Here is a 115,343-nt window from a genome sequence, read left to right as displayed (position 1 = left end):
GACCCGGTGGAATACGACCTGCCGGGCATCAGCCAGATCCAGGTCAACGCCAAGATCGACATGACCTTCGCCCTGGCCCTGCGGGCGATCCTGCGCCAGGACCCGGACATCATCATGATCGGCGAAATCCGCGACCTGGAGACCGCGCAAATTGCTGTCCAGGCTTCCCTCACCGGCCACCTGGTGCTCGCCACCCTGCACACCAACGACGCCGTTTCGGCGGTCAACCGCCTGATCGACATGGGCGTCGAACCGTTCCTGCTGGCCTCTTCCCTGCTCGGCGTATTGGCCCAGCGCCTGGTGCGCCGGCTGTGCCCGCACTGCAAGCAGGAAGACCCGGCGGCGCCCGGCACCTGGCGGTCGGTCGGGTGTGCGCAGTGCAACCAGATCGGCTACAGCGGCCGTACCGGTATCCATGAGTTGTTCTGCATTGACGACGAGCTGCGCGGCCTGATCCACCAGGGCGCCGGCGAGCAGGACCTGAGAGCCGCCGCACGCCGCGCCGGCATGTTCAGCATGCGCGAAGACGGTGAGCGCTGGGTGCGCAGCGGCGCCACTGCCCCCGAAGAAATCCTGCGCGTAACACGGGACGCCTGATGAACCGATACCGCTACGAAGCCGCCGACGCCACCGGCAAGCTGGAGTCCGGGCACCTTGAGGCAGACAGCCAGAGCGGCGCCTTTGCCAACCTGCGCAGCCGGGGCCTGACGGCCTTGCAGGTGCAGATCGAGAACAACAACCCGCACGCCGGCGGCAGCAGCCGGTTCGGTGCCAAGCTCTCGGACAATGACCTGGCCTGGGCCACGCGCCAGCTGGCGAGCCTGCTCGGTGCGAGCTTGCCGCTGGAGGCCGCGTTGAGCGCTACGGTGGAGCAAGCCGAAAAAAAACACATCGCCCAGACCTTGAGCACGGTTCGCGCCGATGTGCGCAGCGGCATGCGCCTGGCCGATGCATTGGCCGCGCGGCCCCGGGATTTCCCGTCGATCTATCGGGCACTGATCGCGGCGGGGGAGGAGTCCGGCGACCTGGCGCAAGTCATGGAGCGCCTGGCCGACTACATCGAGGAACGCAACAACCTGCGGGGCAAGATCCTCACGGCGTTTATCTACCCGGGCGTGGTGGGGCTGGTGTCCATCGGCATCGTGATTTTCCTGCTCAGCTACGTGGTGCCCCAGGTGGTCAGTGCATTTTCCCAGGCCCGCCAGGACCTGCCGGGGCTGACGTTGGCGATGCTCAACGCCAGTGATTTTATCCGCGCCTGGGGCTGGCTGTGTTTTGCCGGTATCGTGGGTAGCTTCTGGAGCTGGCGCCTGTACCTGCGCAACCCCGTGGCGCGGTTGAACTGGCACAGCCGGGTGCTGCGCCTGCCGCTGATCGGGCGCTTTGTGCTGGGGCTCAACACCGCGCGTTTTGCCTCGACCCTGGCGATTCTCGGCGGGGCCGGTGTGCCGTTGCTGCGGGCGCTGGAAGCCGCGCGCCAGACCCTGTCCAACGACCGCCTGAGCCAGTGCGTCAGCGACGCCACCGCCAAGGTGCGCGAGGGTGTCAACCTGGCCCCGGCGCTGGCGGTGGAAAAGGTCTTTCCGCCGGTGCTGATCCACCTGATCGCCAGCGGCGAAAAAACCGGCTCCCTGCCGCCGATGCTCGAGCGTGCGGCGCAAACCCTGTCCCGGGATATCGAACGTCGGGCGATGGGCATGACGGCGTTGCTTGAACCCCTGATGATCGTGGTGATGGGCGCCGTTGTGTTGGTCATCGTCATGGCCGTGCTGCTGCCGATCATCGAAATCAACCAACTGGTGACCTGATTGCTGACAAAACGCGGTCAAAAATGTGGGAGCTGGCTTGCCTGCGATGGCGGTGTGTCAGTCGCCCAAGATGCAAGCTGACCCGCCGCCATCGCAGGCAAGCCAGCTCCCACATTTCAACTGCGTTTCTTCAAGTCTATTTTCGCGCGCCTGGCATGCGGGTCCCAACCTCGGGTTCCTCGTTCTGTCATTTTTCAACCCCTCGACACGGTCCGTGCCGCCTCCAGCCCGGCACTCGAAAGCCGCGCTGAAACCCCGCTGTCACCTTGCCCCCAAACCGTCCAAAAGCATGACCAAAACACCCGAGAATCTTTTTAAAAATCAAGCCGTTCCTCCCGAGGTTTTTTCCTTTAGCTGTCATCGGATGCTGCGAAATTTCATACCCATGGCCTCACCCCTGGGTACCCCCCGGAACACAGCCCGGGACCGAAGCCATAGCGTCATCTACCCCAACGTACAAACACGACGAAAGGAGCTTCTTCATGTTTAAGCGCAACGTTCTCGCGGTATCCATGACCCTCGCTGCACTGTGCTCGGCCCAGGCTGCCATGGCAGACATCAACGGCGGCGGCGCCACCCTGCCACAACCGCTGTACCAGACCTCCGGCGTATTGACTGCCGGTTTCGCCCCGTACATCGGTGTGGGCAGCGGCAAAGGCAAACTGGCGTTCCTGAACAACGACTACAGCCAGTTCGGCACCGGCACCAAGAACGTGCACTGGGCGGGCAGCGACTCCAAGCTGACCTCGACTGAACTGTCCACCTACGCCTCCACCAAACAAGCGGCCTGGGGCAAGCTGATTCAAGTGCCTTCGGTCGCCACTTCGGTTGCCATTCCATTCAACAAGGCCGGTACCAACGCGGTTGACCTGAGCGTTGATCAACTGTGCGGCGTGTTCTCGGGCCGCATCACCACCTGGGACCAACTCCCGGCTACTGGTCGCACTGGTAACATCGTGGTGGTTTACCGTAACGAAGCCAGTGGCACCACCGAGCTGTTCACCCGTTTCCTGGCGGCCAAGTGCGTCAATGAGTCCAAGAAGTTTGTGGTCACCACCAACTTTGCAGACAGCTTCGGCGTGCCGGCAGGTGCCGTGCCTGCCGTCACCAGCCAAGGCGTGATGGACGCGCTGAACGCCGGTGATGGTCGCATCACTTACATGAGCCCGGACTATGCCGCTCCTACCTTGGCCGGCCTGGATGACGCCACCAAAGTGGCCAAGGTCGCCGGTGTTTCTCCAGCCCCTGATAACGTTTCCGCTGCCATTGCTGCTGTGCCAGTACCGGCGGCTGCCAACGTCGCCAACCAGAACGCCTGGGTACCGGTGTTTGCTGCTGCCGCTGACGCCAATGACCCAAGCGTCGTGCCTTACCCAAGCACCGGCTATCCAATCCTGGGCTTCACTAACCTGATCTTCAGCCAGTGCTACGCCGACGCCACCCAAACCTCGCAAGTGCGTGCGTTCTTCACCCGTCACTACGGTGCCAGCGCCCTCAACACCAACGACAACGCCATCAAGGCCAACCGCTTCGTGCCGCTGCCAACGGCCTGGAAAGCCGCGATCACCAGCAACTTCGTCACCGCCACCAGCGCGCTGAGCATCGGCAAGTCTGATGTCTGCAACGCCATCGGTCGTCCGCTGTAAACCACGCTTTTACCGACCGGCAACACCCGATCAGCAACGGCCTGTGCCGTTGCTGATTTTTTGCGTTGGCGGCCGGGCTAGCAGCCTTACATGAACTTTCCATGACAGAAGTTCAGTCCCGCCCCTCGCCAACCGCCTAACTCCCATACGTGACGCACGTCGCCAGCTCCCCATGGGCACTAACAAAGAAGGAAGCTTCCTGATGGTCCGCTGCAAACCACCGGTCAACCTGAATGCCCAAGGCCCTGGCGGCCAGACGATCCTGCGCCTCAAGCCACTGGCCCACGCGATTGCCTTGTTCATGGTGGCAGGCAGCGCCCACGCGGCGACAGCGTTCAGCTCCGGCTGGTTTGCCGACAAGGGTGCCTCCCAGGCGGCGACCGCGGCTCGCCTCAGCGGGGCGCAGGTGCCGGGGATTCCGTCGTTGAATCAGCAGGCGCGGGCGAACCAGCAGCTGTCACGTTCCATCAGCACGCTCAACAACAGTGTCGCGGCGATTGCGGCCCAGCAGGCGGCACAGGCCGCTGGCCGGCAAGCGGCGTTCGGCCAGGTCTCGACGATTCCCGACGGCCTCGGCAAGGGCGGCTTGCAGGTGGACAACAGCCTGACCCAGGGCTGGACCAACGCCAAGGGCCCGACCCAAAGCCAATCCGGTGGCAAGACCACCGTCAGCATCGAGCAGACCGCCGACAAGGCGATCCTCAACTGGGAAACCTTCAACGTCGGGCGCAACACCAAGGTCGATTTCCAGCAGCAGTCGAATTGGGCGGTGCTCAACCGCGTCAATGATCCCAACGCGCGCCCCAGCGAAATCCAGGGCCAGATCAACGCCCCCGGCACCGTGATGATCATGAACCGTAACGGGGTGATCTTCAGCGGCAGCAGCCAGGTCAATGTGCGCAACCTGGTGGCGGCGGCTGCCACCATCAGCGATGACCAATTCACCCAGCGCGGGATTTACGTGGATGCCAACGGCACCCAGCCGACCTTCACTGACGCGGCGGGCAAGGTCGAGGTGCAGCGCGGCGCGTTGATCCAGACTCACAACCCGGCCACCTCCACCGACGCCGGTGGCTATGCCTTGCTGCTGGGCTCGGAAGTCGAGAACGCCGGCAGCATCATCACCGCCAAGGGCCAGGCCACCCTGGCCGCCGGCGACAGTTTTTATATCCGCAAGGGCGTCGGCACCACCGGCAACGACCGCTCCACCACCCGTGGCAATGAAGTGGCCACCGGCCTCAAGGCCGGCAGCACGTCGGGCAAGGTCAGCAACAGCGGCCTGATCATGGCGTCGACCGGCGACATCACCCTCACCGGGCACCAGGTGCAGCAGAACGGCGTGGCCCTGGCCAGCACCTCGGTGGATACCCGCGGCACGATTCACCTGCTCAACGCCGCCAGCGATGCCACCGGCAGCGTGACCCTGGGCGAGGGCAGCACCACGGCGATCCTGCTGGACGCCAGTGGCAGCACCGCCCTCAACAGCCAGAAGGACAATGGCCTGAGCAAGCTCGACGGCCTGCCCGCCAACCTGATCACCGGCCCGTTCAACAACCTCAGTGCAGTGGCCGACCGCACCGACCAATCGCGGATCGAGATCGTCAGCGGCGGCACCGTGGACTTCCAGAAAGGCTCGATCACCCTGGCCACCGGCGGCCAAGTGGCTGTCAGCGCCAGCCAACGCAGCCTGGTACGCGACGGCGCGATAATTGATGTGTCTGGCGCGATTGGCGTCAAGGTGGCGATGGAAGCCAACAACATCAAGATCAACGTGCAGGGCAACGAGCAGCGCGATGCGCCGGTCAACCGTGACGGCGGGCAATTGATCAACAACGACGTATGGGTCGACCTGCGGGACCTGGTGTTCGTCCCGGCCGGCACCAACGGCTATGCGACGGACCGCTGGTACACCGCTGGCGGGCTGCTGGAAGTCGGCGGTTACCTGGGCACCCAGGGCCACTCGATCGGCGAGTGGATGGCCCAGGGCGGCACCGTGACGTTCACCGGCAAGGACGTGGTGACCCAGCAGGGGGCCCAGGTCAATCTGTCGGGCGGTACCGTCGATGTGCAGGCCGGCTACATCCGCCAGACCTGGCTCAAGGGGCCTGACGGCCAGCTCTATGAACTGTCGAAAGCCCCTGCGGACATTCTCTACGCGGGGATCTACAAAGGCTTTGAAGACACCAGCGCCCGCTGGGGCCGCAGTGATTTCTACTACAACCCGCTGGTGGCCCAGCAAAGCCGCTACGAGGCGGGCTACACCGTGGGCCGCGACGCCGGCAAGCTGGTGGTGGGCACCACCAACGCGGTGCTGGAAGGCCAGTTGATCAGTGATGTATTCCAGGGCGATCGCCAGACCCAGGCCCCCACTATCAACCTTGATGGTTATCAGCAGTCACAGCAGGCCATGGCCCAGCGGGCGCAGTTGATCATTGGCCAGTACACGCCGGTCTACAACAAGGCCAACGGCACCTTGCGCTACGCCTTGACCCCGACCATCGACCAGGTGCTGATCGAGAGCGCCACGCAAAAAATCGCCGACGGCCTGGACCTGGCTACCGCGCTGCCGACCGAACGTCAGGGCAAACTGGTGCTCGACAGTGACCTGCTCAATGGTTACCGGTTGGGCGCGATCAAGGTCGGCGCCAAGCAGCAGATTGACGTCAATGGCGCACTCAAGGTGGCGGACGGCGGCGACATCACCCTGTTCGGCCCTGTGGTTTCAGTCAATGCCAACCTCACGGCCCACGGCGGCAGCATCAACGCGGGCAACCTGTTGAATCAGGTCGACCTCAATCGCTCCAATGTCGTCGGCGACGTGATTCTGCCGGGCACCGGGCGGCTCGATGTGGCCGCCGGGGTCAGGCTGGACAGTTCCGGGCGCTGGAATAATCTGGCGCTGGACCCATCGGCCACTGACGGGGTGGCGTATATCAACGGTGGCAAAGTGTCGTTGCGCAGCTCTGGGGACGTGAACCTCGCAGTGGGCAGCCGGGTGGACACGTCGTCCGGGGCAACCATCGGCCTGGATGGCAAAGTCCGGGGCGGCAAGGGCGGCGACGTGACCGTGGGCGCGCTGGGGGCTTTGGACCTGGGCGCTGAGATTCGCGGCTATGGCGTCAGCGCAGGCGGCACCTTGACCTTGCAGGCCAACCAGGTGCAGATCGGCGAGAGCCCGCAGGCGGCGGACGCCAAGACCTTGCAGTTGGCCGGGGATTTTTTCACCAAGGGTTTTTCGGCCTATGACATTACCGGCAACGAAGGGTTGCTGGTCACCGATGGCACTCAGGTTGATGTGAGCGTGCCGGCCTACCGGCTCTCGGAGCAGGCCGCCACGACGCCGGGCGGCGGCGATGCGGCCAGCGTCATGGAACGCTGGACCCCGCCGCTTTACCAGGAAGACCCCAGCAAGGGCGTTCTCACCCAACGGCGTGGCGCCAGCCTGACCCTTTCCGCCGGCCACCTGGAGTCGCCTGCGACGCAATTGCCGACAACGGCGCTGGACGTCGGCAAGGGCGCGGTGATCAGCGTCGACCCGGGCCAGTCGATCAATCTGCGCAGCATCGGCCAACTGACGGTCGACGGCACGCTCAATGCCTGGGGTGGCAGTGTCAACCTGACTGGCCTGACCACGCGGGCGTTCGAGCAAGCCAACGCGATTGGCCACGGCCGCTCCATCTGGCTGGGTGAAAACGCACTGATCGATGTCGCCGCCCGGGCCGCGACCGCCGTGGACAATCGCGGAAGCCAATACGGGCTGGTCCGCGACGGCGGCAAGATCAGCATCGGGGGCGAGGTCAACCTGAGCACCGGGACGGTCACGGCCAGTGACCTTTTTGTGGTGGTACGCGAGGGCGCCCGGCTGGACGCGTCGGGCACGCAAGCCGTATTGGATGTACCGGGGCAGGGCGCAACCCGGGTGGTCAGCAATGGCGGCAGCATCAGCCTGGCGTCCAACAATGGCTTGTACCTGGACGGCAGTCTGGTCGCCCGGGCCGGCGGTGCCGGCGCAGCGGGCGGCAGCCTGAACGTGGCGTTGGACAGCCCGTATTACACCAAGGGCGATGTCACGGACCGGGTACTCAAGGTGCGCGAACTGGTGCTCGGCCAGACCCATCAGGCCCACCCACTTGCCGGCACCGCCGCCGACGCAGCCGACAGCCTGGAATATGGCCATGCTCGCCTGGGCGTAGACCAGGTCAGTGCGGGCGGTTTCGACAACCTGGCGTTGATGAGCAACGGCCTGTTGAGTTTCGACGGCGATGTGTCCTTGGCCATGGGCCAGGGCCTGCGCCTGTATAGCGGTGCCTTCAACCTCAGTGAGGGCGCGGCGGCCAATGCCCGGGTGAATCTGTCGGCACCCTACCTGCTGCTGTCCGGCATGGATTCGCCGGCCCGGGAGTTCTACGTGAACCCGGTGTCGGTGTTGCCGTTACCATCGCTGCGCGCCACCGAGGCGCAGTTCAATGCCAGCGCCAGCTTGATCGATGTGCGCGGCAGCGTGTTGTTTGGCAGCAAGGGCAAACTGCGCCAGGCCGACGACAGCCTGGTGGGCCTTGAGCGTCGCGGCTTTGATCAGGTCAACCTGAGCAGCCAGGGCGATCTGCGCTTCCTGGCGGGCGCCAACCCGGACGGCGTGGCCTTGAAGGTCAGCACCCAGTTATTGACCCAGGGCGATATGACCTTGCGCGCGGCGCAGTTGTACCCGGCGACGGAGGTCGGTGCGCGGGTCATCGCGGGCTACTTGAGCGAATTCAACAGCCTCAACATCACGTTCGACCCGCTGCGTACCCTGACCATTGGCCGTACCGGCAGCGCGGATGCCGCGGTGCCTTACTCGGCATTCGGGCGCCTGCAACTGGGCGCCGCGACGGTGCGGCAGGGCGGCGTGGTACGGGCGCCCCTGGGGTTGATCGATATCGGCACCATGGGCAGCAGCCAGGTGCAATTGCTGCCGGGCAGCGTGACCTCGGTGAGTGGCAAAGGCCTTGTGCTGCCGTATGGCGGCACCCTGGATGGCCAGGTCTACACGTACAACGGGAAGACCGTGACGTTTGTCGGTCAGGGCGGGCTGGTCAACCAGAACGCGGAACTCAGCGTCGGGGTGATGCTCGGCGGCCAGTCGGTGCAGGTGCAGCCTGAGGCTACCCTGGACCTGTCCGGCGGTGGCGAGTTGCTGGGGGCCGGGTTCGTCTCCGGGCGTGGCGGTTCTACGGATGCGCGCTACAGCCCGTTGGTGCAGTTGGGTGCCAATGGCGGTTTTGTGTTGCCGGGCCTGGGCACCAACCCGATTTACGCCATCGTGCCCTGCGTGCAGCCCGGCGCGGCGCCGGTGGCGCCGGAGAAGGGGGCGGTCGATCCGTTAGTGGGCCAGCAGGTCACCATCGGCGCCGGAGTGCCGGGGCTGCCGGCGGGCACGTATACCCTGATGCCGTCCACCTACGCCTTGTTGCCCGGTGCTTTCCGCGTCGAGATCAACGGCCTGGCCGGGCTCGGCAGTGATACCGCCACCCAACGGATGCGCAATGGCTCCTGGTCCACCGCCGGGCGCTTGTCCATCGCCAACACCGGGATCAGCAACAGCGTCGCCAGCCAGTTGATTTTGACCTCGGCCGATACCTTGCGCCGCTATTCCCAATACAACGAAACCAGCTACGCACAGTTCGCAATCGCCGACGCCGCGAAACAGGGGGTGCCACGCCCGATGCTCGCCGTCGACGCCAAGACCCTGAAACTGGCCTTGCGGCCCGGGGGCGGCGCTGATGGGTTTTCGTTCCAGGGCATAGGCCGTTTTGAGGCGGCGGCGGGTGGCTACGGTGGCGCCGTGGCGGTGATTGATCCAAGCAAACGCGGTATTGAAGTCGTCGCGGCGGGCAGCTCCGCAACCACCGGCTTCAGCGGTATTACCTTCAGCGAAGACAGCCTCAACGCCCTCGGGGCCTCGCGCCTGATGGTGGGGGGCATGACGGCGGTGCAGTATGGCCAGTCCGGCAACTACATCGTTCTGGCAGGCGGTACCAATCAGGCCGACAGCGCAATCACGCTACGGGAAGGCGTGACGCTCGCCGCGCCGGAAGTTTTTCTGTTGAGCGACACGAAAGCGATCGTTCTGGAGCAAGGGGCGTCCATCAACACCATCGGCCGTGGCCAGGCCAGCTACGATGCCCGCGATGGGTTTATCTACAAGGTCACCAATATGCTGGCGGTGTCCAACGGCTTGCTCAATGTCATTTCATCCGGTTCGGCGTTTCCCAGCGGCGGGATCAGGGTTGGGGTGTGTGACACGGGGGTGTGCAGCGGGCAAACCGGGCTGTACTCCGAAGGCAGTATCGTGGCGCTGACCAACAATACCTTCCAGCTCGGCGACCAGGTGCGCTACGGCACCCGCCACCTCAACCTGGGGGTCAACACCATTAACCTGGGCAGCGTGGAAGCCCTGGCTGCTGCCGCTGCGGCCAATCAGTTACCCGCCGGCCTGACACTCACCCAGGCGCTTCTGGATCGCCTGCTCAAGGGGGATACCCAGTTCGGTGCGCCGGCTCTGGAAACCCTGCAGCTCTCGGCGCGGGACAGTTTCAACTTCTACGGCAGTACCTCCCTGGACACCTATGACCCACTGACGGGTAAATCGCGTCTGAGCAACCTGATGCTTTCCACCCCGGCGATCTACGGTGCCGGTGGCGCTGGCGACGTGGCCAGCATTCATACCGCCAACCTGATCTGGCAGGGCGCGACCCCACCACCGGGTAGCGTGATAGGCGGCGGGGCGGGCACTGGCAGCGGGCGCCTGGATATCAACGCCGAGCGTATTGAGTTCGGCTACGGCGCCTTTGCCCAGACCAATACCGTGAGCAGTTTCGACCGCCTGGCTTTGGGCTTTGCCAGCGTGAATCTCAATGCCAGCGAGCGCATTACTGCCAACCACAAGGGCAGCCTCTCGGTGTATCAGAGCCAGGGCGCCTATGACCCGGTGAAGGGCTTCCAGTACAGCGGTGGCGACCTGAATATCATCACGCCGCTGATGACCGGCGAAGCCGGTTCGGTGAACCGCATCACCGCAGGTGGGGCGATTGATCTTGCAGCGTCCACGGGCGTGCGGGGCAAGGCCAACGGCCAGGGCGCCGAACTGTCCCTGCAAGGCGACAGCATTCGCCTGGCCACGGCGGTGGTATTGCCCAGCGGCAAGGTCAGCCTGGGGGCCCGGGGCGATGTGGTGTTGACCGACGCGGCCATGGTCGATGTGGCCGGTCGCGCCATCGTGTTCAACGATGTGACCCAGTACGGCGCGGGCGGCACTGTGCTGCTGGACAGCGGCAGCGGCAATATCCTGCAGGCCGCCGGCTCGACCATCGACCTCTCCGCCAAAAACAACCAGGCCGGCAAACTGCGGGCGGTTGCGGTGGACGCGGCGGGCGGTATCGTCGACCTGCAAGGCACGATCCTCGCCGGCAGCAGTGGCTATTACGATGCGGGCGGGACCACGATGCCTTATGCGGCCGGCACTGTGGAAATCCAGGCCCAGCGCCTGGGCAGCAGCGGTTCCCTGGACCAGCAGTTTGCCGACCTCAACCAGCGCCTGAATCAAGGCCAGGTGTTCGGCACACGCAGCTTCCAGCTCAAGCAGGGCGACTTGACCATCGGCAATGGCCTCAAGGCCGGCACCCTTAACGTCTCCGTGGACAATGGCAGCCTGCGGGTCACCGGCCTGGTGGATGCCAGTGGCGAGCGCGTCGGCAGCATCAACCTGGCCGCCAAGCACGGCCTGACCCTGGACGGCGGCGCGGTACTCGACGCCCATGGCAGCCAGCTGCGGGTGGACAGCTACGGCAAGATCATCGACTCGCCCAACCGGGCCATGGTGGTGCTCGGCTCCGGCACCGGCCAGTTGACCCTGGCCGATGGCGCACGCATCGACCTGCGTCACGGCACCGAGGCGGTCCAGGGCAATGACGGGCGCAACCGCGGCACCCTCGAACTGAATGCACCACGGCTGATCAACGCCGATGGCTCCAGCAACGACATCAACATTGATGCCCATGGCCGCCTGACGATCCAGGGCGCGCGTTCGATCGCCCTCAACGGCATGATCAGTTACGACGATGCGCCACTCGTTACCGACCCGACGGCCAGCGGGCGGCCTTACCAGCAGATCGACCAGGCCTACCTGGATGGCAAGCATGTGCTGAGCACGGCCTTTATCAACGGTGCATTGCTCAACCAGAACCTGCTGCAAAACAAACTTGCCGGGCTTAACAATTCAACCTATGCCGATGCCTTCCACCTGCGGCCCGGGGTGGAAATCGTCAGCAAGACCTCGGACGGTGACCTGGTGGTGCAGGGCGATCTGGACCTGTCCGGCTATCGCTACGCCAGCCTCAACCCCAACAGCCAGAAAACCTCGGTGTATGGCTCCGGTGAGTCGGGCAGCCTGACTCTGCGCGCCGGTGGCGACCTGAACATTTACGGCAGCATCAACGATGGTTTTGCGCCGCCGCCACAGACCGTCGATGACAAGGGCTGGGTGTTGTTGCCGGGCATCGACTTTACCGGCGGCACGATCATCGTGCCGGGTAACGGCATCACCCTGGCGGACGGCACGACTTTCCCGGCGGGCACCGTGCTCAACTACGACCTGCCGATCAAGGCCGTGGGCGTGGCCGCCGGTACGCGCTTGCCGACCCGGGCGACGCTGAACCAGGACCTGACGCTGCCTGCCGGTACGGTGCTGGCCGCAGCGGTGTTCGACAGCGCCGGCAATCTGCTGTTTGCAGCCGGCACGTTATTGAGCCAGGCACACACCCTGGCGGCCGGCTCGCAGCTGGACGCCGGCAGCCTGCTGACCCAAAACACCCAGCTCAGGGCGCTGACCTGGCCCAAAGGTGTGCCGTTGCCGACGAATTCTCAGGCGATCAACCCATCGTTCAACGTCGTGACGCTCAATGGCGACATGCCGCTGTCGCGCGGCGCGTTGATTCCTTCCGGCACCAACGTCAAGTTGCCGGGCGGGGCTGAGTCGGTGGCGTTGCGCCCGGAAGTGGCGGGGCGCCAGGGCAAACTGTGGGCTCTCTCGCCGATGCTGGCCGAAGGTTCGCAATCCTGGTCGCTGCGGTTGGTGGCAGGCGCCGACACCGAGGCGGCCGACAACCGTATCCTGCAAGCCCATCCGCGCAGCGGCGACCTGCGTTTGGCCGACAGCCACTACGGCATGTTTGCCAAGGAAATGCCCGCCAAGGGCAAGTTGACCTGGACCGCCTTTGCGGTGGAGGACTTTGCGGCCAATGGGGTGGTGGTCAAGGAAGGCGATCCGATCGACCAAAAGACCCTGGACGATTTCGGGCTGGGTTCGATTGATGATTTCTGTGCAGGCAACCCGGCGTACTGCGCAGTGAAAGTGGGCTATGTCTGGACCGAATTCGGCGCCAAGGACCTGGCGGACAACGGGATTATCGTCACCGTCGGAACGCCGATCGAGCAAAGCATCCTGGACCAGTTCGGTATCCCTTCCATCGATGAGTTCTGTGCAAGCTCGCCCGCCTACTGCCTGGCCCAGAGCGGCAAAGAGTATGCGGCGACCCCGTCCAGCAGCCGTTTCAGTGTGATTCGCACCGGCACGGGCGACCTCGAACTGCTGAGTGCCGGCAACTTGAGCATGGACTCCCTGTACGGGGTCTACACCGCCGGTACATCGTCCACCGCAACCGGTGCCGGTGACCCCTACAACCAGCCCAAGGCCCTGAACAGCGGCAAGACGGTGCTCAACGATACCAACAGTTATTTTGAACAGTTCGTCAATGGCTCATCTGACAGTCTGTACCGTGCCTGGTACCCGGAGGCGGGCGGTAACCTGAGCGTGAACGTGGGGGGCAACCTGACCGGGAATATCCTGGGCGGCGTCTTCAATCCCAGTCGGCCCAACCCCTTGGATAACGGTATCGACTCCGCCGATGTGGCCAACTGGCTGTGGCGCCAGGGCAGCGGCACGGTGAACACCGGTGGGCAGGCGCAGCCGACGGCCTGGTGGATCAATTTCGGTAGCTATACCGCCAATGCCTCCAAGGCTGATGCGTTTGTCGGGTTTACCGGTTTCGGCACCCTCGGCGGCGGTAACGTGGATGTACAGGTAGGCGGTGATGCCGGTGTGCTTCGGCGCATGGACGGCAATCAAATGTCGGCCTCTGCCAACCCGCGCAGCCAAGGGCTGGTGCTGGCGGTTGGCAGCACCGGGCGGGTTGCCGCTGATGGCAGCCTGCAGTTGACGGGTGGTGGTGATTTGCGGGTGCGTATCGGTGGCGCCCTGAACCCTGGCAGCGTGGTTGATGTAAACGATCAGAACGGCCAGTTGGTGAATATCCGGGGCAATGCCCAACTGCAAAGTGGTACCACGGGCAGGATCGACCTGACCTACGGCAGTAACAGCTCTGAGCAGAGCCCCGGCGAAACCCGTGCATTCGATCCGTTCCAGGCGACCCGTGGCCGGGCAGTGGGTGGCATCACCCTGGTGCCGGGTGATGCCACCTTCAACCTGGCGACTTTGGGTGATCTGGTGCTGCAGGACGTGATCGATCCGGGCCGTGTCGTCCTGCTGAACAACTCATCGTTTACCCGTGGCGGGACGAGTGGGACCGGCGAAAGTTGGTTCTCATTGTGGACCGGGCACACGGCAATCGACCTGTTTTCGGCGGGGGGCAATTTGACGCCAGCTGTCTCCGCCGCAGCGTCCGACCTGGCAACTGTTTACCCATCGATCGTTCGAGCGACGGCGGCTGGCGGCAGTATTTATTACGGAAACGCCGTCCTGGGGTCCCAAGCCGATACGAGTCCGATAAATGCCTTGGTGCTCGCCCCAGGTGCCAGCAGCCAGTTGCAATTCCTGGCCCATGACTCGATTTATGCGGGCGGTATGTTTGTCACGCCTTCCGGGGCCGACCCCAGCATCATGGCCACACCTTGGCGGCCGGCGTTCGTTGGGACCATTGATGGTCAGGTGGTTGTCGATGGCAACAATCTGTCGGAAAACGGCAGCTCGCCGGGTTCCATTCCGCGGCCTTTGTTTGCCTTTGGCTCCGCCACGGCGTCGGCAGCGGCTTATGCGCCAGCGCAGCCGTCGCGGTTCTATGCCTTGACCGGCGATCTGGTGGGCGTCAGCAGTGGACGGATCCTGACGTTTGATGCGTCCCCCTCGTACTTGCATTCGGGGCAGACCTGGTACGAAGGCAACGGGCCGGTGTGGATGATGGCCGGGCGAGATATTGTCAGCAGCGGTAGTCGGTTTAATACCGCCAGTGTCCTCGGTAGAGAAAACTCGACCGGCAACCTGTTCATCCACAACAACCCCGACGACATCTCCATCGTCTCCGCCGGGCGCGACATTCTGTACAGCAACTTCCAGGTTGCCGGCCCCGGTCTGCTGGAGGTGACGGCGGGCGGTAATATCCTGATGTCCGGGCGTGACCCGTCCAAGGGGGGCGAAGTCAGCATCACCAGCCTGGGCCCGGTGGTCGCGGGCGACAACCGCCCTGGCGCAGGCATCGTCATGCAAGCTGGCGTCGGCCCCAACGGCCCGGATTACCGGCGCTTTGTCGAGGCCTACCTGGACCCGGTCAACCTCGTCCAGCCAGGCGAACCCCTGTCGATCCAGGGTGGCAAGGTTGCCAAGACCTACGAAAACGAACTGGTCACCTGGCTCGCCGAGCGCTTCGGTTTCGTCGGCAGCAGCGAGCAGGCCCGTGCGGTTTATGCGGCACTGCCTGCCGAGCAGCAACGAGTGTTCGCCCGTGATGTTTACTTCGCTGAACTCAAGGCCGCCGGCCGTGAGTACAACGCAGTGGGCGGCGTGCGCCAGGGCAGCTATGTACGGGGGCGGGCGGCGATTGCCGCGCTGTTCCCGGACAAGGACGTGGCCGGCAACCCGATCACCTACAAGGGCGATATCACGCTGTTCGGCGGCTCCGGCGTGCACACCAATTTCGGCGGCTCGATCCAGATGCTGACCCCGGGCGGCGGGCAGACCTTCGGCGTCGAAGGCGCGGCACCGCCGTCCACGGCGGGTGTAATCACCCAGGGCGCCGGCGATATCCAGTTGTATTCCATGGGCAGCATCCTGCTGGGCCAAAGCCGCATCATGACCACCTTCGGCGGCTCGATCATGGGCTGGTCCGGCGAGGGCGACATCAATGCCGGTCGCGGTTCCAAGACCACCGTGGTGTACACGCCGCCCAAGCGTGTCTATGACAACTGGGGCAACGTCACGCTGTCGCCAGCGGTGCCGAGCACCGGGGCGGGGATTGCGACGTTGAATCCGATTCCTGAAGTGCCGGCTGGCGACATCGACCTGATCGCCCCGCTGGGCACCATCGATGCGGGCGAGGCGGGGATTCGGGTCTCCGGCAACATCAACATCGCCGCATTGCGGGTGGTGAACGCGGCGAACATCCAGACCCAGGGCAAGTCGTCCGGGGTGCCGGTGTCGGCAGCGGTGAACACCGGGGCCATGACCTCGGCGAGCGCGGCCGGTGCGGCGGCGTCCCAGGCGGCGGAAGATGCCGCCCGCAGCCAGCAGGCGGCGGCCAAACAGGGCCGGGCGTCGATTGTCACGGTGGAGGTGTTGAGCTTTGGCAGCGAGCCGGTGCAGCGCAAATCGGAGGACGGCCAGAAGACCTCGGGCTACAACCCCAACAGCCCGGTGCAGGTGCTCGGCGCCGGGCCGTTGAGTGACCAGGCACGGGCGCGGTTGACGGATGAGGAGCGTCAGCAGATCAGTTTGTAGTGTTAGAAAAGGACCTCTCGTTGTATTTGGGGCGATCATTGATCGCCCCTTTTTTTCGTCTGGATCACGGTTGATCCTTGAGGGTCTGGAAGGCTTTCACGCGCTTGACCAGGCTTTTCTTGCTGGCCGAGTCGGCGCTGTTGAAGAGGAACGAAAAGTCCGAAGCCAGGGTGGAGCTGCCGGCGATGGTTGCGTACTGATGACAGGCATTGCAGTTATCGCCCTGGACGTAGGTCTCCAGGGTGGTGTTGGCCACCGGTACGTTGCCCTGGCTGATAAACGGCCCGTAGGACAGTGGCACTTGCGCACTGACACCCGGTTCCGGCTGGGTGGGCGGGTTGGGGGTGAGGGTCCAGAGTACGTTGATCAATTTGTAGTATTGGAACACCGACTTGCCCTGGCTCTGCTGGGCGAAGTTGGCCTGCACCGCGCCGTTAAGCGCCTGCAGTTCAGTGGGCAGCGGATGTTCCCGGGTGGTCTGCACGGGTTGGTCCCGTGGAAACGGCTCGGTGCAGTCGCGGTCGGGATGGTGCTGTTTGCACTGGATACGCGCCACGTTCGGCGTGCATTCGGGGCCGGTGCCGCAGTTCGGGTTGTTGAAGGCAAAGCTGTCGGGCGGCGTCTGTTGTGGCGGCACCTGGTTGGGTTCCGGCACGTTGTCCACCTGCTCGAAGGTGGTCCAGATGAAGTTGGGCGAGGCTTGGGTCTTGTTGATGATATGCAGGCCCACCAGGCCCACCACTTGCTGGGTGCACTGCAAGGTGGCCGGGTTTTTGAGCCAGGCGACGGTGGTCAGGTAACGCCCGTAGAGCTCGGGTTTGCCGGTGAGGATCCGCCACGCCGCCTTGACCTCCAGGGCTCCCAGTTGCTCCTGCGGCACCGGGTTGGGCGGCAGCGAGCGCATGGGCTCACCGATGGGCAAGGACAGCCCGCCCGGGTTCTGGTTGTCGATGTTCTGCGCGACTTTCAGCTGGTTGGCTGCGTCGTACAGCCCTTTGCTGACGATGTAGTCGAACTCGGCCTTGCCCACCTTGCGTTCAAAAAACACCAGGTTCTGCGACTGGTCCGTCAGCCAGCCGCCGGAGGCTTCCATGATCGGGTCTGGAATCGAGGCCAAGGTGCCGCTGGACAGGTGAAAACCATGGCGGGCGTTGATCGCGCTTTCGGAGGTGGCGGTCATGAACTTGCGCGCCCCCACCGACATCGCCCTGAGGCTGCCCTGGGTGCTGCAATTGGACGGCACCAGGGTTTGCACGCCCCAGCCGGTGGGCGCGGGGGCGCCGGGCAGGAAGATATCGTTGGCGTCCTTGTAGCTGGCCCATACCGGCGCGACGCTCATTGGCTGCCCGGAGGCGGGCGGCACACCGAATTGCGCCAGGGTACTGTTCATGTCCGGCTCACCCGCGAGGGCGGGCGTGGCTGGCCAACCGGGATTCACCGGCCAGTTCAGGGCAATGAACAACTGCCAGCCAAAGCAATTCATAAAGCTCTGGCCGGTGGCGTTGAAGTTGTTGATCGGCAGGAACCCGCCGCTTTTCGGGTTGAACACCAACTGTTGCTGCACGCAAGCGTCGGCGTCGGAAGTGGGGGATGCGTAGGCGGCCTGCATGGCGAACAGGCTCAGCACCACACTGGTCAGCAGCGATAAAACACTTAAGCGTAACCTGGACATCATCGCGCTCCTTGCAAGCAGGTAAAGCCGCACCCTGGCTGGGTGCGGCGGATGGGCCGTATCAGTCAGGCGCCAGGCACCAGCGCCAATCCGGACTCCCATGGATGTTCCGTCGCGCTGGGGTTATCGGCTTCGCCCGGGTTGAGCGCGCGCACCGTCACCAGTCCCGGAGCGGCAGTGGGGCTTACGGTGATGGTCAGCAGGTAGCCCTGGGTGCCACCGGAGTTGGTTTGCCCTGGGATGGCGGAGGCATCCGGCAGGAACTGGGTGACCTGCGCCGTCACGCTAGGATTGGAAAACTGCACCCGCGCCGTCTCGGCGGTGGTCTTGAGGTCGGCGCCTTGCACCACCAGAGCGAACTGCCCGCTGGTGCCGGGTGCCAGCCACGCCGGCAGGTCGGTAGGCGACTGCCCGTAGAACAGATCCAGGGGCAGCAGTTGCACCGGCCAGGGTTGCACGCCGTTGACCCGATCCGTCACGCAGGGGCAGGAATCCGGCGTCGGGCTGATGGGCGTGGTTGTCACACTCAGGCCCACCAGCAACTGCTGGGCAATCACCCACACATAGTTGATCGGCTGGCCACTGATGGTGATGTCGTTGATCGAAAACCCGGCGCTGACCGGCACTTCAAACACCGCTTGCAGAATCTGGTCGGAGCCGTTGGCGGCGGACTTGGCGGTGCCACGGGTGATTTTCCAGTACTGGCTGACGTCCTGGCCTTGAGGGCCTTTCCACGCCGAGAAATCGGTGGGTTGTTGCAGGTAAAGGCCGATGGGGTTGGTCAGGGACAGCCGGTTATTCACCGCCACGCTGTTGGCCGAGAAACCGATATGCGGGTCAGAGTTGCGGTAGTTCTGCCCGTATTGCGCGCAGCAGATCAATGCCTGGGAATTCTGGCTGCTGGCCAGTGGACGCAGGATGGTCGCTGCGGCGGCCAGGTACACCTCGGCGCTCAAGGTGTTGGGGCCGGAGGTCAGGTGCATCGCCCCGCCGTATTGGCCGGGTACGCAGGCGGTGCCGGCGTTCCATTTGTTGACCGTGTCGTAGGCCGGTTGGCCGGTGGTAGGGTCGATGACCGGATCGCCGGCTTTGCCGGTCGGGCAGTCGGCGGTGTAGCGCAAGTACAGGTCTTCGAGTTGCACCTGCGGGTCGATGTAGTCGCGGTACAGGCCCAGCACTGCATTTGGATCAATGCGCCACATGGCCAGGAAATACGCCGGGTTTTCGCAGGTGAAGGTGATCTTGCGCATGTTGCCATTGGCGTCACGCACGATGGACCACTCGCAGTATTCGTCAAGCCAGCCACGGGGCCCCGAGGGCGAGAAATCCTTGTACTTGCCTTGCCAGTCGATGGTCGGGCAGCGGGTGACGGGCAGTTGCAGCAGGGTGCCTTGCTTGTTCGGGTCGTAGAGCATGTACAGGGTGTTGTTGATCGTAATCTGGCCGTTGTCGGTCAGTTCCATCACCTGTTGCATGGACATGGCCTTGCCGCCCAATTGCGGAATCACCGCCGTGCCGTTGTTGTAGAAGAACGTCCACAGCCGATTGGGGAAGGGCGCCCAGGTAATCGCCGGCGGCGTGCTGGGGCCGTAGCCTTCCACCAGCGGGTTGTAATAGCCCGAGCGCGGTGCGTCATTGAGGCCCGACCACGGGTTGCCGATGATTGCGGACTGGGTCCAGCCGGTGAGGTCGTTGTTCCAGTCGGTTTCAAACTGCGGCAGCTGGTTTTCCAGGCCCAGCTTGTTGTAGTCCTTGGGTGCTTGCCCGGCGGGAGAGGTGAATTGTTTGAAGGGTGTGCTCATGGCGATTCTCCAGGTGTTGTGTGGGTGGAAGCAGAGCAGCAACCGGCACTGGGGGCAGGGCCGGTGATGGCCTGGCGCGGGTCGTCCCACACCAGTTGGGCGATAAAGCCTGGCAGCGGCGCGTACTCTTGCGGCGTCAACACCCGGGCACTATCGAGATGGGTCACCACCACGGATAACTGCGTGGCGTCAGTGGGGCGAAGGTTCAGCGCGCTGGCATTACGCGCGGCATTCAGCGCGCGGGACACGCCGTGGGTGATGCAGCGGCCCTTGTCATCCACCAGGCCCATGCCGATGCGACTGAAACGCCCGACATAGTGCGGGTTGTCGGCACTCACCTGCTGCGGCGTGGCGTCGGGCTGGTTGAGGAATACGTCGATCAGGTAGGTGTCGTGGGTGCAGCGCACATGGTCGAACACCACCCACGGCCCGAGCCCGGTCGCGTTGCGGGTGGCCGGGGCGGGGGCCGAACTGTGTTGGCAGCACGCCTTTGCAGCTGCCTTGGTTGCGCCAAACTGCGGGGCCACGGGTGTGCCGTAGTCGTAGCCGATATGCCGGCTGTCCTGGGCCATGTCACCGAGGGTGGTGTAGCGCCAGGCATCGGCGCTGGTGAAGGTCACGGTGCTGGCCTCACTCCCGGCGAACGGCTGGAGCAGGCATTGGGTGGTGTACTGCGCCGCCGGGTTGGCCCGGATCCAGACCTCCAGCATCCGGTCGATATTGGCGTGGTAGGAGCTGAACACCGGGTCGAATGCGGTGTAGGCGTTGTCGGCCATGTCACCGCCGATCCAGCCGTGATAGTTGTCGTGGGGCTGCTCGTAGAGCCCGTCGAAATTCAGGGCACGGTTGGGGTACAGGTCATCTTTTTGCGGCGGGTCAAATACTGGAATATTCGCCCATGGATAACCCGGTACGCCTTGGGGCTGGCTGAACGAGGTGAACTTCAGTGCATCGACCACCTGCTGCTGGAAAATCCGGCTCATGGCATACAACTCGGTGCGTTCGCGCCGGAACGGCTCGCCCTGGGTATAAAACAGCGGGTTGCGCTGCACGAAGCGGCAGTCCACGCCGTTGACATCACCCCTGGCACACACCTTCGAGCTGCCGTCCTTGGCCGCCGCATAGCGCAGCGGGTTCGGCCGGACCTCACCGGTGTGCGGGTGCACATAGGTTTCATCGAGAAACGCCTGGGGCAAACCGGCCTGGGGGCTGCCGTCGACACTGGCGTCTGCGGCCATCCAGTCCCAATAGGGAATCGGGCAGTCGATCAGTGCCTCGAGGTACAGCAGATAGGCCCGGTGCCACAAGGCAAACGCTTCCTGGTAATGCAGGCACCAGTTGGTATGGATGTACGCGTAGCGCTGCCAGGGCGAGCCGCTGTCGGGGTCGGCTACCTGCATCACGTCATCCAGGCGCGAGCGGTACTGGTTCAGTTGTTCCTGTGTCAGGGCGCGAATGTCCTGACGCACCCGTTTCACCGGGTGGGGCAGGTCGGGTGGGGGAATGCGCTCGGCGATATCGAACGGTGAACTGGGGGTCAGGCGCCAGCCCTGGTTGACCCACAACCGGAAGGTTTCCAGGGCATCGATGGGCCAGAACTGTTGCTGGTCGAGGGTCAGCGGCATGCTGCGGGAGGCCAGGTGCTGGTAGATGGTTTCGGACCAGGTCTTGACCGAGGCGGGGTCTTCGAGGAACACGAAGTAGGCGTTCATGCAGCCCACCCAGGAGGCAGCGACGGCGGCGCGTTGGGCGGGCGGTATCCAGTAGGGGGCGCTGAAGAGGCCGTGGATATCGGTGGCCCATGTCGGTTTCGCGACTATCATAAGATCCCTCTCATGCCGCCCCAGTGCCTGATTTGGCTGGGCTGCTAAGCTGGATTGATGTTAGTGCGCCACCGCGCAGGATTTCTGCAAAATGGTGGGTGTTTACGGTGGATTCATTGCAGTTTTTTCAAGGAAGATATGGAAAAAATGACAGATGCCATGGATTTGAAGATTCTGGGGAAGTTGCAAAGGGATTGCAGTCAGAGTCTGGAGTTGTTGAGTGACAGTGTCGGGCTGTCTTCGACCAGTTGTTACCGGCGTATCAGGCGGTTGGAGAGTGTCGGGATTATCAAGGCGAAGGTGGCGGTGCTGGATGAGCGCAAGCTTGGGATTCAGGTCACGGCGTTCTTTTTGATCAAGCTTGATAGGGACAGCAATGATATCGACCGCAAGATGCAGCATATCCTGGCGAACCATCCGGAGATTCAGGACTGTTATTTGCTGACCGGGGAGTTTGATTTTGTGATGGTGGCGAAGTTTCGGGATGCTACTGAATACACTGATTATATCTATCGGTTTTTAGACATTTACCGGGATATTCCGATTCGTACTTATTCGTCTACTTTGGTGGTCAGGACGGTTAAGAAGTCTTATGAGTTGCCATTGCCTTCGTCGTTGCTGTGAGCCGCCTCGCAGCGGTTCAGCCAACTGATAAGCATCGAATCAGTGAACATTCCGCCGCCTGAGCGGCGGAACGTGCCGGTTGGCGATTAAGCCGGTTTGCGCCAGTCGTCCGAAGCTTCGGTACCGGCCACCACGTGGGTCCAGCTGACCTTCCGGTAGGCCAGGCTGGTCTTGATCAGTTGGGTGTAGTTTTCGTTGTTACTGTTTTGCGCGTGGGGCAGCACGGTGTGAATGTCAACGACGGTGGCATCCTCCAGCTTGGTGGTGAAGAAGTGCTCCTGCTTGCCGTCGCCCGAGGTACGGAACCACTTGACCTCGACGGTCGGCAGCATTTCGCCGGTGGCCAGGGCCTGGTAGAGCATGGGCGAGGCTTTGCTCAGGGCGCTGGTAAAGATCAGCGGCTTATGCACGCGCTGGCCGGCAGGCTGGCCGCTTTGCGGGTCGGTAGGCGCGGCGATCTGATGGTCGATTTCCTGTGCCAGGATTTCGTCTTCGTGGCCTTCTACATAAACGTTGCCCACCGAGTCTGCGGTGAACGCGCCCTTGGTAATATGGCCCTGGTTTTTGCCGTGGATGCTGATATACGCGGGTGTTGGCATGACAAGCTCCTTGTCGCGATCAAATGAACGACCCCGTGAGGTCGCGGGTTCTGGCCAAAAAGGCCATGGCTTTGCAGGCGCTCGGGGTGAGCACGCTGAAAATCGGTTACAGGTTGAGAATGCGCTCCAGAGACACCAGCACTTCTTGAGTGATAGCGTTCAGGCGGATCGAGTAGATCGTGTAGGCGACCGTCAGCACGACGGTGGCAAGAGCCCACGGCGTCCACAATGGCCAGGCGCGCTTGATCCGGTAGTTACGCGGCGTGACGTTGGCCAACGGGTTGGTCAGGCGTTTGGGTGTTTCACCCCGTAGTGGGCGCAGCAGGCCATGCAGTTGGTTGATGATCTTCTGTATCTCGTCATCGCCTTTGGCATGGGCGCCGTATTTGCCCTTGAGGCCGGAGATCAGGCACTGGTACATGAACTCCAGCACATGTTGGTAGCGGGCCGCTTCGGGGTGCTATGCCGAGCATAAGCCCGCCATCGCAGACCAGTTGGATTTTTCAGTCTTTTCAGGAAGTTGCAGGCGTCACCATGGAGTTACACAAGGAGCAGGGAATGGTCTACGAGCAAGTGAAACAAGGGTGTACAGGGCGACGATTAACGGCGCTTCGTGCGGTCAGCGCAAAATGTTCAGGCGTGCGTCTGCGGGTGTTGTTGAGTGAATGCAATATCGCACCGATGGATTTCGCACTATTTCTGAAGATCAGCCCCCAGCGGCTGACCAATTGGTTTTCCCGGGGTATCCCGCGCTCGCGGTGCGATAACATCGCACGGCTGTTGAGCGTCAGCGCCCACTGGCTGGAAACGGGGGAAGGGGAAAAGTGCCCGGCGACAAGAGAGTAGCGAAGCCCATGCGCCTGATTATTCAGCCAGCTTTTTGAATTGCCTCGCCAACTCCAACACGACTCGGCCGCTATTCGCAGTGGGCACCAGATGGGTAAACGGAATATCGATCATCCGGTTCTCCCGCACCGCCCGCAAACGCGAGAGCACCGGGTCACTGGTCAGCAACTGGCGCTTGCGGCTGGCCGGTGACCACACTGCATCCGCCAGCAAAATCACATCCGGGTCACTCATCAGCAGGGTTTCGCTGCTCACGGTGACGCGGTATTGGTTGATCCCGGCGAATAAATTGCGCGCTCCGGCAGCCGCCACCAACGTGGTGACGAACCCACGTCGGCCTTCGCTGTCCAGACCGTTGACTTCACTGTCCAGGTAAAACACCGACAGCGGTTTACCCTTGCCAGTCAGTGCCTGGGCACTGGCCAGGTCGGCGTCCATGGCATCGCTCAACGCCCGCGCCCGTTGCTGTTTGTGCACCAGGGCGCCGAGGGTAGACAGGTCGCTGCGGATATGCCCGAAGTAATCCAGCGAATGCCCGTCACACGCCGACTCCAGCAAGTACGACCCAACCCCGTTGCCGGCCAGGCCCGTGCGGGAAGTCACGCCAGTGCCAAAGGCAGTGGCGAACCCACCGACCACCAGATCCGGTGTCTGCGCATAGAGCACTTCGCTGGACGGGTACTTGGTCGCAATCACCGGCGCGCCGAAATACTCGCCGTCTCGGTGGGCTGCACCGTTGTCATCCAGATACGCCACGCCCACCAATGCCGGGCCGACATCCAGCGCCAACAGCAAGTCGGCCGCATGCTGGTTGAGGGCCACGATGCGTGAGGGCGGTGAGTGGGCAGCGGTCCAGTCCTGGTTGCAGTTGCGATAGCTGTCCGCCAGAGCCAACGATGGGCAGAGCAGGGCGCCCAGCAGCAGCCACGACGCTTTCATGGGCGCTCCTTGATCAGCAAATCCTCGACGACTTCGCCGCCCACCAGATGCACTTCCACCAGCCGTTGCACCTCTGCGTTGCTGTGCACGCCGTACCAGCACGTGTCCGGGTACACCGTCACAATCGGGCCCAGGTTGCACGGGAACTGGCAGTGGGTACGGGTCAACAGCACGCCGCCAGGCTTTTCGATGCGGTCGTGTGCCAGCAGGTGGCGACGCAGGGTTTTCCATAATTGCAGCGCGCCACGCTGGGTGCAGCGCGGGCCGGTGCACAGGAACACGTGGCGGGCGTGGTCAGGCACATGGGACCAGTCCGGATGAGTTTCCACGGGCGTACTCATCAGAAGCGATACGTGTAGCGTACTTCGGAGGTGAACGGCCGCCCGAGGTTGTCGACGTTGCTGGCGCGGCTGGTGACGTAGTCGCGGTCGAACAGGTTCTCTACCAGCAGGCTGACGCGGTGTTGGTGAGCATTGTCGAGATAGCGATAGGCGTCGGCATCCACCACGGTGTAGTTGCCGTACTCGACCTTCTTCGAGCTGACGATATCGCCGATGTAGCGCACGGCGGTACCGGCGCCCCACAGGCGATCCACCGATTCATAGCCGACCCGCGAGCGGGCGAAGAAGCCAGGAATATCGTTGAGGGTGACACCCGCGCGTGACTCGGTGAGGTTGCGGGTCATGTCGGCCTGCACGCTCCATTGCTCGTTGAGTTGCAGCTTGGCGTCGGCCTCGAAACCGCGCATCTGGATCTGCCCCTGGCCATTGACCCACTGGATATCGTCCTGGGTGATCAGGTCGGTGATCTTGCGCTTGAACAGCGTGACACTGGCGCTGAAGTCCCGCGCCAGCAGGCTGCCCTTGTAGTCGAGGCCCAGCTCGGCGTTGCGGCTCTTCTCCGGCTTGAGGTTGCGGTTGCCTTTCTCATCGTCTTCATTGACGAACAGTTGCTCGGCATTCGGCAGTTTGTAGGCAGTGCCGTATTGGCCGCGCAGGGCCCAGTTGTCGTTGAGGTCGTAGAGTGAAGTAAGCATGCCGACGGTGGCGCTGTCGCCGCCGCTCATGGCTTCGTGGCGTACGCCGATGCTCGGGTGCCAGTTCGGCAACGCCTCGATAGTCGGGCGCAGTTGGGTGTACAGCGCGTGGGCCTGGGCCTTGTTGTCGTCGATGATCAACACATCGTCCTGGCCCTTGAACCACTGGTTGTCGGAACCGAATACCAGCACATGATCGCCGGGCAACACGGCCTTGCCTTCAGCCTGCACGCCCCAGTCGGTGAAGCCCCAATAGTCGTTGTGGTTGATGACCTTGGTGCCGCCGCCTTCGACATTGTTGAGGCGGGTATAGCGCGTGTCCCAATCGTTGATATGCCCTTTGACGAAGTAGCTCAGGCGCTCATTGACGGTTTGCTCGAAGGTCGCCGTGGCGATTTGCTGCACCCGGTCGTTGGTGGTCTTGTGGTTGTCCACCGGACGGGCGAAATCCAGGTTGGCGTCGGCGTATTGGTAAAACAGTTCCAGGCGCGTGTCATCGCCAAACGACTGGATCGCCTTGGTGCCGAAGGTGGTGACTTCGTAGGAGCGCTTTTTGTCGGTGACGTTTTTCATGTCGCGGTTGCGAAACGGCTGGTAGCCCTCGGAGGCGTTGCGGCTGACGTAGGCCAGCAAGCCGAGGTCGCCAAATCCGTTATTGAAAATCTTCTCGACCCGGGCATCGCCGGTGGTGCCGCCGAAGGTATCCACGCCCAGGTTCACCTCGCCGGACGCCTCGCGGGTTTGCGGGCTGCGGGTGACGATGTTGATCACCCCCGACACCGCCTGGGTGCCGAACAGCAGGCTCTGGCCACCCTTGAGCACTTCGATGCGCTCAATGGCGTTGGCGGGCAGGGTGTCCAGGTACAGGCCGCCGTACAGGCGATTGTTCAGGCGCACGCCGTCCAGCAGGATCAGCGTGTCGTCGTTGCGCCCGCCCAACAGGGAGTAGGTGCCGTAGTCGAACGGGCCGTTTTTGGGCGCCACGTACAGGCCGGGGATGAACATCTGCATCACGCGCGACACATCGGCGGCGGGGCCGGCGCGTTCAATCTGTTCGCGGGTGACGATCTCAACCTTGCTGCCGTACTGGGCCATATCGGCCACGGTGGTGGACTCCACCGACGGTGCGGAAACGTTGAGTTGTTTGAGTTCGAGGGTGTTGTCGTCGGCCAGCAGCAGGGGGCTGAACAGGCAACCGAACAACAGGCCGGGCACAGGAGTCTTGAAAGGTCGAATCATAGTCTTCTCGGAAAAGTATCTTTCGCGAAAAGCACGCACGAGTAGGCACCGAGCACACGCCAATACCGGCCCATGCCCGCCCACCGCAGGATTTTGCCAAACAGAATTCCAGGCCGGTCTCCGGGCTCACGCGTATGGACACCTTCACCTTCCCATGGCGCGCAGGCCACAGTGGTGTGTCGAAGGGGTCACGCGTCTACCGTTGCGGGGGCAGCACCGGACTGGCTCGAAAAAAGAGCGGCACCGGTTTCCCGTTTCACCCCAAGCACGACGGCAGGGGGCACCTGAAACAGGCCGGCATCTGAACATTCGAAAGACCGTTCGTCAACTTGACGGGGACTTTTCCGGTGGCTGTATGGGAAGCGACTGACGGATATTGCTAGAAATTTCCCACAGGAGTACAAATGTACTCCATGACGAATCTAACGCCCCGCCGTACCGCCATCCTGACCTTTATCCGCGACCGTATCGCGCAGCAAGGCCAGTCCCCCAGCCTCGCCGAGATCGCCGAGGCGTTCGGCTTTGCCTCCCGCAGCGTGGCGCGCAAGCATGTGCTGGCGCTGACCGAGGGCGGCTTTATCGAGGTCAACCCCAACCAGGCGCGCGGCATTCGCCTGCTCAATCAGCCAGCGCGGCCGGAGCTGCTGGACATCCCGGTACTCGGCCGGGTGGCTGCCGGTTTGCCTATTGGCGCCGATGCCGAAGTGCACAACCGTCTATTGCTCGACCCGGGCATGTTCGCGAAAACCCCGGATTACCTGCTGCGGGTACAGGGCGATTCGATGATCGAAGACGGCATCCTCGATGGCGACCTGGTGGGCGTACGCCGCAGTGCCGAGGCCTTGAACGGGCAGATTGTGGTGGCGCGTCTGGACGGTGAGGTCACCATCAAGCGCTTCGAACATGTCGGCGAGCGCGTGCGCTTGCTGCCGCGCAACCCCGCTTATCAACCCATCGTGGTGCGGCCCGATCAGGACCTGGCCATCGAAGGGGTGTTCTGCGGTTTGGTGAGGCAAGGCTGATGGGCGCCGTCGTTGCACTGGACTCGCTGTTCAATGGCGGCCGGGTCTGGAAAGGTCGGCCCGCCGCGCCGCCGGCCAGCGTCCATCCCACCGGGCTTGCGGCCCTGGATGCGGTGCTGCCCAGCGGTGGCTGGCCGGAAGCGGCGTTGAGCGAAATCCTGATGGCGAAGGAGGGCGTGGGCGAGTTGCAACTGGTGTGGCCGACCCTGGCGCGGTTGTCGGCGGCCGGCGAGCGCATCGTGCTGGTGGCGCCGCCTTACACGCCGTACCCCCACGCCTGGCAAAACGCCGGGGTGGATGTGCGCCAGCTTTCCGTGATCCAGGCCGATGAACGTGACGCCCTGTGGGCGGTGGAGCAATGCCTGCGCTCCGGCAGTTGTGGCGCGGTGTTGTGTTGGCCGCGCAAGGCCGATGACCGCGCCTTGCGCCGCTTGCAGGTGGCCGCGGAAACCGGCCAGACCCTGGCCTTTGCCTGGCGCTCCTTGAACGAGGCCATCAACCCGTCACCGGCCGCCTTGCGCCTGGCAGTGGAGGCCAGCCCTGCGCAAGTGCGGGTGCTCAAGTGCCGGGGCGGCCTGGCCCATCCCGCGCCCATTGCGCTTGGGCACTGAGGTTGACATGCGCTGGGTGTGTATTGTCTTCCCGCAATTGGCGCTGGACGGGGTGCTGCGTCTGCGCCCCGAGCCGGATCAGCCGTTGGCCCTGTTGGCCGGCACGCCCCAGCGGCGGGTGCTGCAAACCGTCAATGAGGCCGCGCGCAAACTCGGCCTGTGCCCCGGCCAATCTCTGACGGCGGCCCATGCCTTGACCAAGGCGTTCGCCTGCGCCGAATACGACCCGGCGCAGATCGAATACTGGCAGCAATTTCTTGCGGCCTGGGCCTACCGTTTCAGTTCCCAGGTCAGCCTGTATTACCCACGGGCGTTGCTGTTTGAGATCGAGTCGAGCCTGGGCCTGTTCGGGCCCTGGCCGTTGCTCGAAGCGCGCTTGCGCAAGGAGTTGACCGACCTCGGGTTTCGCCACCGCATCGTCGCCGCGCCGAACCCGGCGGCGGCGCGGATCTTGGCGAATGTCTACGACGGCCTGGCCGTGGCCGATGAGCAAGGCCTGCAACACGCCCTGGCACCGATCCCCATCGACCGCGCCGGCCTCGACCCGCACGCCGCCACCGCGTTGTCGCGCATGGGCTTGCGCACCCTGGCCCAAGTGCAGGCATTGCCCCGGCATACCCTGGCCCGGCGTTTCGACGCGGCGCTACTCAAGCACCTCGATGCACTGTGCGGGCAACGGCCCCTGGCCCTGGCGTTCTACCAGCCGCCGGACCAGTTCGATGTGCGCATCGAGCTGAATTTTGATGTGTTGTCCCACCAGGCCTTGCTGTTTCCCTTGCGCCGTTTGACCGGCGATTTATCGGCGTTCCTGTGTGGCCGCGACAGTGGCGTGCAGCGTTTTGACCTGCACCTGGAACACGCCGCAGAACCCGACAGCGTGATCAAGGTCGGCCTGCTCAGCGCCGAGCGTGACGCCGCGATGCTGTTCGAACTGGCCCGTGGCCGGCTGGAGCAAGTGCAAGTCACCTCGCCGGTGCGTGGCTTTCGCCTGGTGGCCCAGGACCTGCCGGTGTTTGTGCCCCAGCGCCAGGATCTGTTCGACGAGCGCCCGCAACAAACCCTGCCGTGGGAGCAACTGCGCGAACGCCTGCGGGCGCGGTTGGGGGACGAAGCGGTGCAAGGCCTGCGCTTTCACGCCGACCACCGCCCCGAATGTGCCTGGCAAGCCGGTGCTGACAGTCGCCCGTGCACACCCTCAAATAAAGTGCAGCGCCCGGGCTGGTTGCTGCATGCACCGACGCCCCTGGCCGAGCAAGGTCTACACATCCTGATGGGCCCGGAGCGCATCGAATCCGGCTGGTGGGATGGTGCCGATGTGCGCCGCGATTACTACCTAGTGCGCACCCGCGCCGGCCAACAGGGCTGGGCTTATCGCACCGTGGGCGAAAGCGGCACGCTGTGGCTGCAAGGCTGGTTCGCATGAAGTACGCGGAGCTGCATTGCCTGTCCAACTTCAGTTTCCAGCGTGGCGCCTCCAGTGCCCGCGAACTGTTCGAACGGGCCAAGCAGCAGGGCTACGCAGCGCTGGCGATCACCGATGAATGCACCTTGTCGGGTATCGTCCGTGCCTGGCAGGCGGCCAAGGCAGTCGAGTTGCCGCTGATTATCGGCAGCGAGATGCGCCTCGAAAATGGCCCGAAGCTGGTACTGCTGGTGGAGAACCTGGAGGGCTATCAGCACCTGTGCCGACTGATCACCATCGCCCGCCGCCGTGCAGAAAAAGGTCACTACCGCCTGCTGCAGGAAGACTTCACATCCGTGCAAGGTTTGCTGGCGTTATGGATGGTCGAAGACACCGACACCCAGGCCCCTATCCAATGGCTGTGCAGCACCTTTACCGATCGCCTGTGGCTGGCGGTGGAGCTGCATTGCGGCCAGAACGATGCCCGCCACCTTGAACAACGCTTGAACCTGGCCGCCAGCCTGCACCTGCCGGCGGTGGCCTGCGGCGATGTGCATATGCATGTGCGTGGCCGCCGTGCCCTGCAAGACACCATGACCGCGATCCGTCATCACGTCCCGGTGGCCGAAGCCGGTACGCGCCTGCATCCCAATGGCGAACGTCACCTGCGCAGCCTCGATGCACTGGCTGCGCTGTACCCGGCGCACTTGCTGGAAGAGTCCCTGAATATCGCCCGGCGTTGCACCTTCGACCTCGGCCAGTTGCGCTATCAATACCCGAGGGAACTGGTGCCCGAAGGGCAAACGCCTGAGAGCTGGTTGCGCACCTTGACGGAAGAGGGCATTGCCCAGCGTTGGCCGCACGGTGTGGACGCCAAGACCCTTGGGCAGATCAACGAGGAGCTGAAGCTGATCACCGAGCTGGGCTACGAAAGCTACTTCCTCACCGTGCACGACATTGTGCGCTTCGCCCGCAGCCGTTCGATCCTGTGCCAGGGCCGCGGCTCGGCGGCCAACTCGGCGGTGTGTTTTGCCCTGGGCATCACCGAGATCGACCCGAGCCTGATGAACATGTTGTTCGAGCGCTTCCTGTCCCGGGAACGCAACGAGCCGCCGGACATCGACGTGGACTTCGAACACGAACGCCGCGAAGAAGTGCTGCAATACGTGTTCCAACGCTACGGCCGCACCCGCGCCGCATTGACGGCGGTAGTCAGCAGTTACCACGGCGCCGGCGCGGTGCGGGACGTGGCCAAGGCCCTCGGGCTGCCGCCGGATCAGGTCAACGCCCTGGCCGACTGCTGCGGGCGCTGGAGCGATGAGGCGCCGCCCCTGGAGCGCCTGCGCGAAGGTGGCTTCGACCCCGACAGCCCGGTGCTGCGCCGGGTGCTGACCTTGACCCAACAACTGATTGGCTTCCCCCGGCACCTGTCCCAGCACCCCGGCGGCTTCGTGATTTCCGAACACCCGCTGGACACCCTGGTGCCGGTAGAAAATGCCGCCATGGCCGAGCGCACCATCATCCAGTGGGACAAGGACGACCTTGATGCGGTGGGCCTGCTCAAGGTGGATATCCTCGCGCTGGGGATGCTCAGTGCGATTCGCCGCTGCTTTGACCTGCTGCGCCGCCATCGCAATCAGGACCTCAGCCTGGCCACGGTGCCCAAGGAAGACGCGGCGACCTACGCAATGATCAGCAAGGCCGACACCATTGGCGTGTTCCAGATTGAGTCGCGGGCACAGATGTCGATGTTGCCCCGTCTGCGGCCGAAAGCGTTCTACGACCTGGTGATCGAGGTCGCCATCGTGCGGCCCGGGCCGATTCAGGGCGGTATGGTGCATCCGTACTTGCGGCGACGTAACAAGAAAGAACCCGAAACCTACCCGTCGCCGGAACTGGAAAGCGTGCTCAAACGCACCCTGGGCATCCCGCTGTTTCAGGAACAGGTCATGCAGATCGCCATGGTCGCCGCCGATTACACACCCGGCGAAGCCGACCAACTGCGCCGCTCCATGGCCGCCTGGAAACGCCACGGCGGCCTCGAACCTCACCAGCAGCGCCTGCGCACCGGCATGCTGAAAAACGGCTACAGCGAAGCCTTCGCTGCGCAGATCTTCGAGCAGATCAAGGGCTTTGGCAGCTACGGTTTTCCCGAGTCCCACGCCGCCAGTTTCGCCTTGCTGACCTATGCCAGTTGCTGGCTCAAATGCCATGAACCGGCAGCCTTTGCTTGCGCCCTGATCAACAGCTGGCCCATGGGGTTCTACAGCCCGGACCAGATCCTGCAGGACGCTCGCCGCCATCATTTGCAGATCCGCCCCGTGGATGTGCAAGCCAGCGACTGGGACTGCAGCCTTGAACCCATCGAAGGCCAGCAACCGGCCATCCGCATGGGCTTGCGGATGATCTCCGGGTTTCGCGAAGAAGATGGCCGGCGCATCGAAACCGCGCGCCAGGCTCGGGCGTTTTTCGACATTGCCGACCTGGGCGAACGTGCCCATTTGGACGCCCGTGCCCAGGAACTGCTGGCGGATGCTGGAGCCTTGTGCGGCCTGGCCGGGCATCGGCACCGGGCGCGCTGGGAGGTGGCCGGGGTGCAGAAGCAACTGGGGTTGTTTGCCGGTGTGGCCAGCCCCGAAGAAGCGATGGTGGAACTGCCGCAACCGACAGTGGGCGAAGACCTGTATGCCGACTACGCCAGCGTCGGCACCACCTTGGGCCCGCACCCGCTGGCACTGTTGCGCGATGAACTGCGCGCACGACGCTGCCGCAGCTCCAACGAGTTGCTGCTGGTTGAACATGGGCGCAACGTCAGCGTCGCCGGCCTGGTCACCGGTCGACAACGCCCGGGCACGGCCAGCGGCGTCACCTTCGTCACCCTGGAAGATGAGTTCGGCAATATCAATGTGGTGGTCTGGCGCGATTTGGCCGAGCGGCAGCGCCAGGCGCTGGTGGGTTCGCGGTTGCTCAAAGTCGATGGGCGCTGGGAGGCGGTGGGGGAGGTTCGGCACCTGATCGCCGGGCGCCTGACCGACCTGACCCCGCTGCTGTCGGGTATCAGTGTGCGCAGCCGGGATTTTCGCTGATCCGGCTCTTGCTCCTTCATGGCCGCCTAAGCAATATGCGATGAAACCAACCGCCGCTGTCGGGCTCAAAGTTTTCATCGCCGCCCACCTTTTATCTTTTGCAGAGCCGACTGATGCAGTTTTTATCCGATACCCATGGCTGTGATGGCTGGGCTGGGGAAATGGCCCAGAGGATTCGCGCATTCGATTGGTCCGGCACCGACCTCGGCCCGATTAGTGCCTGGCCTTCCAGCCTGACCAGTGCCGTGCAGATGATGCTGGCATCGCCCATCCCTATGGTCATGCTGTGGGGACGGGCGGGCTACATGATCTACAACGACAGCTATTCAGTGTTTGCCGGCGGCCGCCACCCGTATCTGCTGGGAGTGCCGGTAGAACTGGGTTGGCCGGAAGTCGCCGACTTCAACCGCAACGTGGTCGACACCTGCCTGGCCGGTGGCACCTTGTCCTACCGCAATCTGCCCCTGGAACTGTTGCGCGACGGCCGCCCGGAAGAAGTCTGGATGGACCTGTATTACAGCCCCGTGGCCGGTGACGACCAGCAACCGGCCGGGGTCCTGGCGATTGTGGTGGAGACCACCGAGCATGTGATCTCCGAGCGCCTGCGCCAGGAACTCACCCACAACCTGGAGCAGCGTGTCGCGGCGGAAGTGCAAGCCCGTTCCGCCGCCGAAGAACAGTTGCGTCAATCACAGAAGCTGGAAGCCATCGGCGGCCTGACCGGCGGCGTGGCCCACGACTTCAATAACCTGCTGCAAGTGGTCTCCGGCAATCTGCACCTGCTGGCCCGGCATGAACCGGACAACCTCCAGGTGCAGCGCCGGGTCAGCGCCGCCATCGCGGCCGTGGAGCGCGGGGCCAAACTGACCTCGCAACTGCTGGCGTTCGCCCGTCGCCAACCGCTGTCGCCGGCGGTGTACAACCCACTGCGCATCTATGAAGGCCTGGGTGAACTGCTGCAGCGGGCGCTGGGAGAAACCATCCACATTGATGTGCAACTGCCCCAGGATCCGTGGTGCATTAACGTCGACCGCAACCAACTGGAAAACGCACTGCTCAACCTGGCGATCAACGCCCGGGATGCCATGAAAGGCGAGGGCGTGATTCGGATTACCGGCGAAAACATCATCCTCAACCCTCCGGATTGCGCCGGCAAAAGCATCAACCCCGGTGAATACGTGCGCCTGGCCGTCGCCGACAGCGGCGCTGGCATGTCACCGACGATCCTGGCACGGGCCTTCGAACCGTTTTTCACCACCAAGCCGAATGGGCACGGTACCGGCCTGGGCCTGAGCATGGTGTTCGGGTTCGTGCGCCAAAGTGGCGGGCATGTGGAGGTTGAAAGCGTGGAGGGCAGCGGCACCGTGGTGCAGATGTATTTCCCGCGCAACCTCGGAGAGCCGGAAAGCCACGATACGCCCGTCCAGCTCACACAACACAGCGGCGGCCAGGAGACCATCCTGGTGGTGGAAGACAACGAAGGCGTACGTGCGGCTGCGGTGGAATTGCTTGAACAGTCCGGCTACACCGTGCTCACCGCCGAAGATGGCGACCGGGCCATGCTGATGCTCCAGGCCGGCCTGCAACCGGACCTGATTTTTACCGACGTCGTAATGCCGGGCCGGGTCAAAAGCACCGACCTGGCCAAGTGGGCGCGGGAGCAAGTGCCGGCGATAGCGGTGCTGTTCACGTCCGGGCATACCCGCGACATTCTTTCCAGCAACCACCTGCTGGGCACCGACATTCACCTGCTGAGCAAACCCTATGGGCCGGATGAATTGGCGCAACGGGTGCGCTCGGTGCTGACCTCCCGAATGATGTGACGAATGAAGATCCAGCCAGCAACACCAAGCCACTGTGGGAGCCGGGCTTGCCCGCGATGGCGGAGTGTCAGGCACCCCATCCGGTAACTGGCACACCGCAATCGCGGGCAAGCCCGGCTCCCACCGTTGATCTTCACTGCCTTGAACACACCGATAAGGTTACCCATGACTTCCCAGCGCAACCTGCCTCCAGACACCCCGCTCACCACCCAACGCCCAGGCTTCGTGCGGGTGCGGGGTGCCCGGGAACACAACTTGCGCAACGTCGACGTGGACATCCCCCGTGACGCCCTGGTGGTGTTCACCGGCGTGTCCGGCTCCGGCAAGTCCTCGCTGGCATTCTCCACCGTCTACGCCGAAGCCCAGCGCCGCTATTTCGAATCCGTGGCGCCCTACGCCCGTCGCCTGATCGACCAGGTCGGCGTACCCGACGTCGACTCCATCGAAGGCCTGCCACCCGCCGTGGCCCTGCAACAACAGCGCGGCACACCCAGCACACGTTCCTCAGTGGGCAGCGTCACCACCTTGTCCAGCCTGATCCGCATGCTCTACTCCCGCGCCGGCAGCTACCCGGCGGGGCAACCGATGCTCTACGCCGAAGACTTTTCCCCCAACCTGCCCCAAGGCGCCTGTCCGCAATGCCATGGCCTGGGCCGGGTGTACGAAGTGACCGAAGCCCTGATGGTGCCCGATCCTTCCCTCACCATCCGCCAACGTGCCGTGGCGTCCTGGCCACTGGCGTGGCAAGGCCAGAACCAGCGCGACATCCTCGTCACCCTCGGCTACGACGTCGACATCCCATGGCGCGACCTGCCGAAAAAACAGCGCGACTGGATCCTCTTCACCGAAGAAACCCCCACCGTCCCGGTGTACGCCGGCTTCACACCTGCCCAAACCCGCGACGCCCTCAAACGCAAACTCGAACCCAGCTACCAAGGCACCTTCACCGGCGCCCGGCGCTACATCCTGCACACCTTCACCCACTCCCAAAGCGCCCTGATGAAAAAGCGCGTGTCGCAATTCATGCAAGGCAGCCCATGCCCGCAGTGCGAAGGCAAACGCCTGAACAAGGCCGCGCTGTCGGTGAAATTTGCCGGCGTGGACATTGGCGAACTGTCGCAAATGTCCCTGTTGCAACTCGCCGAGCTCCTGCGCCCGGTGGCTGAAGGGCAGGGCGATAAAAAACTCTCCGTGGAAAAACGCCTGGCCGCCCAACGCATCACCCAGGACCTGCTGGAACGCGTCAGCACCTTGACCGACCTCGGCCTCGGCTACCTGGCCCTGGAGCGCAGCACACCGACCCTGTCCTCCGGTGAACTGCAACGCCTGCGCCTGGCCACCCAACTGGGCTCGCAACTGTTCGGCGTGATCTACGTACTCGACGAACCTTCCGCCGGCCTGCATCCTGCCGACGGCGAAGCCCTGTTCGCTGCCCTCGACCGCCTGAAGGCCGCCGGCAACTCCCTGTTCGTGGTGGAACACGACCTGGAAACCATGCGCCGCGCCGACTGGCTGATCGATGTCGGCCCGGCTGCCGGCGAACACGGCGGCCAGGTCCTGTACAGCGGCCCACCCGCCGGCCTGGCACAGATCGAAGCCTCGCAAACCCGCGAATACCTGTTCGCCGAAAAGCGCCCGGTCAGCCAACCACCGCGCCAACCCACCGGCTGGCTGAGCCTGGAAGGGGTCACGCGCAACAACCTCAACGACCTCAGCGTGGACTTTCCCCTCGGCTGCTTCACCGCCGTCACCGGCATCTCCGGCTCGGGTAAATCCAGCCTCGTCAGCCAGGCGCTATTGGAACTGGTAGGCGCAGGCCTGGGCCGCGTCGTGGAAACCGAAGACGAACCCAGCCTCGAAGACGACGCCCCACAAACCAGTGGCGGCCGCATCAGCGGCGGCCTGGAACACATCCGCCGCCTGGTGCAAGTCGACCAGAAACCCATCGGTCGCACACCACGTTCCAACCTCGCGACCTACACCGGCCTGTTCGACAACGTACGCAAACTGTTCGCCGCCACACCCGCGGCAAAAAAGCGGCATTACGACGCCGGGCAATTCTCCTTCAACGTTGCCAAGGGCCGCTGCCCGAACTGCGAAGGCGAGGGGTTTGTCAGCGTTGAGTTGCTGTTCATGCCCAGCGTGTACGCCCCATGCCCGACGTGCCACGGGGCTCGGTACAACCCGGAAACCCTGGCGATCAAGTGGGAAGGCCTGACCATCGCCCAAGTGTTGGGGCTGACGGTTGAACAGGCGGTAGAGGTATTTGCCGAAGAGCCGGGTGTGCTGCGCTCGCTGCAAGTGCTGCGGGATATTGGCTTGGGGTATTTGCGCCTTGGCCAGCCGGCGACCGAGTTGTCGGGCGGGGAGGCGCAGCGGATCAAGCTGGCGACCGAGCTGCAGCGTAATGCGCGGGGGGCGACGTTGTATGTGCTGGATGAACCGACGACCGGGCTGCATCCGCGGGATGTGGATCGGTTGTTGAGCCAGTTGAATCATCTGGTGGAGGCGGGGCATACGGTGATTGTGGTGGAGCATGAAATGCGTGTGGTGGCCCAGAGTGATTGGGTGATTGATATCGGGCCGGGGGCAGGGGATCGCGGAGGTAAGGTGGTGGTGAGTGGCACGCCGCAGAAGGTGGCGAAGAGCAAGAGCAGCCGGACTGCGCCGTTTTTGGGGCGGGAGTTGGGATAGTTCATGACGTTGTGCCCATCAGCACCGTCTACAACTGCAGCCTATGCCCAGGCCAAACAGGAGGTGCCCTGGGCGGCTCAAGTTCACTTATACAAAATCGCCTGATGAATATCCCCCAGTGCCATGATGCGCTGAGCGGCGTTGAGTTTGATGGCTTCCTTGGGCATGCCGAACACCACGCAACTGTCTTCGTCCTGGGCCACCGTCGCGGCTCCGGCCTCAAGCATCTCCTTGAGCCCGCGCGCGCCGTCGTCGCCCATGCCGGTCATGATGATTCCAGTGGCGTTCTTGCCGGCGAACTTGGCCACCGAGCGAAACAGCACATCCACTGATGGCCGGTGCCGGTTGACCAACGGTCCATCAATGACCTGGGCGTGATAATAGGCGCCGCTGCGGGTGACCATCAGGTGCTTGCCGCCAGGGGCGATCAGGGCCAGGCCAGGCAGGATGCGGTCGTTGTTGCGCGCTTCGCGTACCTCGATCTCGCATACGCTGTTGAGGCGCTCAGCGAATGACGCGGTGAACTTTTCAGGCATGTGCTGCACGATCACCATGCCTGGGCACACCCGCGGCAGTGACGTCAGCACCGCCTCCAGCGCTTGGGTCCCGCCGGTGGAGGTGCCGATGGCGACGATACGCTCTGTGGTCTGGGCCATGGCATGACCATTGGCGGCGGGCAGGATCGCATCCGCGCTGAGCTTGCTGGCCGGGGCCAGTGACGGCGCCGGGCTGGCGCTGCGCTTGCCCAGGTTCCTGACGTTGGAGTTCGCTGCGGCACGGATGGCTGCCACCAGCTCGGCCGCCGATTCGATCAGGAAACTCTTCAACCCCGTGCTGGGCTTGGTGATGATTTCCACAGCGCCGGCCGACAGCGCCTGCAGGGAGGTTTCCGCGCCTTTCTGGGTCAGCGAGGAACAGATCACCACCGGTGTCGGCCGTTCGCTCATGATTTTCTTGAGAAAGGTGATGCCGTCCATGCGCGGCATTTCCACGTCCAGCACGATCACGTCTGGCCATTCCCGGGCGAGTTTTTCCATGGCAAAAATGGGGTCGGAGGCGGCGCCCATGACGTGAATATCCGGCGTATCGCTGAGAATCGCCAGCAGTACCTGGCGCACCACGGCCGAGTCATCGACCAGCAGCACACTGATTTTTTTGGTAAGCATTTTGTTGAAGTGTTCCCATTGGTTGGTGCCGAACCCAGACGTTGCCGTTCCACAGGTCGAACATGATCGAGCGGTAACCGGTACTGCCCAGGTCCTGGGCTGTCAGGTGCAGGTGATAGTGCTCGGCCAGGGCCAGCGCCGCGCGAATATTCAGGCTGGCCACGTCCTGCGTCGGCAGGCGGCGCGGCTGCTCGGGAAACATTTTGCCGCCGCCGAACAACTTGACCTGGTAATCCCGTGCGTGCGTGCCATTGATCTCCGCGTGGCGCAGCAGCAGTTCCAGGGCTTCGTCGGCATATCGGCCGTCCAGGGGCTGATGGTGGCGCAGGCGCCCCGGCAGCATGAAGTGACACATGCCGCCGATCAGCCGTTGCGGGTGCCAAAAGGTGATCGCCACGCAGGAACCGAGCAAGGTGCGCAGGCGCGTCGGCCGCGTCGCAAAGCTGACCTGGCCAGGGGCCAATACCACTTCGGCTGTACCGACGGGCTTTTTCATGGCTTGCGGTAAATCGACGGAGCCACCAGCTTCAGGGTGTCATTGACGCCGTGGAGGCTTTCCGAGTGGCTGATAATCAGGTAACCGCCGGGTTTGAGCAGCGGCAGCAGGCGCGCGATTACCTGGCTCTTGGTCGGCTGGTCGAAATAAATCATCACGTTGCGCAGGAAGATCACCTCGAACTCACCCAGGGCCGGCAGCGCTTCGTTCAGGTTGACCTGGACAAAATTGACGCGGCTACGCAAGGCCTTGTCGATCAGCAAGGTGCCCTCCTGGCGACCAATGCCCTTGAGGCAGTACTTGGCCAGCAGCGGTTGGGGCAATGTCTCGGTGCGTTCCATGGAGTAATGGCCGGTGCGCGCCTTGGCCAGCACTTGGGAGCTGATGTCCGAGCCGATCACTTCCCAGGGCGTGCTGCCGAGGCTTTCGGCCAGGGTCATCGCCAGGCTGTAGGGCTCTTCACCGGAGGAGCTGGCCGCGCTCCACACGCGAAACACCTTGCCCGGCGCGGCTCGGGGCAGCACCTGCTGACGCAGGAAGTCGAAGTGCTTGGGCTCGCGAAAAAAATAGGTTTCGTTGGTGGTCAGCAAGTCCAGCGCAACCTGCAGTTCGCCCTTGCGCTGGTCATTCATGATCAGCTTGAAATACTCACCATAGCTGTGCAGCTCATAGTGCTTGAGGCGCTTGAACAGGCGCCCGGCCACCAGGGCTTTCTTGGCCGGCGACAGATTGATGCCGGCCGCGCGGTACAGCCAGGCCTGGAACTGACCGAATTCACGGTCGTCGATGGAGACGGTGTCTGGCATGGTCGGGTCTCAACGCAGGTCGAGGTCGAGGGCCGGCGCCTGGCCGGCCTCGGCGAGGCTGGACATCTCATCGATGGACAGCACCTTGTCCACCTCCAGCACGATCACGAACTTGCTGTCGACCTTGGCCATGCCGCTGATGAAGTCAGCGCGAATTCGCGCGCCGAAGTTGGGGGGCGGTTCGATCTGCGTGGCCGGGATCTCCCTTACGGCAGACACCGTATCGACCAGCAACCCGATGTCCTGAGGCTGACCCTCTTCGGTACTCGCCTCAATGATGATCACGCAGGAGCGCCGGGTGATCGCCGAGTTGGCCCGCCCAAAGCGTGCCGACAGGTCGACCACCGGCACCACCGCACCGCGAAGGTTGATCACCCCGCGCACGAAAGCGGGCATCATCGGCACCACGGTCAGGCTGCCGTATTCAATAATTTCCTTGATCCCCAGAATGCCGATGGCGAAAATTTCGCCGCCGAGCATGAAGGTCAGGTACTGCGCGTCCTCATCTACCGCCACTGCGGTCTGCCGAGTCGTCATTACTGCGCCCATGTCACTCTCCCTGGTAGGCCCGTATTGATCGTGCGATCAGAAGCGGGTGAAATCCGCTTCGTCCGGAGCACTGGCCATGGTGTAGGCGAACGCTTTGCGCGGCGTCGGTGGTTTTGCGCGTGGCGCCTGACGGTTGGGCTGGCTGCCCGGGCTGTCCACGTTGCTGCTTTGAACTGCGGCCTTGGGCGCCGAATCCAGTACGAAGAAGCTCATGGCCTGTTGCAGTTGCTCGGCCTGGCTGCTCATTTCCTCGGCCGTGGCCGCCAGTTCCTCGCTGCTCGAGGCATTTTGCTGGGTCACCTGGTTGAGCTGGGTCATCGCCGTGTTGATCTGCGCGACACCGGCGGCCTGTTCCTCGGACGCGGCGCTGATTTCCTGCACAAGGTCGGACGTCTTGTTGATGGAAGGCACCATTTCGTCGAGCAACTTGCCGGCTTTCTCGGCCATGTCCACGCTGCTGGAGGACAGTTCACCGATTTCCTGGGCGGCTACCTGGCTGCGTTCAGCCAGCTTGCGCACCTCGGCGGCTACCACGGCGAACCCCTTGCCGTGCTCGCCGGCCCGAGCGGCCTCAATGGCGGCGTTGAGCGCGAGCAGATTGGTCTGGTAGGCGATGTCGTCGATGATGCTGATGCGCTGGGCGATTTTTTTCATCGCCACCACCGTCTGCTGTACCGATTCGCCGCCTTCGGTGGCTTCCTTGGCGGCCTTGCTGGCCATGCCATCGGTGACCTTGGCGTTTTCGGTGTTCTGGTTGATGCTGGCGCTCATCTGCTCGATCGACGCACTGGTTTCCTCGACGCTGGAGGCCTGTTCACTGGTCGCCTGGCTCATCGATTGCGCAGTCGCGCTGACTTGCTCGGAGGCGCTGGCGAGGTTATCGGCGGCGTTACGCACTTCACCGATGATATGTGCCAGCTTGCCGACCATATTGCGCATGGCGTTGAGCACCATGCCGGTTTCATCTTTCCCACCCGGCTCGATGTGGGCGTTGAGGTTGCCTTCGGCCAATTGCTCGGCGACGCTCGCGGCCTGGCGCAACGGGCGGGAAATGATCCGCGCGATGAATATCGCCAGGCCCAGGCCGATCAACAGGGCCGCGACCAGTACCGCGATGATCGACACGCGTGCGTTTTCGTACAGCGCTGAGCCCTTGTCGCCGGCAGCACTCGCACCGGCGTCGTTGAATTCGACCATTTTCTGCAGGCGGTCGGTCACCTGATCGAATTGCACCCTGGACTCGCCTCTGAGCAAGACGCGCGCCGGAACTTCCTGGTTCTGCCGGGACAGTTCGAGCAACTGGCTGCTGGTCGCCAAGTAGGAGGTCCAGGCGCTTTTCACGCCGGCCAGGAGCTGACGATCTTCATCGTTCGACAGTAATTGCTCGTAGGTGCCCATGCGGGCTTCGAACTGTTGACGCGACTCGACGGCTTCGCGTTCGGCCTGGGCCTTTTCCTCGGCGATCTCGGTACCGACCTGGCGGTTTTCTTTCAAGCGGTAGTTGGCGGCAAAAAAACGCATGCCGGCCGCTGCGCGCATGGAGGGCATCCAGTTGCCCTTGATGTCCTGGGCAGCCTGGTTGACCGCACCGAGCTGGTGGATGGCGAAGCCGCCCATGGCCGCGGTAAGCGCCAGGACCAGCAGGAACGAGCTGATCAGCTTGGTGGAAATTTTAAGATCGTAGAACCATTTCATCGGGGAACCTCCATGGAATTGCGAATGCGTCAGCGGGCGACGACCGGTGGCGATTGAGGCGCCTGAGTCGTGCGGGCTTCCAGTTGTACGATGTGGTTGAGCAGTACCGGTACATCCAGGATCAGGGCCACCGCGCCGCTGCCCAATATGGTCGAGCCGCTGATGCCGCGCAGTGCGCCGAACAACTTGCCCAGGGGTTTGATCACGGTCTGGAACTCGCCGAGCAGGTCATCCACCACCAGCCCGGCCTTATGCTCGGCGTTGCGCACCACCACCACATTCTGGCGTCGGGCTGCGGGGCCTTCGTGACTGAAGTGGTCGCGCAGGTGCACCAGCGGCAACACCTCGCCACGCAGGTCCAGATAGCCCGTTTCACGGCTGGACTGGCGCTGGTGTCCATCCAGTTCGATACATTCCTGGACCATGTCCAGCGGAATCACATAGGTGGATTGGTCGATGCCGACCAGGAATCCATTGATGATTGCCAGGGTCAGCGGCAAGCGAATGCGCACCACGGTGCCCTGGCCGGGGCGGCTATCGAGGTCCACGGTGCCGCGCAACAAGGTGATATTGCGCTTGACCACGTCCATGCCGACGCCGCGCCCGGACAGGTTGGTCACGACCTCGGCGGTGGAGAAGCCCGCTTCGAAGATCAGGTTGTAGATCTCCTGGTCGGTGAGCACCGCACCGCTGGCCACCAGCCCGCGATCCTGGGCTTTTTGCAGGATGCGCTCGCGGTTGAGCCCGGCGCCGTCGTCGGCGATCTCAATGACAATGCTCCCCGAGTCATGGTAGGCATTGAGGCTCAGATAGCCCTTGGCCGACTTGCCGGCCGCACGCCGCGCCTCGGTGCTTTCGATACCGTGGTCCATGGCATTGCGCAATAGGTGCATCAGCGGGTCGCCGATCTTCTCGACCACGGTCTTGTCCAGTTCGGTTTCCGCGCCGCTGATGATCAGTTCGATGTCCTTGCCCAGTTCCTGGCTGATATCGCGCACCACGCGGCGGAAGCGGTTGAACGTGTCGCCGATAGGGATCATGCGCAAGTGCAGAGCGCCATCGAGGATCTCTTCCACCAGCCCCGAGACCGTGGAAGCGGCCTCTTGCAAGGAGTCATTGTCAGAGGAACGAGCCAGCAGGCTCGCGCCGGCGCTGGCGATGACCAACTCGCCAACCAGATTGATCAATTCGTCGAGCTTGTCGGCGTTGACGCGCACGTAATTGCCGTCGCGGGGTTTCGCCTCGCTGGCCGCCGGACGCTGCGGTGCGGTGGTCACAAGGCCTGGTTCGGCCGGCGTGACCCAGTCGCCAGCGACGGCCGCTGTGCTGTCAGGCGCTTCGTCTACGGGGCTGATGTGCACTTCACAGTCGTCACGCACAAAGTCGAACACTTCGTTGAGGGTGGCGTGGCTGGCCGTCGAGCGCAGGTCAATCTCGAACCCCAGATAGCAGCTTTCCGGGTCCCAGGTGTCTGCGGCCGGAATGCGATCCGTCAAGGTGGTGACCTGCAACAGCGTGCCCAAGGTGTCGAGGTAACGCAGGAAGGACAACGGGTCCATGCCGTTGCGGAATACATCCACGCAGAAGCGCAGGGAAATATGCCAAAGCACTTCGACCGCCGCGTCGTCGTCCACCTCAGCGGTTTCGACGCTGGCAACGGCGGTTTGCAACGGCTGATAGGCACTCAGCGCCTCGCGCAATGCCTCGCCGCGCTCCAGTGTGGCAGGCGTCGGCGTCTCACCGCGGTTGGCGACCACTTCGACCAGTTCCAGGATGTGGTCACCGCACTTGAGCAGCAGCACGATCAATGCGGCGTCCACCGCCACTTTGCCTTCGCGCAGACGGTCAAGCACGTCTTCGACGATATGCGTGAACCCCACGATCGACGCCAGACCGAAAAGGCCCGCCGAACCCTTGATGGTGTGGGCGGCGCGGAAAATCGCGCCAATGGCATCCTGGTCGGCGGGCTCGCTTTCCAATTGCAGCAGGGATTGCTCCATGGCCTGCAACAGCTCGCGTGCCTCAACGATGAATGTCTGCTGTGCCTGATCGAGATTGATGCTCACCGTGACTTTCCTTGTCGATCAAAAAACGTGGGAGGCGCTGACTATGAGGCCTCAATGCGACACAGTTGGAGCGCCTGTATGAGCACCGGGCTCTGGCCGGTCACGCTCAAGGCGACGCCGGCAATACTGGCTTCACGCCGGATGACCGCGAGCAACTGCAAGCCGGCGCCATCCAGTTCCGTGATCTGAGACAGGTCCAACTCAAGGCGTGGTGCCGCGCCGATCTGCGGCAGCAGCGCGCCCGCCAGTTCCGCTACGGTGTAGATCGTAAGCTCGCCGTCAATGCGCACTCGGGCAGTGTCGTCGGAGGTTTCAGTGGCTATCGTCATGGGAGCCTCCTTGGCGCCGGGGATCAGGGCAGTATCAGTTTTGACACCGCTGCCAGCATCTGCGCCGGCTGGAACGGCTTGACCACCCAGGCCTTTGCGCCGGCGGCCTGGCCCTCGGCCTTCTTCGACTCCTGGGATTCAGTGGTCAGCATGATGATAGGCGTGAACTTGTAGTTGGCCAGCTTCTTGACCTCCTTGACGAAGGTGATGCCGTCCATGTTGGGCATGTTCACGTCGCTGATGATCAGGTGCACCTTCTGCCCGGTGAGCTTGCCCAGTGCATCCTTGCCGTCGCTGGCCTCGATGACGTCGTAACCGGCACTTCTCAAGGCAATACCGACCACTTGCCGCACACTGCTGGAGTCGTCGACCACTAATACACTCTTTGCCATGATGCGCTCCTAAAAGAAAGTAATGTCTTGGGAATTCTGCTGCACGGTCGCTTCACCATGATGGATGCGCCGTTGCTCCTCGGTGGCGTAGGTGGCTTCCATGCGTGCTAGCCACTGGCGGGCGTCGACGGCTACCGTCTGGTCCGGGGCCTGGCTGGCCTGCAGAAGGTGGTCATGCAGGGCGTGCATGTTGTCGCGCACGTGTCTGAGGATCTGGCTGACCCGGTCCTGGAATTGCAGGTTGACCAGCACCTCGGTCATCTCATCCCGGATGCCGTAACTTTCCTGCTTGAGCAGGTCGGCGGATTCGGCCAGACGCCCGGTGATGTTCTGGAAGCGTTCGAGCACCACTTGAATACTGTTTTCGGACTCGGCCACCGAATGGCTGTCCTGGTCGGCACTGCTGGACGCGGCCTGCACCAATTGAGTAATGGCGTTATTGATGATGTCGACTTTGGCCGACATCTGCTGGCCGGTTTCACTGGATTTGCTCGACAGGCTGCGCACCGCATCGGCCACCACTGCGAAGCCACGACCGGCCTCACCGGCACGCGCCGCCTCGATGGCGGCGTTGAGGGCCAGCAGGTTGGTTTGTGCGGCAATCGCTGCCACGTCAGCGGCCATGGTGCGCAGTTCACCTGTGTAGGCGGTAAGGCTGCGGACCTGGGCCAAGGTTTGGTCACGGCTGCTTTGAGTGGCTTTGAGCGAATCGATCACCTGGCTCAGTTCACTGTCGCTGCGTGCCAGCGCCTCAAGCGCCCCATCGGCGGCGTGGCCATCAAGTTCACCGGCAGCGTGCTGCGAGGCTTGTACTGTTTCCTGCAAACGCGCGGCGATCCCGGTAAACCGGTTAGCCAGGCTCACAATCGCTTCTTCGGTCTGATGGCGCGAGCTTTCTACCTGCTTGGCCCAGATCGGCATGGCGCCCAGCAACACCTCATCGAGCTGTGCCCGCGAGGCCATGGCGTTGCGCGCCGCTTGCGCGACGGCCTGATCCGTCTGCGCCCGCGCAACGTCTAGCTGCGCTGCGTCACGCTGCGAACTCGCGCTCCACGCGCAGGCACCGAGGCCGATCAACACCAGTACCGCGCAGGCCGTCAGGTTGGCTGCAGAGGTTGATTGCATGACTGTCCAAATCACGGCGGGTACGACCGGGATGAAAGCGAACCAGCGAAAACGCGGATGACCGAGAGGGGGAGTGTGGCTGGATTGACGCTGGGTCATGAGTTCGATCCTTGAACTTTGTTGCGGATATGAACGACATAGGGGTTATCTGCCCTGCGCTTAACAACTTTAGACTTCCTGTGTGCCTTCCGTCTGGTTTATGACCAGCAGGTTACTGTTTCTTGGGTTTGCCTACAGAGAAATCGAGGTCAGGCCCCATCAAGACGTGCGCCGGCCTTCCAGCGTAGAAAACACATAGCACTGATCGCTATCAACACCACCGCCGGCACGGCGTGTGCAACGCGATACTGCTGCCCCATGTGTCGAGCTTCAGCACCAGCGTATGCCCGGCCGGTTTAAAGACATCGCCCATGGGATGTGATTGATGTGGGGTGATGCTGGAGAGAACACCCCGCCTAATATGTGCAGAGCTCGCCCCTACCTGCGATCTTCAATGCTGCGCACTAACGCCCCAAAAAGGTCACTCCGCGGCATCTCGCTCGAAGGAATATTCGCCTTCTCGAACCACTCCCAATCCGCCTCAGGATGCGGGCCACTCAGAACCACTACCCCGTTTTCATAGGTGTAACGCGCTGCCGCCACATCACCATTCCGGTAGGTCGCAATGGTTGAAGAAGGCGAGGTCGCGTCAGGCGTGGGAAAGTAAGGCCCATCCTGATAAAAGACGCTATCGGCTTTCCCATCCCACACAACGTTCACCGCCGCGTCCGCAATGCCCGCGACCTCAAACCCAGGCCTGCCCGCCTCTGAATCAAGGTCGTAGGGTATCAGGCCAAAATTGCTGTCATCGGCCAGATAAGCGCCCATACACAGCCCCAGGTAGCGCCCACCCTGGGCGACAAAGTCACGAATGGCTTGCACCCGCGCATCCCCCAAACTATCAAGCGCCGCAGGGATGTCCTGACCGCCCCCGGGTTGAACGTAGAGGTCATAACGAGCGAGGCTTTGCGGCGTGATGTCGATCGATTCATCGGCACCTACAAAGTCAATCTGCGCATTCGGGCGGACGCGCAGCAGGGCTGTTTTAACCTTCTCTGAACATTCCTCGCAGCCGGCGGGGCCTCGGTAGATCGCGACATGGGTGATGGGGGTTGCGGCTTGCACCGAGTAAGGAAGCAGCGTGAAAAACGCAAAAAGCGTCGCGGCGATGGCGTGCAGATTCATGGTTGTAGGGCCGTCTTGAAACTGATTGGGTCCGATCGGACTTTGTGAGTCAAAGCCTAAAGCCAATAGCCACGTGAAGGCGTGAACATTTGTAAATCGGCCAGTGTTGCTTGGCCCAACATTTTCCAGGCTGGCCCAATACATCGGCTACGGGTGTGTTTGGAGAAGGGCTATGCAAGGTGCAGTAACGCCGGATGGGTTGGCGTTGTTCGCTGCTTTTGTCCGATTGCTGCCATTGGTGACTGGCTGCAATCGGCCGATTCTGTTGAAAAAGTCGACTTCTAATTCCACGGCAGAAAAGTACGCGCCTGAGATTGAAATCTGAGTTTTGCGCAGAAGGTTCAGGAGTCTGATTTCACGTAGCAGCGTGCAAACCAGATGTTTTCATCCATCAATATTCAAGCGTTTTGGGCAAGCCGACTTTTTCAACAGAATCGGCCAGAAGCAGACAGTGGACATTCGAGAAATACCGCCGCCTTCCCGCTAGTCCCGTCACCCTCAGATGCAGTCCGTGGGAATCAGACCTCCCAAGATCTGGCGCATGCCGACCTCTGCCCCTCCAGCAGCGCTCAGACGTCCTGCTTAGCAAGGGCATCACGCTCAGAGAAGATCCTCGCCATTTCAGCGGCGTTCCGGGTTCCCCAATTGCATAGGGGAAGAATCGCCTCCGACAAACTGCTACCCAGCGGGGTCAGCGTGTAGTCCACGCGCGGCGGCACTTCCCGGTAGTCATTGCGGGCCAGCACGCGGTCACCTTCAAGATCCTTTAACTGCTGAATCAGCACCTTGTCGCTAACGCCTGGGATTAAGCGTTTCAACTCGCCATAGCGTTTCGGACCGTCGCGCAGAAAAAAAAGTATCAGTGGTTTCCACTTGCCCGAAATGACGCGCAGCGTGGCGTTGAGCCCGCAACCGGTCCCGCAAACCTCATCAAATGTGTCCATGTCTTACCTACTTACCAAAAGGTGCATACTTGTCCTTAGGTTATCAACGACGCATCCTTGTTTTCAAGCAAGCAGTTTTGCTTGCGTCAACTGCAACCAAGGATGCACACCATGACCAGACTCAATGGCAAGACCGCCGTGATCACCGGCGGCGCTACCGGCATCGGCCTAGCGGCGGCGAAGCGTTTCATCGAGGAAGGCGCTTTCGTCTTCATCTTCGGCCGCCGGCAGCAAGCGCTCGACGACGCAGTGGCCGAACTGGGGCCCGATGCTCGTGCGGTGAAAGGCTCGGTTTCCAATGAGGCCGATCTCCGCCGGCTCTACGCAGCGGTGAAAGCCGAACGCGGAACCCTCGACATCGTCTTCGCCAATGCCGGTGCCGGCAGCCCCCTACCGCTTGGCCAGATCACCGCCGAGCACATTGACGAAGCCTTTGATACCAACGTGAAGGGAACCATCTTCACGGTCCAGCAGGCACTGCCGCTGATGGGCCCGGGCAGTTCGATCATTCTCACCGGCTCGAGCGCGGGCACCACCGGTGCCCCGGGATTCACCGCGTACAGCGCGAGCAAAGCAGCCGTGCGCAACCTCGCCCGGACCTGGGCTGAGGATCTGAAGGGCACGGGCATCCGCGTCAATGTGCTCTCGCCTGGCGCGACGGCGACCGAACTGGCCAAGGAAGCGTTGGGCGAAGAAGGTCAGAAGGCCTACGGTGCAATGACTCCGCTCCAGCGCATGGCCGAGCCGGCGGAAATTGGAGCAGTGGCTGCCTTTCTCGCGTCGTCGGACAGCAGTTTCATGACCGCCAGCGAAGTGGCCGTCGACGGCGGCCTGGCGCAACTTTAATCCGCTGCGCCCGACCTCCTTTCCATCATTCGTCGGGCGCGGTAAATCCGAAAGGAAATAATATGAGCTACGCAATTATCGGCTTCGGCAAAATCGGCCATGCCCTGGCAAAGGCGTTTGCCCGCAAGGGCATCGACGTAGCCGTGGCAGCCACTCGCAGTCCTGAAAACCTTGCAGCCGATGCGGCTGCTATCGGGCCGACGATCATTCCAAAAACGCTAACCGAGGCTGTCAGCGCGGATATCATCTTTCTTGCTGTGCGGTTTGAGTCCCACCTGGATATCGCAAAGGCGCTGCCAACGTGGAAGGGAAAGACCGTCATCGATGTGACCAATGCGTACGGCGTATCGCCTGAAGAGTTGGGTGGTGAGCCATCGTCCAAGGCCGTCGCTCAGGCGTTTACGGGCGCAAGATTGGTCAAGGGCTTCAACCATTTGGGCTCAAATGTCCTTGAACAGGATCCGACGTTGCAAGGTGGCCGAAGAGTCGTCTTTTTAGCCAGCGACGATGACGCTGCCGCGAAGGAAATCGGTTCGCTTGCAGAAACCCTAGGTTTCGCACCGATCAAGCTGGGAGGGCTTTCGGAAGGTGGACTGCTTGTGCAAGCGCGGGGCAACAGCTGGGGTCCATTGATCTTCAAGGACCTGGTAAAGCCGGACTGAGCGGTGGTGACTCGATCCCGCCTGTGAAGGGAAAATCGCCACTGTTTAATCGACCACATCAGCATCGATGATTGACTGCCACCGGCCAATGTGAGGCAAATGCCAGCGGCAATTAGGCTCACTCAAACGATCTAGCCAGCGTCCGCTATGGGTCGATTTCAGCCGGTCGTGAAAGGCAAAATCCGTTCGGAAGACAGCTCTTCCCAAGCTGGACAGATTTGGTAGATGACGCCGACGTTACCCACTTGATGCTACGGTGTTGGCTCACTGGCAATCCATTTAAGGTATCCATATGGAAACCAATTCGACAATTGATCCTGTATTACGCGTCGCGTTGGTTACAGGATCCACTTCTGGTATCGGCGCGGCCATTGCTCGTGTACTAAATCGGGCAGGCTATGCGGTGGTGATCCATTCGCGGAACTCGGCGGATACGGGACGCGCCATGGTTGCAGAAATGAAGCAGGCTATTTACGTGCAAGCTGATCTTGCTTTAGAAGCTGACAGGGTCAGGCTAATTGAAGAGACGATCGCCGCGTGGGGGCAACTCGACGTACTGGTCAATAACGCCGGTATTAGCAGAGTCATTCCGCACGGCGACCTTGCCTCGGCCACCTCGACCGTGTGGCACGAACTTCACGAGGTTAATGTCGTGGCACCGTTCCACCTGGTTGCGTTGGCCGAGTCGGCCTTGCGCGATGCCGCACGTTACCGTCGAGCAGGTTGCGTCGTAAACATAAGTTCGCATGCCGGTATCCGTCCTAAAGGTGCATCGATTCCCTATGCGGTGAGCAAAGCTGCGCTTAATCACATGACCCGCTTGCTCGCCTTAGAGCTAGGGCCAGAAATTCGCGTAAACGCAGTGGCGCCCGGCTTGGTCGACACGCCTCTGACCGCACAGTGGACAGGTGCGCAAGAGTTGTGGCGAACTCGCGCACCTATGCGCAGGGCCGCTAGCCCAGAAGACATCGCAAAAGCTGTTGTAATGCTGATCGAGTCGGACTACTTAACCGGCGAGATACTCCTGTCAGACGGCGGATTGAATCTGACCTAGTTTTAATTTACTCCCCTGGAGCATGTCAGTAGACGGGTTACCTGTTTCGCCGACTCGCCGGACGGATATCACTGAATTTCAGCGCGGGCCTGAGGAAATGCCGGATAGATTTCTGCAGCGTAAGGCTGCCCAACCCCCACAGAGGTCCCGCGGTGCCGAAGCATCTATGGCCCACTCGGCACCGGCGATCCCTATGTAAGTGCGTGCCTAAGCCAACCGCGAGGGGCAGCTATCGGCCTTGAGCAGACATTCAAGAGGCGACGTCAGTGGGACTGCTACTAAGCACCTCATAGGTCAACCCAGCCTCAAAATATGATGCTCTCCACTCAAGGAATCCTACTTCTGGCTCGCACAACAAGAGAACGGTACATCCAGCCTCCCCCATTGAAACCCTTTCAACCACGGCGATATCTCCAGGAGCCGCCTCCCGAGAACTCATCCAGTCCCTGAGTACCACCGCCGCCCGGTCAATAGTGATCAGTTTTATGATACGGCCCTTGGAAAGTGTCATGCCGTCTTGCCTAAACTTGTGAACGTATCTGGCTTGTAAACCTATTTGGAGATTTAAGGAAGGTCTGCTCCTGGCCGATAGCAGCCGGTCGTTCCGTAAGCCGCACTCCATCTGTTGAGCTGGCATATCAGCCCGAGGAGTGGAGATAAAGGTTGATCCAGACGCGCCCATTTGCATGTGAAACAGCAGGATCAGTCATGTGATTGCCCTTATCGACTCGTACTGTCCGCCTTCAATCGTCAATTGGCCTGGTTCCAACCGGGACGTGCTTAACCACCATTGGCCCGGTTGAACTGCCAACGTGTGGAACGACCCGCTATGCCGGTAAGTCTATCTGTATCTACTCATGGGTAAGGTACAGCGCAATGGATAAGACAATCACCGTCGATCAACTAGAGACAACCGACCTTGGATCAATCAACGAAATATGGCTTGGCGAGACGCATACCCAGCTATGCCTATGGCGTGGCGAACAGGTCTTCACCCACGAGATGATGAGCGAGGGCACCCACGATCAGAATGTCCAACGCCTGTGCTTGCAGTTGGTCAACCCTGACGATCAAACCGCCGTAGCCAGCGTCGAGGTAATTGTGCGCGAACGGCTGAAAAAAATGGGGAAGGAGGGCGAGTTTTACCCCGCAGAGGAGGCTGATACTCATCAATAAGAAGAGGGTATCGGTCATTCAGGGGGAGTTGATCCAAGGCCTGTTGTCGCTTGGAGGTGTATCTTTTGATGATGATCCAGGAACGCTTAGGATGACTCACTCAATTCAGTAACACCATGGAGCAGCCAACGGGTTATGGATATCGAATTTCGCGGTAATGGCATGCGTGATAACCCGTCTGTAGGTACATGAATCGCCCCTGATTTCATAGGCGCGTTATGGATTCAACCAGTTTGTGTAGCCATCCAGGTCAAAAAATGATGGAGCTGAGTCGTAAACTTCTTCGGCTTGGCATCCGGGTTCCTTGCCTGGGACAAGAAAAAAGAGATCTGCATTCTCATACTCGGGTAATGCCGAACAAACTGCTCTGCCAGCTCTTCAAGTGTTTGCGGCCACATCAGGTCCTGTTCAGAGCGAAGCACTTGAGTTGACCGGATGAGTTTGCGCGAAGCTTCTCGCTGCAAGCGCAGCGATTGCGTCGGTGTGGTCGCCTGGTCGATAAGGTCGGCATACCGGGTCAGTACGGATTCAAAGTCACCATTCACGGCAATGGCGATAGCGCGCGACGGCTTGAACCGGTCGAAGAGTTTGGTCAGATCATTGCCCCATAAGCAACGACAGTGATGCTTGAGCCAATACCCCCAGCTCAATCGATTGTCAGGTGCCAATACTTCAGCACGACTACCGATATCGAAATCGATCTTGGTGACTTCGGTATGCCGACTTTCCAACGTGCGCCTTTTCGACTCCAGCAGTTCCAAATCCTGCGACGTAGGAGGGCTGTGCAGAATAAGGGTTAGGTCAAGGTCAGAAACCCCCGGCACTGCGTCGCCTCTAGCGACACTGCCATAAAGATAAATCCCGTCCAGCAGAGGTTCCGATCGCGCGAGCGTCATGCAAACGTCCGTCAGCAAAGCCTGAAACTGTGGCTGCATCTCCACGTTGGGCACGGTGAGGATATAACCGTCCGCATCAATGCCACGAGGTTGGAGTCGTTCCATGAAGCCGTCCGTGAGTGGTGTTCAGTAAAAATCGGGGTCAAACCCCATCAAGACGTGCGCCGGCCTTCCAGGCTGGAAAACACATACATCCCTACCAGCATCGCCACTACAAAGATGAGAATTTGCCAGTGCCCGGTAAACAGAATGGCGACCGCAGGCCCAGGGCAGATACCGGCAATTCCCCAACCAATACCGAACACCACGCTGCCCCCTATCAAGCGCACGTCCAACTCCCGGCTCACAGGTAACTGCATGGGGGCTGCGAGCAAGGATCGTTTGTGCTTGCGCGCCCAATTCATCGGGATAACCGCCACGGCGATGGCCCCGACCATCACCAAGGCGAGTGACGGGTCCCAGGCTCCGGCCACATCGAGAAATGCCAACACCTTGGCGGGGTTGGCCATGCCGGCCAGGAGCAGGCCCAGGCCAAAAATCAGCCCGGCGAGAAATGCGGTCAACTTGGTCATCAGCTTCAAACCCCCAGCACATGGCGGATGACGTACACCGTTGCAAAGCCGGCGGTCATAAAGCACACGGTCGCCACCAGGGAGCGGGGTGACAATCGAGAGATCCCACACACGCCGTGACCACTGGTGCAGCCGGAGCCGTACCGAGTTCCCAAGCCGACGAGCAGCCCCGCCATCACCAAGGCCGGCCACTGTGCCGTGATCTCGATCTGTGGCAAGACGCTAAACAGTCCCCACAGCATTGGCGCAATCACCAGGCCAAGCAGAAACAACGCTTTCTCGCCCCAGCCCTCACTGCCAAACCGCATCACGCTGCCCAGCACGCCGCTGATACCTGCGACTCGGCCATTCGCGAGAACAAACACGCTGACGGACAGCCCGATCAAGGCGCCTCCGCCTAATGAAGCCCACGGCGTGAAGTTGATCCAATCAATGCTCATTTTGCAGTTCCTGCACAGAAGGGTGGGTGAGGGCTGTTGATCAGCGAAGCATCATAACCCTCCGTGCGGGTCTTGGCCTGTGGGCGTCAGATTTTGCTGCCGCCCCCATGGAATGGGTAAGGCCCTGTTCCAGTACTAAAGGAGGTGTCAATGCCCGCTAAAGGACCATTTCGGTCTGACGCCATAGGTTTAGGCTCAGCCTTGTGATCGTCAACGATGACAGCAAGACGCGCCGCATCACCTGCGAGATGAGTAGAAAACCTCACTGACTCCCGTGTCTCCATAATAAAAAGAGGATTTATCATGAGTAGCACCTTCTTTATTCCCTCCGTGAACATGATGGGCATTGGTAGCCTCGACGAGGCGATGCTCGCAATCCGCAAGTACGGATTCCGCAAAGCCTTGATCGTCACCGATGCCGGCCTGGCCAAAGCCGGCGTGGCGGCCAAGGTCGCTGGCCTGTTGGCCCAGCAAGACATCGACTCCACCCTGTTTGACGGCGCCAAACCGAATCCGACCGTCAGCAACGTGGAGAAGGGCCTGGAACTGCTGGCCCGCAGCGACTGTGATTTCATTATTTCCCTGGGCGGCGGTTCACCCCATGACTGCGCCAAGGGCATTGCCCTGTGCGCCGCCAACGGCGGGCACATCAGCGACTACGAAGGCGTGGACCAATCCGCCAAGCCACAAATGCCACTGATCGCCATCAACACCACCGCCGGCACGGCGAGTGAAATGACCCGTTTCTGCATCATCACCGACGAAGTCCGCCACGTGAAAATGGCCATCGTCGACCGCAACGTCACCCCCCTGTTATCCGTCAACGACCCTTCGCTGATGGCCGCCATGCCCAAAGGCCTGACCGCCGCCACCGGCATGGACGCACTGACCCACGCCGTCGAAGCCTACGTGTCGACCGCAGCCACGCCGATCACCGATGCCTGCGCACTCAAAGCCATCGAACTGATCTCGGCCAACCTGCGCACCGCGGTTGCTCAGGGTAGCGACATGACCGCCCGGGAAAACATGGCCTACGCGCAATTCCTTGCCGGCATGGCCTTCAACAATGCTTCGCTGGGATATGTACACGCCATGGCGCACCAACTGGGCGGTTTCTACGACCTGCCTCACGGCGTGTGCAATGCGATCCTGCTGCCTCACGTGTCGAGCTTCAACGCCAGCGTATGCCCGGCCCGGTTTAAGGATATCGCCCATGCGATGGGGGTTGAGACTCAGCATCTGGACGCGGAGAAGGGGGCTGCTGCGGCCATCGCGGCTATCCGTAAACTGTCTGCGGATGTTGGGATTCCGAGTGGGCTCGTTGAGCTGGGTGTGAAGGCTGACGATATTCCGACCCTGGCAACCAATGCCATGAAAGATGCCTGCGGCTTTACCAATCCGCGTCCTGCCAATCAGGATGAGATTGAGCAAATTTTTCATACGGCGATGTGATTGATGTGAAGTGATGCTGGAGAGAACACCCCGCCTTTGGTTGAAGTGCGGGGTGTTTTGGTTTTGCTCACCGATAGGGTGGAAGTGGCTCACTGGCTTGGCCGGAAGCGGTCTGTCATGAATAGCTACTGGCGGCCAGGAGCGACCGGTGACAACGTTCTACTTAAGCATGTGCTACTCGCTTATGTGTTCTAGCCGTTTCAACTATGAATACTTAAGTAGAGATCGACACCGATGGTTTACGCTCCGGAACAGGCATACCGCGTACGTCTATCCATGGTCGTGCCAGCACGCATGTCTACGCAGCTGGCTCAAGTAAAACCTCCGCGCCAGGAGGGCACAGAGGGGATCGGAATGGGCTGGAACTGAGCATCCTCCAGTAAGTAGAGCGCTGTGCTGGCGGCCTTCGAGAAACAACTTGAACATGCGGCGTTCTGATAGGCGCTGCGCAAGAGCTAACTCAACTCAGACTGAACGCTGAGCGATTGCCAGTAATATCCCGAAGCTCACGAGTAGGCCTCCAAAAATTCGGTCAATCCATTGTCTTGCAGCCAACAATTTCTCGCGCACCATCCCGGCCGAGAAGCACAGCGCGACGAGACTGAACCACACCGTGTGCGCCCCAGCGATGGAAAGCCCATATGCTATTTGCACTGTCAAGGCAGTGTCCGGTCGTACTACACCCATGAACAGACTAACGATGAAGATCGAAGTTTTCGGATTCAACGCATTCGTGAGAAATCCCGTACGCAGAGCTGAAAAATCTGATATGGCCGGTGGCGGTGCGTCCAGCGGTTCAATAGCCGGCTTAGAACGAAGCATTTTGATGCCTAGGTAGACGAGATACGCAGCTCCAGCCAGCTTCAGCGCATTGAACAACCAAGGCGATTGTTGAAGCACTAACCCTAGTCCGAGCAGCGTATAGCAGAGGTGGACAAGTACCCCCAAACCAATACCCACAGCTGTGAGGACGCCCGCCCGTCGAGACAGTAGCAATCCGTTGCGAGAAACCATGGCGAAATCCGGCCCAGGACTGATACATGCGAGTATCGTAATGGTGATTACTACTATCCATTCGCTCATGCGGCACTCTTCGAATTAATGGTGGTATAAAGCTATTTTTACAGACCATACGCACTGGCAATAACGATGATTTCTGAAGGTAATAGTGACTACAGCTCATCAACCTCCGAGACACGCACGCCTTCTCTGCTCGCGTTGCGTTGCTTCGAATCAGCCGGAAGGTTCGAAAACTTCGCCCGTGCAGCTGACGAACTGCATCTGACACCAGGTGCTATAAGCCGAGCAGTGCGCTTGCTTGAAGAGGATCTGGGCGTTGAACTGTTCGAGCGGCGTAGCCGAAGGGTTTTTTTAACGGACGCCGGAAGACACCTGGCGAAAGCAGTTAGTGAAGGGCTTGGATTGATGAACCAGGCAGTTCGCGAGATACGCACCGACGCCCGTCGTGCTCGTCAGCTTGTGCTGTCCTGCGAGCCAACGCTGTTAATGCGATGGCTGATCCCTCGTTGGAGCGACTTCCAAGCACATCATCGAGGGATAGACATTCATTTAGTGGCCGGAGGCGGCGTCTTTTCATTCGACCATGGCATAGATTTAGCCATTCGGCGGGACGATTTTCCTCGCCCCTCCGGTTATCATGCTGAGACCCTATTCCCAGAGAAGATCGGCCCTGTCTGTCGGCCAGAAAAGGCAGATCAGTGGTTCGGCAAAAGCAGGAAAAGTCTGCGCTCCACAGCCCCTCTGCTTCAGACTACTAGCCGACCTACGGCTTGGCAGGAGTGGGCTAATGCAAAAGGACTGCCCGTTACTGCCACGGAGATGCAATCTTTTGAGCACTTTTATTTCAGCATCCAAGCGGCTGTCGCAGGCCTCGGGGTGGCAATTGGCCCATGGCACTTAGTGCGCGACGATATTCAGAGCGGCGTGTTAGTTGCGCCATTAGGATTTGTTGAAGACGGCTCACACTACTGCCTGTTGTCTCCCACAGCCCCTAAGCCAGGCAGCCTGGAAATGGATTTACTTAATTGGTTGCAGGCAGTGGGCTGAGGCTTGTCGATCTTCAGTTTCATCCACTACAAATCAGACCAGTAAGGCTGCAGGCCTTTCTAACGAACAGCCCGTCCCACTTGAACAAAAAAACACGAAGTCCGGTGACGCCTAGCTTGAACGCATCGAGCCGAGGCAGAGCGACGCACGTTGTTGCTTCAGGGCTATGAACTGTTTTTCGTGAAACCGAGTCAGTCGCCACGGCTGGATAAACGAGGAGAAAATGCTTGGGGTTCTGATGGTATAGAACCGCGCAGTGGCTCGATTGAGGCTTATCGCGGGGCAGAAATCCGATTGCTGCCTTTCGCAATGGGCAGTAAACGGCCAGAAGCGGACGCTCTCCAGTGTCTACTTAATCAGCGGTGATTCAGGGGCTGGGGGGGTATACATAGTTGATCGCCAAGCTAATCCCCAAGCTCGAATTGCTGAAACCCCACGCGCCTGACGTAAACCCAAAAGTTATCCTTTGGCTCATATTGCTCCATGCAAACACTATGTTCCTGGCACAGTTCATCTTCGTCGATCAGGATGCGATCCCAATCGAAGTCAGGGTTCTTGGAAATGGTATAGCTAGGGTAAGGTTTGTCGAGATCGAAGTGGATCGAATACACGAACAACGGAGATTCCCACGGCATGTGGGTTTCGTACAACCGCATCAGTTCGGGCATCTGTGCTTTACAGTGCTGTTCGGCAAACGTCAGTGCCTGGGGCAAATCATCCCACGTAGCCTTGACCGCGCGTTGCGCAGCGGCGAGCCTGGCGTAAGGTGGCTCGTCATTGTGGTGCTGGACGTAAATCAATCGGCTGCCGAACTGGAATTCGCATTGCCAGACACCCGAGGGAGCACGCCAGTGGCCAAGCATGGATTCGGTCAGTAGATTGATGTCCATATCGGTACCACACAGATGGAAAGGTGCTCAGTTTACCCTCTCAAATATCAGCCTGGGAATGCATAGGCGTTTGGGCTATTTGTCCGACATCCACGGGATCTGACCGGCAGCTTTGGGTCGAAAGCCGTCATTCAGCATCGCTAGAGCGGCGACTTACTTAGTTAAAGGCGGCGCCCCGGCATGTGCCGTCGCTGAGACGCTGTAGATGCCTACAACGCCCCAGCGGCTAATCGATTGCGTGTGCTGAGCGGTAAGTGCTATCGGACTACGTCTGATTTCAGCTACAAGGCACCTCCCGATCCATCAGCTTGCCCATCAACAGCACTCCCAGCTCACTGAGCTGGTGAATCGTCAACGCCACATCACGGTCTTTCCCGCTCAGCTCTTCCGAGAGATCAAGCAGCAACGCGCTGACCGAGGTAAAGGTTTCATAGCTATTGGTGATCAAACTTTCACTGCTGGCATCAGCTGCCACACTGAACAGCACACCCGACGGCGGGGCGGTCTTGGCGGAGGAGGGATTGAGATAGTGATCCAAGGCGCGTTGCGCGGCTTGGTTGAGTTTCAAATCGGGAGTTCCCGGAGGATTCGGCGTTACCTTGAACATTGTTTGGATTCTCTATGTGGGCCGCCACCTTCTCGCTACTAAACGAATGGGGTGGCAGCTGTGCACAGGTTAGTAGACCGGGAATCCAAACAAAGACCGGCGCGCCCGAAGGCGCCCTGCGCACAGCCACCATCAAGCACAGACAGAGACGTCTGATCGATGAAGCTCATGCACATTGCTCGGATAATCCAGGGCTACTAAACCCGATCACTGAGTTTTCAGCGACCGAGCAACCTTAGAGACGCCCACCCAGGTGCACAAGCCGGCGGATTCTGACGCAACTGTAGGCAATGGAGCAAGGCGCCGTGCTCACTGCCTCAAGCCACGGGACTGAAATCCATCAGTCCCGTTTTTCTTTCTCAGGCCGGTTGGGCCGCCAAGCTATTACTCACCTTGCGCCCCAGCACCAGCACCGTCACAAACCCAGCGCCCACCAACGCGGTCGCCAAACTCAACAGCACCGACGTCCCCATCTTGTCGACGATCTGCCCGCCAAAGAACGAGCCCACGGCAATGATCACCTGGAACAACGCGACGAACAGCGGCATGCCACGCTCAACATCCTTGGGCGCAACCACAAACATCCAGATACTCGCGCACGCCGGGAAGGCACCGAAGGCGAAGCCCCACAGGGCGATCAGCATCACGGCGCCGCTCATGCCGGTGGCGAAGTAGGGGAACAGGGCGGTGCTGGTGCCGATCATCAGTGCGACAAGCAGCAGGGTGTGGCGCACGCTGCGGTTGGCGGCGAAGCCGGCGAAGACGTTGCCCATTACGCCGGCCACGCCGTAGAGCAGCAGCAGCGAGCCAATGGTCGGGCCGTCGAAGCCGGAGCTGTTTTTGAAGAACGGCGCGACGTAGGTGTAGGCGGCAAAGTGCGCCAGGCCGATCAGCAGCACGGCGATCAAGCCAACCCGGGCTTGTGGGTTGATGAACAGGGCCGGCAGGTCGCTGATGCGGATAGCTTTTTCCGGTTCGAGGCGCGGCAGCAGGAACATCTGCGCCAGCAGTACCGGGATGCCCACCAGTGCGGTGACGAGGAAGGTCATGCGCCAGCCCATCAGGCCGCTCAGCCAGGTGCCGACGGGCACGCCGAGGACGGTGGCCAGGGTCACGCCCATCATGATGATCGAGGTGGCCTTCGCTACGCCGACGCCCTTGGGCGCCAGGCGGCCGCTGAGGGCGATGGCCGTGGCCCAGAAGCCGCCGATGCTGATGCCCAGCAATACGCGGCCGAACAGCAGCAGGCTGAAGTCGCTGGCGTAGGCCACCACCATGTTGGCGATGATCATGATCAGGGTCAGGCCGATCAGCAGGTAGCGGCGGTCCATGGCGCCAATGCCCACCGACAGCAGCGGGGCGGCGAGGGCGGCCATGATGCCGGGCAGGGTGACCATCAGGCCGGCGTGGCCGGCGCTGATACCGAGGTCGGCGGCGACGTCGTTGAGTACGCCTACTGGCAGGAATTCGCTGGTGACCAGGGCGAAGGCGCCCACGGCAACCGAGAGAATCGCCAGCCACTGTTGCAGGACGGTTTGTTGATTATGTTCGGGGAGGCCGCTAGGGGCCCGGCTTGCGCTTGGCATGGTGTCGGGTTCCGGGAGGATATTTCGCCTGAGGACAGACGGGAGGGGGAAAGTGGAAGCGATTATAGGAATGGGTTTCGGCAAGGCAATAGGCGACCGGTTCGATAGTAATCATCAGTCTCGTTGATAAGACGGCCTGAGTAGAGCGGTCGCTTCTGTGTCGACCGCGAGTTCCCAGTGGGCCAGTGAGGGGACTGCTGCGCAGTCAGACGGGAGCAAGCTCCCTCGCCACAGGTTGTTGGGTGACCCACACGCGGTGGTGTTCAGGCGTGGGTTTAGCGTAATGCTCTCTCCATTAAGGCTGAACCCTGAGCGCCCGGATGATAAACGCATGCAGGCTGTTCACCGCTTTGGAGCTGCGAGAGGCCCGGCTGCGCAAAATCGAAACGTCCATGGGTTCGATGGCTGCCAAACCGTGCTCCTCACCCAAGACCTGCAGCGATGGCTGCACGGTGCACTGGGTGATCGCGGCAATCGCGAGCCCGCCCTCGACGGCGGCCACCTGGCCGGCAAGGCTGGAGCTGTTGTAGACCACCTTGAATTCGCGGCCCTGTTGGGTCAGTGAGTTCACCGCATACCGCCGCGCCAGGCTTGCGCTTTCGTAAACGGCGATGGGGAGCGGGTCGCGTCGCCACAGCTCGAATTGGGGTGAGCCGACCCAGACCATGGGTTCCTTGAACAGAAATGTGCCGCTTTGGGGCGAGTCTCTGGATACCAGCGCCAGGTCAAGGTCGCCGCTGCGCAATTGTGGGATCAGGGTGGTCGACTGTTCACAGGTCAGTTCGATTTCCACCCCGGCGTAGCGCGGGGAGTAACGCTTGAGCAGCGGTGTGAGGTACCTGGCCGCGTAGTCTTCCGCAACGCCAAGGCGGATGCGCCCGGTCAGCTCTTCGCCGTGGAACGCCGCCTGGGTTTCAGCGTGCAGGGCGAGCATGCGGCGGGCGTAGCCCAGCAGTGTCTGGCCGTCGGCGGTCAGTTGCAGGTGCCGGGGGCCTCGGCTCAACAACTGTCGTCCAAGGGCGGCCTCGAGTTTTTTCATCTGCATGCTGACGGCGGACTGCGAGCGGTTGACCTCATGGGCGGCGCCCGACAAGGAGCCGGCATCCACCACGGCCACAAAGCATTTGAGCCAATCGAGTTGCAAGTCACTGGCCGGCATTGCGCTTACCTCTATTCGTTAATCGAATGGCTGTGACGTGAATTATGCGCTTTTCATGACTGTTTGTTCACCCGCAAGATTCTGGCCTGGCTCACACCTACTGGATCGGATCATGCCCTTTGATACCTGGCTGCTTTACCTGGCTACCTGCTTCGGCATCGCGGTGGTGCCGGGGCCCAATGCGTTGTTGGCGCTGACCCATGGCGCGCTTCACGGCAATCGGAAGACGCTGTTCACCATCACCGGTGGCGTGCTCGGTTTTGCCATCGTGCTGTCGCTTTGCGCGTTGGGGTTGGGGGCGCTGATCCAGGCGTCGGCCAGTTGGTTTTTTGCGTTGAAGGTGGCCGGTGGGCTGTACCTGATCTGGCTGGGCTTCGGGCTGTGGCGGGCGGCACCGGTCAGCCTTGAGGCGACCGGCGCGACCAGCTCGCGGAGCTGGTCGCTGTTCCGTCAGGGGCTGGTGTCGGCGATTTCAAACCCCAAGGCCTTGCTGCTGTTTACGGCGTTTATTCCACCTTTCCTGGATTCCCACCGCAGCATCATCGCGCAGACGATCACCATCGCGCTGACCTACGCCGTGGTGGAGTTCATCGTTGAATACCTGGTGGCGAGCGCTGCGCACCGGGTCCGGCCTTGGCTGGCTCGAACCGGGCGCCGGTTCAATAAAGTCTGTGGCGGGTTCTTCGTACTGTTCGGGTTGGCCCTGCCTATCCATGCCTGAGGGCACATGCCCACCCCATCAAGGGTGCTCGATGACCATCACCGCCGTGGTATCCGCCTCAAGTGCCTCAAACACATGCGGCGCATTCGCCAGGTAGCTGATGTAGTCGCCGGCCTGCAGCAGCACCGGCTCACCGGCCGGGCCGATGTTCGCGCTGCCGCTGCATAGCACCACGTGCTCGACGGTGCCGGAAGGGTGGGGCTGGGACAGGCGCACCTCACCGGGCTGGACCTTGAGGCGGTAGATGTCGCGCCGTATGCCTGCCGGGCAATCCGCAAGCAGTGTTGCCGCGTAGTGAGCGGTTTCGGCATAGGTGGTCAGACCTTCGTTGGCACGAATCACCCGCAGGCGCTGCTGGGGTTGTTCGAAGAACCGCGTCACCTGTAGCCCCATCGCGGTGGCCAGCGACCATAGGGTTTCAATGCTGGGGTTACCGATCCCGGACTCCAGTTGCGACAAGGTCGACTTAGCCACCCCGGCGCGTTTCGCCAATTCGGTCAATGAAAGCCCGGCTGACTGGCGTTCGCGTTTGATCGACAGGGCCAGGAGGTCGATTCGGCTTGGATTACTGCTGAATGGGTTGTTCGCTATGTCGGTCATTTGTTCTCTAAATCATCCAAAATCAGGTTGACGCTTTGGTGTTCATTGTTCAGCATACCAATCATTCGTTCATTATAAAATCCGAGTCGCCGAATGATCTGGTTTGTCTGCTATTGGCCGTGGCTGCTCTGGCGGGCGCTGTCCTACGACCTCGAAGGGTGGCGCAGCCTGCTGGTGGCGACGCATCTGCTCGAACAACATTGCCTGGGGCTATTTTGCGGGCCGTTATGATTCCTTTTTGCCATCCATGGTGATCGGGCTATGATCGGACTCATATGAACCAGACGCTCCATGACCTATGCCCGTTGACCTGCAAGCCCTCTATCCCAAACTGATCCACTTGATGCTGGATACCGTGTTCGTGGTCGACAGTGAAAACCAGATAGTTTTTGTGAGTGATGCCTGCGAAGCGCTGCTCGGTTACCGCGCCGACGAACTGACCGGCACCCTGATCACCGACTATATGCACCCCGAAGACCTGGCACGCACCCGCGCTTCCATTGTCCGGGTCATGAATGGCAAACCTCACGTCGACTTCCGCAACCGTTATATCCGCAAGGATGGCAGCGTGGTGCAGATTTTGTGGGCGGCTTTCTGGTCTGAAGAGGTGGGCGCGCGGATTGGTGTCGCGCGGGACATCACGGCCCTGACACAAGCCGAAGAAGAGCTACGTTTCCTTGCCCATCATGACCCGCTGACGGCCCTCACCAATCGATCGCTGTTCAATGATCGACTGGACACGGCCCTGCAAGCGGCCCAGCGACACAACAGCAAGCTGGCGCTGCTGTTTCTGGACGTCAATGACTTCAAGTGCATCAACGATGTGCATGGCCATTCCATGGGCGACCGCGTGCTCTGCGTGATTGCAAGGCGGCTGGAAGGCTGTGTGCGTGGCAGCGACCTGGTGGCCCGAATGGGCGGCGATGAGTTTACGGTGCTGCTGACGGACATCCAGTCGGAAGACGCCGTTTCCGCAAAAGTCGCGCAGATACTCGCCGTCATGGCCGAGCCGCTGAGCGCTGAGTTTGGCGCGGTGAAAATGCCGTCCTGCAGTATTGGCGTGGCGTTTTATCCCGCGGACGGGAAAGACGCCGACACGCTGCTCAGCCATGCGGACGGCGAGATGTACCGGGTAAAAAGAAATCGGTTTGCAGGTGAGTGACCTGAGTCAGGCCTCTACTGATGAAACCTGCGCCCCAGCGCATCCAGCCGCACTGCAATCGGCGGCAAGCGCTCACTGCTCCTGGCCAGCGTCTCCACATCCTGGGCCGTGTTCTGCGCAATGCTCTGCACTGATTGCAGCCGTCCCACAATCTCGACATTCGCCGTGGATTGCTCCCGGGTGGTCGACACAATCCGCCCATTGAGCTGATCAATCTGCGAAATATCATTGCCCACCGCCCGCAGCATCTCCACCGCCAGCTGGCTGTCTTCCACGCAGCGTTCCACCCCTTGGCGGCTATCGTGCATGGCTTCAACCGCTTGCCGGCTGCCGTGTTGCAAGCCTTCAATAATGGTCTTGATCTCCTGGGTCGACACCGCCGTGCGCTGCGCCAGGCTGCGTACCTCATCGGCCACCACGGCAAACCCTCGTCCTTGCTCGCCGGCGCGGGCGGCTTCGATGGCGGCGTTGAGGGCCAGCAGGTTGGTCTGGTTGGCGATGCTGTTGATGACTTCCAGCACCGAGCCGATCTGTTCAGCTTGCACGGCCAGCCCTTCGACCGTCTCGTTGGTGTCGTGGAGGCGGGTGGCGAGCTGGGTGATTTCCTGCTGGGCCCGACCGACGCTTTCCTGGCCACGGATGATTTGCTGGCTGGCTTGACCCGCGTGGTCGACGGCCTGTTCGACGTGCACGGCGATGTGGCCCATGGCGTCTTCCATGCGCTGCATGGAATCGGTCATTTGCGCGATTTCCGCCAGTTGATGGCGCGCACCTTTTTCCAGGGTGTCGCTGGCGCGGCCCAGTTCCTGGCCGAGTTGGCCGAGGCCGTGGGAGTCGCGGGCGACGCCGTCGATCAGGCCGGTGAGCTGGGTCAGAAAGTGGTCGAAACGGGTGGCGAGTGAAACGTGGACTTTTTCCGGGTTGCCCTTGGCGGCCTCACCGCTGAACCGGGTGGTGACGGCGAGCATCTTTTCGAGCATTTCCTGGCTTTCTACCGCTTCTTTTTGGCTGTGAACGGCGAGATAGAGCAGGGCGACCGTCTCCATCACCACGTAGAACGCGTGGACGAAAATCATGCTCCAGCCGCCGTGATGCTCCATCACAAACACCGGGAAGCCCTGGTGCTGCAAGGCATGGAACACCACGTGGTGCACCGCGATGGTGGCGGCGGCCACCAGGATGGGCAGCCAGTCGCGGTAGAAGGTCAGCACCGCCAGCAGTGCAAAGATACCGAAGTGCGATTCGATGACGCCCTCTGCCTGGTTGATGTGCAATGCCGCCATGATCATCAGGCCAACGCCAAGCGCACAGCGCATCAGGCGAGTGCCGCCGATGACGCGATAGGCCAGGGTCAGCACCACGCTGGTGCCTCCCCCGACGATGAGCGCTTGCAGCAGCGTGTCGTGCCAGAACGCCAGGCCCAGGGAAAACAGGGCCATCAGCCAGAGCAGGGCAAGCATGATGCGGTCGGCTTTGCGGTAGTGCTCGATGAAACGGGCTTGCGCGGGCATTCACTCGTACTCCATGTGGTCTGGCCAGGATCAGGCAAGCATGCGACGTGCCACACGCGCATGCGGGGGAGCGAATCAGCTGTAAGGGAACTCGGATTGATTGATGCCAGGAGGTTATCGGCATAGGTGGGAGGCGCTTTAGAGGGGATAACGGTCAAAAGCGGTACTTATCGGACAACAGATTCAGCCGATATCGACCTTCATGGATATGTCCCAGGTGCCGGCACCGTTTTTAGCCAGACCGATCATCATCAGGCCGAGCCACTCGAGCGACTGGGCCATCTGCAGGTCGCCGACATCCAGCGGACGCAGCCCGAGACTCTCGAGGAAGGTCGAGACGCGCGCCTTGGCGTCTGCATCGTCCGCCGCGATGAACGCATCGAGGCGTTTATCCTTGGCCAGTACGTGACCGAAAAGGGTATTGAACGCCTTGACGACCTGCGCGCTGGCCGGGGCGAGCTTGGCGATTTCCTGCGCGCCGGAACTGCCTTGGGGGGTAACAAGGCCAGTAAGATCGGGACCGACCGGGTTGGTGATGTCGATGATCACCTTGCCGTCGAGCGCTTTCCCGAAGTCGGCCAGGACCGCCACCGCATGGGTGTAGGGTACGGCGAGAATGACGATGTCGCCCGCCGGAATGGCGCCGTAAGTCCCCGTGATCGCTCCGCAAGCGAGCTTGTCGGCAAGCGCCCGTGCCTTGGCGGGATCGCGGCTGACCACCTCGACGGTGTGTCCGGACTTGGCGATCCGACCGGCGATCGCCGTGGCCATGCCTCCCGAACCGATGATGCTGATAGTGCTCATGTGCGGTCTCCGGCCGGGAAGTAATGACCGCTATCGAGATCGGCGAAGAGTCCGGGTTGGGTCGGTTCCCAGCCAAGCACCTGACGCGTGATGGCGTTCGATGTCGGGGTGTCCAGCGTGACCAGATTCGCAAAGAACCCGAAGTAGCCAGGCAACATCAGCACGTCTGCGGGAATAGACACGGCCGGCAGGTTCAACCGGCTGGCAATGGCTTCGGCGATCTGACGGTAGGGGATAGCCACCTCGGCGATTGCATGCCAGCTTCTGCCCGGTGCGCCTTTTTCCAGCGCCAGGCGAAACACAGTGGCGAGGTCACGTGCGTGTACGGCCCCCCAACGGTTGGCACCGTCTGCGGGGTAACCGACGACCCCCTTTTCCTTGGCCAGCCCGATCAACAACGGAAGGAAGCCCGCGTTATCGGTGGCGCTGTGCATGATCTCAGGGATCCGCACGATCGAAGACCGTATGCCTTTTTCGGCCAGACCGATCACCGTGGTTTCCACGATGTTCCGAACCCGCAGGGGGTTCTTGTACGGATCGCCGCCGGGAAGGGGCGGATCCTCCTCGGTGGCCGGCCGGCCCAGGCCCGCCCACCCGGGTGAGCCGACGCTTCCAGACACGACCAACGGCTTCGCGCTTCCGGCCAGTGCTTCGCCATAGGCGAGCATGATCTCAAGCTCCGCGGCCGCAACGGCGTTGATCCCGCCGGTTGGAATCAGGTCCTGCCGGTGCGCGAGGTGAATCACGCCGTCCGAGGCAGCGGCCGCCTCCTTGAGCCCGTCGAGGTCCTCGAGATTGCCGCGACGCACCTTGGCGCCGAGCGCCGCGACCTGCGCCGCGGCCTTGTCGGATCGAGCCAAGGCAGTGACCTCATGGCCGGCGGCGATAAGGTCGGAGATGACGTACGGACCGGAATGGCCGGTGCCGCCGGTAACAAAAACGTGCATATGCGTTCTCTCATGGGCAGAGCGCCGAACGATTCGGCGACTGCATCAGGTGTGGAAATCATGCTGGGCTTTTCACTTGTATAAAGCAAGTGAAATGCTGAAATTTTACTTGTGATGTGCAAGTGATGCTAAAGTTCGGCCATGAAAACGACACGAAAAGAGACCTTTCGGTCTCACTGCGCAGTGAATTACGGCGTGGAGGTATTTGGCGATCGGTGGTCGCTGCTGATCATCCGCGACATCGTCTTTACTGGGAAAAAGACCTACGGCCAATTCCTTAAATCGGAAGAGGGAATCGCAACCAACGTCCTGGCTTCTCGCCTTGCCTTTCTTGAGGAGCAGGGAATTCTCTCGAAGGCGCCCAACCCTGATGACCGGCGCAAGGATTTTTATGGGTTGACGGAGAAAGGCATAGACCTCATTCCGATCCTGCTGAACATCGTCTTGTGGAGCGCGAAGCACGATTCGCAATCGTACGTGCGTCCGGACTCAACGCTCTTTGAGCAGTTGAGCCAAAGCCCCGCACAGGTGATCGAAGAGGTGAAAGCGCTATTGCGTGGGGGCGGATGCATCTTTCCAGCGGCTAACGAATGAGCCGGCTGCGAGCGGGTATCGTCGCAGCCGCAGGCAGCCTGTCAGACTTTCACGCAGGGCGGCAAACTCGGTTGGTGTCTCTGGAGGGCGGACACCCAAACTGGCGACTGTACTCTCGGCTGAATTGCGATGGGCTTTCGTAGCCCACTCGATAGCAGGCACTCGCCACATCCAGGCCTTCGACGAGCATCAGACGGCGGGCTTCTTGCAGACGGAGTTGTTTCTGATACTGCAACGGACTCATGGCTGTCACCGCCTTAAAGCGATGATGCAACGTAGAGCTGCCCAAATTGGCTACCCGGGCGAGTTCTTCGATGCGTAAGGGGTGGGTGTAATGGTTATTCAACCAATCGATTGCCCGGGTGACCCGACGCGTTTGCGAATCACCGAGGGCGAGCTCATACAGGCGGCGTCCGTGCACGCCCCGCAGGAGGCGGTAATACAGCTCTCGCAGGGCGAGCGGAGCCAGCATGCCGATGTCCTTCGGCGTCTCCAGCAGCCGTACCAGGCGAAGCATTGTTTCCAGCAGCGGCACGTCGACTTTTTCAAGGAAAAGGCCAAGCTCCGGCTCATCCGGCACGCCCGTTGGGGGAGCATCGGCGATGACCTGAGCGATTTCCGTGGCCTCGAAATCAAAACGGATACACAGGTAGGGCGCCTCCGGACTGGCCATCAACACGCGACCGGAAACCGGAAGTGTCACCGATACCACCAGGTAATTGAGCGGGTCGTACAGATAACGGTCGTCACCCAGGCCGACTTCTTTTTGCCCCTGCACGATCAGGCAAAGTGCCGGCTTATGGACGGTATGGATAATTTCCGAGGGCGCGTCCAGGCGAATGACCTGCAGGGGCGCTATCGCGGTCTCATAGACCCCGGGCGCCGTAAACCGTTGCGTCAGCAGGCGAACCAGTTCATGACGGTAGATGGCTGTGTTTTGAAGGATGAAAGCATCGTGCTGTTCCATTTCAAGGCTCTCACACGTATTCATGAGCGTCTGCCTGGGGGTCCAGGCACTCTTGTTTTTACCACGAGCCCGTCGTAACGCCCAGTCGCCAGAAGCGTGTGACGGATGAATCCATCAGCGGTGCCCCACAGGGCGGTGTAACGATCTTGCCGAAAATTTGCGTGCGCAGGGTTCGCGCATGCACCGGGTGCTGGAGAGGTGCACAGACACGAATAGGCAAAAGTTGCGCAGGTTTTGGCACGCGTCGACCAGGCCCGTACCCTTAATCTTTTCGACGTACCCCGCAGCAACGTCCGCGCCATCGGCGGTCGATGCTGAACTTCAATGCCTACAGCAGGAGCTACGGATATGTCGAACATTCAAAACAAAGTCGTCCTGATTACCGGTGCGAGCAGTGGTATTGGCGAAGCGGCGGCCAGGCTGATCGCCGCCAAAGGCGCACGGGTGGTACTCGGTGCCCGCCGTACCGAGCGGCTGGACAAACTGGTGCGCGAGATCCAGGCCGAAGGCGGCTCGGCGAGCGCCAGTGCACTGGACGTTACGGATCTGGAGTCCATGCAGGCGTTCGTGGCGTTCGCCAGGGCGCAACATGGAAAGGTCGATGTGATCATCAACAACGCGGGCGTGATGCCTTTGTCTCCCTTGGCTTCGTTGAAGGTCAACGAGTGGAACCAGATGCTCGATGTCAACGTTCGCGGGGTGCTGCACGGTATTGCCGCCGTCTTGCCGGGCATGGAGGCGCAAGGGTTCGGCCAGGTCATCAATATTTCATCGATCGGCGGTCTTGCGGTCTCTCCGACCGCTGCGGTGTACTGCGCGACCAAATTCGCAGTCAGGGCAATCTCGGATGGCCTGCGACAGGAAACGGACAAGATCCGGGTCACCGTGGTGTGCCCGGGCGTCGTCGAGTCCGAACTGGCCGATACGATTTCCGATGAGGAGGCCCGCGAGGTAATGAAAGCCTACCGGCGTGTGGCTATCAACGCAGACGCCATTGCGCGAGCACTCGCCTATGCCATCGAACAACCCGACGATGTGGATGTGAGTGAGATTGTGGTTCGTCCGACCGCCAGCCCACACTGAGCCGTTCGGATGGATGGCATGCTTGAGTTCGCAGGCAGTCGTTCATGAACGGCTGCTCTCGTCCGATTGCGGCACGTCACGAATGGCAGCTAATGGCGAAAGTGGCATTTGGAACAGCCCAGCCCCGCGTTGGGCTATTTGCCTCGCGGCTCAGTAACTTCCTGGTTTCGAGCTATTGCGATGCCTTGCGACAATGCATGCATGACATCCGCCGCCATTTCCTCAGTACTGTTCAACCCGTCCACTCTGACAATCGGTACTGTTTGCTGCGACATCCAGCGCTCGTGCCACGCCCTGTTGCGTCCGGCAAAGGTCGGGTCGTCGTACTGGGATGCCCATTTCCGGAAGGCCACATGTATCTCATACATGTCGCCACCTGGCGCGATTCGATCTCCGAAGAGCGCCTTTTCACGTGCAGCCAAGCGTTCAAGACGAACCGAGGTAGGCGTTGCGACAAACACAATCAGGTCGGCGTCTTTGATCAGTGCATCTCCCCAGCCCATACAAGAACCGGTGAGTACCCAACCGTCATCACCGAAGCGTTGCTGAATCAGGGCCACGCGCTCATCGGGCGGGCGCTTGGTTGTAAAAGGAGGATCGGTGGGCAGCCAGTAGAAGTCATCGACATCAAGATGGCGAAGGCTGAGCAAAGAGGCGAGGGTACGGCCCAGGGTGGTCACGCCTGCACATGAGGCGCCTGTGATGTAGATCCGCATGAGTATCCGCCGGTCTTAGCGCTGCTGAAGCGCTATTTTCAGCCCCAGCCCCATAAACAGAGTACCGATGATCTTTCCCTCCCAGCGGCGCAGCCTTGAAAGGCCCACCATCCATTTGCTCAACGGACGAATAGAGATCGAGATGAGCGTGGTGTACACGGCACTTAGTCCCGAAAAGATCAACCCCAGTACCGCGAACTGCGCCAGGGAAGAACCCGATTCCGGGTGTATGAATTGCGGCAGGAACGCCAGGAAGAAAATCGCGGTTTTCGGGTTCAGCACTTCGGCAACCACCGCCTGGAAATACGCCTGGGTCGAGGTCACCGTGGGCAGGTCTTTGCGCGTGGTTGCGCCAGGCTTGGCCATAAACGCGCGTATGCCCAGGTAGATCAGGTAACAGGCGCCGACGATTTTGACCACGTTAAACGCCACGGCCGAGGTCATCAGGATGGCAGACAGGCCCAACGCCGCACACAGCGTATGGATAAGGTCGCCCGAGGCCACGCCCAGTCCGGTGGCAATGCCGACCTTGCGGCCACCCTGGAGGGTGCGGGTGATCACCAATAGCACGGCTGGGCCTGGGATCAGGAAAAGGCCGATGACCACGGCGACATACGTCAGGATGGGGGCGAGTTCGAACATGCTGTGTTATCTCAAAGCCGGATGCGTCCTACAGTAATCCTTATCCCGGGGATTAACGCAATACAGATGGGCACCCGCCGGAACCGCCTGGCCTTTTACTTCGCGAACGCGTATTCGCCACCCTGTTCCAGGGCCTTTTGATACGCGGGTCTTGCCTGAAAGCGTTGCACCCACGCCGCCACATTCGGGTACGCCTGCAACTTGCCCTGGGCCCTGGCGATTTCGCCGATGAAGCTCATCTGGATATCCGCGCCGGTCAATTCGTCGCCCACCAGGTAGGGCGTTTGCCCCAGCGCGTTATCCAGGTAACCCAGGTAGTTCGCGACCTCGGATTCGATACGCGGATGCAAGGGCGCACCCGCATCACCCAGGCGCCCGACGTACAGGTTAAGCATCAGCGGCAGCATGGCCGACCCTTCGGCGAAGTGCAGCCATTGCACGTATTCGTCATAGGTGGCCGTGGCAGGATCGGGTTGCAGGCGGCCGTGGCCGTGACGGCGAATCAGGTAGTCGATGATGGCGCCGGACTCGATCACCACCTGTGCACCGTCTTCAATCACCGGCGATTTGCCCAGGGCATTGATGGCCTTGAGTTCCGGTGGCGCGAGGTTGGTTTTCGGGTCGCGCTGGTAGCGCTTGAGCTCGTAGGGCAGGCCGAGTTCTTCGAGCAGCCACAGGATGCGTTGCGAACGGGAGTTGTTGAGGTGGTGGACAATGATCATGGTGGCTCCGCTGGGCGAGAATAGGGGCGTATAGGGACAGACCACTGTGGCGCTGTGGAGTGCCGTGAATTAATTGTGCTTCGATAAAGGCATGAAAGATGGATAATCACCGCGGCAAGCACTGATTACAAACCGGATAAACCACATGAATCGTCAAAAGAAACTGCAACAGCTGTTCAAGGCCAAGGCCAAAAAGGCCAGCGCCAAATTGGCACCCGCCCGCAAGGACAAGTACATCAGTAAAGCAGACCGATTGAAACTGGCTGCTGAATCCGCTGATGAGCCAGCTGTTTCTTCTGAGGGGTGATCCAGAAGGCCTGAGCATCATTCGATAGGGAATCGACGGAAAAACCATGAACACTGCTCAACTTGCGATTCAGCACTACATACTTGCGAAGGACGGCAACTGTCCACATTTGCTCAGCCGGGCGTTTGTTCCGGAGGCGACCCTGGACATGGTGGTGCGCACCGGTTCCATCTCGTTCCCGCCCCACGTTGAAGGGGTTGCCGGCATCGGCGACGTGCTGGTGCGGCGATTCGGGCAGACCTTTGAAAACGTCTATACGTTTTGCGTGGGGCAGCCGCCTGAAGAGGGGGCCGGCACCTATCAGTGCAAATGGCTGGTAGGGATGTCCGATAAAAATTCCGGAGAAGTTCGGGTGGGGTGTGGGGTGTATGAATGGCAGTTCAGCGCCGAATCAGGGCTTGTTGAAAAGCTCACCATCACCATCGAGCATATGAAGACGCTGCCCGCTGCGGATTTGGGGAGCGTCATGAAGTGGGTGTCAGGTCTGAGTTACCCATGGTGCAACTCGGAAGCAGCAGTGAGCGATGCTCCCGATATTGAAGCGATGGGCGAGGTGATCCAGTACCTCACTGTCTGACGGCGACTCAATGCGCATCCGCCGTCGGCTGCTTCGGCGGCTGCACCTTGCGCATCAACGGCACCAGCAACACGGCGACGATGAAGCACACCATGATCATCAGGAACGCATCCGCATAGGTCAGCGTCTGCGCCTCACGCCAGGTCAGCGCCCACAGCTGATGCAGCGCAAACTGGCTCGCGTCCAGGCTGTTTTGCCCAAGCAACTGGGCATTCCCCGAAAGCTGGTCAAGCCACACATTCATCGACTCGTTCTGGATGTTCAGGTGCTCGGCCAGGCGCAGGAAGTGCAGGTTGGTGCGGTCGTTGAGCACCGTGGCGCAGGCGGCGATACCGATGGCGCCGCCGAGGTTGCGCATCAGGTTGAACAAACCCGAGGCGAGTTTCAGTCGGTCGGGGGCCAGTGCGCCGAGGGTCAGGGTGACCACGGGCGGCACCGCCATTTGCTGGGCAAACCCGCGTATGGCTTGGGGCAGCAGCAGCTCCTTGGCGCCCCAGTCGTGGGTGATGGGGGAGAAGTCCCACATCGACAGGGCAAACAATGACAACCCGAACATCAAAATCCAGCGCAGGTCGAAGCGGTTGGCCAGCACCGCGTACACCGGGATCGCCAGCAGCTGGAACACCCCCGTGGAAAACACCGCCAGGCCGATATCCAGCGAGCCATACCCGCGCACTCGCCCGAGAAACAGCGGCGTGAGGTAGATGGTGGCGAAAATGCCGATGCCGGTGATGAACGAAAACAGACAGCCCAGGGCGAAGTTTCTATCCCGAAGCGCGCGCAGGTCGACGATCGGCTCCTTGATTTCCAGGCAGCGCCAGATAAACAACCCGCCGCTGACGGCGGCGATCCAGGCGGTGGTGGAGATGATGCTGTCGCTGAACCAGTTCCAGCGCGGGCCTTCTTCCAGGGTGTATTCCAGGCAGCCGAGAAACACCGCCATCAACGCCATACCGATATAGTCGGCGCCCTTGAGCAATGACGGGTTGGGGCGGTCGACCTTGACCAGCATCGGCACGGCAAAGGTCACGAACAGGCCAGGCACCAAGTTGATGTAGAACAGCCAGTGCCAGGAAGAAATGTCGGTGATCCAGCCGCCCACGGCCGGGCCCAATGTGGGCGCAAGGGATGCGATGGCGCCGATGGTGGACGCCGCGATCACCCGTTGCTTGCCGTTGAAGTACATGAACGCGGTGGTGAACACCAGCGGGATCATCGAGCCCCCCAGAAACCCCTGCAAGGCGCGAAACGCGATCATGCTCTGGATGTTCCAGGCCATCGCGCACAGCAGGCTGGTCAAGGTAAAACCTGCCGCCGACGCCGCGAACAGCCAGCGCGTGCTCATCACCCTGGAGAGCCAGCCCGACATGGGGATCACGATGATTTCCGCGATCAGGTAGGCGGTCTGCACCCACGCCGTATCGTCCGCCCCGGCAGACAGGCCGCCGCCGATGTCCTTGAGGGAGGCGGACACGATCTGGATATCGATCAAGGCGATAAACATGCCCACGCACATGGTGGCGAAGGCCGCGACCTTTTGTGCGGTGCTGAGGGCGGGCAGCGGGCTGTTCACAGCTGGGCCTTGAGGGCGCTGGGCTGGTCTTCGAATGCCTCACCGGTGTTGACCTTCGCCATCACCGACAGGCCTGGGCGCAGGGCGCCGAAGTCGGCGTCGTTGCTGTCGAGCCGCACGCGCACCGGCACACGCTGCACGATCTTGGTGAAGTTGCCGGTGGCGTTTTCCGGCGGCAACACACTGAATTGCGCCCCGGTGGCAGGGGCCAGGCTCTCGATGTGGCCGTGGAATTCACGGCCCGGGAGGATGTCGGCGCGGATGCTCACGCTTTGCCCAATTTGCAGGCGGCCCAGTTGGTCTTCCTTGAAGTTGGCGTCCACCCACAATCCCTTCGCCGGCACCACCGAGATTAGTTGGCTGCCCGCCGCGGCGTAGGCACCGACCCGGGCGCGGCGGTTGCCCACATAGCCGTCCACCGGGGCACGCAGCTCGGTGTAGCTGATGTTCAACTGTGCCTGGTCACGTTCGGCCTGGGCCTGTTGCAGCGCGGCGCGGGCCTGGCCGCGCTGGGTTTCAATCACGTCGATTTGCCGGTTGGCCGCCAGCAGCCCGGCCTGTGCCCGGGAATGGTCGGCGCGGGCGGTCTTCCACACGGCGCTGACCCGTTGCGCGCTTTCCACCGACACGGCCTGGCTGCGCACCAGGTTCTGGTAGCGGGTCTGATCGTCGCTGGCCCGCTGCGCTTCGGCATCGGTGGCGTCGATCTGCGCCTTGGCCTGGTTGATCACCGCCAGTTGCAGTTGTTCGGTGGCGTCCAGGTTGGCGAGCGTCGCCTGTTGCGCCGCCACGGCGCCGTCGGCTTTGGCCAGGGCGGTGCGGTAGTCGCGGACATCGATGCGGGCCAGCACGTCACCGGCGCGCACGAACTGGTTGTCCTGCACGGCCACTTCGCTGATATAGCCCGGCACTTTGGCGCTGATTACCGTTACGTCTGCACCCACGTAGGCGTCATCGGTGTCTTCGATAAACCGGCTGACCAGCCACCAGTGGCTGGCGTACCAGACGCCGCCCACCACGGCCAGGGTCAGCAGCACCAGGCGCAGGGCCTGCTTGCGCCGGGAAGTTTTCGTGGGTTCGGGCACAGCGCTGACTTGAGCGTCCATGGCGAAATGACCTCGTTGAGTTTGAGTGGCGAAACGAACGCCCGTTGGCTTGTTACTGAATATTACACGCGTAATATGTCATGGTGGGTTTCATAATGAAAGTCACCAGATGGAAATTATTGCCCCATCAACGCAAGGGCGTGAGCGGGGTATTGATCGAGGAATTAAAAAAGCCCTGAGGTTCAGGGCTTTTTCAGAAGAGGGTGTTTATTGGCGCAGCAGCAACGGATTTCAGTCTCAAGCCACCGTCAATTCTTCCCCGACGCTGGCCTTCGTCCGTGTTGCCCGCAGCGCCATGACCAACGCCAACATCGGTGCCAGGGTAAACACGGCGAACAACCAGCGTGCCGCATTGGCGACGCCGGCATCGCCCGCCACGTCATTGATGCCCGCCATGTTCGAGATCACCCCGGCCAATGCTGCGCCCATGGCCATGGCGAACAGTTGCAGGGTGGTGATCGAGGACGCGGCCGTGTCCTTGTCTTGCTCCGAGGCCACTTGCAGGATGCGCGTCAGCAGATGCGGCCAGCCCAGGCCTATGCCGAAACCCACCAGGAACAGCCCGAGGCAGATAGGGGCCAGCAGCGTCCAGTCACCGTGACCGGCGATTGGTGTAGTGATTGCCAGCATCACCAGTCCGGCCACGATAAACAGCGGCCCTGCGAGGATGGCGCGGTTTGGGCCACGGCCGGTCCAGCCAGAGCTGAGGATTTCCGAGACGGTCCAACCGGCCGCCATCAACGCCGCCATGTAGCCGGCGACCAATGGTGACTGGCCATGCAGGTGCTGCAGAAAATACGGCATGAAAATCTCGCTGCTCATGCCGATTACCAACAAACACGTAGTCGCATACAGCGCGCAGAGCGGGGTGCTGAACTTCAGCGCATCCCGTGGCAGAAGGCGCACCGTGGCGTTGGACTCCTTGCGGATCAATAACCAGACCAGCAGCGCACAGGTCGCGATGCCCAGCAGGTTCCAGCTCGGCTGTGACGAGACGCTGCCCGCACACACCGCCAACACCGCGCCAGCCAACAGCACCAACTGCGGCACCGGCAAACGAGCCGTGGCCGTCGCTGCGGTATCGCGTGGCGGCAGCGCACGGCTGGTGAGCACCATGTACGCCAGGCTCACCGGTACCATCGAGCCGAAGGCGAAACGCCAGGCGTCCATTTGCGCAAACACGCCACCCACCGCTGGCCCGACGAGCGTGGCCACTCCCCACATGCCCGATACCAAGGCCATTGCCCGAGGCCACAGACGTTCTTCGAACACCAGCTGGATCATCGAGTAACACAGCGCCAACAAAACCCCGCCGCCCAGGCCCTGGATAAAGCGCCCCGCCAGCATCACCGGCATGCTCGGCGCCAATGCGCAGATCAGCACACCCACCATGAACACCAGCGTGGCTAACGCATACGCTTGCCGTGGACCGGTACGTTGCAACAACTTGGAGGTGAGGGCCGAGCCGAGGATCGAGGCCACCACATACAAGGTGGTACTCCAGGCATAGAGCTCAAGGCCGCCGATTTCTGCGACCACCGACGGCAGGATGGTGGTGGCGATGTAGGTGTTGGTGGCATACAGCGCAATGCCACCTGAAAGCGCGATAGAGCGGGTGGCGTTTTTGCCCCGGAGCAACTCGCCCCAACTGCTGTCTTGGGTTTGCATCAACGATTCCTTGTAATGCGTTCGCGGTGTAGGCGCCGGCGAATGGCATGGGCGTCATGGTTCGTGTTAATTAACCAAGTTATTGCTTGTTATATTGGGGCGAGGTGGATTGTTTTGCAAGAAGCGCCTTCTTAGGGGTGAGTTGCTATTGGAGCCGAAGCGTGTCCCAAGGCTGACAGCACGTCACACCGTCAATTTCCGGCTGAACTTGGTTTCCATCACGATATGGTCTTTGTACATGGCTTACGCGCCCCGGGGTGAGCCTCTTTATTGTTGTAGGTTCATTATGGGTTGGCGAAATGCCGGGCGGCACCCTGCGGATTGTTGGGATTTGAGTTTTTAAGGGCGTATGAGGGGAGGGGGGGCCGTACATCTGCTGGGTGAGGTCATCAGGCTTTCGCCTGCAATCATTTCGCGCCAGACTCATGGGCATTCATCGCCCCAGGGTAGCCAGCATGATTTCCCATGTGTTTTTAGGTACAGGTGATTTTGATCGAGCCTTCGCTTTCTATTCGAAGCTGATGGCTGAATTGGGCCTCACGTTGAAATTCTGTGATGCGGACAAACCGTGGGCTGGCTGGGTTTCCAAAACTGCACCTCGGCCAATCTTCGTCATCGGCGCGCCGTTTGATGGCAACCCCAATGCATCCGGGAATGGGCAGATGGTGGCGTTACTTGCGCCCAGTCGGGAAGCGGTCGATAGAAGCCATGCGACAGCGTTGGCGCTCGGCGGGATGTGTGAGGGAGAGCCTGGATTAAGGCCTCACTATCACCCCGACTATTACGGGGCGTATTTTCGGGACGTGGATGGCAACAAGCTTTGCGTGTGCTGCCATGATCCGGTGCCAGGTTATCCTCGCCTCTCACTTTGAGAAGCGCGTTGCCGACGTTGCCTTGTTCATCTTCAGGTAAAAGTCTTCGCCTTTCGCCTGAAGGCAGAGGTAGATCGACCTCCACCTGTGAGCAAACTCGGAAACCTATATCTGGAAGTACAAGCCGGCGGATGGAGCAAGGCGCCTCACGGCTTGCTATAGGCCATGTACTCATTCTGCAAGACGATATGATCCGCCACGTACTTCGCATCGTGCCAAACCCCATAGATGAACGAAGACGCGCGGTTCACGAGGTTCGGCAAACCCAAGAAGTAAATCCCGCTCTCCGCCGAAATCCCGCGTTTATGGAAAGGCTCACCTTTCTCGTCAAACGCATTCACCTTCAGCCAACTGAAATCGAAGCTGAAACCGGTGGCCCACAGAATCGTGGTCACACCGGCCTCAGCCAAGTCCAGGCTCAGGACCGGATTCACCAGGCACTCCGGATCAGCCAACAATTGCCACGCCTCAGGCTCCGGCGCAAACGGCAGCCCGTTCTGCTCGATATAAGCGTCGGCGTCCCGCAGCACATCAAAATAAGCGCGATCACCTTCAGCTACGTTAGCTGCCAGACCGGGCTCAAACTCCATCACGCCTTCATTCCACGATCGGGTAACGCCCACCAGCGTAATGCCCATGTGCGCCAGGCGGCGGAAGTCGACGGTCTTGCCGCCTTCATAGCCACTGACGGCAAACGCCACATGCTGCTTCTTCGGCTGGATTTTGACCTCGTCCCACAAACCCAATGCGCCCAGCCACCAGCAGTAATCCCGGCCACGATACGAGCGAGGAGGGCGATAGTGTTCGCCCACCGAGAGGTACACGGTCTTGCCGGCCTTTTGCAGTTCCTCGGCAATTTGTGAACCCGATGCACCAGCGCCCACCACCAACACAGCACCCTCGGCCAACTGGCCGGGATTCTTGTAGGCAGAGGAGTGCAGCTGTTGAACCGTGGCGTGTGCGGGCACCAGATTCGGAATGGACGGACGTTGAAACGGGCCTGTCGCCGCCACCACGTTGGCGGCCTCGATCACACCCGCCGAGGTGGTCACCTTGAACCCGGGCCGACCGGTGTGACGTTCCACTTGCAGGACTTCAACCCCGGTGCGCACCGGCGCCTTCAGCATGTTCACGTACTCTTCAAAGTAGGCCGCCATGCGCTCTTTCGGCGGGAAGCTCTCGGGGGAAATGCCTTCGAATTTCATGCCGGGAAAACGGTCGTGCCAGGCCGGGCCGTTGGCGACCAGCGAGTCCCAGCGTTCCGAGCGCCAGCGCTCGGCGATGCGGTTGCGCTCCAGCACGATGTGCGGCACGCCCATGAGTGACAGATGCTCGCTCATGGCGACCCCCGCCTGGCCTGCGCCCACCACCAGGGTGTTGATCTTTTCAACTGACATGTGAGCTTCCTAAAGATAAGCGACCATCGACAGGTGCCAGTGTGATCAAGCGCCAGCCAACCGGAAATTATGCTTTTTGAACGTAGAGGTTAGGCAAAACCAAAGCCCTTCAATCGGCCTGCAGCAGCTCGGCCACCGCCGTCAGGGCCAGGCGGTAACCCAGCGCGCCGAGGCCTGCGATCACGCCGGTGGCGGCCTTGGATACATAGGAGTGATGACGGAAATCCTCGCGCTTCCAGACGTTGCTCATGTGCGTTTCGATGATCGGGCCGTCGAACGCCAGCAGTGCATCGAGGATCGGCACCGAGCTGTAGGTCAGGCCGGCGGCGTTGATGATCACCGCGTCGGCGTTGAGCCGGGCCTCCTGAATCCAGTCCACCAGCACCCCTTCATGGTTGCTCTGGCGAAAATCCAGGGTCAGGCCCAGTTCGATAGCGTGGCGCTGGCAGCGCGCTTCGATGCTGGCGAAGCTTTCGCTGCCGTAGGTGCCGTTCTTGTCCAGCCCGTACAGGTTGGCGTTGGGGCCGTTGAGGAAATACACAGTGCGGGGCATGGGAAACTCCAGGTGGCTCATGGTTGCTGGCTTGGGTTCCAGTCATCCGGCACCACCGCAATCACATCGATCTCCATCAACCACTCCGGCTGGCCCAGGCCCGAAATCACCAGGCCGGTGGAGATCGGGAATACGCCTTTGAGCCATTTGCCGACCTCCTGGTACACCGGCTCGCGGTAGCGCGGGTCGATCAGGTAGGTGGTGGTCTTCACGATGTGCGACAGGTCGGAACCGGCCTCTTCAAGCAGCTGCTTGACGTTTTTCATCGCCTGCTCGGCCTGCGCGCGCGGGTCGCCGAGGCCGACCAGGTTGCCCTCGAAATCGGTGCCGATCTGGCCGCGTACATAAATGGTGTTGCCGGCGCGCACCGCCTGACACAAGTCATTGTCCAGCGCCTGGTTAGGGTAAGTCTGCTTGGTGTTGAACATGCGAATTCGGGTATGGGTGGGCATTGCTGGCAACTCACGGGGGCGGAATAAATCCAGCTTCACATTGGCCCCGCTCGCGCGAAACCAGCATTTACGCGAGGTAATGCTTAGGCAAAACCGAAGCGCCGTAACCATGCGTCAGAGCAAGGCCAAAACAGCACCCGGCATGAACCATGCAACAGTGTGGTCAAGGCCGTCGGCGCCAGCTTGGCGTCAGCTTATTGATGAAGTGGAGGCGTGATGCTCAGTCGTATTACCCAGCGCCAACTGGAATATTTCGTGGCTTCCGGTGAGGCAGGCAGCATCAGTGCCGCGTCTGAACGCATTCATGTGTCGTCGCCGTCGATCTCGGCGGCGATCACCCATATGGAGGCCGAGCTGGGCATCCAGCTGTTTGTGCGGCACCACGCCCAGGGTATTTCCCTCACGGCGGTGGGGCGCCAGGTGATGCAGGAGGCCAAGCTGATCCTGGAGCAGATGACCAACCTCTACACCATCGCTTCCGAGTCGCTGAACACCGTGCGCGGCCCGCTGCGGGTGGGGTGCCTGGAGTGGCTGGCACCGATGATCACCCCCGAGCTGGTGTTTGGGTTTGGCCGCGCGTTTCCGGGGGTACGCCTCACGCAAGTGGAGGGCAACCACGAGGAAATGCTGGAAAAACTGCGCTGTGCCGAGATTGATATCGCCCTGACCTACGACCTGGTTACCAGTGACGACATTGACTTCCAGCCACTGGCGCAATTGCCGCCGTATGTGATGGTGGGCGAGTACCACCCGTTGGCGAGCCTGTCGGCGGTGAGCATGCTCGACCTTGAGGATTACCCGGTGGTGCTGCTGGACACGCCCTGGAGTCGGGAATATTTCCTCAGCTTCTTTATGCAGGCCGGCACCACGCCGAACATCATCATGCGCTCCAGCAACCTTGAGACTGTGCGCTCGATGGTTGCCAATGGCATCGGCTATTCCTTCGCAAATGCCCGGCCCAAAGCCAATCTTTCCCAGGACGGCAAGCGCCTGATCCGCTTGCGCTTGTCCGGGCCGCACCGGCCCATGCAGCTGGGCTATGCCACGGCGAGCAATACCCAATTGTCCCGTGTGGTGTCGGCGTTTGCCGAGCGTTGCCGCATGTTCGTTTCAGACCAGTACATCCCGGGCATGGCGGCCCCGAGCTTTTTTGATGCCCATGCGGTGCGCACAGTCCTGTAGGAACTGGCTTGATGATCGTTCCCACGCTCTGCGTGGGAATGCCTCCTCGGACGCTCTGCGTCCAGCTGGCGATGCAAGGTTCAGGTCTTGCGTAGTGGTGACGCGGAGCGTCACGGGATGCATTCCCACGCAGAGCGCGGGAACGATCAATGAGGCTGATCCATCGCCATCGCGGCCTCGCTAAAGCTCGACGGCTCCTACCTTTGTTCTTCTAGAAATTGACCGTTGCACTCAAGCGTGCGGTCAACGGCGCGCCCTGGAACAGGTAGTCATCGCCCATGTACTCGCCGGCATCCCGCCAGTAACGCTTGTCGAACAGGTTGTCGACGCTCAGGCGAAACACCGTTTCATAGCCATCGAGCTTGGTGGTGTAGCGGCTGCCCACGTTGACGATGGCGTAGTCGCCCACTTCCACATCACCGGTGCGATTGGCGTACTTGTTGGCGCTGTATTGCACGCCGCCGAGCAACGCCAGGCCATCGACCCAGGGCAGGGCGTAGTCGGCATACACACTGGCGCGCAGTTTCGGCACGTTGATCGCCTGATGGCCTTCGTATTCCGGCGTGCCGCTGCCCGTTACCCGTGCACGGATGGCCGCGACGCTGGCGGCGATCTGCAAGCGCTCGGTGGCCCAGCCGTTGGCGGAGAGCTCCAGGCCGGTGTTTTTCTGTTGGCCTTGTTGTACGTAGGTGAACGTACCTGCGTCGTCGGGTTTGGCGTATTGATAGGCCTGGCGAGTCTGGAAGATCGCGGCGGCGAAGCTGATGCGGCGCCAGTCGTATTTCACGCCGGCTTCGATCTGGCGGGAGACGGTTGGGGCGAGGGTGTCGAGGTTGTTGAGGGCGTACCACGGTGCCGTGCCGCCCAGGGACAAACCCTTGCTGTAGCTGGTATAGAGCGACAGGTTTTCAATCGGCTTGTAGATCAGTGCTGCCTGGGGCAGGAACACGTATTGCTGAGTATGGCGTGATTCATCACCGTTGATATCGTAGGCGCGCTCGTCGAGACGTACCTCACGGCCACCCAGCACGGTCTGCCATTGTTCATTGAAACGGAGGGTGTCAGTCAGGAACAGGCCGTACTGGCGGCTGTCCAGGCGACGGTGGCTGGGGTTGAGTTCGCCGTCGTATCGCGGGAAGTTTTCCGGCTCCTGGCTGATGTTGCCCGTGCCGATCCATTGATTGATCGGTACACGATTGTCCACGACTCGGCGAAACGCGCTCGTACCAAACGTCAGCTCATGCGCGAGCCCGCCGGTATCAAACAACCCCGTCATCGCTGCCTGAATCTCATCATCGCGGCGGGTGTCATCCGGGCTGCGGAAGTCGTAGATGCCATAGTCGCCTGCCGGGCTGAAGTAATTACCGTTGCCGGCAGTGTCGCCACCCCACGCGAACGAACTGTAATCATCAATCACCACCTTGCTGCGCGCCGCGCTGACGCTGCCTTTCCACTGGTCACTGAAGCGATATTCAAACTTGCCATTGAGGTTCAGCGAATCGATCCCTACCTGATTCGCACCGCTCTGATGCCCCAGCAGTTTTTTCGGTGATGCGTTGTGCGGCACCTCGGTCCCGCCCAGTAATTGATAACCCGGCACCGAGCGCTGCTGCTTGTTCTGATACTCGGCATCCAGCTGCAATACCGCGTCGGAGCTGATGTTCCAGTCGAATGCCAGGGACAGGAAATCCCGGTGGCCATTGGCATGTTCGACATAAGACTTGAGGTCTTCATGGGCCACGTTGGCGCGCAGGCCGAACTGCTGCTCGCTGCCAAACCAGCCGCCCACGTCGGTGGCCAGGTAACCGCTGCCGCGATCATCGGTGGACACCGTCACCGAGCGCACATCCTCCGGGCGCTTGGTCACGTAATTGATCACGCCGCTGGGCTCGGAGATCCCGCTTTGCAGGCCCGACAAGCCCTTGAGCAACTCCACGCGCTGCTTGTTCTCCAGGGCAACGTTCTGCTCGCCGGTGATGGTGCGGCCATTGATCTTGTAACTGCTGGCGGCATTCAGCGAGAAGCCGCGCACCACGAAGTTTTCGTAGTAGCCGATGGGCGCATAGCTGTCCCCCACCGAGGCGTCATTGCGTAGCACTTCGCTGAGCAAGCGCGCCTGTTGATCCTTGATCAGCGACTCGTTGAACACCGCGATCGAGGCCGGCGTGTCGAGCAACGGTGTCTCATTGAAACCGCCCACCGAAGCGGTGTCGCTGTTATAGCCGGATTCATCCGGGCCCTGGACCTTCACCTCCGACAGCTCAATGTCAGCCGCCTGGCTGCTACCGATGCCTGCGCTGAGCAACAGGCCGAGGGCGAAATGTGAAGGAACAGCGGGGCGAAGACGCAAAACCATGGAGGAAGGCCTGAGAGCGCAGAGCGGAGGGCGCATAAGCTAGGCATAACGGCGGCGTTTTACAAGTTTGTGAGAAGGGTTCGCTTTGAGACGCCCCGTCTCAGCCCATAGATCAATCCTGCCGCTGCTCGACAGCGGCCCCTGGCAACTGCGATAGACAAGGCTTCTCTCACCGTGGAAGGAGATCGTCATGAGTATCGCTGGAAAAGTTGCGCTGGTGACCGGCGCCGGGCAAGGCATCGGCCGGGCCATCGCCCTGCGCCTGGCGCGGGACGGCGCCGACATTGCGTTGGTGGACATCAACAGCGCGAAGATTGAAGCGGTGGCGGCCGAGGTCGTTGCACTGGGGCGTAAGGCCTCGGTGTTTGTCGCCGATGTCTCGAAGCTGGAGCAAGTGGTCGCGGCAGTCGAACATGCCCACCAGACCTTGGGCGGTTTCGACATCATCATCAACAACGCCGGCGTCGCGCAGATCGACGCACTGCTGGACGTAACCCCGGAACAGGTCGACCGTACGCTGCGGATCAACGTGCAGGGCACACTCTGGGGCATCCAGGCCGCAGGCAAGAAATTCAAGGCGCTGAAGCAGAAGGGCAAGATCATCAATGCCTGCTCGATTGCCGGCCATGAAGGCTTTGCATTGCTCGGGGTGTACTCGGCCACCAAGTTTGCGGTGCGCGCGCTGACCCAGGCCGCCGCGAGGGAGTTGGCCAGTGACGGAATTACCGTGAACGCCTACTGCCCGGGCGTGGTGGGTACGGATATGTGGGTCGAGATCGACAAACGCATGGCCGAGATTACCGGCGCCGAGGTAGGGGCGACGTACAAGAAGTATGTGGACGGGATTGCGTTGGGCCGGGCCGAGACGCCGGAGGATGTGGCGGGGCTGGTGTCGTACCTGGCGGGGCCGGATTCGGATTACATGACCGGGCAATCACCGTTGATTGATGGTGGGATTCTGTACCGCTGAGCCGGCAGAATCACTCGGTCAAAAAATGTGGGAGCGGGCTTGCTCGCGAATGCGGTGTACCAGTCACTTATCAGGTGCCTGACACTCTGCATTCGCGAGCAAGCCCGCTCCCACATTTTTTACCGCGTTTGATCGTTCCCACGCTCTGCGTGGGAATGCCGCCTGGACGCTCCGCGTCCGCCTCTCATCAGTGTTTTCCGGGCATGTCGATACCCAGCTGGTTAACCCGTCGATACAAGGTCGCCCTGGAAATCCCCAGCGCCTGCGCCGCCGCCAGCGGCTTCCACCGATGCCGAATCAGTGCGTCCAGCACCAACTGCCGCTCTGGGCTGACGCTTTCCGATGTTTCCACCGCAACCGCGTCACCGCGAACTTCCACCGGCAAATCCGCCAATTGAATCGTCCCGCCATCGCACACCGCACACGCATACGCCAACACATGCCGCAGTTGCCGCACATTCCCCGGCCAGGCATAGCCCAGCAGCAACTCCAGCGCCGCCGCTGCGATTCCCACGGCTACACCGTTGTGCCGCGCCTCCTGCTCCAGCAGCCGATTGATCAATGCCAGTTTGTCCGTCCGCTCGCGCAATGGCGGCACACAGAACCGCGCACAGCCCAACCGGAAATACAAATCCTCGCGAAAGCTTCCGGCACTCACCAGCGCCGCCAAATCCCGATGGCTGGCGCAGATCACCTGGATATCCACCGCCCGGGTTTTCGCCCCGCCCAGCGGCGCCACTTCACCTTCGGCCATCACCCGCAGCAATCGCGTCTGCAACGCCAGCGGCATGTCGCCGATCTCGTCGAGAAACAACGTGCCGCCATCGGCCTGCAACAGCAGCCCGGTCATGCCCTTGCTGGACGCACCGGTAAAGGCGCCGGCCACGTAGCCGAACAGTTCGCTCTCAATCAGGTTTTCCGGGATCGCCGCGCAGTTCACTGCCACGAAGGGGCCATCGCGGCGGGCACTGCGCTCATGCAACTGGCGGGCGAACACTTCCTTGCCGGCGCCGGTTTCGCCCTGGACCAGCACCGGCAGGTTGCGGTCCTTGACCCGCACAGCCAGGCGCAAATGCTCTTCCACACGCGGGTCTGTCTGATTGGCCAAGGAAGCTACCGCACGCGCCGCTTTACGCCGTGGCGCGCTGACCCGCACCTGCAACGCCCCCGGTTCGCCGAGCCAGTGCAGTTGCTGTGTCGATTGATCGGTTACGGCGCGCAACGCGTCCAGGTCAAACACTTCGCCGATATGCTCCGGCAACTGCCCGAAGCGCACCCTCAGGGCCTGCCGCGCCTTGCTGTTCAAGGCTTGCAGTCGCCCGTCCTGATCCCACGCCAGCAGCATGTCCGGCTGGCTGTCGACGTAACCCGGCGTGCTGTGGGCCTGCAACACCCAATGCTGCCGGGCGCTGTGCATGAAAAACGCGTTCTCGATGGCCCGTGCACTCTGCGCCACCATCTGCCGCACCAGGTGCTGGCTGCGCCGATCATCCGGTGACTTGAGGGCAGAGGCATCCATCACGCCCAGCAGGTTGCCCTGGGGATCGAAGATCGGTGCGGCAGAGCACGTCAGGCCGATAAACGCCGCGCGAAAGTGGTCGCGCTTGTGCACGGTGACCGCGGCCTTGCTAGTCAGCACCGTGGCCACGCCGCAGGTGCCTTCCTCGGCTTCCGACCAGCAGGTGCCGAGGTACAGGCCGGCCTTGCGACAGTCGTTACGTATGCCGGCGTCCACGCGGTGGTCGATGGTCTGGCCCTGGGCGTCGGTGAGCATCACGCAGTAATCGGCGTGGCGCACCCGGTTGTGAATCTGCCCGACTTCCTCACTGGCGATGCGCATGAACAGTTCGGCGCGTTCGCGGCATTCCTTGAGCAGGGTGCTGGTGAGGATGCGCGGCCCTTGCAGGGAACCGGGGTCGAGGTGGTGCTGCTCCATGGAGCGGCGCCAGGAGTCAAAAATCAGCGACGGCACCTGCGCCTGGGGCAGGCGGTCGGCATTGCGGACCACGCGGCTGACGCAGTCGACATGGTCCTTGGAGTTCACGGCGAGCATTGAAGCCTCCGGTTCTCGATCCTTGTTGTTATGCCCGCCATTAAGCGCCCATGGGCCGGGCGGGACAAGGGCGGCCTGACCAACTGCCCGAGGTGAGACGCAGCGTCTCATCCCGCCCGAGACGCTGCGGGCAGGTTGCAACGGCGCGTCTCATTGAGCGGCCCACAGTGGCACGTCCGCGCTTCCAGGCAACTGCTCTGGGTCAAGGCTTTCCCGGGTTTTCCAACGGATTGGCACAGGCCGTGCTGAGTGCCATGCAGCTGGCCTGATCCAGCCTTTTGTGTGTCGAGACAACCTGGAGAACAACAAGATGTCCACTCACCTGTCCACCGATCAATTGCTCCATGCCTACACCGTGATGCGCACCATCCGTGATTTTGAAGAACGCCTGCATGTGGAATTCGCCACCGGCGAGATCCCCGGTTTCGTGCATTTGTATGCCGGCCAGGAAGCCAGTGCCGCCGGGGTCATGGCCCACCTCAACGATGAAGATTGCATCGCCTCCAACCACCGTGGCCACGGCCATTGCATCGCCAAGGGCGTGGATGTGTTCGGCATGATGGCCGAGATCTACGGCAAGAAAACCGGGGTGTGCGGCGGCAAGGGCGGCTCGATGCACATTGCCGACCAGGAGAAGGGCATGCTCGGCGCCAACGGCATTGTGGGGGCCGGTGCGCCGCTGGCAGCCGGTGCGGCCCTGGCGGCCAAGCTCAAGGGCAGCGCGGGTGTGGCCGTGGCGTTTTTTGGTGACGGCGGCTCCAACGAGGGCGCGGTGTTTGAAGCCATGAACCTGGCGTCGATCATGAACCTGCCGTGTCTGTTCGTGGCGGAGAACAACGGTTATGCCGAAGCCACCGGGTCCGGCTGGTCGGTGGCCTGCAAGGACATTGCCGAGCGCGCCGTGGGCTTTGGCATGCCGGGGGTGATTGTCGACGGCAACGACTTTTTTGCCGTACACGCCGCCCTCGGCGTTGCGGTAGAGCGTGCCCGCAGCGGCAAAGGGCCGACGCTGGTGGAGGTCAAACTGAGCCGTTTCTATGGGCATTTCGAAGGCGATGCACAAACCTATCGCGGCCCGGATGAAGTGAAGCACCTGCGGGAAACCGGCGACTGCCTGAGCCTGTTTCGCCAGCGTTGCACCACTGAAGGCTGGCTCGACGCGGCGCAGTTCGAACGCATCGACACCGAAGTCGCACAACTGATCGAGGACGCCGTACACCTGGCCAAATCCGACCCCAAACCCCAGGCCGCCGACCTGCTCAGCGATGTCTACGTCGCGTACCGCTAACTGCCACCCACTACAAAAACAATCCGTGGAGAAGTCATCATGGCTAGAAAAATCAGCTATCAGCAGGCAATCAACGAAGCCCTGGCCCAGGAAATGCGCCGCGACCAGAGCGTGTTCATCATCGGCCAGGACGTGTCCGGCGGTACCGGTTCGCCCGGTGAACAGGACGCGTGGGGTGGCGTGCTCGGCGTCACCAAGGGCCTGTATCCGGAATTCCCCGACCGCGTGCTCGACGCGCCGCTCTCCGAGGTCGGCTATGTAGGCATGGCCGTCGGCGCCGCCACCCGAGGCATGCGCCCGGTGTGCGAATTGATGTTCGTCGACTTTATCGGCTGCTGCCTCGACCAGTTGCTCAACCAGGCGGCGAAGTTTCGCTACATGTTCGGCGGCAAGACCACCACACCGCTGGTGGTGCGTGCCATGTACGGCGCCGGCCTGCGTGCGGCGGCCCAGCATTCGCAGATGCTCACCTCGATGTGGACGCATATTCCCGGGCTCAAGGTGGTGTGCCCGGCCACGCCCTATGACGCCAAGGGCATGCTGATCCAGGCGATCCGCGACAACGACCCGGTGATTTTCCTCGAACACAAAATGCTCTACAGCCTCCAGGGCGAAGTGCCGGAAGAGCTGTACACGGTGCCGTTCGGCGAAGCGAACTTCGTGCGTGAAGGCAATGACGTAACCCTGGTGACCTACGGGCGCATGGTTCATATCGCCCTGGAAGCGGCGGCCAACCTGGCGCGCCAAGGCATCGATTGCGAAGTGCTGGACCTGCGCACCACCAGCCCGCTGGACGAAGACAGCATCCTTGAAAGCGTGGAGAAAACCGGGCGCCTGGTGGTGATCGACGAATCCAATCCACGCTGCTCGATTGCCACGGATATCAGCGCCCTCGTGGCGCAACGGGCGTTCAGCTTCCTGCGGGCGCCGATCGAAATGGTCACCGCGCCTCACACGCCGGTGCCGTTCTCCGATGCCCTGGAAGACCTGTACATCCCCAACGCGGCGAAGATCGAAGCTGCGGTGCTGAGGATCGCTGACAAGAGGAATGCCGCATGATCCATACACTGACCATGCCCAAGTGGGGGCTGTCGATGACCGAGGGCCGGGTCGATGTCTGGCTCAAGCAGCCGGGCGACCGGGTGGAGAAGGGCGAAGAAGTGCTGGATGTCGAGACCGACAAGATCTCCAGCAGCGTCGAGGCGCCGTTCAGCGGGGTGCTGCGGCGGGTGTTGGCCCAGAGCGATGAGACCTTGCCGGTGGGGGCGTTGCTGGCAATCGTGGTGGAAGGCGAGGCCAGCGAGGCCGAGATCGATGGGGTGATCGAGGCGTTCCAGGCGGGGTTCGTTTCCAGTGCTGCCGAGGCTGAAGCCAGCGGGCCATCGGCACAAAAAGTCGAAGTGGGCGGGCGCCTGCTGCGCTATCTGGATCTGGGGGAGGGCGGTACCCCACTGATGCTGGTTCATGGCTTTGGTGGCGACCTGAATAACTGGCTGTTCAATCACCCGGTGCTCGCGGCTGAGCGGCGGGTGATCGCGCTGGATTTGCCGGGGCATGGCGAGTCGGGCAAGTACCTGCAAACGGGCGAGCTTGAGGCGCTGAGCCAGGCGGTATTGGCACTGCTGGATCATCTGGATATTGACCGGGTACACCTGGCCGGGCATTCCATGGGCGGGCTGGTTTCGCTGAATATTGCGCGACTGGCGCCGGCGCGAGTGGCGTCATTGACGCTGATCGCCAGCGCTGGACTGGGTACGCAGATCAACGGTGATTACTTGCAAGGTTTTATCGACGCGAGCAATCGCAACGCACTCAAGCCGCAACTGGTGCAATTGTTCAGTGACCCGTCGCTGGTGACCCGGCAGATGCTGGAAGACATGCTCAAGTTCAAGCGCCTGGAGGGCGTGGATCAGGCGTTGCGGCAGATCACCGGGGCGTTGTTCAGTGGTGGTCGGCAACTGGTGGATCTACGCAACGTTGTCGGGCAGCAGCCAAGCCTGGTGATTTGGGGGAGCGAGGATGCAATCATTCCAGCGAGCCATGTCCAAGGGTTGGAGGCTCAGGTGGAGATACTGCCGGGGCAGGGGCATATGGTGCAGATGGAGGCGGCGGAGCGGGTGAATCAGTTGATGCTGGCGTTTCTTCGGACCTGATCGTTCCCACGCAGAGCGTGGGAACGATCTTCAGCACTTACCTCTGGCGCTTCAGGGTCTCGCTGGGCAACTCCTGAAACAGCGCCCGATAACTGTTGGAAAACCGCCCCAAATGCCAGAACGACCAATTCATCGCCACTTCCGCCACGGTGGTGTCCGCTGACGGCGGGTTCAATAACTCCCGCCGTGCACTGTTCAACCGGCGCAGCCTCAACCACTGCGCCGGGCTCATCCCGGTGTACGTCTTGAACCCCTGCTGCAACTGGCGCAACGGCACCCCGGCAATGCGCGCCAGCTCCAGCAGGTTGACGGTTTCATCCGGCACGTCCGCTGCCCATTCGCCAATGCGCGCCATGATGATTCGCTCCTCGGTGCGCCGTTGCAATGAACCCTTGTCGAGGCACACGCAGGCGTTGTCGAGGATGAACAGGCAGTCGTCCAGCAGTTGTTGGGTGAGGGCATCGCGGCTCGGCGGGTCAAACGTCGCCGACAGCCGCGTCAGCGTGCCGCTGAGCCAGCGGCTGAACAAGGCGTTTTGCAGGGAATTGAGCGGGGCCATGAACAACCCCTCCAGCTTCGCCACCTCCAAACCGTGGCGCTGGACAAACTGCGGCCCGAACACCACCGCGACTTCGCGGTAGTTTTCCGGGGTGATCCAGGTGTTGCGGCTTTCGCCATTGAGCACATACAGCGCGTTGTCGCTGCCATCGAAACAGAACGCCAGGGAGCCCGGTGGCGCGTTGAAGTTCTGCTCCACCCGGGTATTCATCCGCTCTTCATACACTTCGACACCTTGCAGGTCGAGGTAGCGGATCTGCCCGGCAAAATGCCCCGGGGACATCTGCTGGTACTGCTGCACCCAACCGGGTGTCGCACTGCATTGAGCGGCCACATCACCGGTGGTGAAGGCCTGTACGCGCAAAGCTGTTGCCTGTGTCATGGGTAACCTGGGCGCACTCTATTGGTGCGTTGTGGTTGGTGCAAAGTGGATAGATGCCGTCGGACGGCTGGCCCAAGATAGACCTCAATGCGCGGCGAGGGAAGCCCGCGGCGCATCATCCAACCCATGACGAGGTCCTTATGAACGCCCCCTTCGATCAGCTGTCCGCCTGGCTGAAAGAACACAAGATTACCGAAGTCGAATGCGTGATCAGTGATTTGACTGGCATCGCACGCGGCAAGATTTCGCCCACCAACAAGTTCCTGCATGAGCGAGGCATGCGCCTGCCGGAAAGTGTGTTGCTGCAAACGGTAACCGGGGACTTTGTCGACGACGACATCTACTACGACCTGCTGGACCCGGCTGACATCGACATGATCTGCCGCCCGGTGTCCAACGCCACCTACGTGGTGCCGTGGGCCATCGAGCCCACTGCCATTGTGATCCACGACACCTTCGACAAGCTGGGCAATCCCATCGAATTGTCGCCGCGTAACGTGCTGAAAAAGGTCCTGCAGCTGTATACCGATCAAGGCTGGCAGCCGATTGTCGCGCCGGAAATGGAGTTCTACCTGACCCAGCGTTGCGAAGACCCGGACCTGCCGCTGAAGACCCCGCTGGGCCGTTCCGGCCGCGCCGAAAGTGGCCGCCAGTCGTTCTCCATCGACGCTGCCAACGAATTCGACCCATTGTTCGAAGACGTCTACGACTGGTGCGAAGCCCAGGGTCTGGACCTCGACACGCTGATCCACGAAGACGGCCCGGCGCAGATGGAAATCAACTTCCGCCACGGCGATGCCCTCGACCTGGCCGACCAGATCACCGTGTTCAAACGCACCCTGCGGGAGGCCGCGCTCAAGCACAACGTTGCCGCCACCTTCATGGCCAAACCCGTGGCCGACGAGCCCGGCAGCGCCATGCACCTGCACCAGAGCGTGGTGGAGATCGCCACCGGCAAGCAGGTGTTTGTCGATGAGCACGGCAACAAGAGCCAACTGTTCCTCAACCACATCGGCGGCCTGCAGAAGTACATCCCCAAGCTGCTGCCGATGTTTGCCCCCAACGTGAACTCGTTCCGCCGCTTCCTGCCGGACACCTCGGCACCGGTCAACGTCGAGTGGGGCGAAGAAAACCGCACCGTCGGCCTGCGCGTACCGAGCTCCAGCCCCGACGCCATGCGCGTGGAAAACCGCCTGCCGGGCGCCGACGCCAACCCGTATCTGGCCATCGCTGCCAGCCTGCTATGCGGCTACCTCGGCATGATCGAAAAGGTCGAGCCCAGCGCCCCGGTGGAAGGCCGCGCCTACGAGCGCCGCAACTTGAGGCTGCCGATCACCATCGAAGACGCCCTGGCGCGCATGGAAGAGTGCGACACCGTCAAACAGTATTTGGGGGACAAGTTTGTGCGCGGCTACGTCGCGGTCAAGCGCGCCGAGCACGAGAATTTCAAGCGGGTCATCAGCTCCTGGGAGCGTGAGTTCCTGCTGCTGAGCGTCTGAGAAACCACACTAAAAAAACCAAAGGGGTGTCGATATGCGTCTGGTGAAAAAGCTTCTTCCGCTGGCCTTGGCGGCGTTGTTCAGCAGCGCGGGCCACGCCGCGCAGACGGTCAGTGTGTACAACTGGACGGACTACATCGGTGAGACCACCTTGGCCGACTTCCAGGCCAAGACCGGGATCAAGGTGATCTACGACGTGTTCGACTCCAACGAAACCCTGGAAGGCAAGTTGCTCGCCGGCCGTACCGGCTATGACGTGGTGGTGCCGTCCAACCACTTCCTGGCGCGCCAGGTCAAAGCCGGCGCGTTCCTCAAGCTGGACCGCTCGCAGTTGCCCAACTTCAAGAACCTCGACCCCAAGCTGCTCAAGCTGCTGGAGAAAAACGACCCGGGCAACGAGCACTCGGTGCCGTACCTGTGGGGCACCAACGGCATCGGCTACAACGTGGACAAGGTCAAGCAGGTGCTGGGCATCGACCATATCGATTCGTGGGCCGTGCTGTTCGAACCGGAGAACATCAAGAAGCTGCACGAGTGCGGCGTAGCGTTCCTCGACTCGGCGGATGAACTGTTCCCGGCGATCCTCAACTACATGGGCAAGGACCCGCGCAGCGAGAATCCCGAAGACTATAAACAAGCCGAAGCCAAGCTGCTGACCCTGCGGCCGTACATCACCTATTTCCATTCCTCCAAGTACATCTCGGACCTGGCCAACGGCGATATCTGCGTAGCCTTTGGTTATTCCGGCGACGTGTTCCAGGCCGCCAACCGCGCCCAGGAAGCCAAGAACGGCGTGAACATCGCCTACTCGATTCCCAAGGAAGGCAGCAACCTGTGGTTTGACCTGCTGGCCATCCCGGCAGACGCCGCCAACCCGAAAGCGGCCCACGCTTTTATCAACTACTTGCTGGACCCAGAAGTGATCGCCAAGGTCAGCGCCAGCGTCGGTTATGCCAACCCGAACCCGGCGGCCAAGGCCTTCATGGCGCCGGAGCTGGTGAACAATCCTGAGATCTACCCGTCCCAGGCAGTGCTCGACAAACTCTACATTTCCACTACCCCGACGCCTGCCGTCATGCGCTTGATGACGCGGTCCTGGAGCAAAGTGAAGACCAACAAATGAGCCATTCCTCGTCCGACCACGCCCGTTCCTATTACCTGGCTTCGGCCAACGCCATGCCCCAGCGCCCAGCGCTGGGGGCTGACCTGACGGCCGATGTGTGTGTGATTGGCGGTGGGTTCACCGGGGTCAATACCGCCATCGAATTGGCCCAGCGTGGGCTATCGGTGATCTTGCTGGAGGCCCGGCGGATTGGCTGGGGCGCCAGTGGGCGCAATGGCGGGCAGTTGATACGCGGGATTGGGCATGACATATCGGGCTTTGCCAGGTACGTGGGCGAGGAGGGCGTGCGTTACCTGCAGCAGGCCGGGATCGATTCGGTGGCGCTGGTGGGGGAGCGGATTCGCGAGCATGGGATTGACTGTGACCTGCGTTGGGGGTTTTGTGAGTTGGCGAATACGCCGGCGCAGTTTGCGGCGTTTCAAGGAGAGCTGGAGAGCCTGGCTGCCTTGGGGTATGCGCCTGAAACGCGGTTGGTGGGGCCGCAGGATATGGCGCAAGTCGTGGGCTCAAGTGTGTATGCCGGTGGTTTGGTGGACATGGGGTCCGGGCATTTGCATCCGCTGAACCTGGTGTTGGGGGAGGCGGCTTTGGCCGAATCACTTGGGGCGCGGATCTTTGAAAACAGCCCGGTGCTGGAGTTGATCCATGGTGACACGGTGCAGGTGCGCTGCGCGTCCGGCAGCGTGCGGGCCGGCAGTCTGGTGCTGGCATGCAATGCGCATTTGGAGGAACTGGAGCCGAAGTTGAGTGGCAAGGTGCTGCCAGCGGGGAGCTACATCATTGCAACCGAACCGTTGCCAGTGGATGTGGCGAACCAGTTGATCCCGCAAAATCTTGCTTTGTGCGATCAGAAAGTGGGGTTGGATTACTACCGGCTTTCGGCGGATCGGCGCTTGTTGTTTGGGGGGGCTTGTCATTATTCGGGGCGTGATCCGGTGGATATCGCGGGGTATATGCGGCCGAAGATGCTTAAGGTTTTTCCGCAGTTGGTGGATACGGCGATTGAGTTTCAGTGGGGGGGGAAGATTGGGATTACGGCTAACCGGTTTCCGCAGGTGGGGCGGTTGAAGCAGCACCCGAATGTGTTTTATGCCCAGGGGTATTCGGGGCATGGCCTTAACGTGACGCATTGGTGTGCGCGGTTATTGGCGGAAGGCATTCATGCGGGGCAGAGTAAAGGGTTGGATATTTTCAGCCAGGTGCCGCATATGACTTTCCCGGGAGGTAAGGCGTTGCGTTCGCCGCTGTTGGCGTTGGGGATGTTGTGGTATCGGGTGCGGGAGATGGTGGGGTGATTGGTTGTGTACATATCCGTTTCTTCGGTCCGGCCGGCTTGAGTGTTAAAAGCAAAGGCAAGATCCAGAGCGAAAGCAGATCTGCTTTTCTGTGGGAGCGGGCTTGCTCGCGAAAAACCTGAGACCGCCGCGTTCATCCAGAATGCCAACGTCATCGTTAACGACCTTCGCGAGCAAGCCCGCTCCCACATTTGGACCGTGCCCGCTTTAGCTTTTGATTTTGCGCTTCAACACTCAAGCCGGCCGGGAGGCCGCTGTGCTTTTGCTTTTGATCTTAGGCGCCCCGTTAAACCACGCTCCAAAGCCGGAGTGAGCACACCGAGCAAGAGCCTTTTGGTTACGTTTGGGCTCACTTTCAAAAGTGACCCGCTGTAAGTGCGGAACCAGGCAGGTAGCCTGCCAGCCAACGAGCGGCGTGCCTGACGCACGCCGCTTCCGGGTCACATTTTGCTGTTCTCGCGAATATTCCATCCGTACTTGATCGCTCCCCCGTCCTTGCCACCATCCGACTTCTGCGGCTGATAGCTGACTTCCACCTTGGCGAAGTTCAGGCTGATTTCTTCGGTCAGCACGTCGCTCGTCGTTACCGCAGTGGTCTCGTAGGACGACACCATCACCTCCTTCAAAGTGATCACCAGGTATTCCACCGCGCTGCTGCCGCCGGCCTTGCGCACCACAAGCCTTGCCTCGGGATAATGCTTGCCGGTGGAGCAGGCCATCATCAGGTTGGGCGTGGACTTGTCCAGGGCCTTGCTGATCGCCAGGTTGCCCATATTGACCTTGCCCGCACCACCGCCCGTGCCGGAATGCATGTTGCCCGACTGGGTCATGCGCCATCCCCATTTGTTGATTTCGATTTCATCTCGGTGTGCCTGGTCCTTGGACTCACCCTTGATGTCTCCCAGCTTTAAAAACATATCAACGGCCATTGTCGCTCCCTGTTCCTGTGTTCGCCGGTAGTGGCGTGGGGCGTACTTTTCCTATTCGCGCGATGGCCTACAAGAGGTGGGAACAGGATCAGGAAGTGCCTGTCGAGAAAAAGTAAAACCTCCGACATTTTTTCGGGATATGGATTCTTTAGGCTCTGCGCTCTTGTGAAATCCCGGAGTAAAAGGAATGACTTCCAGCCTCTTGAAGGACGGTTTTCCCAGTGCGCACCTCACCACCCGTGAGCGGATTGAAAGCAGCATCGACCTGCGGCGCCTGTTTGCAAGCATTGATGCCGATCCGGCGATTGCCGGGGCAGGGGTGGTGTATCTCGATGACCAACTGTGGCCGGTAACCTTGCGTGAGTTTCAGCCAATTTGCAGTGTGCTACCCAAGCGAGTGATCTTGCGGGAAATGCCACGGTCCATGGCCCGCCTGGATTTTGTCCGGCAGTTGGAGCACGAACCTAGGGAGTCGCAGGTGGTGTTTGAGGCGGTGGGGATGGGGTTGGCGTGTACGAGTGCGGTGCTGGGGTGGTTTACGGTAGTGGGGGGCACTGCGGCATTACCCTTCACGTTGGGCACCAGTTCAGTAGTGACGGCAATAGGTGGGGCGGCCTTTCTTGCGGGCGCTGGCCAGTGCGTGAACGGTGTTTACCGAACGTTCAAGGAGGTGACTGAACCTTCCCGTGTCGGCTGGTTGGACAGTGCCCCGTGGTATCAGCAGGTGACGCTGATGCTTGATGCTATTTCACTGATTGGAGCGAGCACAGCGTTTCTGACAATGGTGAAGTGGGTCAGCGCGACCAAGGTGGCTACAGGAAAGAACTGGCGAGACGTACTTCGGGGATTAACTCGACAGGAGCGCGCCAAGCTGACGAAGGAATTACTCAGTATCAACCATCCGCATTTGACATCAAAAATGCTAAAGCTCAAACAACTGTCTGGCGATTTGCCGAAGCGATTCACTCCGGTGCAGTTGCGGCAAACCACGCTCACTCAAATTAACAGTGTACTTGGTGCCTCTATGGCGGTGACAGGAAGTGCAATGGCCGGGAACCTGCGGGTCATTGCGGTGGGGCTTTATGAGGAGTTTGACGAATGATGTTTCTGATGACACTTCAGCAGTTCCGGGACTTTCTGAAACGCTATTTCCCCGTCTTTATGGCAGCCAATTTTGCTCAAATATTTGCGCTGGGATTTGGCGTCCCATTGATGTTCGACAGTTATTTTAAAGAGCTGTCCATTGACGAGAATCTCAGGTATTCGTATTTTTCGGCCCTTGGTCTGACGCTGCTCGCGTCCCATTGCAACTTCATGATCGCCCGCGGCTATCCAGGTTGGGTATGGATTCCCGTGGTGCTGATGATTCTGTGCCTGCTCGGCGTTCTGCCGACGATTGACTATCGCCCGCATAAGGTCTTCTACGTGTTGAGCATTCTGTTCCCCCTTCTGGCGCTGCTGTTGCTTAACAGCAAACGCCACCGTGAAGTGCGTAGCGAGTGGGTCAAGCTGCGCCAGAAGCGCCACCGGGTCATAGCGATCATTCGGGGCCGGCGCCAAAAAAAACAGCGCCAGTCATCAGCATGAGGGTCTACCGCTCAATCGAGCGACTCCACCGCGCATTCCACTCCGGCCGCGCCTGGTTCACCTGATCCCAGTCAATCGAAATCGCCGTCTGCAAGTAACTGTTCATCGCCTCCACCCGAGCGCGGGTTTTGTCGGTAGTCGGCGTCGTAGGATTCGAAGGAATCTGATCCCCCAGTTCCAACGCCGGTGCCTGCGCCTCTGCGGTCAACAAGAATTGCGCCAGTTTCTGCGCCAACTCCGGCTGGTCATTCCGCGCAATCACACACTCCGCCACGTTCAACACCACCGCGCCTTCTTTCGGCTGCGCATACTCCATCGGCACGCCCAACAACTGCTGCGTGGTCACCTGCGTCGGCGTCAGCGGAAAGATCGCCGCCTCGTCCGTCTGCACCATCTCGGAAATCTTTGCCGAGCTGGCGATGTATTCCAGCACATTCGGCCCAACCGTCTTCGGCCACGCCTTGAACCCCGGCTCCACGTTGGTCTCGCTACCCCCCTGAATCCGGTTGAACATCAAGAACCCATGCAACCCAAACGTGGAGGAGGCCAGGGACTGAAACACCACCTTGTCCTTGAACCGTGGATCCGCCAGGTCCATCCACGACGTCGGCGGCGTCCAGCCCTTTTCCTTGAACATCTTGGCGTTGTAACCCAACCCGGTCACCCCGAGCGTCACCGCAACCGCTTCTTCCTTGATTTTGGCCTTGGCCGGAATCTGATCCAGGGTCGGGTTAGGCGTGAGCTTCTCGCACAATCCCATGGAGATGGCGCGGTACATGATGCCGTCGTCGAGGAACATCACGTGCATCTGCGGGTTGTCCTTGTTGGCCTGCACTTTGGCCAGGATGTCCGACGAGGTGCCCGGCACGATCACCACCTTGACGTTGTTGGCCTTCTCGAACGCAGGCAGCACCTTGTCGGCGTAGACCCGTTCCATGGTGCCGCCGTTCATGCCCAGGTACAGCGTCGGTGCGGCATGGGCCGCCGTGCTCAACAGGGCGAGGGACAGGCAAGACAGCGCAGTACGTTTGATCATGTGCATAAATCTTCCTCTCAGGCTTGGAAACGACGGATGGAAAATGCTTCGATGGGCTGCCGGCTGGCCCCCGTGCAGACGATCTCTGCCAGGGCTTCACCGACCGCAGGGCCGAGCTGGAACCCGGCGCCGGCAAAGCCGAAGCCGTGGAGCAGGCCGGGTTGGGTGCTGCTGTCGCCGATCACTGGTTCGTGGTCGGGTAGATAACCTTCGGTGCCGCTCCAGGTGCGGATCGCCTGGGCACCTTTGAGGAACGGGTACAACTCGCCGGCGTTGCGCAGAATCTCCAGCACCGCCGCTTGCCCCGGGCGGGCCTGTTGCGGGCCCAGGGCAAAGCCGCGACCTCCGCCGAGGATGCAATTGCCCCGAGCGACTTGCCGCGCATAAATTCCGCCGCCTTCGACGCCGGTACTCACGTCCATCACCACCGGCAACGGCTCGGTCACCAGCATTGCCGGATGCGCCGAGGTCATCGGCACCGGTTCGCCAAAGTGCGTGGCCACGGTACTGGCCCAGGCGCCGGCGCAGTTCAACAGCCAGCGGGCTTGCAGCTGCACACCATTGGCACAGCGCACCTGAAACCGCTGGCCGTCATGTTCAACCTGGGTGACTTCGGTTTGCTCCATCACCCTTGCACCGTGGCGCTGCGCGGCGCGGGCAAAGGCGGGGGAGACCAGGCGCGGATTGGCGTGGCCGTCTTCGGGGCAGAGTGAGGCGCCGACCGCCACATCACCCACCCATGGAAACCGCGCACGCAGCTGAGCGTGATCCAGCATTTGCAGGCCAAGGCCAAAGCCTCGAGTGGCGTCGGCGTAAGCCTGCAAGGCGGCCAGGTCTTCGTGACTGCGGGCCAGTTTCAAATGCCCGGAGCGCACGTATTCGCCATCGATCCCAATCAGCCCCGGCAAGTCGGACCACAGCTCGTGGGCACGTTGCGATAACGGCAACTGATGCAATGGCCGACCCTGGCGCCGCACGCCGCCATAATTCACGCCGCTTGAGTGCGAACCACAAAAGTCCCGCTCCACCAGCACCACGCGCCGACCTTTCTGCGCCAGCAGCAAGGCGGCTGACGCGCCGACAATCCCGCCGCCCAATACAATCACTTCGCTGTCGATCATGGCTGCACCTCCACGCCAAACGGCAAGGGTTTGATCGGTGCCTGGCCCCGCAGGCGGCCAACGTTTTGAATCTCGCGCCCACTGCGTTCGGCAATGATTTCCGCGGCTGCCAAGCCACACATCCGGCCCTGGCAACGGCCCATGCCAACCCGGCAATGGGCCTTGACCCGGTTCACTTCCCAGTGGCCTTCGTCCACCACCGCGCGTACTTCGCCGACGCTGACTTCTTCACAGCGGCACAAGATCAGTTCATCCGGGGCTTCAGCGGCCCAGTTTTCCGGGAAGGGGAAGGCGGTTTCCAGGCCATGGCGAAAGCGTTGGATGCTCGCCAATTGCTGTTCCAGCACCGCCGGCCGGCGAGGGGCGATGGCAATACCGGTGTCTTCCAGCAACGCCAACGCCGCCCGCTCGCCCGCCATTTGCGCCGCATCGGCGCCCATGATTCCGGCACCATCACCCGCTAAATAAACACCCGTGACACTGCTACGCCCAGCCGCATCTCGCTGGGGCAACCAGGCGCGGTTCAATGCATTCCAGGAAAATTCACACCCAAGCAAATCCGCCAATTGGGTCTCGCTGCGCAGGGCATGGGCGAAGGCCACGGCATCACAGGCGATTTCCTGCTGGTCCCAGTGGATGCCCGTCACTCGTTGTTCGCCGTCGATGTGCGACAGCGTTGCACCTTGATGCACCGGGATGCCGTGGGCCGTGAGCCAGGCGCGGTAGTACAAACCTTTTGCCAGGGTCGCCGGCTGGCCGAGCAATGCCGGCAAGGCGCGGCACTGGGCGCTGAACGGCGCGCTATCGAGCACCGCCACTACCTTGGCCCCGGCCTTGGCGTACTGATACGCCACCAGGTACAGCAACGGTCCGCTGCCGCAAAACGCCACGCGCTCGCCGATGGCGCAGCCTTGATACTTCAGTGCGATTTGCGCCGCGCCAAGGCTGTACACGCCGGGCAGCGTCCAGCCCGGTACCGGCAGGATGCGGTCAGTGGCGCCGGTAGAGACGATGATCTGCGCGTATTCGATGCTTTCGGCGTGGCCGTTGTTGAGCATGTCCAGGCGACCGTTCTCGGCATTCCACACCAGGGTTTCCGGCCGGTAGTCGATCCGGGTGGCCAGATGATCCATGGTGCGATGCAGCGCCGTCGCCTTGCCCGCTTCAAAGCCATACAACTGCTTCGCCGAGCGCTGGAAATTCGCCGGTTGGCGCCGATAAATCTGGCCGCCGCCGCGCAGGCTTTCGTCCACCAACACCGGGGTTAGGCCATGCTCGAGCAAGGTCCGGGCGGCGGTAATCCCCGCCGGGCCTGCGCCCACTATCACCACTGTCTTCATGCCTGGCGCCCCGGATCACGGCGAATCGCCTGGCCGTCTTCCAGCAAGGTCGAACAGGCGCGCACTCGGCGACCGTCCTCAAGCCGCACCCAGCAATCCTGGCAGGCGCCCATCAGGCAGAAACCGGCGCGACGTTCGGCGCTGAAATCACTGCCCCGCAGGTGCTCGGCGCAGGTCAGTACCGCGGTCAGCAAGGTGTCGCCAAGCAAGCCCGTGGCAGGCTGCCCGTCGAGGGTGAAGGTGAGGGTGGGCCGCTGGGTCTCGGCCAGTCGTTTGAACAGCGCCATCAATGCTTCCCTACCAATACGCGATCCAGGCCGTAGACCCGGTCCAGCAAAATCATCGCCGCCGCTGTCAGCGCAATCACCAGCGCCGACACGGCCGCCATCATCGGGTCGATGGATTCGGTGGCGTACACGTACATGCGCACCGGCAAGGTCTGGGTGGCCGGCGAGCTGACAAAGATCGACAGGGTCACTTCATCGAAACTGTTGATGAACGCCAGCAACCAGCCGCCGGCCACGCCGGGCAAAATCATCGGCAAGGTGATCTGGCGAAACAGGGTGAAGCGGCTGGCACCGAGGGATTCGGCAGCCTGCTCGGCGCTGCGATCGATGCCGATGGCGGCGGCCAATACCAGGCGCAACACGTAAGGGGTGATGATCACCACGTGGGCCAGCATCAGCCAGGTGAAGCTGCCGTTGACGCCCATCATTGCGAACAGCCGCAGCATCGCCACCCCGAGCACCAAGTGCGGGATGATGATCGGCGAAAGGAACAGCGCACTGAAGAAGTTGCGGCCGGGGAACGGGTAGCGACTGATTGCCAGGGCCGCCGGTACCGCAATCAAGGTCGCCAAGCTGGCGGCCACGAAGGCCAGGACCAGGCTGTTGTAGAACGCCTGGATAAAGTCGGCACGTTCGAACACCGCATGAAACCAGCGCAGGGAGAAGCCCGAAGTGGGCAGGCTCAAGGTGTTTTCCGGGGTGAAGGCCACGAGGCACACCACCACCAGCGGCGCCATCATGAACAGCACCACCAGGCCGTGAAAGCCCAGGGCCAAAGGACCGTTTCTGGACATCGTCTTATACTCCCAGGGACTTTTTGTAGCGGCCTTCGACCATGCGGTTCCAGCTCAGCATGATCAGCAAGTTGACCAACAGCAGCACCACCGCGATGGTCGCGCCCATGGGCCAGTTGAGTTCCGAGAGGTATTGGTCGTACACCACCGTGGCGACCATCTTCAGCCGGCGCCCGCCCAGCAGGCCGGGGATCGCGAAGGAGCTGGCGGCCAGGCCAAACACGATCAGGGTGCCGGAGAGCACTCCGGGCATCACCTGCGGCAACACGATCTTGCGCATCACCGTAGCCTGGCTGGCACCCAGGGACAGGGCCGCCTGTTCCGCCGACGGGTCGAGCTTCTGCAGGGAGGTCCACACCGGGATGATCATGAACGGCAGCATCACGTGCACCAGTGCGATGATCACGGCGAACGAGGTGTACAGCAGCTTCACGGGTTTGCCGCCGAGGGCCTGGATCACCTGGTTCACCAGGCCATCGGCACCCAGCAGCAGGCTCCAGCCAAAGGCCCGAACCACCACTGAAATCAGCAGCGGGGTGAGGATCAGGATCAGGAAGATCGAGCGCCATGGCGTGCCCATGCGGCTGAGGATGTAGGCCTCGGGCACCCCGATCACCACGCAGAGCAAGGTCACCAGAGCACTGATCCAGAAGGTGCGCCAGAAGATCTCGTAGAAGTACGAATCGCTGAACAGCGACAGGTAGTGGGCGAAGGTCCACTCATCGGCCTTCACCCCCACCTGGTAATCGAACACGTTGAATGACAACACCAGCGTCAGGCCCAGGGGCAGGATCAGCAGCCCGAAAAACAACACCAGCGCCGGCAACGACAACAAGTAGCCACGGCTCATGCGTGCACCTCATCGGCCGCCAGCACCCGCAGCAGGCTCGACTCCCAGTCCAGGCCTACCGCTGCGCCGCAACCCAACGGCGCACTGCCGTCGTTGCGGCGGACCACGGTCAGCTCGCCGATCTGGGTCTTGATGCGGTACAGCCATTGGCTGCCGAAGAAATAGCTGTCGAGGACCTTGCCTTGCAGGCGCCCTGAGCCGGCGGCCACCAGGTCGATCTTTTCCGGGCGCAGGCTCAGGGTCAGTTCGCCGTTGCCGGGCTCGAAGCGCACTTGCGGCGCGCCGAGTTGATCGAAGTCCCCCGTCAGCAGATTGGCCTTGCCGACAAAGTCCGAGATAAAGCGCGTGCGCGGGTGTTCATAGAGTTTGTACGGCGCGTCGATCTGGGTGACGCGCCCGGCCTGCATCACCACCACTCGGTCACTGATGGACAGCGCTTCGGCCTGGTCGTGGGTGACCATCAGCGTGGTGATTCCGACTTCACACTGGATGCGGCGGATTTCGAACTGCATCTCTTCCCGCAGGTTGGCGTCGAGGTTGGACAGCGGCTCGTCCAGCAGCAACACCGGCGGCTCGATCACCAACGCACGGGCCAGGGCCACACGCTGACGCTGGCCGCCGGACAGTTCACGCGGGTAGCGCTCGGCGTGGGGCGCCAGGCGCACCAGTTCCAGCACGGTCTTGACTCTGCTTGCGATCTCGCCGGCGGGCACCTTGCGCATCTTCAGGCCGAAGGCGACGTTGTCGCGCACGCTCATGTGGGGGAACAGCGCGTAGCTCTGGAACACCACGCCCAGGCCACGGCTGGCGGGTTTGGCGTGGGTGATGTCGCGGCCATCGAGGAGGATCTGCCCGCCGGTGACATCGACGAAGCCGGCGATCATTTGCAAGGTGGTGGTCTTGCCGCAGCCCGAAGGGCCGAGCAGGGATACGAATTCGCCTTTTTCCACCGCAAGATCAGTGGCGACCACCGCGTCGACGGCGCCGTAGCGTTTGCTCAAGGCGTTGAGTTGGAGAAAAGCCATGTCTGCGTTCCACCTTTTTTGAGTCGCGTCGAAACGCGCTTTTTTGTTTTGGGCAGATGCGAAAAGGGTGTTGCGGGTGCGTTGGCGCTCGATCTTGAGTCGGCTGCCGTTAGTTGTTCATTTCGCCCCTGTGGACGCAGATTAGGGCGAAAGACTAGGATGGCGGAAGATGGAATTTCACTGGATAGAGTACTTTTTTTAGTTTCATTCACTGATCAGAATTTAGTGTGAGATATCGGCTTATGAATTCCACTGAGCGGAATGAAAGTGTCAAGGAAGTCGGCGCCGGTGGCGTCTCCCGGTTGTTTGCATTACTGCGCATCCTCGGCGCGGCGCCGGACGGTGGTGAACGGGTGACGCAACTGGCGCAGCAGGTGGGGCTGTCGCAACCGACCACCCACCGCTTGCTGCGCAGCCTGATGGACGAAGGCATGGTGGAGCAGGATGCGCGCAGCAAGCGCTACCGGCTGAGCCTGGAGTTCTTCGCCCTGGCGGCGAATGCGGGGAATACCGGCAACCTGCGGGACCTGGTGCGGCCGAGTATGTTGCGGCTCAGTGCGTCCTTGGGGGATTCATTGTTCCTGCTGGCGCGCAGCGGCTTTGATGCGATCTGCCTGGACCGCAGTGAAGGGCCGTACCCGATCCGAACCTTTACCGGTGACATCGGCGGGCGCGTGGCGCTGGGGGTGGGGCAGGGCAGTTTGGCAATCCTGGCGTTTTTGCCGGAGGAAGAGCGCGAGACGGTGATCCGCTACAACTTGCCGCGACTCAAGGATTTTCACCTGTACGACGAGGTGTTTTTACGCTCGGAAGTGGAGAGCGTGCGGCAGTTGGGGTACGCCGCGCGTAATACCGGGGTGCTGGAAGGCATGGCCGGGTTGGCGGTGCCGATCCTGGATCGCAATGGGCATGCGGTGGCAGCGTTGAGTGTGGCAACCATCAGTGACCGCCTGGGGCCGGGGCGACTGCCGACGGTGGTGGAGTTGCTCAAACGGGAGGCGGCGGCGATCGGGCCGAAGATCAATCCGTTTGATCCGACGTTGCGCCGGCCTTCGCAGATCTTTGGCGGATGATCATTCCCACGCTCCGCGTGGGAATGCATCCTGTGACGCTCCGCGTCACGACTTCAAGAGCAGACGCGGAGCGTCCTGAGCGGCATTCCCACGCAGAGCGTGGGAACGATCATTCACCGGACTCATCGCCGCCATCGCCACTGAAGTCGCCGCCGTGCGCGTCTCCACTCCCAACTTCACATACACATGCTCCAGGTGCTTGTTCACCGTCCTCGGGCTCAGCCCAAGAATGTCGCCAATGTCCCGATTGGTCTTGCCACACGCCACCCAGCGCAATACCTCGACTTCCCGCTCCGTCAACTGAAACCGTGCCGACAACAGCTTATGCGCCGGCTCATCCTCCAGGGTAATCACGCTCGGCTGCGTCGCCGCCCGCGCCGACAACAATATCCGCGACGTCCGCAAGTGCGCCGCTACCCGAGCCAGCACTTCATCCGTCTGGATCGGCTTGGTCACGTAGTCACTGCCGCCCACCTCAAACCCCTGCACCACATGCTTGCTGTCGGTCAGCCCGGTCATGAACACCACCGGAATGTCCGCACTGGCCGGTTGTGCCTTGAGCCGGCGGCAGGTTTCAAAGCCGTCCAGGCCGGGCATCACCGCGTCCAGCAGGATCAGGTCCGGGCGCCGGCGTTGCACGCGATTCAGCGCGCTGAGGCCGTCCAGCGCCACCAGCACCATGTAGCCGGCGTCGTCCAGGGCGTCGGAGAGCATGGCCAGGTTGTCCGGGGTGTCGTCGACAATCAGCACCACGCCGGGCTCAGCGCTGTGGGTCAAGGCATTCATCTTCGGCCTCCTTCAGGATTCGGTTGAGTTCTTCCAGGCGAAAGCTTTTCAGCAGCGCCCGGAGCTTGTTGATGAACGGTGCGGTGCCTGGGCTTTCCAGCACGATGGCGTCGAGCTTTTCATGCAAACCCCGCACGTAGCCAATGGCGCTCAACTCGGCGAGCACTGCGAGTTCTTCGGCACTGGGCAGCACGCCCGGTGTGCTGACCGGCGCGGCGATCGGTGTCCGGCGGCGCAGCCACTGCAAATCCAGGTGCAGTTGCACCCGCCCGAGCAGTTCCGGAGTGCGCACCGGCTTGGCCAGGTAGTCGTTGCAGGCGCCGGCGATGCTACGTTCGCGGTCGTCGGTGAAGGCGTTGGCGGAGATGATGATAATCGGCGCGGTGGACAGCGCGTTACGCCGGATTAGCCGACTGGTGGCCCAGCCGTCCATGGTCGGCATCGACAGGTCCATCAGGATCAGGTCCGGCGACAGCAACGCTACCTGGCGAATCGCCTCCTGGCCGTTGCTGGCCTGGGACACCTCGAAGCCCAAGGGCGTGAGCATGCCGCTGAGCACCTTGCGATGGTCCACGTGGTCGTCCACCACCAGGATGCGCCGCCGTTCGCCGTGGTAGCCGATGATGTCGTGTTCGACATGCACCACCGCCTGCGGCACCCGGACCTGGGACAGGAACAGCCGCACCTGGAAGCAGGTGCCCTTGTCCAGTTCGCTGACCACCCGCAATTCGCCGCCCATCAACGAGGTCAGCATGCGCGTGATGGTCAGGCCGAGGCCCACGCCCTTGTCCTGGCGCATCAGGTCGCCGCGTTCAAAGGGCTGGAAAATCCGCTCGATCTGCTCCGGGTCAATGCCGATGCCGGTGTCGATGATCTCGAAGTTGGCGGTCTCGCGCATGTAGCTGACCCGCAGGCGCACTTCGCCGCTGTCGGTGAAGTTGATTGCATTGCCCAGCAGGTTGATCAGGATCTGCCGCACGCGTTTTTCATCGCCACGCACCACGGCGGGGATCTTGCCCACGCAGTCCAGGCGAAAGCGCAGGCCCTTGTCTTCGGCCTGGGGGGTGAACATTTGCTCCAGGTCGTGGATCATTTCCGGGAAGGGGATTTCGGTGAGCTCCAGGCGCAGCTTGCCGGCCTCGATCTTGGCCACGTCCAGCAGGCCGTCGATCAGCGACAGCAGGTGCGAGCCGCTGCGCAGGATGGTCGCCAGGGCATCCTGATGCTGTTCGGGCATGGCGCTGTCGCGCTGCAGAATCTGGGTGAAACCCAGGATGCTGTTGAGGGGCGTGCGCAGCTCGTGGGACAGCCCGGTGACGTAACGGCTCTTTGCCGCGTTAGCCGCTTCCGAGGCCTCCTTGGCCTGTTGCAGGGCCTGATCAGTGAGGCTGTGGGCGGCGATCTCCTGCATCAGCAGCGAGGTTTGCCGGTCGGATTCTTCCTGGGCGACCCGCCGGCTTTCGCGGGTGAGTACTACCCACCAGGCGAGTACGGCGGCCAGCACCGAGAGCGTGAGGAACGCCTTGAAAAACGCCTGGTACAAGGTCTGCGAGTGGGGCAAACCCTGGGCGGCCTGCATGTAGATCAGCGCCAGGGCCCCGGCGAGCATCAGCACCAGCGCCATCAACAATCCGAGGTAATGCGCCAGTCGGGTATGCAGGCGCGGCACCAACGTCGTCGGAAGCAACCAGCGCAACACGCCTTCGAACTGGCTGGCCAGCCGCGCATGGGGTTTGCAGCGGTCGCCACAGCGTGCATCCAGTGAGCAGCAGAGCGAGCAAATCGGCGTGCTGTAGGCCGGGCAGAACGCCATGTCGGCGGTTTCGAACGGGTTGCTGCACAGCCCGCAGATCACCAGCCCGGTGCCGGGTTGCGGATGAATCAACTGCGCTTCACTGCTGCGGGCAATGTAGTAGCGGCCCTTGGTCAGCCATGCCAATAGTGGCGCCATGATTAACGCGGTTCCTAGCGCGACAAACGGTGGCGCGGCCTGGGCGAGGGCGCCGAACAGGCCGAAGTGGGCGAGGATCGACAGCAGCGAGGCAATCAGCATCGAGCCGACGCCCACCGGATTGATGTCGTAGAGGTGCGCACGCTTGAACTCGATGTGCTTGGGCGACAGGCCCAAGGGCTTGTTGATCACCAGGTCGGCCACCAGTGTGCCGATCCAGGCAATTGCGATATTCGCGTAGAGCCCCAGCACCTGCTCGATCACATCGAACACCCCCAGCTCCATCAGCATCAGCGCGATGGCGACGTTGAACACCAGCCACACCACGCGGCCGGGGTGGCTGTGGGTCACGCGGGCGAAGAAGTTCGACCAGGCCAGGGAGCCGGCGTAGGCGTTGGTCAGGTTGATCTTCATCTGCGAGATGAACACGAACAGCACCATCGCCCCCAGCGCCCATTCGGGAGAGGAGAACACATAGCCGAACGCGACCAGGTACATCTGGGTCGGCTCGGCGGCGCGCTCCATGGGGATTTCATGTTGCAGGGCAAGGAAGGCCAGGAACGCCCCGGCGAACATCTTCAACGCCCCCGGCACGATCCAGCCCGGGCCGGCGCACAATAGCGCGGCCCACCAGCGCTTGCGGTTGGCGGCGGTTTTTTCCGGGAGGAAGCGCAGGTAGTCCACCTGTTCGCCGATTTGCGTGACCAGGGACAGCGCCACGGTGCAGGCAGCGCAGAACGACAGCAGGTTGAAGTCGCCGCCGTCGCTGCTGCGGCCGACGAAGCTGGTCCAGTCGCTGAAGGCCTCGGGGTTTTTCCACAACACGAAGCCGTAGGGCAGCACCAACAGCACCAGCCACAGCGGTTGGGTCCACAGTTGCAGACGGCTGATCAGGGTCACGCCGTAGGCCACCAGTGGGATCACCAGCACCGAGCAGATGACATAGGCGATGGCCAGCGGGATATGGAAATACAACTCCAGGGCCAGGGCCATGATCGCCGCTTCGAGGGCGAAGAACAGGAAGGTGAAGCTGGCGTAGATCAGCGAGGTGATGGTGGAGCCGATATAGCCAAAGCCTGCGCCGCGGGTCAGCAGGTCCATGTCCACGCCGTAGCGGGCGGCGTAGTAGCTGATGGGCAGGCCGGTGAGGAAGATCACCAGGCTGATGGCGAGGATGGCCCAGAAGGTGTTGGTGAACCCGTAGCTCAAGGCCAATACGCCGCCGATGGCTTCCAGCGCCAGGAACGACACCGCGCCGAGGGCGGTATTGGCGATGCGCAGCTCCGACCATTTGCGGAAGGATTTCGGGGTGTAGCGCAGGGCGTAGTCTTCCATGGTCTCGTCGGCGACCCAGGAGTTGTAGTCGCGGCGAATCTTGACGATGCGCTGGGTGCCGGGGAGGGGATGCACGGTGGGTGGCTCCGGGAAGTGGGCTAGGAGGATGAGCAAGTTCCATGCCCTGGCAGGCGCCGCGGGTCCAAATGTGGGAGCGGGCTTGTGTGGGAGCGGGCTTGCTCGCGAATACGGTGGGTCAGCAACGAATGCATTCACTGATCCACCGCATTCGCGAGCAAGCCCGCTCCCACATGGGATCTCCACAGTTTGTGAAGGGCGCGATCCTGCCCTGAAAAGGTGCAGGGCGGCATACGTCAAATGACGTACGCCGTTACGTCAGGCTGCGTATACCCGCCGTGGCCACCTGCCGCCATGCTGAACCCCTCATTGCAGAGGAGTCGCCCCATGGAATCACGATTGATCCGCTCCAAACCGTTGTTGGCGTTATCACTGCTGGCGGCGAGTCTGTTCAGCCATGGCGTCATGGCCGACAACGAAGGCCTGGCGGTGACGCCGACGGAAGTCACCGTGGGCCAGTTGCACTCGGCCACCGGCACCATGGCGATTTCCGAAACCGGTTCGATCCAGGCCGAACGCCTGGCCATCGAGCAGATCAACGCCTCGGGCGGGATCCTCGGGCGGCAGATCAAGGTGATCCAGGAAGACGGCGCGTCCGACTGGCCGACCTTCGCCGAAAAGGCCAAGAAACTGCTGGTCAACGACAAGGTGGCGGCGGTGTTCGGCTGCTGGACCTCAGCCTCACGCAAAGCCGTATTGCCGATCTTCGAAAAAGAAAACGGCCTGCTTTACTACCCGACCTTCTATGAGGGCCTGGAACAGTCGAAAAACGTGATCTACACCGGCCAGGAAGCGACCCAGCAAATCCTCGCCAGCCTCGACTGGATCGCCAAGACCAAGGGCGCCAAAACGTTCTACCTGGTGGGCTCGGACTACATCTGGCCGCGCACCTCGATGAAGATCGCGCGCAAGCACATTGAAAACGTCCTGCACGGCACCGTGGTCGGCGAAGACTACTACCCGCTGGGCAATACCCAGTTCGGCTCGCTGATCAACAAGGTCAAGCTGAAAAAGCCTGATGTGGTGTTCGCAGCCGTGGTGGGCGGCTCCAACGTGGCCTTCTACAAACAGCTCAACGCGGCGGGCGTGAATTCATCCAAGCAAACCCTGCTGACCTTGTCGGTGACCGAAGACGAACTGCTGGGCATCGGCGGCGAAAACATGGCCGGCTTCTACGCCTCGATGAAGTACTTCCAGAGCCTCGACAACCCGAACAACAAAGCCTTCGTGGAAGCGTTCAAGGCCAAGTACGGCAAGGACGCGGTGATCGGCGACGTGACCCAGGCGGCCTACCTCGGCCCATGGTTGTGGAAAGCGGCGGTGGAGAAGGCCGGCAGTTTCGACGTGGATAAAGTCGTCGCCGCCTCCCCAGGCATCGAGCTGAAAAACGCGCCGGAAGGCTACGTGAAGATCCACGAAAACCATCACCTGTGGAGCAAGTCGCGCATCGGTGAAGTGCAGCCGAACGGGCAGTTCAAGGTGATCTACGAGTCGGATCTGATCGAGCCGAATCCGTTTCCGAAAGGCTATCAATAACCTCGGGTCTGGCGCTGATCTGAATGTGGGAACTGGTTTTGTGTGGGAGCGGGCTTGCTCGCGAAAGCGGTGAATCAGTGAGTGCATCCGGTACTGACACACCGTATTCACGAGCAAGCCCGCTCCCACACAAGCCCGCTCCCACATACATCAAAAGCAGACGTTGGTTTTTATCATTACCTCCCGCTCAGGAGACCATCATCATGGAATGGCTATCGGAATTTGGAGCCATCGCGGCGATGCAGGGGTTCAACGGCTTGTCCGTGTTCTGCGTGCTGTTGCTGATGGCATTGGGACTGGCAATCATCTTCGGCCAGATGGGCGTGATCAACATGGCCCACGGTGAGTTCCTGACCATTGGCGCCTACACCACCTACGTCTGTTCGAGTCTCACCGCGCACTTCGCGCCGAGCTTTCAGCCGTATTACTTTTTCGTAGCCATTGCCTTGTCATTCCTCGTCGCCAGCGCCGTCGGCTGGCTGGTGGAATGGGCAATGATCAGCCGTTTGTACAAGCGGCCCCTGGACACCTTGCTCGCCACCTGGGGGCTGTCCCTGGTGATGCAGCAAACCTTCCGCTCGGTGTTCGGCGCCCGTGAAGTGAGTGCCGAGCCGCCGGCCTGGCTGATGGGTTCGGTGAACCTCACCGACGCCATCGAAATCCCGCGCAACGGCCTGTTCATGATGGGCCTGACCCTGCTGCTGACCGGGGCGATTTTCGTCATGCTCTACCGTTCGCGTTGGGGCCTGCAGGTGCGGGCTACCGTGCAAAACCGCTTGATGAGCCGCGCAGTCGGCATCAATACACGTAAGGTCGACCGCATGACCTTCGCCCTCGGTTGCGGCGTGGCGGGCGTGGCCGGTGCGGCCTTCACCACCATCGGCTCGACCGGGCCAACCGCCGGTTCGCAGTACATCGTCGACACCTTCCTGGTGGTGGTGTTTGGCGGCGCGCAAAGCCTGTTCGGCACCATTGCCTCGGCGTTCGTGATTGCCCAGACCCAATCGCTGTCGGAGTTTTTCCTCAGTGGCTCGATGGCCAAGGTGCTGACGCTGTCGTCGGTGATCCTGATCCTGATGCTGCGCCCGCAAGGGTTGTTCTCCATCAAAGTGCGCAAGTAGAGGCGAACCGATGAAGGCTCTAGACAAACTGCTGGGCGGCCAGCAAAACCTGATCGGCATCGTGCTGTTGGCGTTATTGATCCTCGTGGTATTTCCGCTGACCCTGGATGCGTTTCGCCTGAACATGGTCGGCAAGTACTTGACCTACGCGTTCGTCGCCGTGGGCCTGGTGCTGTGCTGGGGCTATGGCGGGATTCTCAGCCTCGGGCAGGGGGTGTTTTTCGGCGTCGGCGGCTACTGCATGGCGATGTTCCTGAAGCTGGAAGCGTCCGATCCCGAGAGCACCAGGATCCAGTCCACACCAGGCATTCCGGACTTTATGGACTGGAACCAGATCACCGAACTGCCGTGGCTCTGGCAGCCGTTTCACAGCTTCACCTTCACCCTGTTCGCGGTGATTGCCGTGCCGGTGTTGCTGGCGTTCATCATCGGCATGGCGCTGTTCAAGCGGCGGGTGGGCGATGTGTATTTCTCCATCGTCACCCAAGCGATTGCGCTGATCCTCACGGTGCTGATCGTCGGCCAGCAAGGCCTGACCGGTGGCGTCAACGGCATCACCGACCTCAAGACCCTGCTGGGCTGGGACCTGCGCGGCGACGGCGCGAAGATGATCCTGTATTTCATCAACGCCGGGCTGCTGTTTGGCTGCATCTTCATCGGCCGTTTCATCCTCGCTTCGAAGCTGGGCCGGCTGTTGATGGCCATGCGTGACAAGGAAGAGCGGGTGCGGTTTTCCGGGTATGACGTGGCCAGTTTCAAGATCTTCGTGTTCTGCGTGGCGGCCGCGTTCTCGGCGATTGGCGGGGCGATGTTTGCCTTGCAGGTGGGTTTTATGTCGCCGTCGTTCGTGGGGATCGTGCCGTCCATCGAGATGGTGATCTTTGCCGCGGTCGGCGGGCGCATGTCGCTGCTGGGTGCGGTGTATGGCGCGTTGCTGGTGAACTACGGCAAGACCTACTTTTCCGAATCCTTCCCCGAGTTGTGGCTGTACCTGATGGGCGGGTTGTTTATCGCCGTGGTCATGTACTTCCCCAACGGCCTGGCCGGGTTGTGGGACAGCCATGGTCGCCAGGCCCTGGCCCGACTGTTGCGGCGCAAGCCGGTGGTCAAGGCCGAGCCCGCGAAGATCAAGCCCAAGGCTGAAGCCAAGATCCTGGAGACACAGCCATGACCGCCGTCGGTTTTGAAATGAAAAAGCCCGTGTTGGCCATTGAGGGGCTGACCGTGTCGTTCGACGGTTTCAAGGCGGTCGATAACCTCAACCTGTACATCGACCGCAATGAAGTGCGGGTGGTGATCGGCCCCAACGGCGCCGGCAAAACCACGGTGCTGGATTTGATCTGCGGCAAGACCCGCGCCACCAGCGGCAGCATCCAGTTCGACGGCCAGGAACTGACCAAAATGCGCGAATACAACATCGTGCGCGCCGGGGTAGGGCGCAAGTTCCAGAACCCGTCGATCTACGAAAACCTCACGGTGTTTGAAAACCTCGAGATGTCGTATCCGGCTGGGCGCAAGGTGTGGGGCGCGCTGTTTTTCAAGCGCAATGCCCAGGTGGTCGCGAGGGTCGAGGAGGTGGCGCGGGAGATCTTCCTCGGTGATTTGTTGCAGCAGCAGGCGGACCTGCTGTCCCACGGGCAAAAGCAGTGGCTGGAGATTGGCATGCTGCTGATGCAAGACCCGGAACTGCTGATGCTCGACGAGCCGGTGGCCGGGATGAGCGTCAACGAGCGGGCGCAAACGGCCGAGTTGCTCAAGCGCATCAGCCAGGGCCGTTCGGTGCTGGTGATCGAGCACGACATGGAGTTCGTCAAGAGCATTGCCCACAAGGTCACGGTGCTGCACCAGGGCAAGGTGCTGGCCGAGGGCAGCATGGAGTCGGTGCAGAGCAATCCGAAAGTCATTGAAGTGTATTTGGGCCACTGAGGAGTCGGGCATGTTCAAGATCGACAAACTGTCGTGCGGGTACGGGCAGAGCCAGATTCTTCACGACCTGGAGCTGGATGTGGCGAAGCGTGAGATCGTTGCGGTGATGGGGCGTAACGGGATGGGCAAGACCACGCTGTTCAAGAGCCTGATGGGGATTCTGCCGCAGTGGCAGGGGCAGGTGAGTGTGGATGGGCATGATGTGTCTGCGCTTGAAACCCATGAGCGGGTGGCGCGGGGGATTGCCTATGTGCCGCAGGGGCGGATGATTTTTCCCAGCATGAGTGTGTTGGAGAATATTCAGACCGGGTTGCCGGCGGCGGCTCGGGGCAAGGTGCCTGAGGATTTGTATGCGTTGTTTCCGGTGTTGTATGACATGCGTTCGCGCAAGGGGGGGAATTTGTCTGGGGGGCAGCAACAGCAGTTGGCGATTGCCCGGGCGTTGGCGACGAATCCCAAGGTGTTGTTGCTGGATGAGCCGACTGAGGGGATTCAGCCTTCGATCATCAAGGACATTGCTCGTACGCTTAAGGAGATTCGCAATTTGCGGGATTTGACGATTGTTGTTTCTGAGCAGGTGTTGTCGTTTACCTTGGAAATTGCTGATCGGTTTTTGGTGATTGAGAAGGGGAGGTTTGTGATTGAGGAGACTCGGGATCGGGTGGATGAGGCGACCATTAGTCTGTACTTGTCGGTTTGACCTGGTTGAGTACATATCCGTTATTTAGGTAACGGCTACTTATGGTTCCGCTCTTACAGCGGCTCACTTTTGAAGAGCGCAAAAGTAAGCAAAACGCTCTGCCCCGCCTGTCGGCACCTCGCTGGGGCTCGGTGTTCCCTCACTCCGGCACCGCGAAGCGGGCCGCCGCGACGGGCCATCCATGGCCCGACGCGGCTAAACCGGCGTCCTGCCGGTTTACCCGCTCCGCAATACCTGCGTTCGGCCTCGGGCTTATTGGGGCAGTCAGATCAAGATCAAAAGCAGATCAAGAGCACAGCGGCCTCCCGGCCGGCTTGAGTGTTAAGAGCAAAAGCAAAGACCAGAGCGAAAACAGAGCTGCTTTTCTGTGGGAGCTGGCTTGCCTGCGATGCAGACAA

Annotated in this window: 95 protein-coding genes, 1 pseudogene and 1 riboswitch (1 of these 97 running past the window's edge); of the genes and pseudogenes, 42 read left to right on the top strand and 54 right to left on the bottom strand. The window is 61.5% G+C overall.

Annotated elements, in window-relative coordinates; all coding sequences use genetic code 11:
- The 4 genes from gspE to D109_RS0101450 all read left to right on the top strand — a co-directional run.
- Positions 1-597: the 3' end of a type II secretion system ATPase GspE gene (gspE, locus tag D109_RS0101465; protein ID WP_017475324.1), read on the top strand. Its footprint begins 822 nt before the window's first position; 597 of the gene's 1,419 nt are visible here — the last part of the coding sequence; its start codon lies off the left edge, out of view; its stop codon occupies positions 595-597.
- Positions 597-1,808 (top strand): type II secretion system inner membrane protein GspF, encoded by a 1,212-nt coding sequence (gene gspF, locus D109_RS0101460; protein ID WP_017475323.1) that lies wholly within the window; start codon positions 597-599, stop codon positions 1,806-1,808. The genes gspE and gspF overlap by 1 nt, the downstream gene beginning before the upstream one ends.
- Before the next feature lie 482 nt (positions 1,809-2,290).
- Complete coding sequence (locus D109_RS0101455) at positions 2,291-3,454, top strand: substrate-binding domain-containing protein (protein ID WP_017475322.1); 1,164 nt, start codon at positions 2,291-2,293, stop codon at positions 3,452-3,454.
- A 202-nt stretch (positions 3,455-3,656) separates the two neighbouring features.
- Positions 3,657-16,220, top strand: a complete 12,564-nt coding sequence (locus D109_RS0101450) for a filamentous hemagglutinin family protein (RefSeq protein ID WP_017475321.1) — start codon at positions 3,657-3,659, stop codon at positions 16,218-16,220.
- A 64-nt stretch (positions 16,221-16,284) separates the two neighbouring features.
- On the opposite strand, the gene D109_RS0101445 is transcribed toward D109_RS0101450, so the two are convergent.
- The 3 genes from D109_RS0101445 to D109_RS0101435 form a co-directional block, all read right to left on the bottom strand.
- A complete protein-coding gene (locus D109_RS0101445) occupies positions 16,285-17,892 on the bottom strand; it encodes a hypothetical protein (RefSeq protein WP_017475320.1) in 1,608 nt (535 codons plus the stop codon).
- Between the two features lie 65 nt (positions 17,893-17,957).
- A complete protein-coding gene (locus tag D109_RS0101440; RefSeq protein WP_017475319.1) occupies positions 17,958-19,694 on the bottom strand; it encodes a hypothetical protein in 1,737 nt (578 codons plus the stop codon).
- Entirely contained in the window at positions 19,691-21,517 is a 1,827-nt protein-coding gene (locus D109_RS0101435) for a tyrosinase family protein (RefSeq protein WP_017475318.1), read from the bottom strand. The genes D109_RS0101440 and D109_RS0101435 overlap by 4 nt, the downstream gene beginning before the upstream one ends.
- A 138-nt stretch (positions 21,518-21,655) precedes the next feature.
- Between D109_RS0101435 and D109_RS0101430 the strand changes: the two genes are divergently transcribed.
- The gene (locus D109_RS0101430) at positions 21,656-22,141 is read left to right on the top strand and encodes an AsnC family transcriptional regulator (RefSeq protein ID WP_017475317.1); all 486 of its coding nucleotides are present in this window, start codon (positions 21,656-21,658) and stop codon (positions 22,139-22,141) included.
- A gap of 86 nt (positions 22,142-22,227) precedes the next feature.
- On the opposite strand, the gene D109_RS0101425 is transcribed toward D109_RS0101430, so the two are convergent.
- Together D109_RS0101425 and icmH are read right to left on the bottom strand one after the other, a co-directional pair.
- Positions 22,228-22,740, bottom strand: a complete 513-nt coding sequence (locus tag D109_RS0101425) for an Hcp family type VI secretion system effector (RefSeq protein WP_017475316.1) — start codon at positions 22,738-22,740, stop codon at positions 22,228-22,230.
- Positions 22,741-22,846: 106 nt separating this feature from the next.
- A pseudogene (gene icmH, locus D109_RS01000000131655) lies at positions 22,847-23,182 on the bottom strand (type IVB secretion system protein IcmH/DotU); the annotation flags it as partial.
- Positions 23,183-23,298: 116 nt separating this feature from the next.
- Here icmH and D109_RS0101415 point away from each other — a divergent pair.
- On the top strand, positions 23,299-23,586 hold the full coding sequence (locus D109_RS0101415) for a hypothetical protein (protein ID WP_152416321.1): 288 nt from the start codon (positions 23,299-23,301) through the stop codon (positions 23,584-23,586).
- A gap of 18 nt (positions 23,587-23,604) precedes the next feature.
- Here the strand turns inward: D109_RS0101415 and D109_RS0101410 are convergent, their stop codons facing one another.
- From D109_RS0101410 to D109_RS0101400, 3 genes are read right to left on the bottom strand one after another with little or no spacing between them, the layout of a single operon-like run.
- Positions 23,605-24,525, bottom strand: a complete 921-nt coding sequence (locus tag D109_RS0101410) for an ABC transporter substrate-binding protein (protein WP_017475313.1) — start codon at positions 24,523-24,525, stop codon at positions 23,605-23,607.
- Entirely contained in the window at positions 24,522-24,854 is a 333-nt protein-coding gene (locus D109_RS0101405; protein ID WP_017475312.1) for a ferredoxin, read from the bottom strand. The genes D109_RS0101410 and D109_RS0101405 overlap by 4 nt, the downstream gene beginning before the upstream one ends.
- Before the next feature lie 11 nt (positions 24,855-24,865).
- Complete coding sequence (locus D109_RS0101400) at positions 24,866-26,800, bottom strand: TonB-dependent siderophore receptor (protein WP_017475311.1); 1,935 nt, start codon at positions 26,798-26,800, stop codon at positions 24,866-24,868.
- Positions 26,801-26,893: 93 nt separating this feature from the next.
- Positions 26,894-27,103, bottom strand: a riboswitch (cobalamin riboswitch).
- A 101-nt stretch (positions 27,104-27,204) separates the two neighbouring features.
- Between D109_RS0101400 and lexA the strand changes: the two genes are divergently transcribed.
- From lexA to uvrA, 6 genes are all read left to right on the top strand, one after another.
- Complete coding sequence (gene lexA / locus D109_RS0101395) at positions 27,205-27,822, top strand: transcriptional repressor LexA (protein WP_017475310.1); 618 nt, start codon at positions 27,205-27,207, stop codon at positions 27,820-27,822.
- Positions 27,822-28,433 (top strand): translesion DNA synthesis-associated protein ImuA, encoded by a 612-nt coding sequence (gene imuA, locus D109_RS0101390; protein ID WP_017475309.1) that lies wholly within the window; start codon positions 27,822-27,824, stop codon positions 28,431-28,433. Before lexA ends, imuA begins: the two co-directional genes overlap by 1 nt.
- 7 nt (positions 28,434-28,440) lie before the next feature.
- Positions 28,441-29,856 (top strand): DNA polymerase Y family protein, encoded by a 1,416-nt coding sequence (locus tag D109_RS0101385; RefSeq protein ID WP_017475308.1) that lies wholly within the window; start codon positions 28,441-28,443, stop codon positions 29,854-29,856.
- On the top strand, positions 29,832-32,921 hold the full coding sequence (locus D109_RS0101380) for an error-prone DNA polymerase (protein ID WP_218187372.1): 3,090 nt from the start codon (positions 29,832-29,834) through the stop codon (positions 32,919-32,921). Before D109_RS0101385 ends, D109_RS0101380 begins: the two co-directional genes overlap by 25 nt.
- Positions 32,922-33,034: 113 nt before the next feature.
- Positions 33,035-34,744 (top strand): ATP-binding protein, encoded by a 1,710-nt coding sequence (locus D109_RS0101375; protein ID WP_026077707.1) that lies wholly within the window; start codon positions 33,035-33,037, stop codon positions 34,742-34,744.
- Between the two features lie 165 nt (positions 34,745-34,909).
- Entirely contained in the window at positions 34,910-37,438 is a 2,529-nt protein-coding gene (gene uvrA, locus D109_RS0101370; protein WP_017475305.1) for an excinuclease ABC subunit UvrA, read from the top strand.
- An 83-nt stretch (positions 37,439-37,521) separates the two neighbouring features.
- Here uvrA and D109_RS0101365 read toward each other — a convergent pair whose 3' ends face one another.
- The 11 genes from D109_RS0101365 to D109_RS0101315 form a co-directional block, all read right to left on the bottom strand.
- Entirely contained in the window at positions 37,522-38,604 is a 1,083-nt protein-coding gene (locus D109_RS0101365) for a chemotaxis response regulator protein-glutamate methylesterase (protein WP_026077706.1), read from the bottom strand.
- Positions 38,567-39,100, bottom strand: a complete 534-nt coding sequence (cheD, locus tag D109_RS0101360) for a chemoreceptor glutamine deamidase CheD (RefSeq protein WP_017475303.1) — start codon at positions 39,098-39,100, stop codon at positions 38,567-38,569. Before cheD ends, D109_RS0101365 begins: the two co-directional genes overlap by 38 nt.
- Positions 39,097-39,906 (bottom strand): protein-glutamate O-methyltransferase CheR, encoded by an 810-nt coding sequence (locus D109_RS0101355; RefSeq protein WP_017475302.1) that lies wholly within the window; start codon positions 39,904-39,906, stop codon positions 39,097-39,099. Before D109_RS0101355 ends, cheD begins: the two co-directional genes overlap by 4 nt.
- A gap of 9 nt (positions 39,907-39,915) precedes the next feature.
- The gene (locus tag D109_RS0101350) at positions 39,916-40,455 is read right to left on the bottom strand and encodes a chemotaxis protein CheW (RefSeq protein ID WP_017475301.1); all 540 of its coding nucleotides are present in this window, start codon (positions 40,453-40,455) and stop codon (positions 39,916-39,918) included.
- A 36-nt stretch (positions 40,456-40,491) separates the two neighbouring features.
- The gene (locus tag D109_RS0101345; RefSeq protein ID WP_017475300.1) at positions 40,492-42,150 is read right to left on the bottom strand and encodes a methyl-accepting chemotaxis protein; all 1,659 of its coding nucleotides are present in this window, start codon (positions 42,148-42,150) and stop codon (positions 40,492-40,494) included.
- Positions 42,151-42,179: 29 nt separating this feature from the next.
- On the bottom strand, positions 42,180-44,216 hold the full coding sequence (locus D109_RS0101340) for a chemotaxis protein CheA (protein WP_017475299.1): 2,037 nt from the start codon (positions 44,214-44,216) through the stop codon (positions 42,180-42,182).
- Positions 44,217-44,257: 41 nt separating this feature from the next.
- On the bottom strand, positions 44,258-44,545 hold the full coding sequence (locus tag D109_RS0101335; RefSeq protein WP_017475298.1) for a lipid asymmetry maintenance protein MlaB: 288 nt from the start codon (positions 44,543-44,545) through the stop codon (positions 44,258-44,260).
- Positions 44,546-44,568: 23 nt separating this feature from the next.
- Positions 44,569-44,937 carry a response regulator gene (locus D109_RS0101330; protein ID WP_017475297.1) on the bottom strand — a complete coding sequence of 123 codons (369 nt, stop codon included), beginning with the start codon at positions 44,935-44,937 and terminating at the stop codon, positions 44,569-44,571.
- A gap of 9 nt (positions 44,938-44,946) precedes the next feature.
- Positions 44,947-45,858: a methyl-accepting chemotaxis protein gene (locus D109_RS0101325; protein WP_371103560.1), complete on the bottom strand. Its 912-nt coding sequence runs from the start codon at positions 45,856-45,858 to the stop codon at positions 44,947-44,949.
- A 681-nt stretch (positions 45,859-46,539) separates the two neighbouring features.
- A complete protein-coding gene (locus D109_RS0101320; protein WP_017475295.1) occupies positions 46,540-47,286 on the bottom strand; it encodes a BPL-N domain-containing protein in 747 nt (248 codons plus the stop codon).
- A 569-nt stretch (positions 47,287-47,855) separates the two neighbouring features.
- Positions 47,856-48,230, bottom strand: a complete 375-nt coding sequence (locus D109_RS0101315) for a helix-turn-helix domain-containing protein (protein WP_017475294.1) — start codon at positions 48,228-48,230, stop codon at positions 47,856-47,858.
- 111 nt (positions 48,231-48,341) lie between these two features.
- On the opposite strand from D109_RS0101315, the gene D109_RS0101310 reads away from it, so the two are divergent.
- From D109_RS0101310 to D109_RS0101290, 4 genes are all read left to right on the top strand, one after another.
- A complete protein-coding gene (locus D109_RS0101310) occupies positions 48,342-49,076 on the top strand; it encodes an SDR family NAD(P)-dependent oxidoreductase (protein ID WP_017475293.1) in 735 nt (244 codons plus the stop codon).
- A gap of 62 nt (positions 49,077-49,138) precedes the next feature.
- Positions 49,139-49,738: an NADPH-dependent F420 reductase gene (locus D109_RS0101305; RefSeq protein ID WP_017475292.1), complete on the top strand. Its 600-nt coding sequence runs from the start codon at positions 49,139-49,141 to the stop codon at positions 49,736-49,738.
- Between the two features lie 292 nt (positions 49,739-50,030).
- A complete protein-coding gene (locus tag D109_RS0101300) occupies positions 50,031-50,792 on the top strand; it encodes an SDR family NAD(P)-dependent oxidoreductase (RefSeq protein WP_081585304.1) in 762 nt (253 codons plus the stop codon).
- Between the two features lie 876 nt (positions 50,793-51,668).
- Positions 51,669-51,968, top strand: a complete 300-nt coding sequence (locus tag D109_RS0101290; RefSeq protein ID WP_017475289.1) for a hypothetical protein — start codon at positions 51,669-51,671, stop codon at positions 51,966-51,968.
- 224 nt (positions 51,969-52,192) lie between these two features.
- Here the strand turns inward: D109_RS0101290 and D109_RS0101285 are convergent, their stop codons facing one another.
- The 3 genes from D109_RS0101285 to D109_RS0101275 are packed head-to-tail and all read right to left on the bottom strand — an operon-like array spanning position 52,193 to position 53,876.
- Positions 52,193-52,969 carry a nucleotidyltransferase domain-containing protein gene (locus D109_RS0101285; RefSeq protein ID WP_017475288.1) on the bottom strand — a complete coding sequence of 259 codons (777 nt, stop codon included), beginning with the start codon at positions 52,967-52,969 and terminating at the stop codon, positions 52,193-52,195.
- 47 nt (positions 52,970-53,016) lie between these two features.
- Positions 53,017-53,436 carry a DUF6691 family protein gene (locus tag D109_RS0101280; protein WP_026077704.1) on the bottom strand — a complete coding sequence of 140 codons (420 nt, stop codon included), beginning with the start codon at positions 53,434-53,436 and terminating at the stop codon, positions 53,017-53,019.
- Between the two features lie 5 nt (positions 53,437-53,441).
- Positions 53,442-53,876 (bottom strand): YeeE/YedE family protein, encoded by a 435-nt coding sequence (locus D109_RS0101275; protein ID WP_017475286.1) that lies wholly within the window; start codon positions 53,874-53,876, stop codon positions 53,442-53,444.
- Between the two features lie 303 nt (positions 53,877-54,179).
- Here D109_RS0101275 and yiaY point away from each other — a divergent pair, with 303 nt between their 5' ends.
- Positions 54,180-55,328 (top strand): L-threonine dehydrogenase, encoded by a 1,149-nt coding sequence (yiaY, locus tag D109_RS0101270; protein ID WP_017475285.1) that lies wholly within the window; start codon positions 54,180-54,182, stop codon positions 55,326-55,328.
- A gap of 465 nt (positions 55,329-55,793) precedes the next feature.
- Here the strand turns inward: yiaY and D109_RS0101265 are convergent, their stop codons facing one another.
- Positions 55,794-56,411 carry a LysE family translocator gene (locus D109_RS0101265; RefSeq protein WP_017475284.1) on the bottom strand — a complete coding sequence of 206 codons (618 nt, stop codon included), beginning with the start codon at positions 56,409-56,411 and terminating at the stop codon, positions 55,794-55,796.
- A 66-nt stretch (positions 56,412-56,477) separates the two neighbouring features.
- Between D109_RS0101265 and D109_RS1000000132450 the strand changes: the two genes are divergently transcribed.
- Positions 56,478-57,395 (top strand): LysR family transcriptional regulator, encoded by a 918-nt coding sequence (locus D109_RS1000000132450; RefSeq protein WP_081585303.1) that lies wholly within the window; start codon positions 56,478-56,480, stop codon positions 57,393-57,395.
- Positions 57,396-57,799: 404 nt separating this feature from the next.
- Here the strand turns inward: D109_RS1000000132450 and D109_RS0101260 are convergent, their stop codons facing one another.
- The 4 genes from D109_RS0101260 to D109_RS0101245 form a co-directional block, all read right to left on the bottom strand.
- Entirely contained in the window at positions 57,800-58,285 is a 486-nt protein-coding gene (locus D109_RS0101260) for a hypothetical protein (protein WP_017475282.1), read from the bottom strand.
- 277 nt (positions 58,286-58,562) lie between these two features.
- A complete protein-coding gene (locus tag D109_RS0101255; protein ID WP_026077703.1) occupies positions 58,563-58,892 on the bottom strand; it encodes a DUF6124 family protein in 330 nt (109 codons plus the stop codon).
- Between the two features lie 359 nt (positions 58,893-59,251).
- Positions 59,252-60,478 (bottom strand): MFS transporter, encoded by a 1,227-nt coding sequence (locus D109_RS0101250; protein WP_017475280.1) that lies wholly within the window; start codon positions 60,476-60,478, stop codon positions 59,252-59,254.
- Between the two features lie 295 nt (positions 60,479-60,773).
- Positions 60,774-61,637, bottom strand: coding sequence for a LysR family transcriptional regulator (locus D109_RS0101245; RefSeq protein ID WP_017475279.1), 864 nt, complete (start codon positions 61,635-61,637; stop codon positions 60,774-60,776).
- A 112-nt stretch (positions 61,638-61,749) separates the two neighbouring features.
- Between D109_RS0101245 and D109_RS0101240 the strand changes: the two genes are divergently transcribed.
- Entirely contained in the window at positions 61,750-62,358 is a 609-nt protein-coding gene (locus tag D109_RS0101240; RefSeq protein WP_017475278.1) for a LysE family translocator, read from the top strand.
- Positions 62,359-62,376: 18 nt separating this feature from the next.
- Here the strand turns inward: D109_RS0101240 and D109_RS0101235 are convergent, their stop codons facing one another.
- On the bottom strand, positions 62,377-62,958 hold the full coding sequence (locus tag D109_RS0101235; RefSeq protein ID WP_017475277.1) for a helix-turn-helix domain-containing protein: 582 nt from the start codon (positions 62,956-62,958) through the stop codon (positions 62,377-62,379).
- 93 nt (positions 62,959-63,051) lie between these two features.
- On the opposite strand from D109_RS0101235, the gene D109_RS1000000134505 reads away from it, so the two are divergent.
- Positions 63,052-63,189, top strand: coding sequence for a hypothetical protein (locus D109_RS1000000134505; protein ID WP_177325494.1), 138 nt, complete (start codon positions 63,052-63,054; stop codon positions 63,187-63,189).
- Positions 63,190-63,256: 67 nt separating this feature from the next.
- On the top strand, positions 63,257-64,120 hold the full coding sequence (locus D109_RS0101230; RefSeq protein WP_017475276.1) for a sensor domain-containing diguanylate cyclase: 864 nt from the start codon (positions 63,257-63,259) through the stop codon (positions 64,118-64,120).
- Between the two features lie 14 nt (positions 64,121-64,134).
- On the opposite strand, the gene D109_RS0101225 is transcribed toward D109_RS0101230, so the two are convergent.
- The 3 genes from D109_RS0101225 to D109_RS0101215 all read right to left on the bottom strand — a co-directional run bounded on the left by D109_RS0101225 (position 64,135) and on the right by D109_RS0101215 (position 67,382).
- The gene (locus D109_RS0101225) at positions 64,135-65,631 is read right to left on the bottom strand and encodes a methyl-accepting chemotaxis protein (protein WP_017475275.1); all 1,497 of its coding nucleotides are present in this window, start codon (positions 65,629-65,631) and stop codon (positions 64,135-64,137) included.
- Positions 65,632-65,814: 183 nt separating this feature from the next.
- Complete coding sequence (locus tag D109_RS0101220; protein WP_017475274.1) at positions 65,815-66,435, bottom strand: NADPH-dependent F420 reductase; 621 nt, start codon at positions 66,433-66,435, stop codon at positions 65,815-65,817.
- A complete protein-coding gene (locus D109_RS0101215) occupies positions 66,432-67,382 on the bottom strand; it encodes an SDR family oxidoreductase (protein ID WP_017475273.1) in 951 nt (316 codons plus the stop codon). The genes D109_RS0101220 and D109_RS0101215 overlap by 4 nt, the downstream gene beginning before the upstream one ends.
- 141 nt (positions 67,383-67,523) lie before the next feature.
- Here D109_RS0101215 and D109_RS0101210 point away from each other — a divergent pair, with 141 nt between their 5' ends.
- Positions 67,524-67,976, top strand: a complete 453-nt coding sequence (locus D109_RS0101210; protein WP_026077702.1) for a helix-turn-helix domain-containing protein — start codon at positions 67,524-67,526, stop codon at positions 67,974-67,976.
- A gap of 49 nt (positions 67,977-68,025) precedes the next feature.
- On the opposite strand, the gene D109_RS0101205 is transcribed toward D109_RS0101210, so the two are convergent.
- A complete protein-coding gene (locus D109_RS0101205; protein ID WP_017475271.1) occupies positions 68,026-68,943 on the bottom strand; it encodes an AraC family transcriptional regulator in 918 nt (305 codons plus the stop codon).
- A 348-nt stretch (positions 68,944-69,291) separates the two neighbouring features.
- Here D109_RS0101205 and D109_RS0101200 point away from each other — a divergent pair, with 348 nt between their 5' ends.
- Positions 69,292-70,026 carry an SDR family oxidoreductase gene (locus D109_RS0101200; protein WP_017475270.1) on the top strand — a complete coding sequence of 245 codons (735 nt, stop codon included), beginning with the start codon at positions 69,292-69,294 and terminating at the stop codon, positions 70,024-70,026.
- A 134-nt stretch (positions 70,027-70,160) separates the two neighbouring features.
- On the opposite strand, the gene D109_RS0101195 is transcribed toward D109_RS0101200, so the two are convergent.
- The 3 genes from D109_RS0101195 to D109_RS0101185 form a co-directional block, all read right to left on the bottom strand.
- Positions 70,161-70,742 (bottom strand): adenylate kinase, encoded by a 582-nt coding sequence (locus D109_RS0101195; protein WP_017475269.1) that lies wholly within the window; start codon positions 70,740-70,742, stop codon positions 70,161-70,163.
- A 15-nt stretch (positions 70,743-70,757) separates the two neighbouring features.
- Positions 70,758-71,384: a LysE family translocator gene (locus D109_RS0101190; RefSeq protein ID WP_017475268.1), complete on the bottom strand. Its 627-nt coding sequence runs from the start codon at positions 71,382-71,384 to the stop codon at positions 70,758-70,760.
- 95 nt (positions 71,385-71,479) lie between these two features.
- Positions 71,480-72,106 carry a glutathione S-transferase family protein gene (locus D109_RS0101185; RefSeq protein ID WP_017475267.1) on the bottom strand — a complete coding sequence of 209 codons (627 nt, stop codon included), beginning with the start codon at positions 72,104-72,106 and terminating at the stop codon, positions 71,480-71,482.
- Between the two features lie 145 nt (positions 72,107-72,251).
- On the opposite strand from D109_RS0101185, the gene D109_RS1000000132445 reads away from it, so the two are divergent.
- Positions 72,252-72,413, top strand: a complete 162-nt coding sequence (locus D109_RS1000000132445; RefSeq protein WP_017475266.1) for a DUF2986 domain-containing protein — start codon at positions 72,252-72,254, stop codon at positions 72,411-72,413.
- A 46-nt stretch (positions 72,414-72,459) separates the two neighbouring features.
- A complete protein-coding gene (locus D109_RS0101175) occupies positions 72,460-72,990 on the top strand; it encodes a hypothetical protein (RefSeq protein ID WP_017475265.1) in 531 nt (176 codons plus the stop codon).
- 7 nt (positions 72,991-72,997) lie between these two features.
- On the opposite strand, the gene D109_RS0101170 is transcribed toward D109_RS0101175, so the two are convergent.
- The 3 genes from D109_RS0101170 to D109_RS0101160 all read right to left on the bottom strand — a co-directional run bounded on the left by D109_RS0101170 (position 72,998) and on the right by D109_RS0101160 (position 77,337).
- The gene (locus tag D109_RS0101170; protein ID WP_256219461.1) at positions 72,998-74,506 is read right to left on the bottom strand and encodes a DHA2 family efflux MFS transporter permease subunit; all 1,509 of its coding nucleotides are present in this window, start codon (positions 74,504-74,506) and stop codon (positions 72,998-73,000) included.
- Between the two features lie 53 nt (positions 74,507-74,559).
- Positions 74,560-75,669 carry an HlyD family secretion protein gene (locus D109_RS0101165; RefSeq protein ID WP_017475263.1) on the bottom strand — a complete coding sequence of 370 codons (1,110 nt, stop codon included), beginning with the start codon at positions 75,667-75,669 and terminating at the stop codon, positions 74,560-74,562.
- Between the two features lie 237 nt (positions 75,670-75,906).
- Positions 75,907-77,337: an MFS transporter gene (locus tag D109_RS0101160; protein ID WP_017475262.1), complete on the bottom strand. Its 1,431-nt coding sequence runs from the start codon at positions 77,335-77,337 to the stop codon at positions 75,907-75,909.
- A gap of 455 nt (positions 77,338-77,792) precedes the next feature.
- Here D109_RS0101160 and D109_RS1000000132440 point away from each other — a divergent pair, with 455 nt between their 5' ends.
- On the top strand, positions 77,793-78,209 hold the full coding sequence (locus D109_RS1000000132440) for a VOC family protein (RefSeq protein WP_081585302.1): 417 nt from the start codon (positions 77,793-77,795) through the stop codon (positions 78,207-78,209).
- A 146-nt stretch (positions 78,210-78,355) separates the two neighbouring features.
- Here the strand turns inward: D109_RS1000000132440 and D109_RS0101155 are convergent, their stop codons facing one another.
- From D109_RS0101155 to D109_RS0101145, 3 genes are all read right to left on the bottom strand, one after another.
- Positions 78,356-79,606 carry an NAD(P)/FAD-dependent oxidoreductase gene (locus D109_RS0101155; RefSeq protein ID WP_017475261.1) on the bottom strand — a complete coding sequence of 417 codons (1,251 nt, stop codon included), beginning with the start codon at positions 79,604-79,606 and terminating at the stop codon, positions 78,356-78,358.
- 109 nt (positions 79,607-79,715) lie between these two features.
- Complete coding sequence (locus tag D109_RS0101150; protein WP_026077701.1) at positions 79,716-80,159, bottom strand: type II 3-dehydroquinate dehydratase; 444 nt, start codon at positions 80,157-80,159, stop codon at positions 79,716-79,718.
- Positions 80,160-80,176: 17 nt separating this feature from the next.
- Entirely contained in the window at positions 80,177-80,611 is a 435-nt protein-coding gene (locus D109_RS0101145) for a RidA family protein (protein ID WP_017475259.1), read from the bottom strand.
- Positions 80,612-80,827: 216 nt separating this feature from the next.
- Between D109_RS0101145 and D109_RS0101140 the strand changes: the two genes are divergently transcribed.
- Complete coding sequence (locus D109_RS0101140; RefSeq protein WP_017475258.1) at positions 80,828-81,793, top strand: LysR family transcriptional regulator; 966 nt, start codon at positions 80,828-80,830, stop codon at positions 81,791-81,793.
- 211 nt (positions 81,794-82,004) lie between these two features.
- On the opposite strand, the gene D109_RS0101135 is transcribed toward D109_RS0101140, so the two are convergent.
- Positions 82,005-84,149 carry a TonB-dependent siderophore receptor gene (locus tag D109_RS0101135; RefSeq protein WP_017475257.1) on the bottom strand — a complete coding sequence of 715 codons (2,145 nt, stop codon included), beginning with the start codon at positions 84,147-84,149 and terminating at the stop codon, positions 82,005-82,007.
- 190 nt (positions 84,150-84,339) lie between these two features.
- On the opposite strand from D109_RS0101135, the gene D109_RS0101130 reads away from it, so the two are divergent.
- A complete protein-coding gene (locus D109_RS0101130; protein ID WP_017475256.1) occupies positions 84,340-85,119 on the top strand; it encodes an acetoin reductase in 780 nt (259 codons plus the stop codon).
- A gap of 187 nt (positions 85,120-85,306) precedes the next feature.
- Here the strand turns inward: D109_RS0101130 and D109_RS0101125 are convergent, their stop codons facing one another.
- Positions 85,307-87,172, bottom strand: coding sequence for a sigma-54-dependent Fis family transcriptional regulator (locus D109_RS0101125; protein WP_017475255.1), 1,866 nt, complete (start codon positions 87,170-87,172; stop codon positions 85,307-85,309).
- A 310-nt stretch (positions 87,173-87,482) separates the two neighbouring features.
- On the opposite strand from D109_RS0101125, the gene D109_RS0101120 reads away from it, so the two are divergent.
- The 3 genes from D109_RS0101120 to D109_RS0101110 are packed head-to-tail and all read left to right on the top strand — an operon-like array spanning position 87,483 to position 90,613.
- Positions 87,483-88,460: a thiamine pyrophosphate-dependent dehydrogenase E1 component subunit alpha gene (locus tag D109_RS0101120; RefSeq protein WP_017475254.1), complete on the top strand. Its 978-nt coding sequence runs from the start codon at positions 87,483-87,485 to the stop codon at positions 88,458-88,460.
- Between the two features lie 39 nt (positions 88,461-88,499).
- Positions 88,500-89,519: an alpha-ketoacid dehydrogenase subunit beta gene (locus D109_RS0101115; protein ID WP_017475253.1), complete on the top strand. Its 1,020-nt coding sequence runs from the start codon at positions 88,500-88,502 to the stop codon at positions 89,517-89,519.
- Positions 89,516-90,613 (top strand): acetoin dehydrogenase dihydrolipoyllysine-residue acetyltransferase subunit, encoded by a 1,098-nt coding sequence (locus tag D109_RS0101110; protein ID WP_017475252.1) that lies wholly within the window; start codon positions 89,516-89,518, stop codon positions 90,611-90,613. Before D109_RS0101115 ends, D109_RS0101110 begins: the two co-directional genes overlap by 4 nt.
- A 37-nt stretch (positions 90,614-90,650) precedes the next feature.
- Here D109_RS0101110 and D109_RS0101105 read toward each other — a convergent pair whose 3' ends face one another.
- Complete coding sequence (locus D109_RS0101105) at positions 90,651-91,553, bottom strand: helix-turn-helix domain-containing protein (protein ID WP_026077700.1); 903 nt, start codon at positions 91,551-91,553, stop codon at positions 90,651-90,653.
- Between the two features lie 140 nt (positions 91,554-91,693).
- Here D109_RS0101105 and D109_RS0101100 point away from each other — a divergent pair, with 140 nt between their 5' ends.
- From D109_RS0101100 to D109_RS0101090, 3 genes are read left to right on the top strand one after another with little or no spacing between them, the layout of a single operon-like run.
- Entirely contained in the window at positions 91,694-93,052 is a 1,359-nt protein-coding gene (locus D109_RS0101100; protein ID WP_017475250.1) for a glutamine synthetase family protein, read from the top strand.
- Between the two features lie 34 nt (positions 93,053-93,086).
- The gene (locus tag D109_RS0101095) at positions 93,087-94,175 is read left to right on the top strand and encodes a polyamine ABC transporter substrate-binding protein (RefSeq protein WP_017475249.1); all 1,089 of its coding nucleotides are present in this window, start codon (positions 93,087-93,089) and stop codon (positions 94,173-94,175) included.
- Positions 94,172-95,470, top strand: coding sequence for an FAD-binding oxidoreductase (locus D109_RS0101090; protein ID WP_017475248.1), 1,299 nt, complete (start codon positions 94,172-94,174; stop codon positions 95,468-95,470). Before D109_RS0101095 ends, D109_RS0101090 begins: the two co-directional genes overlap by 4 nt.
- A 440-nt stretch (positions 95,471-95,910) precedes the next feature.
- Here D109_RS0101090 and D109_RS0101085 read toward each other — a convergent pair whose 3' ends face one another.
- On the bottom strand, positions 95,911-96,399 hold the full coding sequence (locus D109_RS0101085) for a type VI secretion system tube protein Hcp (RefSeq protein WP_017475247.1): 489 nt from the start codon (positions 96,397-96,399) through the stop codon (positions 95,911-95,913).
- 187 nt (positions 96,400-96,586) lie between these two features.
- Here D109_RS0101085 and D109_RS0101080 point away from each other — a divergent pair, with 187 nt between their 5' ends.
- Both D109_RS0101080 and D109_RS0101075 read left to right on the top strand, forming a co-directional pair.
- Entirely contained in the window at positions 96,587-97,501 is a 915-nt protein-coding gene (locus D109_RS0101080; RefSeq protein WP_017475246.1) for a hypothetical protein, read from the top strand.
- On the top strand, positions 97,498-97,986 hold the full coding sequence (locus D109_RS0101075) for a hypothetical protein (protein WP_017475245.1): 489 nt from the start codon (positions 97,498-97,500) through the stop codon (positions 97,984-97,986). Before D109_RS0101080 ends, D109_RS0101075 begins: the two co-directional genes overlap by 4 nt.
- Before the next feature lie 4 nt (positions 97,987-97,990).
- Here D109_RS0101075 and D109_RS0101070 read toward each other — a convergent pair whose 3' ends face one another.
- The 7 genes from D109_RS0101070 to D109_RS0101040 are packed head-to-tail and all read right to left on the bottom strand — an operon-like array spanning position 97,991 to position 104,439.
- Positions 97,991-99,022: an ABC transporter substrate-binding protein gene (locus D109_RS0101070; RefSeq protein WP_085988717.1), complete on the bottom strand. Its 1,032-nt coding sequence runs from the start codon at positions 99,020-99,022 to the stop codon at positions 97,991-97,993.
- A 17-nt stretch (positions 99,023-99,039) separates the two neighbouring features.
- Positions 99,040-100,143 carry an FAD-binding oxidoreductase gene (locus tag D109_RS0101065; RefSeq protein ID WP_017475243.1) on the bottom strand — a complete coding sequence of 368 codons (1,104 nt, stop codon included), beginning with the start codon at positions 100,141-100,143 and terminating at the stop codon, positions 99,040-99,042.
- Positions 100,140-101,483 carry an NAD(P)/FAD-dependent oxidoreductase gene (locus tag D109_RS0101060; protein WP_017475242.1) on the bottom strand — a complete coding sequence of 448 codons (1,344 nt, stop codon included), beginning with the start codon at positions 101,481-101,483 and terminating at the stop codon, positions 100,140-100,142. The genes D109_RS0101065 and D109_RS0101060 overlap by 4 nt, the downstream gene beginning before the upstream one ends.
- Positions 101,480-101,770, bottom strand: a complete 291-nt coding sequence (locus D109_RS0101055) for a (2Fe-2S)-binding protein (protein ID WP_017475241.1) — start codon at positions 101,768-101,770, stop codon at positions 101,480-101,482. Before D109_RS0101055 ends, D109_RS0101060 begins: the two co-directional genes overlap by 4 nt.
- The gene (locus D109_RS0101050; RefSeq protein ID WP_026077699.1) at positions 101,770-102,564 is read right to left on the bottom strand and encodes an ABC transporter permease; all 795 of its coding nucleotides are present in this window, start codon (positions 102,562-102,564) and stop codon (positions 101,770-101,772) included. Before D109_RS0101050 ends, D109_RS0101055 begins: the two co-directional genes overlap by 1 nt.
- Positions 102,565-102,568: 4 nt before the next feature.
- Complete coding sequence (locus tag D109_RS0101045; protein ID WP_003218273.1) at positions 102,569-103,414, bottom strand: ABC transporter permease; 846 nt, start codon at positions 103,412-103,414, stop codon at positions 102,569-102,571.
- On the bottom strand, positions 103,411-104,439 hold the full coding sequence (locus D109_RS0101040) for an ABC transporter ATP-binding protein (protein ID WP_017475239.1): 1,029 nt from the start codon (positions 104,437-104,439) through the stop codon (positions 103,411-103,413). Before D109_RS0101040 ends, D109_RS0101045 begins: the two co-directional genes overlap by 4 nt.
- Positions 104,440-104,681: 242 nt before the next feature.
- Between D109_RS0101040 and D109_RS0101035 the strand changes: the two genes are divergently transcribed.
- A complete protein-coding gene (locus D109_RS0101035) occupies positions 104,682-105,512 on the top strand; it encodes an IclR family transcriptional regulator (protein WP_017475238.1) in 831 nt (276 codons plus the stop codon).
- A gap of 45 nt (positions 105,513-105,557) precedes the next feature.
- Here the strand turns inward: D109_RS0101035 and D109_RS0101030 are convergent, their stop codons facing one another.
- Both D109_RS0101030 and D109_RS0101025 read right to left on the bottom strand, forming a co-directional pair.
- Positions 105,558-106,298 (bottom strand): response regulator, encoded by a 741-nt coding sequence (locus tag D109_RS0101030; protein ID WP_017475237.1) that lies wholly within the window; start codon positions 106,296-106,298, stop codon positions 105,558-105,560.
- Positions 106,273-109,659 (bottom strand): ATP-binding protein, encoded by a 3,387-nt coding sequence (locus D109_RS0101025; protein ID WP_017475236.1) that lies wholly within the window; start codon positions 109,657-109,659, stop codon positions 106,273-106,275. The genes D109_RS0101030 and D109_RS0101025 overlap by 26 nt, the downstream gene beginning before the upstream one ends.
- 330 nt (positions 109,660-109,989) lie before the next feature.
- Here D109_RS0101025 and urtA point away from each other — a divergent pair, with 330 nt between their 5' ends.
- The 5 genes from urtA (at position 109,990) to urtE (ending at position 114,945) form a co-directional block, all read left to right on the top strand.
- On the top strand, positions 109,990-111,198 hold the full coding sequence (urtA, locus tag D109_RS0101015; RefSeq protein ID WP_017475234.1) for an urea ABC transporter substrate-binding protein: 1,209 nt from the start codon (positions 109,990-109,992) through the stop codon (positions 111,196-111,198).
- A gap of 203 nt (positions 111,199-111,401) precedes the next feature.
- On the top strand, positions 111,402-112,319 hold the full coding sequence (urtB, locus tag D109_RS0101010) for an urea ABC transporter permease subunit UrtB (RefSeq protein ID WP_017475233.1): 918 nt from the start codon (positions 111,402-111,404) through the stop codon (positions 112,317-112,319).
- A 10-nt stretch (positions 112,320-112,329) separates the two neighbouring features.
- Positions 112,330-113,490 carry an urea ABC transporter permease subunit UrtC gene (gene urtC / locus D109_RS0101005; protein WP_017475232.1) on the top strand — a complete coding sequence of 387 codons (1,161 nt, stop codon included), beginning with the start codon at positions 112,330-112,332 and terminating at the stop codon, positions 113,488-113,490.
- Complete coding sequence (urtD, locus tag D109_RS0101000; protein WP_017475231.1) at positions 113,487-114,245, top strand: urea ABC transporter ATP-binding protein UrtD; 759 nt, start codon at positions 113,487-113,489, stop codon at positions 114,243-114,245. The genes urtC and urtD overlap by 4 nt, the downstream gene beginning before the upstream one ends.
- 10 nt (positions 114,246-114,255) lie before the next feature.
- Positions 114,256-114,945 (top strand): urea ABC transporter ATP-binding subunit UrtE, encoded by a 690-nt coding sequence (gene urtE / locus D109_RS0100995; protein WP_017475230.1) that lies wholly within the window; start codon positions 114,256-114,258, stop codon positions 114,943-114,945.
- Positions 114,946-115,343: the final 398 nt, after the last annotated feature.

Origin of the sequence: Pseudomonas sp. PAMC 26793 (genome assembly GCF_000313235.1) — a bacterium.
In the GTDB taxonomy this organism is placed as follows: Bacteria; Pseudomonadota; Gammaproteobacteria; order Pseudomonadales; family Pseudomonadaceae; genus Aquipseudomonas; species Aquipseudomonas yamanorum.
This window is presented reverse-complemented; position numbering and strand designations above follow the sequence as displayed.

Coding starts and splice junctions, on each gene's coding strand:
- D109_RS0101190 (WP_017475268.1), bottom strand. CDS start 71,384: ATGTTCGAACTCGCCCCCATCCTGACGTATGTCGCCGTGGTCATCGGC.
- D109_RS0101290 (WP_017475289.1), top strand. CDS start 51,669: ATGGATAAGACAATCACCGTCGATCAACTAGAGACAACCGACCTTGGA.
- D109_RS0101410 (WP_017475313.1), bottom strand. CDS start 24,525: ATGAAAGCGTCGTGGCTGCTGCTGGGCGCCCTGCTCTGCCCATCGTTG.
- D109_RS0101435 (WP_017475318.1), bottom strand. CDS start 21,517: ATGATAGTCGCGAAACCGACATGGGCCACCGATATCCACGGCCTCTTC.
- D109_RS0101035 (WP_017475238.1), top strand. CDS start 104,682: ATGAATTCCACTGAGCGGAATGAAAGTGTCAAGGAAGTCGGCGCCGGT.
- D109_RS0101155 (WP_017475261.1), bottom strand. CDS start 79,606: ATGTCAGTTGAAAAGATCAACACCCTGGTGGTGGGCGCAGGCCAGGCG.
- D109_RS0101050 (WP_026077699.1), bottom strand. CDS start 102,564: ATGTCCAGAAACGGTCCTTTGGCCCTGGGCTTTCACGGCCTGGTGGTG.
- D109_RS0101240 (WP_017475278.1), top strand. CDS start 61,750: ATGCCCTTTGATACCTGGCTGCTTTACCTGGCTACCTGCTTCGGCATC.
- D109_RS0101200 (WP_017475270.1), top strand. CDS start 69,292: ATGTCGAACATTCAAAACAAAGTCGTCCTGATTACCGGTGCGAGCAGT.
- urtA (WP_017475234.1), top strand. CDS start 109,990: ATGGAATCACGATTGATCCGCTCCAAACCGTTGTTGGCGTTATCACTG.
- D109_RS0101235 (WP_017475277.1), bottom strand. CDS start 62,958: ATGACCGACATAGCGAACAACCCATTCAGCAGTAATCCAAGCCGAATC.
- D109_RS0101100 (WP_017475250.1), top strand. CDS start 91,694: ATGAACGCCCCCTTCGATCAGCTGTCCGCCTGGCTGAAAGAACACAAG.
- D109_RS0101140 (WP_017475258.1), top strand. CDS start 80,828: ATGCTCAGTCGTATTACCCAGCGCCAACTGGAATATTTCGTGGCTTCC.
- D109_RS0101275 (WP_017475286.1), bottom strand. CDS start 53,876: ATGAGCATTGATTGGATCAACTTCACGCCGTGGGCTTCATTAGGCGGA.
- D109_RS1000000132445 (WP_017475266.1), top strand. CDS start 72,252: ATGAATCGTCAAAAGAAACTGCAACAGCTGTTCAAGGCCAAGGCCAAA.
- D109_RS0101215 (WP_017475273.1), bottom strand. CDS start 67,382: ATGCACGTTTTTGTTACCGGCGGCACCGGCCATTCCGGTCCGTACGTC.
- D109_RS0101425 (WP_017475316.1), bottom strand. CDS start 22,740: ATGCCAACACCCGCGTATATCAGCATCCACGGCAAAAACCAGGGCCAT.
- D109_RS0101305 (WP_017475292.1), top strand. CDS start 49,139: ATGAGCTACGCAATTATCGGCTTCGGCAAAATCGGCCATGCCCTGGCA.
- D109_RS0101085 (WP_017475247.1), bottom strand. CDS start 96,399: ATGGCCGTTGATATGTTTTTAAAGCTGGGAGACATCAAGGGTGAGTCC.
- D109_RS0101080 (WP_017475246.1), top strand. CDS start 96,587: ATGACTTCCAGCCTCTTGAAGGACGGTTTTCCCAGTGCGCACCTCACC.
- D109_RS0101355 (WP_017475302.1), bottom strand. CDS start 39,906: ATGCCAGACACCGTCTCCATCGACGACCGTGAATTCGGTCAGTTCCAG.
- D109_RS0101195 (WP_017475269.1), bottom strand. CDS start 70,742: ATGCGGATCTACATCACAGGCGCCTCATGTGCAGGCGTGACCACCCTG.
- D109_RS0101265 (WP_017475284.1), bottom strand. CDS start 56,411: ATGAGCGAATGGATAGTAGTAATCACCATTACGATACTCGCATGTATC.
- D109_RS1000000132450 (WP_081585303.1), top strand. CDS start 56,478: ATGATTTCTGAAGGTAATAGTGACTACAGCTCATCAACCTCCGAGACA.
- D109_RS0101045 (WP_003218273.1), bottom strand. CDS start 103,414: ATGAGCCGTGGCTACTTGTTGTCGTTGCCGGCGCTGGTGTTGTTTTTC.
- D109_RS0101375 (WP_026077707.1), top strand. CDS start 33,035: ATGCAGTTTTTATCCGATACCCATGGCTGTGATGGCTGGGCTGGGGAA.
- D109_RS0101250 (WP_017475280.1), bottom strand. CDS start 60,478: ATGCCAAGCGCAAGCCGGGCCCCTAGCGGCCTCCCCGAACATAATCAA.
- D109_RS0101325 (WP_371103560.1), bottom strand. CDS start 45,858: ATGCCGATCTGGGCCAAGCAGGTAGAAAGCTCGCGCCATCAGACCGAA.
- D109_RS0101365 (WP_026077706.1), bottom strand. CDS start 38,604: ATGCTTACCAAAAAAATCAGTGTGCTGCTGGTCGATGACTCGGCCGTG.
- D109_RS0101185 (WP_017475267.1), bottom strand. CDS start 72,106: ATGATCATTGTCCACCACCTCAACAACTCCCGTTCGCAACGCATCCTG.
- D109_RS0101130 (WP_017475256.1), top strand. CDS start 84,340: ATGAGTATCGCTGGAAAAGTTGCGCTGGTGACCGGCGCCGGGCAAGGC.
- D109_RS0101315 (WP_017475294.1), bottom strand. CDS start 48,230: ATGGACACATTTGATGAGGTTTGCGGGACCGGTTGCGGGCTCAACGCC.
- D109_RS0101150 (WP_026077701.1), bottom strand. CDS start 80,159: ATGCCCCGCACTGTGTATTTCCTCAACGGCCCCAACGCCAACCTGTAC.
- imuA (WP_017475309.1), top strand. CDS start 27,822: ATGGGCGCCGTCGTTGCACTGGACTCGCTGTTCAATGGCGGCCGGGTC.
- D109_RS0101330 (WP_017475297.1), bottom strand. CDS start 44,937: ATGGCAAAGAGTGTATTAGTGGTCGACGACTCCAGCAGTGTGCGGCAA.
- D109_RS1000000132440 (WP_081585302.1), top strand. CDS start 77,793: ATGATTTCCCATGTGTTTTTAGGTACAGGTGATTTTGATCGAGCCTTC.
- D109_RS1000000134505 (WP_177325494.1), top strand. CDS start 63,052: ATGATCTGGTTTGTCTGCTATTGGCCGTGGCTGCTCTGGCGGGCGCTG.
- D109_RS0101165 (WP_017475263.1), bottom strand. CDS start 75,669: ATGGACGCTCAAGTCAGCGCTGTGCCCGAACCCACGAAAACTTCCCGG.
- D109_RS0101205 (WP_017475271.1), bottom strand. CDS start 68,943: ATGGAACAGCACGATGCTTTCATCCTTCAAAACACAGCCATCTACCGT.
- D109_RS0101445 (WP_017475320.1), bottom strand. CDS start 17,892: ATGTCCAGGTTACGCTTAAGTGTTTTATCGCTGCTGACCAGTGTGGTG.
- D109_RS0101170 (WP_256219461.1), bottom strand. CDS start 74,506: ATGTGCGTGGGCATGTTTATCGCCTTGATCGATATCCAGATCGTGTCC.
- D109_RS0101455 (WP_017475322.1), top strand. CDS start 2,291: ATGTTTAAGCGCAACGTTCTCGCGGTATCCATGACCCTCGCTGCACTG.
- D109_RS0101260 (WP_017475282.1), bottom strand. CDS start 58,285: ATGGACATCAATCTACTGACCGAATCCATGCTTGGCCACTGGCGTGCT.
- D109_RS0101075 (WP_017475245.1), top strand. CDS start 97,498: ATGATGTTTCTGATGACACTTCAGCAGTTCCGGGACTTTCTGAAACGC.
- D109_RS0101255 (WP_026077703.1), bottom strand. CDS start 58,892: ATGTTCAAGGTAACGCCGAATCCTCCGGGAACTCCCGATTTGAAACTC.
- D109_RS0101300 (WP_081585304.1), top strand. CDS start 50,031: ATGGAAACCAATTCGACAATTGATCCTGTATTACGCGTCGCGTTGGTT.
- urtB (WP_017475233.1), top strand. CDS start 111,402: ATGGAATGGCTATCGGAATTTGGAGCCATCGCGGCGATGCAGGGGTTC.
- D109_RS0101430 (WP_017475317.1), top strand. CDS start 21,656: ATGGAAAAAATGACAGATGCCATGGATTTGAAGATTCTGGGGAAGTTG.
- D109_RS0101115 (WP_017475253.1), top strand. CDS start 88,500: ATGGCTAGAAAAATCAGCTATCAGCAGGCAATCAACGAAGCCCTGGCC.
- D109_RS0101030 (WP_017475237.1), bottom strand. CDS start 106,298: ATGAATGCCTTGACCCACAGCGCTGAGCCCGGCGTGGTGCTGATTGTC.
- D109_RS0101065 (WP_017475243.1), bottom strand. CDS start 100,143: ATGATCGACAGCGAAGTGATTGTATTGGGCGGCGGGATTGTCGGCGCG.
- D109_RS0101345 (WP_017475300.1), bottom strand. CDS start 42,150: ATGAAATGGTTCTACGATCTTAAAATTTCCACCAAGCTGATCAGCTCG.
- D109_RS0101095 (WP_017475249.1), top strand. CDS start 93,087: ATGCGTCTGGTGAAAAAGCTTCTTCCGCTGGCCTTGGCGGCGTTGTTC.
- D109_RS0101060 (WP_017475242.1), bottom strand. CDS start 101,483: ATGAAGACAGTGGTGATAGTGGGCGCAGGCCCGGCGGGGATTACCGCC.
- D109_RS0101105 (WP_026077700.1), bottom strand. CDS start 91,553: ATGACACAGGCAACAGCTTTGCGCGTACAGGCCTTCACCACCGGTGAT.
- D109_RS0101210 (WP_026077702.1), top strand. CDS start 67,524: ATGAAAACGACACGAAAAGAGACCTTTCGGTCTCACTGCGCAGTGAAT.
- D109_RS0101310 (WP_017475293.1), top strand. CDS start 48,342: ATGACCAGACTCAATGGCAAGACCGCCGTGATCACCGGCGGCGCTACC.
- D109_RS0101350 (WP_017475301.1), bottom strand. CDS start 40,455: ATGGGCGCAGTAATGACGACTCGGCAGACCGCAGTGGCGGTAGATGAG.
- D109_RS0101070 (WP_085988717.1), bottom strand. CDS start 99,022: ATGATCAAACGTACTGCGCTGTCTTGCCTGTCCCTCGCCCTGTTGAGC.
- D109_RS0101110 (WP_017475252.1), top strand. CDS start 89,516: ATGATCCATACACTGACCATGCCCAAGTGGGGGCTGTCGATGACCGAG.
- D109_RS0101335 (WP_017475298.1), bottom strand. CDS start 44,545: ATGACGATAGCCACTGAAACCTCCGACGACACTGCCCGAGTGCGCATT.
- D109_RS0101040 (WP_017475239.1), bottom strand. CDS start 104,439: ATGGCTTTTCTCCAACTCAACGCCTTGAGCAAACGCTACGGCGCCGTC.
- D109_RS0101135 (WP_017475257.1), bottom strand. CDS start 84,149: ATGGTTTTGCGTCTTCGCCCCGCTGTTCCTTCACATTTCGCCCTCGGC.
- urtD (WP_017475231.1), top strand. CDS start 113,487: ATGACCGCCGTCGGTTTTGAAATGAAAAAGCCCGTGTTGGCCATTGAG.
- D109_RS0101225 (WP_017475275.1), bottom strand. CDS start 65,631: ATGCCCGCGCAAGCCCGTTTCATCGAGCACTACCGCAAAGCCGACCGC.
- gspF (WP_017475323.1), top strand. CDS start 597: ATGAACCGATACCGCTACGAAGCCGCCGACGCCACCGGCAAGCTGGAG.
- D109_RS0101230 (WP_017475276.1), top strand. CDS start 63,257: ATGCCCGTTGACCTGCAAGCCCTCTATCCCAAACTGATCCACTTGATG.
- urtC (WP_017475232.1), top strand. CDS start 112,330: ATGAAGGCTCTAGACAAACTGCTGGGCGGCCAGCAAAACCTGATCGGC.
- D109_RS0101120 (WP_017475254.1), top strand. CDS start 87,483: ATGTCCACTCACCTGTCCACCGATCAATTGCTCCATGCCTACACCGTG.
- D109_RS0101175 (WP_017475265.1), top strand. CDS start 72,460: ATGAACACTGCTCAACTTGCGATTCAGCACTACATACTTGCGAAGGAC.
- D109_RS0101090 (WP_017475248.1), top strand. CDS start 94,172: ATGAGCCATTCCTCGTCCGACCACGCCCGTTCCTATTACCTGGCTTCG.
- D109_RS0101450 (WP_017475321.1), top strand. CDS start 3,657: ATGGTCCGCTGCAAACCACCGGTCAACCTGAATGCCCAAGGCCCTGGC.
- D109_RS0101220 (WP_017475274.1), bottom strand. CDS start 66,435: ATGAGCACTATCAGCATCATCGGTTCGGGAGGCATGGCCACGGCGATC.
- D109_RS0101285 (WP_017475288.1), bottom strand. CDS start 52,969: ATGGAACGACTCCAACCTCGTGGCATTGATGCGGACGGTTATATCCTC.
- lexA (WP_017475310.1), top strand. CDS start 27,205: ATGTACTCCATGACGAATCTAACGCCCCGCCGTACCGCCATCCTGACC.
- D109_RS0101055 (WP_017475241.1), bottom strand. CDS start 101,770: ATGGCGCTGTTCAAACGACTGGCCGAGACCCAGCGGCCCACCCTCACC.
- D109_RS0101145 (WP_017475259.1), bottom strand. CDS start 80,611: ATGCCCACCCATACCCGAATTCGCATGTTCAACACCAAGCAGACTTAC.
- D109_RS0101440 (WP_017475319.1), bottom strand. CDS start 19,694: ATGAGCACACCCTTCAAACAATTCACCTCTCCCGCCGGGCAAGCACCC.
- urtE (WP_017475230.1), top strand. CDS start 114,256: ATGTTCAAGATCGACAAACTGTCGTGCGGGTACGGGCAGAGCCAGATT.
- cheD (WP_017475303.1), bottom strand. CDS start 39,100: ATGAAAAAGCCCGTCGGTACAGCCGAAGTGGTATTGGCCCCTGGCCAG.
- D109_RS0101415 (WP_152416321.1), top strand. CDS start 23,299: ATGGTCTACGAGCAAGTGAAACAAGGGTGTACAGGGCGACGATTAACG.
- D109_RS0101385 (WP_017475308.1), top strand. CDS start 28,441: ATGCGCTGGGTGTGTATTGTCTTCCCGCAATTGGCGCTGGACGGGGTG.
- yiaY (WP_017475285.1), top strand. CDS start 54,180: ATGAGTAGCACCTTCTTTATTCCCTCCGTGAACATGATGGGCATTGGT.
- D109_RS0101245 (WP_017475279.1), bottom strand. CDS start 61,637: ATGCCGGCCAGTGACTTGCAACTCGATTGGCTCAAATGCTTTGTGGCC.
- uvrA (WP_017475305.1), top strand. CDS start 34,910: ATGACTTCCCAGCGCAACCTGCCTCCAGACACCCCGCTCACCACCCAA.
- D109_RS0101125 (WP_017475255.1), bottom strand. CDS start 87,172: ATGCTCGCCGTGAACTCCAAGGACCATGTCGACTGCGTCAGCCGCGTG.
- D109_RS0101320 (WP_017475295.1), bottom strand. CDS start 47,286: ATGAATCTGCACGCCATCGCCGCGACGCTTTTTGCGTTTTTCACGCTG.
- D109_RS0101160 (WP_017475262.1), bottom strand. CDS start 77,337: ATGCAAACCCAAGACAGCAGTTGGGGCGAGTTGCTCCGGGGCAAAAAC.
- D109_RS0101280 (WP_026077704.1), bottom strand. CDS start 53,436: ATGACCAAGTTGACCGCATTTCTCGCCGGGCTGATTTTTGGCCTGGGC.
- D109_RS0101400 (WP_017475311.1), bottom strand. CDS start 26,800: ATGATTCGACCTTTCAAGACTCCTGTGCCCGGCCTGTTGTTCGGTTGC.